Source organism: Corynebacterium sp. LK2590 (genome assembly GCF_040946105.1).
In the GTDB taxonomy this organism is placed as follows: Bacteria; Actinomycetota; Actinomycetes; order Mycobacteriales; family Mycobacteriaceae; genus Corynebacterium.
Genome location: NZ_JAYWMH010000001.1, coordinates 1 through 115343, shown reverse-complemented (window position 1 = coordinate 115343; position 115343 = coordinate 1). Strand labels below are relative to the sequence as shown.

The window sequence follows — 115343 nt, the reverse complement described above, 5'->3', positions numbered from 1 at the left end:
AACTCGTCCGCGCGTGGTGCATTCGATTCCGCGTTCTGCTGGCGGTCCTCGCCCTGGCGCTGGGAATCAGCCTGCGGCGAACGATGCCCGTCCGGCGTCGCGTTGAGACTATCGGACATGCCTTCCGTGTCGTCCGGGTTGCTGGAGGCGCGGCCCGGGCGGATTGCCGTGCCGTTGACGTCAATGATGGCTTCCTGCTCATCCGTCGCCGCGCGCTTTTCTTCCACCTTGCCGTCCTCGGCGACCTCGACGACGCCCGGGTTGGTGGGCACGCCCATGTTCGCGTCCGCGGCACGGCGGGCCACGTCCGCGGTGGAGCGGACGTTTTCCAGGTCGCGGTTCAGCGTCTCAATCTGGTTGCTCAGCTGCGATTCCTGCGCGGAGAGCTGCTGGATCTTGAAGGTCTGGGAGGTCGACAGGCCGGACAGCCACATCGCCAGGCACACCCCGCCGATGAGCAGCACGATGGCCACCGCCGACAGGCGGGCGAACAGCGAGTTCTTCTTGATGGGCGTCAGGCGGCGGCCGCGCTGGGAGACCACCTGCTGCGAGCCTAGGCGCTGGTAGCGCGGCCCGTGCGGGCTGGTGGTGCCGTGGGTGCTGCGCCGCGGGCGCACCTCCCGGCGTTCCGGGGTGCGCGTGCGGGCGGTGCGCTGGGTGCCGCGGCGGTTATCCCGCTCGAGCAGCGCGGTGGCCGCTCCGGTGTCTTCTCCGGTGGTGAAATCTCGGCTAGCTCCCATGGAGCGGTGTCCCTTCGTCGAGTATGGGCGGGTGGTGCGTCGCGTGGTCTGGGTCATGGTGTGCCTCCAGGGGAAAGCAGCTGCGGGGTGCCGGCTATTCGCTCCAACGCCCGCACCCGCACCGAGGCGGCCCGCGGGTTCTCCGCGATCTCCGCCTGCGAGGCTTTCTCTGCCCCGCGGGTGATCACCCGGTAGTCCGGTTCGGTCCCCGGCAGGTCCATCGGCAGCCCCTCCGGGGTCGACGACGTCGACTGCTCCTTGAAGTACTGCTTGACCAGGCGGTCCTCCAGGGACTGGTAGCTCATAAAGACCGCGCGGCCGCCGACGCGCAGCGCCGCGGTGATGACCGGCAGGACCTGCTCAATGGCCTCGAGCTCTCGGTTGACTTCCACGCGCAGTGCCTGGAAGGTGCGCTTGGCCGGGTGGCCGCCCGTGCGCCGGGTCGCCGCCGGGATGGTGGCGTAGAGCAGGTCGACGAGCCGCGCCGAGTCACGGAAGGGTTCTTTTTCCCGCTCGCGCACGACGGCGCTGGCAATCTTGCCGGCGAAGCGCTCGTCACCGTAGGTCTTGAGGATGCGCGCCAGGTTGCCGTGGTCGTAGGTATTGAGCACGTCCGCGGCGGTTATCCCCTGGCTAGGATCCATCCGCATGTCCAGCGGCGCGTTCTGGCTGTAGGCGAAGCCGCGCTCGGCCTGGTCCAGCTGCATGGAAGAAACTCCCAGGTCGAACAACGCGCCCGCGATGCCGCCCTCCCGCGCCTTGTCCAAAACCGCGTGCTCGGTGGCCGGTCGGGCGATCGCGCTGCCGACCTCGTCGAAGCGCGCCTGCACGCCCACGAAACGGTCGCCGAACCGGGCCAGGCGCTCGCGGGCCGCAGCCAACGATGCCCCATCCCGGTCCACGCCGATTACCGACACCTCCGGGAAAGTCTCCAGGAAGTATTCCGTGTGGCCACCCGCCCCCAGCGTGCCGTCCACCAGGACGGCCCCGGCCGGGGCCTTCGCTTCGGCCTTTTCCACCGCGGGCGCCAAAAGCTCAGCCATGCGTTCACGCATCACGGGCACGTGGCCGTGATTGTTCTGTTCAGTCGAGCCCATGGTGCCCCCTTTCCGTAAACGAAGTTGCTTGGAGTTGGCCGCGGTGGTTGTCGGGAAAAATTAAGTGCGTATAGGGCCCTGCCCGAAATGGGTTCTGATGTCGGGGAAGTACACCAGCTACTCCACTTCGGACAGAGTCCGTACACGCACTCTGTTGAGTTGTGAACTGCCTTCTACAGCAAGCCGGACAGGACATCGTCCGCGTCCGCCGCCGAGTAGGCGTCTTCAGTTTGCTCTTGGTACTCAGCCCACGCGGCTGCGTCCCAAATCTCGAGAAAATCCACCGACCCGACAACCACGCACTCTTTGGAAAGGTTGGCGTATTCGCGGTGTCCAGCGGACAACGTAATACGGCCATGCCCATCCGGGCGTTGCTCATCGGCGCTCGCTGCCAAGTTACGGATGAACGCGCGGGCGGTTGGGTTCGTCCGGGACACGGCCGCTGCTTTTCGAGCTCGTTCCGCAAACTCCTCGCGCGGGTAAACCGCTAGTGAGTGGTCCTGTCCCTTGGTCACCATCAGTCCGCCAGCTAGCTCATCCCGAAACTTAGCCGGAAGCGTTAGGCGTCCTTTGTCATCAAGCTTCGGAGTGTAGGTTCCGAGAAACATCCCGGCGTCCACCTTCCTTGGCTCGATAACTCCGACATTTCTCCACGGTCTCAAAGTTCCACTTCTCCACCGCTGCGCCCCACTTTACCCCACTTTCCCCCACTTTCAACACCCACCGCGCCCCACCCTTCGCCCACTTTCCACATATATGCTGGTCATAGGCCATAAAAATAGTGGGGAGAAATCCCCAGCCGCGGCGTTTTTTAGGCCTCATACGCCACTTGAGTACCTCCTTTAGCACAGGATTCTTTAGTACCACTAGAAACGCGGCTCCACGTTGGGGCCCGTTAGCTGGCCCAATGACACGCCTTCCACCCCGTCCACCTAGCCGCCGCTAGGCTCCCCTCCCCTCGCCGGGCACCGTGGGGACAAACGTGGGGGAAAGTGGGGAATTGTGTGGAGGCACAGGAAAAGCCCCCGGGATCTCTCCCAGGGGCTGAAAAGCTAGGCCGCTTCGACCAGCTCTCTAGTTACCGTTAGTTGCCCTCGAAACGACGGCGGAAGTTCTCTTCCAGCTTGTTACCCATCGAGCTGCCACCGGAGTGCGACGCCCCCGCGCGGCCCCGGCCGGAGCCCGACTTCTTCTTGCCCGACTTCGAGCCGGTGGACCCGCCACCGCGGAGCATCCAGATGCCCGCGCTGAACATGACGAGGAAGCCCAGGATCGACAGAACCACGAACCACAGGCTGTTCTGCGCCAGGGCCACGCCGCCCACCAGCATGACCAGCCCGACGACCACGAGCGCCACGCCGCGCAGGGTCACGGCCCCGCTCGGGGAACCGGCTGAGGCCTGGGCTACAGAGGCACCAAACTTGGGGTCCTCAGCCAACAGCTGCTGCTCGAGCTCCCGTAGCGCGCGCTGTTCCTGCTCCGAAAGAGACACTGTACCTCCAATAAACCTCAGGGATCGCTGCCTTAAAACGGCCCTTCACGACGGCCTTTCACTGTGTTCAACGCGAGCGCCAAACAATTAGTTCCCGCCGGCTCAATTCCTCCCCCATTCTAACGTAAAGACAACGCCCAACTTAAGCCCCTAGAGCCCTAAGGGGTAGCCCTAGGCGGCGAAATCGGATTCCACCGCGGCCGCGTGGGTGGCCGCCATGAAGCGCGCGGCCAAGCCCATCAGCTCGAACACGGTCTCCGCGTCCACCGTGTCCTCCAGCCCCAGGGACACCCGAGAGCGCAGCTTCGAATACCGGCCAAACTCCTGCGCCCACTCCTTGCCCTCTACACTCACGAGCGCCAGCTGCTCCCAGGCGCTCGACGGCTTGCGCTTGCGGCGCGCCACCACCGAGACCGCGATCCGCGCGCCGGCCGTACGCAAACCCGCCTGGTAAGCGACCTCGAGGGCCTCCTCCAGACGCCCGTCGGCCGCGTATTCCCGCGCCTGCTCGATTAGCATCCGCGCCTGGCGCAGGAAATGCTGCTGCTTTGCCACGCCGCTGGTCCGGGACGCGCGCTTAGTTGCCTGTGTAGTTGCCGAGATTACGTGTGCCATTTCCGTTCACCTTCCCTCCGCAGCCGCCGCTTACGGGAGCCCTGTCGTTGTTGTCTTTTACTCTAGGAACGCCTCCGACTTACACGTTTAAAAATAGCTCGTTTGTTCGATTAACGCAAGCCCCTAGCCAGCACTGAAACCTTCTTTTCGAACACTCGTCAACTATCTCGAACACCTTTAATTAGGCTAATTGACCCGCCGCGGGGCCAAACATGTTTCGATAGATTCGTGAACATCGCCATCCGTCGCCTTAGCCCGCAAGAGTTCTCCCTCCTCGCGCCCCAACTCGTCGAGATCTATATCGAGGCGATGGACTACAACGACTCCCTACGCGTAAGCCGCACCCAGGCCTGGCGCCGGGAGATTTCCCACCCGGGCTTCAGCGCGGTGATAGCAACTGCCGACAGCGGCATCGTCGGCCTGGCCTACGGCTTCCTCGGCTCGCCGGATACCTGGTGGGACCGGCAGCTGCGCCGCGGTTTCTACGAAAAGGGCGGGCCTACCGAGCAGCAGTGGGCGCTCCTGCGCAGCTATTTCGAGCTGGCCGAGGTGCACGTGCGCCCCGGCATGCAAAACCACGGCATCGGGCGCCGGCTGATTACGGAACTGCTCTGGAACGTGCCCGCCGACTACGTCGCGCTATCGACGCCGGAGGTGCCCCAGGAGGGAAATTCCGCCTTCGGCCTCTACCGCTCGCTGGGCTTTCGGGACGCGTTGCGCCATCACCGCTACCCCGGCGACTCCCGGCCGTTTGCGCTCCTCTACGCCCCACTACCGCTGCCGGCGGTTGCGCAACCCGGGACCAGCACCCGGGACCGGTAAGATACCTAGGCGTGACCGCAGACAATATTCCCCAGATAGAACAGATCCCCGACGCCGCCCGCGCTGCCCTCGCGGAATTCTTGGCCGAGCGCCGGCCGGCAGTCAGCTCCATCGGCGAGCCGGTGACCCGCTCCATCGCCTACCTCGAGGATTTCGTCCTTGGCGGCGGCAAGCGCATCCGCCCGCTCTACGCCTGGGCCGGTTTCATCGGCGCCGGCGGGCTGGACGGCGACGAGGATCCGCAGGCCGTCCTCCGCGCCGCCTCTTCCCTGGAGTTCATCCAGGCCTGCGCGCTCATCCACGATGACATCATCGACGCCTCCAGCACCCGTCGCGGCAAGCCGACGGTGCACCGCGCGGTGGCGGGGCGGCATCGCCAAGCGCAGTGGCACGGCGATGCCGGCTTCTTCGGCGAGTCCGTCGCCATCCTCGTCGGCGACATGGCCCTGGCCTGGGCCGAGGACATGCTGCAGGACTCCGGCTTAAGCGCCGTCGCCCTGGCCCGTACCCGCGAGCCGTGGCGCGCCATGCGCACTGAGGTCATCGGCGGCCAGCTGCTCGACATCACCCTGGAGGCCACCGGTTCCGAGTCGGTCGAACTCGCCGATGCCGTCAACCGCTACAAGACCGCCGCCTACACCATCGAGCGTCCCCTCCACCTGGGCGCTGCCATTGCCGGCGCTTCGCCCACGCTTATCGATGCCTTCCGCGGTTACGGCCGCGACATCGGCATCGCATTCCAGCTGCGCGACGACCAGCTGGGCGTTTTCGGCGACCCTTCAGTCACCGGCAAGCCGGCCGGCGACGACCTACGCGAGGGCAAGCGCACCGTCCTGCTGGCCACGGCCCTAGAGCGCGCCGATCAGGCCGATCCCGCCGCGGCCGCCACTCTGCGCCGCCTAGTCGGCACCACCGAAGACCCCGCCGATATCGCGACGATGTCGCAGATCATCCAGGACTCCGGCGCGGTCGAGGCCATCGAAGAGCGCATCGACGCCCTGACCGAATCCGGCCTGGGGCACCTGCACGCCGCCGGCGTGGACGAGAAGGTCACCTCCGCCCTGCACGACCTGGCCATCCGCGCCACCGCCCGGCAGAAGTAGCGCCCCGCCATGGCCACGACCCCACTGACTATCCGCCTACCCCGACCGCTGAGCCTCGGGCTCGCCGGGACCATCCTGCTCGCCCTCGCGTCCTTTTCCGGCGGCGCCACCCGCAACCGCGGCGGGCTGCTGGAGGCGCTCAACCTGAGCTTCCTCGCCTACGGCCACGGCCGAAACCTCGGCATGGCGGTGTTCTGGATCGGCATCTTCTGCCTCGTCGGCGCGTGGATTCTCCTCGGCCGCGAAACCGTAGCGCCCGCCCGCAAGGGGGCGCTGGGCACCGTACGCCGGACGCTGACCTGGTGGATCGTGCCGCTGATCGTCGCCGCGCCGCTGGCCTCGCGCGACGTCTATTCCTACCTCATGCAAGGCGCCATGGTCCGCGACGGCTTCGATCCCTATTCCGAAGGCCCGGTGGTCAACCCCGGCCCCTTCCTGCTCGAGGTCTCCCAGGACTGGCGCAACACCACCACCCCGTACGGCCCGCTGCACCTGTGGATTGGCGACGGGGTGACTTCCCTGGTCGGCGACAACGTCGCCGTGGGCATCTTCGTCTACAAGCTCATCTCGCTGGCGGGCTTCGCCGCGATTGCCTGGTCGGTCCCGCGGATCGCGCGCGAGCTCGGCGGCTCGCCCACGATGGCGCTCTGGCTCGGCGTGGCCAACCCCGTCATGCTGCTCCACCTCGTCGCCGGCATGCACAACGAATCCGTCATGGTCGGCCTGGTCTCCGTGGGCCTGCTGCTGGCCCTGCGCCGCAAATTCCTGGCCGGGCTGGCCCTTATCGCCGCCGCCGTGGCTCTGAAGGCGACCGCGTTCATCGCGATGCCCTTCGTCGTCTGGATCATGGTCCACCACTTCGCCCCGCGCGAGTCCTCCAGTCTGGCCAAGCGCTTCGGTGTCTTCGTCGCGGCCGGCGCCGTGATGGTCGTCGAGACCGTCGCCGTCGTGGCCGTCATTACCTGGGCCTCTGGTTCCTCGTGGGGCTGGCTGTCGGAGATTACCGGAAACGCCAAGGTCATCAACCCGCTGGCGGGCCCGACGCTGGTCACCGACGTCATCGCCCCGCTGGTGCAGATCTTCAACCCGGACATCTCCTACAACAGCGTGCTGAGCATCATGCGTACGCTGTCGATGGTCCTCATGCTGCTCGGCCTCGTCCTCGTGTGGTGGCTGTCCCGCCGCAACATTCGCGATGCCATCCTGGGCACCGCCGGCGCCTACCAAGTCGCCTTCATCCTCAATTCCGTGACGCTGCCGTGGTACTACGCCTCCGTCATCTCGCTGGTGGGCGTGGCGCGGCCGCCGATGTGGGTCATCAAGCTCGCCACCGGCGCCTCCGTCTTCGTGGCTGTGTCGTTTTCCAGCGACGGCAACCACCAGCTCTACAACTGGTGGTGGGTCATCGGCTCCATCGTCGTGTCCTGGCTGCTCGCCGAATGGGTCTTCCCGGCCCGCCCGCGGCGGGAGTTATCCACAGGCACCCGCGCTGAAGTGTGACGGGTTCAACTCCCGCGGCGCCAAAGTCGGGGTTATCCACAGGCACCCGCGTTGACGCGTCATCAAAAATGGCGTTTTTGGGCGAGTTATCCACAGGTTCAGGTTTTTCTGCTTGTCGGGGTTGACGGGCGGGCTTAGCGTGTGGGTCATGACAGCAACGACAGCCATGGACACTTTGAAAGCAGCGCACTCAATCTTCGCGGACGGGATCTCCTACTTGGGCCTGTGCCGCGAGCTGAGCCTGCCCGCTTTGAAGGCTGTCATGTCGGACGTTGCCGCGGCCGCCCACTACCGTGCCTGCCAGACGTTCTTCGGGCACACCACGTATACGCGCAAGCAAGCCGATGCGAGGAAAGGCGCCGCGGAATCCGGACACCACTTAGATACTTTGCTGGTGTTGGACAATGCCTTCCGGCGGGTCCGACACAAAGGCCACGCCTGGGCCATGCTCATCGAACTGTGCAACACACCCGGCACCACCAAACAACTACGCAGACTGGCTAACAAAAAGGTCCTGGAGCTTAACCGCCCGGCCCCACCAGCCGAAGGCGTGCGGGTGACCCGCCGCAAAGACGGACCGAGTACTTTTTCTGTTACCGGTGACCCGGAGTTGGTGGAAAACCTCTGGGCCAGTATTAAAACCATCCCCGACGTCGAGGCCTTGTTCAGCGGCGGACTGAACAAGCAGCCCAAGGCCACGCACGTGGTCATCTCCCTGCCCGACTGGGTCCAAATCCTTGCCGGTGATGGGGATGAGATCACCCTGCAACTGACCAACGGGACCACCATGACGGGCGCCGAATACGTCCGCCAATGTTTGTTGGATGCGGGTCTGGCCACGCTGGTGGACCCGAGGCGGGGTCCGGTCAACCAGTACCGCTACCAGCGCCATGCTTCACCGAAGCAGAAGGACATGGCCAAGGCCGAGACCACGACGTGTGCCTGGCCGAACTGTGGGAAGCCAGCCGATGAGTGCCAGGTCCACCACATCCACCCCTGGGTAGACGGCGGAGAAACCAACCAAGAGAATCTGACCTTGTTGTGCGAGTTCCACAATTCCTGGAACGACGACGACCCGGCCTACCCCAGACACGGCAGGATAAACCGCCGCGATGGCAGGGTGACGTGGGATCCGCCCTGGAGCGGCGGGACCTAACGGCTGACACGGGGTCAGCCGAGGTACAAGGAACGAGAGCAGAACCGCAAGACCAGGCTGCGAGGAGACACCCCAAGGGGCAAACCCAGCGAAATACGCGAAAAGGCGCCACGGACCACGTCCGTAGCGCCTACTCGGCGTGCCTTAGAAGGCCGAAGCCTGCGCGCGGCGGATTACCTCGCGCGCGAGGTGCCCGTGCAGGCCATCGATGGGGCGCCCCGGCAGAGACTCGTCCTCGGTGAAGAGGTGGCGAAGGATCTCGTCCTCGCTGTAACCGCCATCGGACAGCACGGTGATAGCGCCCGAAACGAACTTGCTAATGGCGTCCTTGTCGTTGAAGAAGGCCGCGGGGACCAGCTTCTTATCGCCGCTACGCCAGGCGATGATCTTCTTCGCATTCAGCAGGTCGTGCACGCGCGTCACCGCGATGCCGAGCTTGTCGGCAACCTGCGGCAGGGTCAGCATCGGTTCGTCGCGGAGCAGGGTTTCCAGAGATTCATCCATACTAGTCACGGCACTCTACTGTAGCCGGTGTGCACTTTCTCTGGGATTTCGGCCATACTGGAATCCATGAGTCGGTTAGAAATTGGTGACGTGCTGGAGAACCGGTACCGGGTGGACCGCCCCATCGCCCGCGGGGGAATGTCCACGGTCTACCGCTGCGTAGATCTGCGCCTGGGCCGTGCCGTAGCCGCCAAGGTCATGCACGCGGAGTTCGTGGACGACCCCGTCTTTACCCGCCGCTTCGAGCGCGAGGCCAAGGCGATGGCCCAGCTCGCCCACCCGAACCTGGTCGGCGTGTACGACTTCTCCGCCGACGGCGACCCCATGTTCCTCATCATGGAGCTCATCACCGGCGGCACGCTGCGCGAGTTGCTCGCCGAGCGCGGCCCCCTGCCGCCCTATGCGGCGGCCAGCGTCATGCGCGCCGTGCTGGCGGGCCTGAACGCCGTCCACAACAAGGGCCTGATTCACCGCGACATCAAGCCTGACAACGTACTCATCAACTCGGATCACCGCGTGATGCTCGGCGATTTCGGCCTGGTCCGCTCCACCAGCGCGCAGCAGGCGACCTCCGACAAAATCGTCGGCACGGTCTCTTACCTGGCCCCCGAGCAGGTCGACGGATCCCGCATCACGCCCGCCACGGACGTCTACTCGGCGGGCATCGTTCTTTTTGAGCTGCTGACCGGCACCGTCCCCTTCCAGGGCGAGACCGCTCTGGCGCACGCCCTGGCCCGCCTCCAAGAGGACGTGGTGGCGCCGAGCGAGCGCATCGCTGGCATTCCCCCGCTTTTCGATGCCCTCGTCGCCTCCGCCACCGCCCGGGATCCGCAGGGCCGCTTCGCCGACGCCGGCGAATTCCTCGCCGCGCTTGACGATGTCTCCCACGAACTGGGCCTACAAACCTACACCGTGCCCGTCCCGCAGGATTCCGCCGCCGCCCGCACCGCGGCCCAGCCGACGGACATGTCCGGCACGGCGGTCTTCGCCGCCACCGGGGTCTTCGAAAAATCCGAGCCGCCCGAGGACCTCGATGTCTCGGACGCGGAGGCGGAAACGCGCATCGTGAGCGACCCCGCGGCAGAGGCAGAGACCGAGCAGTACCGCCGCGCGCCGCTCAGCTTCGAGACCCGCGTCGACCACGCCCCGCAGCCGATGCCCGCGCCCCAGCCGGCGCAGCCCATGCAGCCGGCGCAACCGGCGCCGGTGCCGCAGCAGCGCCCCCAGGCTGCCCCGATGGCCCGCACGGCAGAAGAAGAACCCACCGAGCGGCTGCTGACCAACCGTTCGTGGGTTCCGTTGACGCTATTTCTTATCGTCGCTGCTGTGCTCGCTGGCGGCGTCGGGCTGGCGGCCTGGTGGTTCGGGTCCGGCTACTACGCCGGCACCCCGATTTTCTGGCGCACCTACTAGCGATGCCGATCCTGGTTACGCAGCATCTCCGCGACCAAGAAGGATAGCTCCAGCGACTGCTGCGTGTTCAGGCGCGGGTCCACGGCGGACTCGTAGCGGCCCGGCAGGTCGACGTCGGTGATGTCCTCGGCGCCACCCAGGCACTCGGTAACATCCTCGCCGGTGAACTCCAGGTGGATGCCGCCCGGGTGAGTGCCGAGCTCGCGGTGCACCTCGAAAAAGCCCTGCACCTCGTCCAGAATCTTGTCGAAGTGGCGGGTCTTGTAGCCGTTGGACGCGGTGAAGGTGTTGCCGTGCATCGGGTCGGACTGCCAGACGACCTTGTGCCCGGACTCCTCGACGGCCTTGATGACCGGCGGCAGCACGCTGCGCACCTTGTCGTGGCCCATGCGGGCGATCATGGTCAGGTGGCCCGGCTCGCGCAGCGGGTCGAGCTTCTCCGCGTATTCCACGGCCTCCTCCGGCGTGATCCCCGGGCCCAGCTTAATGCCGACCGGGTTGCCGATAAGCGCCGCGAAGTTGACGTGGAAGTCCTCCCGCCCGCGGGTGCGCTCGCCGACCCACAGCTGGTGGGCCGACAGGTCGTAGAGCTTGGTGTGGCCGCGATCGTCCTGTCCCAGGCGCAGCATGCCGCGCTCGTAGTCCTTGAGCAGGGCCTCGTGGGAGCAGTAGATGTCGGCCGAGCGCAGGGTGTCATCGTTGACGCCGCAGGCGCTCATGAAGTTCAGGCCGGCCTCGATCTCGTTGGCCAGGGCCTCGTAGCGGGCGCCGGCGCGGGAGTTGGAGACGAACTCGCGGTTCCACTCGTGCAGCGAGTACAGGTCCGCCGTGCCCGAGGAGGTCAACGCGCGCACCAGGTTCATCGCGGCCGAAGAGTTGGCGTAGGCACGCACCATGCGGGCCGGATCGTGACGACGGGCCTCCTCGGTCGGCTCCACGCCATTGACGATGTCGCCGCGGTAATTCAGCAACCCGTTACCGTCGCGGTCCGCGGACCGCGGCTTGGCGTACTGGCCCGCAATACGCGCGAGCTTCACCACCGGCGTCGACGCACCGTAGGTCAGCACCACGGCCATCTGCAGGAGGGTCTTGATGTTGCCGCGGATATGCGGCTCGGTGTTGGACTCGAAGGTCTCGGCGCAGTCGCCGCCCTGGAGCAAAAAGGCCTTGCCGGTGGCCACCGCCGCGAGCTTGCGCTTGAGAGATTCAATCTCCGGCGGCACGACGATCGGCGGGACCGACTCCAAGATCTTGCGCACGTTGTCCGCCTGGTTCTGGTCCCAGGACGGCTGCTGCTTGGCAGGGCGGTCTACGACGTCCCGAAACTTCTCCTCGATGCCATCCGGCAACGGAGGAAGATCGGGCAGGGCTTCATTAGGGATATCAATTGTCCAACTCACACCCTGATTTAACCACGTTCATCGGTCGGATGATAGTTACGGGTTACTTAGTAATCCGATTGCCCTTGCTCAGCGGCAGTGCCTTTTGGCAGATGTTGAACTTGGCTAGGTTGTGGCGCGCGTCCACCAAGGCGTCGTGGTTGCCGGCCGGCACGGCCGGCAGCTTCGGGCGACCGGCAAACTCCCAGTACTGCTTGAGTTCGCGGGTATAACGCGGCAGCCGCTTCGGCAGCCCGGCCATGTCGCCCCACAGCTGCGCCAGCACCACGTGATCGTAGGCGCCCACCCAGGCCCACAATTCGGGCGGCGTTTTGGCGCTGCATAAAAATCCGTAGACTTCCTCCCGGATGGTGTGGATGGGCTTCCACACGGCATCGTGGGGCGAGGGCAATTTGTCGAGGACGTTCTCGCGCACCCAGGCGTTGGCCAGCTGGGGGTCGAACTCCGTCGACACGGCGTAGTACTCGCGCCCGTCTTCCGCGACAATCCCGATGGAGACCAGTTCTATCGTCCGGCCGTCCTCAATGAATTCGGTGTCGTAGAAGTATCGCACGGTCATTGATTCTAGCCGGTGGCTGGGCGGGCCCTCGCGCGGGGTAGACTACTTCCGTGCTCGCTTCAGTCGTACGGCGCGTTCCCGCCTGGATCCCGCTCCTTGTGTCGTTTGCTGTAAGCATCGTCTGGCTTATCGATGCCCCCTTATTCCTCACCGAAGGCATCCTGCGGCCGTATTACCACATCGATCTCGACGTCTACCGCGCCGGCGGCCAGGCTTGGCTGGCCGGCGAGCACCTCTACGCGCAGGACTATCAGGTCACCAGCGGGATGATCCTGCCCTTTACGTACCCGCCACTGGCGGCGGTGCTCTTTTCGTCTCTCAGCGTGGCCAGCCTGCCGGTGGTCTCGGTGACCTGGACGGTGGCATCGTGGGCCGGGCTGTGGGCGTGCCTGTGGCTGGTGCTGCGGCCGCTCAAAAAAGACGCGGCGGCGACGTGGGCCGCCTGGTGCATGGTGCCCGCGGCGCTGGCCGAGCCCATCACCGAGACCTTCAGCTTCGGCCAAATCAACATCCTGCTCGCCCTCATCGTCCTGGTGGACTTTCTGGTCCTGCCCCGCCGCCTGCGCGGCGTGCTTCTAGGCCTGGCGATTAGCATCAAGCTGACCCCCGCGGTCTTCGTGCTGGTCTACTTCGCCCGGCGGGAGTGGCGCGCGCTAGCGACCACCGCGGGGGCCTCCATCGCCTGGGTCGGGGTGGGCTTTGTCGCCGCCCCGGCGAGCTCGCGGGACTACTGGCTGTCGACGCTGCAGGACTCGGAGCGCATCGGCGGCCTGGCGTATTCGTCGAACCAGTCGCTGCGCGGCTTCCTCGAACGCGTTGGGGCCGGCGACTGGTGGCTGGCGGGCGTCGTCGTCATCATCCTGGCCTGTGGGGCGGCGGTCTACCGCGTCCGCGCCGGCGGCGTGGTGCCGATGATCCTGATTGCGGCCCAGCTGTCCCTGCTGGCCTCGCCGGTGTCCTGGTCCCACCACTACGTGTGGCTGGTGCTGCTGGCGGCCTACGTCACCGCGCTCCTACCGCGGAGCGTCTGGCTGGCCGGGCTGCTGTGGCTGGTGCTGTTCGCCCGCGGGCACTGGCTGGTTCCCTACACCCAGAACCAGGAGCTGGAATGGAGCCTGTGGCAGGCCATCCCCGGCAACGACTATTTCTGGCTGTCCTGGGTGGTCGTGCTGTGCGCGCTGGTGGCGCCGCGGTATATCTGCGGCGGTTTCATCGACCAGCCCAGCACGGGCACCTTGCTCAAGGCCCACAGCGCCAGCGCCCCGACGGCGGAGATGCCCAAGCAGTAAAGAATCCAGAACCAGGTGTTCTCCCACGGCCACGCGCCGTCGATCATGATCTCGACCGGGTGGTAAGCGGTCAGCAGCCCGAAGCCCAGGGTCAGTGCGATGGGGTGGCCCAGGTAGACCGGCAGCGTGTGCCGCCCGGTAAAGCGCAAGAGGTGGGATACACCCGGAATGTAGGACAACAGGACCGCGCCCGCGATGGCGGCCGGGAACATCAGCAGGTGCTGGCCTAGACGCACCAGCGACCACAGCTCCGCCCCGCCGAGCCACTCGGCCCCGGGTAGGTACCAATCCACCACGATGTCCGAGTCCTTGATGCCATTCCACCAGCGGACCAGGCTGTAGCCAGCCACGAAGCCGCCGGCGCTGCCGAGCAACGGCGCGATGGCCTTGAGAACCGCGTACTTGGGTGGGCGCACGCGGGCGGTGAAGGCGTGGCTTAAGGGGGCATCGATGAGCTCGGCGAAGGCGGTGATCCACTGGCGGCAGAACGCGCCGATGACGAAGATGGGCAGGTACATCAGCGCCTTGCCTACGAAGTAGACCTCCTCGTGCCAGCCCAAAAAGAGGATGGGAATAAGCGAGCCAGCAATGGCGGCCCAGCGCGGCAGGCGGCGAACCGCCCACAGGTAGAGGTTAAACAGCACCAGCGCGTGTAGGAACCAACCCATGTTGTGGCCTAGCACCAGGGAGCTGGCGTAGTCGGCGAAGGTGCGCGGCTCGTCGCCGAAGACTATTGCGTAGTGGACGCTGTTGGTCCACAGCTCGACGGGTACCCAGATGCAATAGGGCACGATGAAAAACCAGAGGCGACGGCTGAACAGCTCCCACAGGCTGTAGTGGAAGATCTTTTTCGAAAAGTAGCCGCTGACCAAGAAAAACAGCGGCATACGCAGCGGGTCCAGCCAGGTGTTTGCGGTAAAGAGCCAGGTCAGGTGGGCATCCGGGACGCTGATGGAGATATGCAGTACCACCACGCCGATGATCGAGAGCCCCTTCGCGACATCGGGCCAGGCCAGCCTTTGGGAGGCGGCGGAAGAAGGCAAAACTTCTAAGCCACCCCCGACTGCGGCGACGAAGGCTCCGCGCCCTCCGGGTAGCCGTTTCCGGCGGCCAGGGATTCCTTGACCTCGGAGGCGTAGACGTCGACGTAGGGCTGGTCCACCATCTCCGCCAGGCGGTGCATGATGAAGTCGGTGAAGGCGCGGGCGGCCTCGTGGGACTCGGGGTCCAGGTCGTTATCCCGGGCCCAGGCGATGGGGTCGATGGGCTCGCCCACCACCATGCCGACGCGCTTGGGCCGCGGGATCCATGTGCCGATGGGGTTGGCGTCGCGGCTGCCGATCATGCCGATCGGGATAACCGGCTCGCCGGTGGCCATGGCCACCCGGGCCATGCCGGTGCGCCCCTTGTACACGCGGCCGTCCGGCGAGCGCGTGCCCTCCGGGTAGATGCCAAACAGGTCGCCGTTGCCGAGGATCCGCTTGGCAGAAATTAGCATGCCCGCGCTAGCGGACTCGGCGTTGCGCTCGATGGGCACCTGCCCCACCGAGCTGAAGAACCACTTCTGCACGCGGCCGACCAGCCCGGGCGTGGTGAAGTATTCCGATTTGGCGAGAAAGATAATCTGCCGCGGGCACAGCAGCGGAAAGTAGAAGGAATCCATCACGGCTTGGTGGGTGGACGCCAAGATGGCGGACCCGGTGGCCGGGATGTTGTCCATGCCGCGCGACCAGGGTCGGTTCCATAGCCGCAGCGCCGGGCCGAAGAAAATATTCTTAAAGGCCCAATACCATTTATTGTGCATCGTCTAACTTTCCTCGTGAACCATGTCTGCCTGGCGCAGGGCCAAATCTCCCACCCCGATCATACCTGCTGCCGATCCCAGGCTGGCGGTAACGACCTCCGCCACGGGGCGGTGCCCCGCGCCGACGATGTCGCGGGCCATGAACTCGCGCGCCGTGTCGAGGTAGAGATCAGCGTCCTTGCTGACTCCCCCGCCCAGCACGATGAGCTCCGGGTCGAGGACGTCGGTCACGATCGACAGGCCCTGGCCGAGCCAGCTGCCCAGGTCCTCCATGACGGCGATCCCCAGGGCGTCGCCCGCGCGGGCGGCGTCGGCGATCTCCTCGCCGGAGGGGTTGGCCGGCAGCGTGGTGGAATAGTTCGGGCGCAGCTCGTTGGCGGTGTCGGTCAGCGCGGTACCCGAGGCGTAGCGCTCCAGGCAGCCGCGCTTACCGCACGAGCACTGGCGCCCGCCCGGCACGACCACGAGGTGGCCGAATTCCGGGGCGGTGCCAAAAGCGCCGCGGTAGATGGTCTCTTGCGTCATCAGCGTCGCGCCGATCCCGGTGCCCACGGAGAAAAACACCCAGTCGCGGGCGTGCTGCCCGGCCCCGAAGCGCCACTCGCCCCAGGCCGCGGAGTTCGCGTCGTGCTCAAGCCGCACCGGCAGGCCCAGGCGCTCCTCCACCCGCCGGCGGACGGGGGCGTTGCGCCACGGCAAGTGCGGCGCGAAGCGCACCACCTCACAGTCCGGGTCGATAAACCCGGCCACGGCCAGCCCCACGGCCTGGATGCGGTAGGTGCCCTGGAGGCGGCGGACGGCATCGACAAGCGCGTCCTCGAGTGCCTCTGCGGTACTGGGGGTGGGGACGCTGACGCTATCGATGAGCTGCCCGTCGGTGGTAATCACGCCGGCGCGCAGGTTGGTGCCCCCAATATCCATGCCGATAGTCAACGGCTGCGAGGACTCCATCTCTGCAGACGAGGGGGTGGGGAAGGCTTTCGACATGCAGTCTAGGATATACCCCCTCCCCCTTAGCGGTCACATCGAAGGAGGCCGCGCAGACGGGCGCCCATGACCGCCCAGGTCCATTCCTGCTGCACGTATGCGCGCCCGGCCCGGCCCATCTCCTGCCGGCACTGGGGATCTGACAACAAAGCATCCAGGGCGCGGGTCAGCTCATCCACGCTCGACCCGCGCACGACGATGCCCGTGTCTTGCGTGACGGTCTCCGGCGCGCCGCCGGAGTCGCCGGCGATGACGGGCAGGCCAGCTGCCTGAGCCTCGAGGTAGACGATGCCCAGCCCCTCCACGTCGAGCCCGCCACCGCGGGTGCGGGCCGGCATGGCGAAGATATCGGCGGCGGCCAAGGCGGCGTTCAGGTCGGCGGTATCGGCAGCCTCGGCGAAGTGGGTGTCCAGGAAGTAGATGCCGGCCAGCGTCTCGAGGCTGGCGCGGTAGCGGCCGCGGCCAACGATGAGCAGCTGGGCGTCCGGGTGGTTGTGCTGGAGCCGGCCGAAGGCGCGGATGAGCTGGTCCTGGCCCTTGCGCGGGACCAGGCGGGAAATACAGACGACGACGGGGCCATCCTCCCGCAGCCCGTAGCGGCGGCGGGCGGCGGTGGCCGCCGCGGCGTCCACGGGGTGGAAATCGTCCGTGTTGACGGCCGAGGGCAGGTGTACCCAGTCCAGCTGGGAGCCGAAGGCCGGGCGCAGGCGGCGCAGGGTGTAGCCAGAGATATAGGTCGCGGCCGTGGCCGAGGCGCCGATGAGGCGGAGGGCCTGGCGGGCGCCGGGGAGCATCGACCAGCCGACCTCGTGGCCGTGGGTGGTGACGATGACGCGGGTGGCGCCGGCAGCCCGGGCGGCCTTGCCGAGGAGCCCGAGCGGGGCGGCGGCGCCGAACCAGACCGTGTCGATGCCCTCGCGGCGGATGATCTCCTGCATGGCGCGCGCCGTCGCCGGCGTGGGCAGCATGACCCGGCGGGGCCAGCGCACTACCCGGTAGGGCAGGTCGCGGTCGTAGGAGGCGGCATCGTCGGCGTTTTGGGTCGAGGCGAAGACCATGACCTGGTCCGGGGGCAGGGTGCCGAGGAAATCCCGCAGGTAGGACTGGATCCCGCCGATGGTGGGCGGGAAATCATTGGTAACAAGCAAAACGCGGACCATAGGCACCAACTGTACCTATAGCCCGCGCGCGTTTAGTAACGGGAAGCGCCCTGGATGGGCATGGAGTCGACCGGCACGACCTGGACCGGCACGCCGTAGGTCGAGGCGTGGACCACCTGGCCGTCGCCGATGTACATGCCGACGTGGGTAACGCCCGGGTAGTAGCCGACGATATCGCCCGGCTGCAGGTCGTTGATGCTCACGCTGGTGCCACCGGCGATCTGCGCCTGGGAGGTACGCGGGATGCTCACGCCCTTTTGCTGGTAGGCCCAGAACATCAGGCCGGAGCAGTCGAACTCGGTGGGGCCGGCGGCGCCCCAGCCGTAGGGGCTGCCGATCTTCGACAGGGCCGCGGCCACGGCGTCGCCGCCCTTGCCGGACAGGCCGGCGATGTCCTCCGGCGACAACGAAGAGCCGCCAAACTGGGCCTCCCAGCGGGCGCGGTCCTCGCCGGACAGCGCGTCGACGCGCTCCTCGATGGAGGCCTTCTGCTTCTCCAGCTCCTCCTGCTCGCGGACGAGGCGGTCCTTCTGCTCCTGCAGCTCGCGGGTCTTGCGCTCTGCCTCCTTGACGGCGGCGTCGGCGGCGTCCCGCTTGGACTTGGCGGCGTCCGCGTTGGTCGACATGGTCTCGAGGTTGCGCTGGGCGTCGCGGGAAATAGCGCCCAGGTAGCCGAGGCGCTCCACGGCGGCCTGGGGGTCGCCGCTGGCCAAGGTGGCGGTGAAGCGGTCCATGTTCACGCCGCGGTAGCGCGACTTGGCGATGTCGTTGACGTTGCCGCGCTGGTCGTTAACGGCGGCATCGGCAGCGTCTGCCTCTTCCTGAGCGTGGCGGGCGTGCTCCGCCGAGCGCTGCGTGTCCTTCTCCGCCTCGGCGAGCTTGTCCTCGGCCTCCTTGACCTTTTCGCTCTTCGCGGAGACCTTCTGCGCGACCTCGCCCATCTCGTGCAGCAGAGAATCAACGTCGTCGCCAGCCGGAGCGACGGCGGGCTGCTCCGCGCCGTCGGTCTCCTGCGCGCCCGCTACGGGGTTCAGTGCCGCTGCGCCCAGAACAACGGCCGTGGTGGCAGCCAACCAGCCGCCGGAGATGCGGCGCATGGAACGGGTGCGCCGCGCAGAATATTCAAGCACGAGGACTCTTTCTTCAGTGTTAAAAAACGAGTGAACTAACTTAATGAACTATAGAGCATCCCGCGGGTGTTTACCAGTCGGACGCGAAGTTGTTTTCCCACCTCAGGCGGGAAACTGGCGAACTTGAAACGGGTGTGATTAAAGAGAAAACCCCGACCCGCTAGCGCGGATCGGGGCGAGCCCTTGAGGGGCTGCGGAAAGTCCTAGAAACGGACGGCCGAGTGGATCGGCATGTAGTCCAGCGGACGCTCCTGAACCGGGGTGCCGGAGTTCAGGGCATCGATGATGGTGCCGTTGCCGGTGTAGATACCGACGTGGGAAGCGCCACCGTAGTAGGCAACGATGTCGCCCGGCTGCAGCTGGTCCAGGGCGACCGGGGTGCCCTGGGCGGCCTGCGCCTGGGAGGTACGCGGGATGGACTTGCCAACCTGTCCGTAGGCCCAGGAGGTCAGGCCGGAGCAGTCGAAGGAGTTCGGGCCGGCAGCGCCCCAGCCGTACGGTGCGCCGATGACGGAGCGAGCCGCGTCGACGACCTTCTGGCCCTCGGACTTAGCCGGTGCCGGAGCAACCTGTGCAGCGGCGTTGTAGTTGACGTTCTGAGCCTCGCCCAGGGACGGGACGTAGGTCTGGATGTTCGGAACCTTCTCAATGTTCGGGATCTGGTCCAGGCCCTGGACATCGAAAGAGTAGTTGGTGTTCGGGATAACTACCTCGGTAGCGTTCGCAACGCCCGGGACGGCGACGGTAGCGGATGCAGCCACTACGGCGGTGGTCGCGATACGACGGGTCATGGTTGCGGTCTGACGACGGTGCTTAGCCACGAAAATAAACTCCAAATCTTGTTTAGCGCCTACCCTGCCGAGTTTCCTTCTACATCGGCAAGGCTCTGGCCCTGGGGACGGGCCTAACGTTCGTCGGCCGGCAGTGGTGACACCGCCGGCCTCCGTTCGGCCACAACCCTCTTCGTGGGAGCGGCCAGATACGGCGCTTGAAAAATTCTTTAGTTCGGGACTGGCTGCTCGGTGAGCAACGCTGTGTCTCGAATAGGTTACGAAACAATCACGAAAGATGTCTAATTGACCAAAGCGTGTCGCGTTGTAACCGTTTCGTTATACCCCGTTTATCGGACTGAGACGCTCTCAGGTTTTCTCACTCCGGCGCGCACCCCTCAACGCCAAGCGACCCGAACGAGAATACCATGACCAGCGGCAACACCAAAATCACGCAACACCCCCAATTCTCAGCAAGTTCTTCCCGACCACATGAAGGCGATCAAGACACTTTTTAATTGTTAGCTTAATCACACACCCAAATTTCGGCGAATTTTTCCGAATTTTAGGCCCCTTAGAGGGCCTCCCCAGGCCCAAAACCGGCCCACCGAAGGTGCAATACCGCGCCTCACCGTTCACTCCGGCACCACGGCTCCCCAAAGTCTCCAATATAAAAGGAGACAGCCCAGTAGCTACTGCGCTCCCCTGCGCCGCCTCTACCCCGCCGCCTACCACTCCACCACCGCGCGACCATTCTTCTATATACGGATCTATATAGGAAGGCGTATACGAGCCCTACCGAGCCCACGCGCTCCTGGCGCAAGAGAGACGGCGGTGGGGCTGCCACAGTGCGTGATACGCCGCAGCAGCGGGCCCCGCGGCCGCTGGCCGCTCCCCCGGCGCCCAAGACGGGCACAGTGGCGCCCGTGGGCACCGTGCGCATCGGGAGGACTGTTGACTCCGTGGGGGCTGCGGGCGCGGGGGCATCGTTAGCCGGTGGCATAACAAAAGCCCGCCGGACTCCCAGTGGGAGCGGCGGGCTTCGTGAGCGCTAGTTAAAGGATGGCCAGCTGTTAGTAGCGGCCGTTCTCCTCGTCGTCGCGACGGTTGGCCTCGTTGAGGCGGCGGAACATCTCCGCTTCCTCGGCGGCGTTGTCAGCGTGGTGCTGGTGCACACGCTTGACCACACCCTCTTCGTCGGAGGAGAAGATGCCCTGGGTCTCGGCGTCGGCCAGGCCCAGCTCGTTGAGCTGCTTCGGGACCTTGGCGCCGGCGTACTTGAGCGGGACGGCGTGGCCGTGCTCGTCGACCGGGCCCAGCGGCTGGTGAACCTCGATGAAGGCACCGTTCGGCAGCTGCTTGATGACACCGGTCTCGATGCCGTGCTCCAAGACCTCGCGGTCGGAGCGCTGCAGGCTCACGCAAATCTTGTAGGTGATGACGTAAGCCAGCGGCGGCAGGACCAGCAGGCCGATACGGCCCAGCCAGGTCATCGCGTTCAGCGAGATCTGGAAGAAGTGAGCGACGTGGTCGTTACCACCGGACATGGTCACCAGCAGGAAGAAGGTGATGGCCATGGCACCGATGCCGGAGCGGACCGGAACGTCGCGCGGACGCTGCAGCAGGTTGTGGTGGGCGTCGTCGCCGGTCATCTTCTTCTCGATGAACGGGTAGGCGAACAGCAGGACGACCATCAGGCCACAGAGCAGGGCTACCCAGAAGGCGCTCGGGATGGTGTAGCTGCCCAGGTAGAGCTCCCAGGCCGGCATAATACGAGCGACACCGTCAGTCCACAGCATGTAGATATCCGGCTGGGAACCAGCGGAGACCTGCGACGGGTTGTACGGCCCCAGGTTCCAGATGGCGTTAATGGTCAGCAGACCAGACATCAGAGCCAGGACGCCGGCAACCATCAGGCCCATGCCAATCGCCTTGGTGGCGAAGACCGGCATGATGCGGACGCCAACGACGTTGTTCTCGGCGCGGCCCGGCCCCGGGAACTGGGTGTGCTTCTGGTACCAGACCAGGATGAGGTGGGCGGCAATCAGGCCCAGGATGATGCCCGGGATGACCAGGACGTGCAGGATGTAGAAACGATCCAGCATCAGGTCGGACGGGAAGTCGCCGTCGAAGATGGCCCAGTGCAACCAGGTACCGATGATCGGCAGGCCCAGGATGATGGCGGACATAATGCGCAGACCAACGCCGGAGAGCAGGTCGTCCGGCAGGGAGTAGCCGAGGAAGCCCTCGACCATGCCCAGCAGAATCAGCGCGCAGCCGATGATCCAGTTTGCCTCACGCGGGCGGCGGAACGCACCGGTGAAGAAGATGCGCAGCATGTGCGCGACCATGGACATCATGAACATCAGGGCTGCCCAGTGGTGCATCTGGCGGACGAAGAGGCCGCCGCGTACCTCGAAGGACAGGTCCAGGGCCGTCGCGTAAGCACGCGACATCTCCACGCCGTTGAGCGGGGTGTAGGCGCCGTCGTAGATGACCTTGCTGATCGACGGGTCGAAGAACAGCGCCAGGTAAATACCGGTCAGCAGCAGGATGATGAAGCTGTACAGCGCCATTTCGCCCAGCATGAAGGACCAGTGGGTCGGGAAGACCTTGTTGATCTGAGTGCGGATCATGCCGGAGGCAGTGTACCGCGAATCAATGTTGTTACCGATTTCAGCGAGTTTATTGCTCATTATGACTTACGCTCCCAGAATGCCGGGCCGACAGGCTCAATGAAGTTACCCTGCGCGACGAGGTAGCCGTCTTCGTCCACGGTGATCGGCAGCTGCGGCAGAGCACGGGCGGCCGGGCCGAAGACCGGCTTGCCGTACTCCAGGGCGTCGAACTGCGACTGGTGGCACGGGCACAGGATTCGGTTGGTCTGAGCCTCGTACAGCGAGGTCGGGCAACCGATGTGAGTACAAATCTTGGAGAAGGCGTAGTAGTCACCGTGGTGGAAGTCTTCCTGACCCTTGCGCTCGATGGCGCGCTGTGCGTCTGCGTGGCGCAGGCGAATCAGCATGACCGCGTTGCGGTTGCCGTGGATCGAGTGCATGTGGTTTTCGTAGACATCCTTCTGCGGATCGTACAGGTCGCCGTCGTTGACGTCGGACTCAGCCAACGGGAACACGGTCTCCATACCGCCGGCAGCCAGGTCCTCCGGACGGACGCGGACCAGGCGCGCCAGGCCCTTCGTGGTGTAGTGGCTGCCGGACTCACCCTCGTGCATCTCAGCGATGGTGCTGGTGTCACGAGCGAGGTAGAGCTTGACGCCCTTCTCGTGCAGGGTCCAACCCGAGGTCCACAGGGTGCCGTCACCCATGTAGTTCATCTCGTGACGAACCTTCCACGGGTTCTTGATGGCGCCGCCCAGCGGGGCGATGACCGACAGGCCGAAGAGGACGCCGGCGCCGCCGAGCAGGCCCATCAGGGTCTTGCGGCGACCCAGGGTGGAGGTCTTCCACGAGTCGTTCAGCAGGGCGGTCAGGGTGCGGCGGTCAACCTCGTCGGAAGGACCGTCGTGGCGACGCTGGACCGAAATCTCTTCCGGAATGATCTTCTTGACGTACTGAATAATAGCGACGCCCAGGCAGATGATTGCCAGACCGGAGAACAGACCCAGCAGCGGGGTGTAGAGAGTGTGCCAGATGAGGCCGTCTTCACCCAGGGTCTTGAACTGCCACGGCCAGAACAGGTACACGCCCAAAAAGGCGATGGCCGAGATGATGGAAATCGTCAGCCAGATACCAATGCCGGTGGCCGCGCGCTTCTCAGCCGGGTCACCCTCAACCGGGAAGCGTTCCTTACGGAAAGCGACGGTGACGTCGTCCAGCTCAGTACCGAGGGCAGCGAGCTCGTCGTTGCTCATGCCCTTCAGCTGAGCGTCGGTGTAGTTGTGATTTACGTTGCTCATGAGCGCGATCCCATCCACATAGCGGCCGCGCACAGCGCGGTGATGCCGATAATCCACATTGCCAGGCCTTCAGAGACCGGGCCGAGACCGCCCAGGTCCCAGCCTGCCGGAGACGGGGTCTCGTTAGCAGACTTGATGTAGGCGATGATGTCCTTCTTCTCGTCAGCGGTCAGCTGGCGATCGGAGAACTTCGGCATGTTCTGCGGGCCGGTCAGCATGGCCTGGTAGATCTCCTGCTCGTTGGCGGGATCCAGGGCCGGTGCGTACTTACCGGAGGACAGTGCGCCACCCTGGCCGGTGAAGTTGTGGCAGGAAGCGCAGTTCATGCGGAACAGCTCAGAACCCTTGGCGACGTCCTCGGCCTGAATCTGGCCGTTGTAGTTGGCGCCGCGCAGGGACTCCATAGCAATCGTGCCGTCTTCTTTGTAGACGATGTCCGGTCCCCCACCGTTGGCCGCAACGTAGGCAGCCAGGGCCAGGGTCTGCTGCTCGGTGTAGCGCGGGGTCTTGCGCTCCGCCTGGGCATCGTTAGACATCATCGGCATACGGCCGGAGTGAACCTGGAAGTAGACCGAGCCGGCACCGACGCCGATGAGCGACGGGCCGCGCTTCTCGACGCCCTGCAGGTTGGCACCGTGGCAGGTGATACAAGCGACATCGTAGATGTCCTTGCCTTCCTGGATCAGGGCTTGGTCATCCTTCTGGGCGGTGGCGACCTGAGCGTCCGGCGTCAGGGCGGTGGCCAGAACGCCAGCACCCGTCAGACCGACGGTCAGCGCGAAAGCGCCCGCGAGGGTGCGCTTCATCTTGCGCCGGCGGCGAGTCTTCTTCGCCGCAGCCGCCGGGGTGGTCTCCCCCACCGGTGAAGCGTTGTTGTTGGGATTGGTATCCATCATTTTCCTTTTGTGTTACTGGTGTCCGGAAATGAATGGCTGTAGACCGAGATGACTCGGCTATCTACGGCCTACTGGACGAGGTAGATAACGACGAAAACGCCGATCCACACGACGTCCACAAAGTGCCAGTAGTAAGACACCGCCATTGCAGCGGTTGCCTGGGCCGGCGTGAACTTGGACTTAGCAATGCGAAGCAAAATCACCACGAAGCTCAACAGGCCACCGGTCACGTGGGCCGCGTGGAAGCCGGTCAGAATGTAGAAGACCGAACCGAACACGCTCGCCTGGACGGTAACACCGTGGTGAATCAGCTCGTACCACTCGAAGGCCATAATGCCCAGGAACAAAACGCCCAGGAGGATGGTCACCGAGTACCAGAGCCGAAGCTTGAATACGTCACCCCTTTCTGCGGCGAAGACACCGAACTGCGAGGTCACGGAGGAAAGCACCAGGACGCCCGTAATGAGGAAGCCCATAGGCACGTTGATGTGGGCGGTGTGCTCCGCCCAATCGCCTTCCTGACCGTTAGCTCGGGATGTGAACCACATCGCGAACAGTCCGGCGAAGAACATTAACTCCTGCGACAGGAACACGATGGTGCCCACGCTGACCATATTGGGTCGGTTCAGCGCGGCAACACGTGGTGCTGCCATACCTTGATTAGAAACTGCGCTCGTCACGCCTATTAGTATGGCCGTTTCTCGACCCGAATTCATCTAGTTCCCCCCGCTTTCGCTATGAATTTTTCCGGGCTTCGTCAGCAAAAACACAGAATCCGGCCGCAATCCTGCCTAACCGCCCCATGTTCGCCGGCCACTACTTTCCAAAAACTCGCCATCCCCGCAGGTCACCACCCTTATTCCCCGCCGCCCCCACAGGCTTAGAGGCGACCAATATTTCGCGAGATGGATACCCGCGCGGCTTGCAACCATTTTCGCCGAAATGCGGATGAGAGATAATTCACGTTTCCCGGGCGGCAAAACCGCAGGCTTGCAACTTTCGTATTACCCCCAGCTGAAAATCGCTATAACAAGGGGTTTTAACGCCGTCAACCGGTTGATAGGCCCCACCCGCCCCGCGGTATCGACGGCAAATCCCAGGCTTTTCGCCGGCTCGGGAAAGTTTTTCGGATACTGCGGGAACTTTTTGGAACTGGATACGACGAAGGCCCCGAACCTCCCTTTTCAGGAAGGCCCGGGGCCTTGTCGTCTAAGAAGCTGCGGGGCGATTACGGCGCGCAGTTGAAAGCTAGTGCTTTTCCTTCGGCAGGCCGTACTGCAGCGAGAGCTTGGTGGTAGCCCACACCAGCATGATGGCGCCCAGAACGATCATCCAGTAGTACATGAAGATGATGCCCAGACCCAGGACTGCGATGGCCATGGTCATCATGAACGGCCAGATGGAGCTCGGGGAGAAGAAGCCCAGGATGCCGGCGGAATCCTCGGTCTCCGCCTCTTCCCAGTCCTCCGGGAGGACGTCGGAGCGGGCATCGGTGAACTGGATGTAGACCGCGAGCATCAGGGCCAGCAGGGCCGCGAGGGCCATGGCGACCATGCCTGCCCACTCGGGGCCGTGGCGGTAGCCGTCGTCCTTAACGAAGTTGACGGCGAAGATGTAGACGATTTCGGAGATCAACAGGTATGTGAAGATCCCGTAAAAGACTTTTGCACCTACACGCATGGTTCAATATCTCCTTATGCCTGTGCCTTGTCGTTGGCGTCAACGTAGTTGTCGCCATCCTGGGTGTCGCGCTGCGAGTTGAACGGCTGGGTCGAGGTGGCATACGGAGCTTCACCGATGTGCGCCAGGGCCTCAGAGTTCGGAGCGTCCGGGTTGTCCATGCGGTACTGCATGTACTCCTCGAACTTCTCCGGGGAAACGGCACGCAGCTCGAAGTTCATCATCGCGTGGTAGGTACCGCACATCTCAGCACAACGGCCAACGAAGGCGCCTTCCTTATCGATGCTCTCCACCTGGAAAGCGCGCTCCTGCTGGTTGTTCTCCGGGTGTGCGTACACGTCGCGCTTGAACAGGAATTCCGGAATCCAGAAACCATGCGACACGTCGCCGGAGGCCAGGCGGAACTCAATCGCGGTGTTGGTCGGCAGGACCAGAACCGGAACCTCTTCGGTGGTACCGACGGTCTCAATCTCGTTGAAGTTCAGGTAGGAGATGTCGCCCTTGGACTTGCCGTGAATCGGGTTAGCGTTCTCGGTGCCCTCCGGGTCGATAGCGGACTCTTCCGCCAGACGGTTGCTTTCCTCGTCGGTGCCGTCGTAGTCCTGGCCGCCAGCCAGCTCGCCGTCAACGGCGGCGTAGCCGAACTTCCAGTTCCACTGGTAAGCGGTCACGTCCACGGTCACCTTCGGGTCCTTATCCAGGGCGGTGACCTTCTGCTGGGTCTGAACCGTGAAGAAGAACAGGGCCGTAATGATGATGATCGGGACAACCGTCAGCACCAACTCCAGCGGGACGTTGTACTGCAGCTGCTTCGGGAACTCGCCCTTACCCTGCTTCTTGGCCCGCTTGGCGCTCCACCGGAAGATGGCCACCAGGAACAGGCCCCACATGATGATACCGATAGTCCACGCAGCAACCCAGACCCAGATCCAGAAGTTGTACATTGCTTCTGCCTCCGGGGTAATGCCCCGCGGCCAGCCGAATCCCAGGACCTTGTTTACAGCCTCGGGAGCCTGCACATCACAGGCTGCGAGAGCACTGCCACCCAGTGCCAGTGCGCCCGCCAGACCAGCCTTTCGGGCTAGGTTGCGCTTATTACGCTGTCCCACGTGTGTTCTGCCTTTCTGTCCACACAAACTTCTTAAACGCTCTCAGAGCATTCCTATCTGTTTAGGATAGTGGATCCAGCTCGCATTTCTTAGCCGAATCCCAAGAACAGTCGCACGGACCCCTTGGCCCGCGACCGTAACGGCCGATTATGTTACATGGTCATCGGCCTCTGCCGTGGATTATGCCCTTTAACTGCGATTTCTCGCCTGTTACCCAATTCACAGACGCGCGGGCGGGCTATCATCCGAAAGTTCGCCCCTAAAGGTGGAAGCTTTCCCTCTACCCCGCCGGGCGGCGCGGCCAGCCACCGTCCACAGGCCGCCCACAGCCAGCCGGCAGCCGCTACCTCGGAGCGCCAATAGCTATCTGCGGGCCGCGACCCGTAAAATGCCAAGTTGTTCAGAAACTTTCTTTGCAAGGAGCGAGACCCGTATGTGCGGACTTTTGAGTTTGCTAGCCGCGAATCACAACGCCACGGACTACGTCCAAGCCGTTGAGGACGGACTGCCCTGTATGCGCCACCGCGGTCCAGACGCGGCCGGAACCTGGCACGACGACGACGCCGTCTTCGGGTTCAACCGCCTGTCCATCATCGACCTGGAGCACTCCCACCAGCCGCTGCGCTGGGGCCCGGCCGATGCCCCGGACCGCTACGCCCTGACCTTCAACGGCGAGATCTACAACTACCTGGAGCTGCGCGAGGAGCTACAGGCCGCCGGCTACACGTTTAATACGGAAGGCGACGGCGAGCCCATCGTCGTCGGCTACCACCACTGGGGCGCGGACGTGGTCAACCACCTGCGCGGCATGTTCGGCATCGTCATCTGGGACACCCAGACCAAGACCATGTTCGCCGCCCGGGACCAGTTCGGCATCAAGCCGCTGTACTACGCCACCACCGAGGCGGGCACCGTCTTCGCTTCCGAAATGAAGTCCATCCTGGCGATGGCCGAGACCATCGGTCTAGACCTGAGCCTTGATAAGCGCGCCATCGAGCACTACGTCGACCTGCAGTACGTGCCGGAGCCGGAGTCCCTGCACGCCAATATCCGCCGCGTCGAATCCGGCTGCACCGTGACCCTGAAGCCGGGCGGCGAGGTCGTCTCTGACCGCTACTTCCGCCCCACCTTCCCGGTGCAAAAGGTCGCCAAGGGCGACGAGCAGCAGCTGTTCGACCGCATCGCCCGCGCCCTGGAGGATTCCGTCGAAAAGCACATGCGCGCGGACGTCACGGTCGGTTCCTTCCTCTCCGGCGGCATCGACTCCACGGCGATCGCCGCCCTGGCCAAGCGCCACAACGAGAACCTGCTCACCTTCACCACCGGCTTTGAGCGCGAGGGCTACTCCGAGGTCGACGTCGCAGCCGAGTCCGCCGAGGCCATCGGCGTCGAGCACATCGTCAAGATCGTCTCCCCGGAGGAGTACGCCGACGCCGTGCCGAAGATCATGTGGTACCTGGACAACCCGGTCGCAGACCCCTCGCTGGTCCCGCTGTACTTCGTGGCCCAGGAGGCCCGCAAGCACGTCAAGGTGGTGCTCTCCGGTGAGGGCGCCGACGAGCTCTTCGGCGGCTACACCATATATAAGGAACCGCTCTCCCTCGCACCGTTTGAGAAGATCCCCTCTCCCCTGCGCCGCGGGCTGGGCCAGCTCTCCCGCGTCCTGCCGGAGGGCATGAAGGGCAAGTCCCTGCTCAACCGCGGCTCGATGACCATGGAGGAGCGCTACTACGGCAACGCCCGCTCCTTTAACTTCGAGCAGCTCCAGCGCGTCCTGCCGTGGGCTCGCCGCGAGTGGGACCACCGGGAGGTCACCGCCCCGATCTACGCCCAGTCCCAGGACTTCGATCCGGTCGCCCGGATGCAGCACCTGGACCTGTTTACCTGGATGCGCGGCGACATCCTGGTCAAGGCGGACAAGATGAACATGGCCAACTCCCTGGAGCTGCGCGTGCCCTTCCTGGACAAGGAGGTCTTCAAGGTCGCCGAGACCATCCCGCACGATCTGAAGATCGCCCACGGGACCACCAAGTACGCACTGCGCAAGGCGCTGGAGCAGATCGTGCCGCCGCACGTGCTGCACCGCAAGAAGCTGGGCTTCCCGGTGCCTATGCGCCACTGGCTGGCCGGCGACGAGCTCTACGGTTGGGCCCAGGATCAGATCAACGCCTCGCAGACCGAGGACATCTTCAACAAGAAGGCCGTCCTAGAGATGCTCAAGGAGCACCGCGACGGGGTCAGCGACCACTCCCGCCGCCTGTGGACCGTGCTGTCGTTCATGATCTGGCACGGCATCTTCGTCGAAGACCGCATCGATCCGCAGATCGAACAGCGCGACTACCCGGTCAAGCTCTAACGCCGACTAAGGTCCGCCGCTAAAGAAACCTAAAGCTTTGGGCTCGGCCCCTCCTACGGAAGGAGGGCCGAGCCCAAAGCTTTTATGCGTTGCGGCGAACTGTTTGGCTCGCCACCAACGGCTATTTAGTTGAAGGAATCACCGCAGGCGCAGGAACCGCCGGCGTTCGGGTTGTCGATAGTGAAGCCCTGCTGCTCGATGGTGTCGGCGAAGTCGATCTTGGCGCCAGTCAGGTACGGCACGGACATCTTGTCCACGACGAGGTTAACGCCGCCGACCTGGTCGACCTTGTCGCCATCCAGGGTGCGGTCATCGAAGTACAGCTGGTAGCGCAGGCCGGCGCAGCCGCCCGGCTGCACAGCAATACGCAGGGACAAATCGTCGCGGCCTTCCTGATCGAGCAGAGCCTTCGCCTTAGCGGCGGCGGCCTCAGTCAGGATGACGCCAGTAGCAGATGCTGGGGCGGTCATAAATACTCCTTGTTCGACTTGATTGTTCGACGTTGCGTCGGATTTAGTGCTCCCCACCACCCTACTCGCCTCACTACCGTCAAGAAAGGCTGACGTGCCAGGCGGTGGGATTATGGCTTGTATTCATCTTCAACCGCACGGGCGCGGGCCTTATTCCACTTTGGACAAGCAACCTTGTAACCTTGGGTGTTGTGAAACTACCGTGGCAAAAAGACAATCAGGACGCCGCTGCAGCGGACACCGCCGACCAGTCGGCCGCGCACGCCGGCAAGGACTCGGCCGCCCAGGAGGCTAAGAGCTACCCGAAGGGCTACACCCCGCCGAAGGGCCGGCCGACGCCGAAGCGCGCGGAGCAGGAGATCGCCAAGGGCGTTATCCGCGATCCGCACCGCATGTCTACTGCGCAGGCGCACCAGAACCGCAAAGAGCTGAAGAAGTCCATGTCCAAGGAAGAATGGAAGGACTACAAGGCCAAGGAGCGCGAGGAGCAGCGCAAGCGCAACCGCGAGACCCAGGAGCGCATGGCCGCCGGCGACGAACGCTACCTGCCGGCCCGCGACCGCGGCAAGGAGCGGGCTTATGCCCGCGATGTCGTCGATGTCGCCAACAGCCCGCTGCGCTTCACGATGCCCGGTGCCCTCGCCCTGCTGTTGTTCATGTTCGTCGGCACGTTTGTCCCGAGCATCTCCCCGGCGGTATCCGCCGTGGGCATGGTCTTCATCCTGCTCTTCGCTGTCCTGGCTATCCTGCACGGCCGCCGCGTCAACAACGCGGTGCGGATGAAGTTCCCCGGCACCACCGCTACCGGCTTCAGCCTGGGCAGCTACGCGGTGGGGCGGGCTACCCAGCCGCGTAAGTGGCGCGTGCCGCGCCCGCGGGTCAAGCCGGGCGAGGCTCTGGCCTAGTCATGGTGGAGTTGCAGGCGGATAGCGCGGCCGGCATCGGCGCGGCTGAAAAGCGCGAGCTCGCGGCCAAGATTGCCCTGAATCCGCAGTCCGCCGCCCTGGGGCGGATGTCCCTGCCGGTGGTCTGGCTGGCCGGCTGCCTGCAGCGCGTCCTGCCCCAGCCGGTGGCCCGGCCGCGGGTCGTGGTCTTCGCCGGCGACAACGGCATCGCCAGCGCGGACGCGCCGGTCTCGCAGTGGCCAGCTGACCACACCCACGACGCGGTCGAGCAGCTGTCCGCGCACACCGGGCCGATTGAGCTTTTGGCCCAGCGCGCCGCTGCCCGCGTGCGGCTAATCCAAGCAGGCACCTCCGCCCCGATTGATAGCGCCGACGCGATGGACGCCGAGCTGACCGCCCAGGCCTTCGGCATCGGTATCAAGGCCGCCGACGCCAGCGCGGACGAGGGCGACGACTTGGTGATCCCGGCCGATATCGGCGTCGGCAACAGCACCGTAGCCGCGGCAATTGTGGGCCGCGTGACCGGCACCGAGCCGGTGGCGATCGTCCCGCGCGGCGCCCAGGTCCCGACGGAGCGGTGGAAACAACAGGTCACCGTCGTACGCGACGCGATGTTCCGCAGCCGCGGGCTCGCCGACGAGCCGGCCGAGCTTATCCGCGTGCTGGGTTCGCCGGCGTTTGCAGCGGAGGTCGCCTTCATCGCGCAGTCGGCCGCGCGCCGCACTCCGGTGCTCATCGACGGCTCCTTCGGCGCGGCCGCGGCCATGCTAGCCGAGCGCCTGCGCCCCGGCACCCAGGAGTGGGTCTTCGTCGCGACCTCCACCGCCACCCCGGCCTTTGACCGGGCCGTGGCCGATCTCGGGCACGAGCCCTGGCTGGATCTGGCGGTCGCGGCGGGCCAGGGCCTCGGGGCCCTGTCTGCCCTGCCGCTTATCAATTCAGCCGTGGAGCTTGTCTCCACGGCACTGGGCGACTAGACCAGCGTGTGCAGCCACCCGTGGGTGTCGGGCTGGCTGCCGCGCTGGATGTCGGTGAGCTGCTTGCGCAGCGCCATGGTGACCTCGCCCGGCTCGTTGCCGTTGATGGTGAAGTCCAGGTCCTTGCCCAGCACGCGGCCGACCGGGGTGATAACGGCGGCGGTACCACAAGCGAAGGACTCGGTCATCTCGCCACTGTCGACGTCCTGGTGCCACTCCTCGGCGGAGATGCGGCGCTCCTCGACCTCGTAGCCGGCGTCGCGGGCGACCTGCAGCAGGGAATCACGGGTGATGCCGGGCAGCAGGGAGCCCGACAGCGCCGGGGTGACGATCTTGGCGTCGTCGCCGCTGCCGTAGACGAACATCAGGTTCATCCCGCCCATCTCCTCGATGTACTTGCGCTCCAGCGCGTCCAGCCAGACGACTTGGTCGCAGCCCTTCTCATCGGCCTGGGCCTGGGCCAACAGCGAGCCCGCGTAGTTGCCGGCGAACTTCGCCGCACCGGTGCCGCCGGGGGCGGCGCGGACGTAGTCGGTAGACAGCCAGACCGAAACCGGCTTCACGCCGCCGGTGAAATAGGCCCCGGCCGGGGAGGCGATGACGATATAGCGGTAGGACTTGGCCGGGTGAACGCCCAGGGAGACCTCCGTGGAGATCATGAACGGGCGCAGGTAGAGCGAGTCTTCCCCGCCGGCGGCCGGAACCCAGTCCTTATCGACGGCGACCAACTGGGCCAGGGAGTTGGTGAATTCCTCGGCGGGCAGCGGCGGCATCGCCAAGCGCTCGGCGGAGTGGATCATGCGCTCGGCGTTCTGCTCCGGGCGGAAGGTGGCCACGGTGCCATCCGGCTGGCGGTAGGCCTTGATGCCCTCGAAGATGGCCTGGCCGTAGTGGAAGACGTTGGAGGCCGGCGACATCTCCAGGGGGCCGAAGGGGCGCACCTGGGCGTCGTGCCAGCCTTCTTCCTCGTTCCAGTCGATGGTGACCATGTGGTCGGTGAAGTAACGGCCGAACCCCGGGTTGTCGAGGATCTCGGCAATCTTTTCCGGACTGGTCGGCTGGTCGGTACGGGTTACGGTGTAATCAAGCAAAGTCATGTCCACACTCTACTCCGCCTTTCGGTCACCCAACCGGTTTTATTACCGAATTTTGCGGCCGCCCGCCATCCGTCGCGTGTGCTGCGTCCCTGCCCGCGGGTGAGGACCCCACTCCCCCACTTTCTGTCCCACCTGATAGGAAAACGATGGGGCAAACCTTCCCCGGCCTGGGTCGCCGGCCGCTACAGTGGGGCCATAACCTGAAATTAGGTACACCATTGACTGCTTACAACAGGAGGATGACAACCGTGGCTAAGAAGAAGTCCCCAATCGAGATCCCGGGCGCCGGCGTAGTCCCGGCCGTGAAGCTCGCCAAGAAGCTTCCGGAGAAGGCACAGGCCCTTATCATCGGCATTTTCGCCAGCGACGACGGCGTGGAGGTCCCGGCCTCCGCAGCGCTTGACGGCGACGCCCTGCGCACCGTCCTCGACCAGCTGCTGGCCGTCGGCGCCACCGGCAAGGCCGGTTCGGTCCACCGCATCCCGGCCCCGGAGGAAGTCGGCACCGACTCCATCGTGGCGGTCGGCCTCGGCGAGGCCGAACAGTTGGATGATGAGACCCTGCGCCGAGCCGCCGGCTGCGCCGCCCGCGCCGCCCAGGGCCTGAACAAGGTGGGCAATACCCTGCACGAGTTCGGCCTGGCCGCTGCCGTCGAGGGCACCATCCTGGGCGGCTACGTGCACCGGGGGCTGCGCTCCGACAAGCTGCCGGCCGATAAGAAGCCGGCGACCGTCTCCTTCCTCCTGCAGGATAAGAAGGACGCGGCTACCAAGAACGAGTTCAACGCAGCCCGCGCCATCGCCCAGGCCACCGTCTTCGCCCGCGACTTGGTCAACTGCCCGTCCAACGAGCTCTACCCGTCCGTCTACGCGGACATCCTGTCCTCCCACGCCACCGCCGCCGGCCTGGGCGTCGAGGTGCTCGACGAGAAGCAGCTGAAGAAGGAAGGCTTCGGCGGCATCCTGTCCGTGGGCCAGGGCTCGGCCCGCCCGCCGCGGCTGGTGCGCCTTTCCTGGAAGCCGTCCAAGGCCAAGCGCCACGTCGCGCTGGTCGGCAAGGGCATCACCTTCGACACCGGCGGCATTTCTCTCAAGCCGGGCGCTGGCATGTGGGACATGATCATGGACATGGGCGGTTCGGCCGCCGTGGCCGCCGCTACCCTGGCCGCGGCCTACCTCAAGCTGGACGTCGCGGTCACCGCGACCATCCCGCTGGCTGAGAACATGCCGTCTGGTTCCGCCACCCGCCCGGGCGATGTCATCACCCACTACGGCGGCACCACCTCCGAGGTCCTCAACACCGACGCGGAGGGCCGCCTGGTGCTGGCCGACGCCATCGCGCGCGCCAGCGAGGACAAGCCGGACTACCTCATCGACACCGCCACCCTGACCGGCGCCCAGATGGTCGCGCTGGGCAAGCGCACCGCCGGCGTCATGGGCACGGAGGAATTCCGCGACGAGGTCGCGAACATCGGCCGCCGCGTGGGCGAAAACGCCTGGGCCGTGCCGCTGCTGGAAGAGCACAACGAGTCGCTGAAGTCGGATAACGCCGACATCCGCAACATCAACGCCCAGCGCGAAGGCGGCATGCAGTTCGCCGGCACCTACCTGGAGCACTTCGTCGGCGAGGGCATCGACTGGGCCCACATCGACGTCGCCGGCCCGGCCTGGAACGGCGACGGCGCCCGCGGCTACACCCCCAAGCGCGCCACCGGCGTGCCGACCCGCACCATCATCGCCGTGCTGGAGCAGGTCGCCGGCGCGGGCAGCACCGATGCCCCGGAGCCCGCCGGGGCCAATGAAGAGACCAACGACACCGAGGATTAATCCTTAAGAATCCGGATTTTCGCCGCGCTCGAACCGGGCGCGGCGAATTTTTTGTTCTTCCCGCTTGCGCAGGATGCGGTCGCGCTCCATTTTGCGGCGCATCCGCTCGGGGTAACCGGTCTCCTCGACGTCGTAGACCGGGCAGTCCAGCAGCCGCGCCACGGCGTCGATTCCCTTCGGGCCCCCGATGCGCCGCCGGATGAAGTCGCCGCCCTCGTCGACGACGACCACCGACATTTCGTTGACGATGGTCTCCGGTTCCACGAAGGCCTCGACCCAGCCGCGGGGGCGCGCCCAGTCCTGCAGGTCGCGTGCGTCCTGCTCACGGATGGTTTCCCCGGGGGCGCGGGGCGGCTTCAGCGGGGACTTCGAGCGACGTCGGCGGAAAGGGTTGAACACGGCACACTATCCTAGTGGTGTAGACAGTTTCCTGGTAACTCACACCTTGTCTGGTCAGCCTGTGGGGCGAAACACCGGATTAGGGGTGAGATAATGCGCGACGAATTGACCGAACCGGTAGGCTGTTGACAAAAGGTTTGTTATTTCCAACTTTCGAGGAGTCTTAATTCTCATGGCGCACTCCGTTGAGATGCCCGAACTGGGCGAATCCGTAACTGAAGGCACTATTACTCAGTGGCTCAAGTCTGTGGGCGACACCGTCGAGGTCGACGAGCCGTTGCTCGAGGTCTCCACCGACAAGGTCGATACCGAAATCCCTTCCCCGGTTGCGGGTACCCTCCTGGAGATTAAGGCCGACGAGGACGACACCATCGAGGTCGGCGAGGTCATCGCCACCATCGGCGACGAGGGCGAGTCCGCGGACTCCGGCGAGTCCCAGGACGACTCCGCCGAGGCGGAGCAGGACGAGGCCGAGGCTGAGGCTGAGTCCAAGGAAGAAGAGTCCAAGTCCGAGGAGTCCTCCTCCGACAAGCAGTCCGGCGGCTCCGGGGATGCCACCGACGTTGAGATGCCGGAGCTGGGCGAGTCCGTCACCGAGGGCACCATCACCCAGTGGCTGAAGTCCGTCGGCGACACCGTCGAGGTCGACGAGCCGCTGCTCGAGGTCTCCACCGACAAGGTCGACACCGAAATCCCGTCCCCGGTCGCCGGCACCCTGCAGGAAATCCTGGCCGACGAAGACGACACCATCGAGGTCGGCGAAGTCATCGCCCGCATCGGCGACGGCTCCGCCTCGGCCAAGTCCGACGACTCCGACTCTGACTCCGACTCCAAGGCTGAGGCCAAGGAAGAGGAGAAGGAAGAAGAGCCGAAGAAGGAAGAAAAGGCCGAGGAGTCCTCCTCCAAGGATTCCGGCGCTTCCGGGGATGCCACCGACGTTGAGATGCCGGAGCTGGGCGAGTCCGTCACCGAGGGCACCATCACCCAGTGGCTGAAATCCGTCGGCGACACCGTCGAGGTCGACGAGCCGCTGCTCGAGGTCTCCACCGACAAGGTCGACACCGAAATCCCGTCCCCGGTCGCCGGCACCCTGCAGGAAATCCTGGCCGACGAAGACGACACCATCGAGGTCGGCGAAGTCATCGCCCGCATCGGCGACGGCTCCGCCCCGGCCAAGTCCGACGACTCCGACTCTGACTCCGACTCCAAGGCTGAGGCCAAGGAAGAGGAAAAGGAAGAAGAGCCGAAGAAGGAAGAAAAGGCCGAGGAGTCCTCCTCCAAGGAGGAGAAGAAGGACGAGGCCCCGAAGAAGGACGAGTCCTCCGCTAAGAACACCTCCGCGAAGGTCAACAACGGCGACAACGTCCCGTACGTGACCCCGCTGGTGCGCAAGCTGGCTGACAAGCACGGCGTTGACCTGAACTCCGTGGAAGGCACCGGCGTCGGCGGCCGCATCCGCAAGCAGGACGTGCTGGCCGCTGCCGGCGAGGGCGAGGCCCCGAAGTCCGGCTCCGACAAGGCTGCCTCCGGCAAGTCCGGCGGGCGCGCCAACTGGTCCACCAAGTCCGTGGATCCGGAGAAGCAAGAGCTCATCGGCACCACCCAGAAGGTCAACCGCATCCGCGAGATCACCGCCTCCAAGATGGTCGAGGCGCTGCAGATTTCCGCGCAGCTGACCCACGTCCAGGAAGTCGACGTCACCGCGGTAGCCGACATGCGCAAGAAGAACAAGCAGGCGTTCATCGACAAGTACGGCGCCAACCTGTCCTACCTGCCGTTCATCGTGAAGGCCACCGTCGAGGCGCTGGTTTCCCACCCGAACGTCAACGCCTCCTACAACCCGGAGACCAAGGAGATGACCTACCACGCGGACGTGAACGTGGCCATCGCCGTGGACACCCCGCGCGGCCTGCTCACCCCGGTCATCCACAAGGCGCAGGACAAGACCCTGCCGGAGATCGCCCAGGCCATCGCCGAGCTGGCTGACAAGGCCCGCAACAACAAGCTGAAGCCGAACGACCTGACCGGTGCTACCTTCACCGTGACCAACATCGGCTCCGAGGGCGCCCTGCTGGACACCCCGATCCTGGTTCCGCCGCAGGCTGGCATCCTGGGTACCGCGGCCATCACCAAGCGCCCGGTAGTGGTCAACGACGACGGCCAGGACGCCATCGCCATCCGCCAGATGTGCTACCTGCCGTTCACCTACGACCACCAGGTGGTTGACGGTGCTGACGCTGGTCGCTTCATCACCACCATCAAGGACCGCCTGGAGACCGCGGACTTCGAGTCCGACCTGGCTCTCTAAGACACGGCCTTGAGCTGCCGGCCTTCCCGGGCCGGCCCGAGCCCCCGTTGACTTTTCCTATGACTTTAAGGAAAAGGAGACGGGGGCTTCGTCTTTCCCCGACTACCCCCGTAACCCCCTCCCGGGCCGAATGTGGTCACAGTTTTTCGGCCCAGTTGGAGATGTCACTAACCCCGCACGCGGGGCCGACGCCCCCGCCCCGCAGCGGGGCGTAATTAATGCGCTCGGGTTGGGGGTAAAAACGACCCGGGCGTGTGGCGCAGAACAATATACTGGTGTTCCGTATGGCCGTTTTGCCTACCCAATCAAGGAGTAACGCTAATGGAATTCATCTCCCGTCACCTCGGGCCAGATGCCACCGAACAATCTAGGATGCTGGAGGCGGTGGGTTATTCCACCGTTGAAGACTTGGTCGACGCCGCTATTCCGACCAAGATTCGGGCCGACGAGCGGCCGGAGCTGCCGGGCCTGCCGGCCCCGCTCAGCGAGTACGACGCCCAGGAACGCCTGCGCGAGCTGGCTGGCAAGAACCACCTGCTGAAGTCCTTCTACGGTCAGGGCTACAGCGACACCATCACCCCGCCGGTCATCCGCCGCGGCCTCTTAGAGGACGCGGGGTGGTACACCGCTTATACCCCGTACCAGCCGGAGATTTCGCAGGGTCGCCTGGAAGCGCTCCTTAACTTCCAGACCATGATCCAGGACCTGACCGGCCTGCCGATTGCGAACGCCTCCCTGCTGGACGAGGCCTCCGCCGTGGCCGAGGCGGTCGGGCTGATGTCCCGCGCGGTCAAGAAGGGCCGCCGCGTGGTCCTAGACGAGCGCCTCCACCCGCAGGTGCTCAACGTCGCCGCTGAGCGCGCCCGCGCCATCGAGCTCGAGGTCCTCGTCGCGGACCTGACTGACGGCCTGGCCGGCGAGGACATCGTCGGCGTGGTCGTGGCCTACACCGGCACCGAGGGCGATATCTTCGACCCGCGCGCGGTCATCGAGGAGGCCCACTCCCGCGGTGCCCTGGCCGCCGTGGTCGCCGATCCGCTCTCCCTGACGCTGCTGGAGGCCCCGGGCGAGCTGGGCGCCGACATCGTCACTGGTAGCTCCCAGCGCTTCGGCGTGCCGCTGTTCTTCGGCGGCCCGCACGCGGCGTTCATCTCCGTCACCGACAAGCTCAAGCGCCAGATCCCCGGCCGCATCGTGGGCGTGTCCAAGGACGCCGAGGGCCGCCCGGCCTACCGCCTGGCCCTGCAGACCCGCGAGCAGCACATCCGCCGCGAGCGCGCTACCTCCAATATCTGCACCGCCCAGGCGCTGCTGGCCAACGTCGCGTCCATGTACGCGGTCTACCACGGCCCGCACGGCCTAAAGGCCATCGCCAAGCGCGTGCACGGCCTGGCCTCCACCTTCGCCGCCGCCGTCAAGGGCGAGGGCCTGGATCTGGCCGCCGAGGACTTCTTCGACACCGTCACCGTGACCGGCGTCGACGCGGCCGCCATCAAGTCCTCCCTGCAGGAGGCCGGCTACCTGGTCCGCGCCATCGGCAGCGACAAGGTCTCGGTCTCCTTCGGCGAATCCGCTACCGATGCCGACGTGGAAGGCCTCGTGCAGGCCTTCGGCGGCGAGGTCGCGGACACCGAGCCTTTTGCCCTGCCGGAAGCCCTCCAGCGCTCCACCCCTTTCCTGGAGCATGAGATCTTCAACTCCCTGCACTCCGAGACCCAGATGATGCGCTACCTGCGCGAGCTGGCGGACAAGGACCTGGCACTGGACCGCAGCATGATCCCGCTGGGCTCGTGCACCATGAAGTTGAACCCGACCGCTGCGATGGAGCCCATCTCCTGGCCTGAGTTCGCGGGTATCCACCCGTATGCCCCGGAGGAGACCACCGCCGGCTGGCGCGAGCTCATCGCCCAGACCGAGGACTGGCTGGCCGCGATCACCGGCTACGCCAAGGTCTCCATCCAGCCGAACGCGGGCTCGCAGGGCGAGCTGGCCGGCCTGCTGGCCATCCGGCGCTACCACGTGGCCAACGGCGACAACGGCCGCGACGTCGTGCTGATTCCGGCGTCTGCCCACGGCACCAACGCCGCCTCCGCGACCCTGGCCAACCTGCGCGTGAGCGTGGTCAAGACCGCCGACGACGGCTCGATTGACCTGGCCGATCTGGACAAGAAGATCGAGCAGCACGGCGAACACATCGCCGGCATCATGATCACCTACCCGTCCACCCACGGCGTCTTCGACCCGGAGGTCCGCGAGGTCTGCGACAAGATCCACGCCGCCGGCGGCCAGGTCTACATCGACGGCGCGAACATGAACGCGCTGACTGGCTGGGCCCAGCCGGGACAGTTCGGCGGCGACGTCAGCCACCTGAACCTGCACAAGACCTTCACCATCCCGCACGGCGGTGGCGGCCCGGGCATCGGCCCGGTCGCCGTGGCCGAGCACCTGATCCCGTTCCTGCCGTCCAACGCCGCCGACCCGGCCCACGACGCCTCCGAGGCCACCCCGGTCGGCGAGGGCGTGCCGATCACGGCCAGCCAGTACGGCTCTGCCGGCGTGCTGCCGATTTCCTGGGCCTACCTCGCCATGGCTGGTTCCCAGGGCCTGCAACAGGCCTCCGCGCACGCTATCTTGGGCGCGAACTACCTGGCCCACGAGCTGCACGATTCCTTCCCGATCCTCTACACCGGCAACGCCGGCCTGGTCGCGCACGAGTGCATCCTGGACCTGCGCGAGCTGACCGACCAGTCCGGCGTGACCGCCGCGGATGTGGCCAAGCGCCTCATCGACTTCGGCTTCCACGCCCCCACCCTGGCCTTCCCGGTCGCCGGCACCCTGATGGTCGAGCCGACCGAGTCCGAGGACAAGGGCGAGCTGGATCGCTTCATCGAGGCCATGCGCACCATCCGCGCCGAGATCCAGGAGATCATCGACGGCAAGGTCGCCTACGACGACTCCGTCATCGCCCACGCCCCATTCACCGCGCTATCCGTGTCCAGCAACGACTGGGACTACGCCTTCACCCGCGAGCAGGCCGCCTGGCCGGTGGACTCGCTGCGCCGCGGCAAGTACTTCGCCCCGGTCCGCCGCCTGGACGAAGCCTACGGCGACCGCAACCTCGTCTGCTCCTGCCCGCCGCCGGAGGCTTTCGAGATGACCAACGAAAAGGAGAGCTAAATGTCCGATCTACGCAATTCCCCGCTGCACGCTGAGCACGAAAAGCTCGGCGCCAGCTTCACCGCCTTCGGGCCGTGGAACATGCCTCTGAAGTACGCCAACGAGCTGGACGAGCACCGCGCCGTGCGCGAGGCCGCCGGCCTGTTCGACCTGTCGCACATGGGCGAAATCTGGGTCACCGGCCCGGATGCGGCCAAGTTCCTGACCTACGCGCTCATCTCCAACCTGGAGACCGTCAAGGTGGGCAAGGCCAAGTACTCCATGGTCGCCGCCGAAGACGGCGGGATCATCGATGACCTCATCTCCTACCGCTTCGAGGAGGAGAAGTTCCTGGTGGTGCCGAACGCCGGCAACACCCAGGTGGTCTGGGAGGCCTTCCAGGAGCGCTCGGAAGGCTTCGACGTGCAGCTCAAGAACGAGTCCCAGGACGTGGCGATGATCGCCGTCCAGGGCCCGAAGGCCGCCGAGATCCTCGTCCCGCTGGTCGAGGACAACAAGCAGGACGCCGTCTACGAGCTGGGCTACTACGCCGCCACCATGGGCAAGGTGGCCCGCAAGTTCGCCATCATCGCCCGCACCGGCTACACCGGCGAGGACGGCTTCGAGCTCATCGTCTACAACGCGGACGCCCCGGAGCTGTGGAACGAGCTGCTGTGCGCCGGCGAGGAATACGGCCTCAAGCCCTGCGGCCTGGCCGCGCGCGACTCCCTGCGCTTGGAGGCCGGCATGCCGCTCTACGGCAACGAGCTCTCCCGCGACATCACCCCGGTCGAGGCCGGCATGTCCCGTGCCTTCGCCAAGAAGGAAGCGGACTTCGTGGGCGCGGAGACCATGCGTGCGCGCGCCGCTGAGGGCCCGCAGCAGGTCATCACCGGCCTGGAGTCCTCCCAGCGCCGCGCGGCCCGCTCCGGCGCCGAGGTCTACGTGGGCGAGACCCACGTGGGCACCGTGACCTCCGGCCAGCCCTCCCCGACGCTGGGCCACCCGGTCGCCCTCGCGCTGCTGGATACCTCCGCAGGTCTCGAGCCCGGCGCCGAGGTGGAGGTCGACATCCGCGGCAAGCGCTACCCGTTTACCGTAACGGCCTTGCCGTTTTACAAGCGGGACACGTAAAACCGTTCTAAAATAAAGCCCGATAACGCCCGATCCTTTCAGAAAGGACTTTTACCCATGGCCAACCTGCCTGATAACTACTCCTACTCCGAGGACCACGAGTGGCTGGCTGCCGCTCCGGACGACGTCGTGGGCAAGACCGTCCGCGTGGGCATCACCTCGGTCGCCACTGAGCGCCTGGGCGAGGTCGTCTTCGCCGAGCTGCCGGCCGTCGGCGACTCCATCACCGCAGGCGACTCCTGCGGTGAGGTCGAGTCCACCAAGTCCGTCTCCGACCTGTTTGCTCCGGTCACCGGCACCGTGACCGCCGTGAACGAGGGCGTGCACGATGACTACTCCGTCATCAACAACGATCCCTTCGGCGAAGGCTGGCTCTTCGAGGTCGAGGTCTCCGAGGCCGGCGAGCTGATGACCGCCGCCGACTACGCCGCCGCCAACGGCATCTAGAACCGACGCGCTGGCCCCGTACAGCGCCCGCCCCCCGGCAAGGCCGGTAACCCGCCTGTGGATTTACACGGTGGCGTTACCGCTTGCTGGGGGCGCTTTTGTATACCCAGTTGGGCAGCCGCCCGTGGACTGCCGGGCCAAGCGAATTACAATGGGTATCTATGACTGCACCGCGCGATCCTTTCTTCCCCGCCGACCGCTCCATTCGCGCCGACAACGCGCCTTTGGACATCCGCCACCTGGGCCGGATGGACTACCAGGAAGCCTGGGACCTGCAGGCCGACCTGGCCAAGCAACGCGCCCGCGGCGATATCGGGGACACGGTGCTGGTGGTCGAACACCCCAGCGTCTACACGGCCGGTAAGCGCACCATGGAATCCGACATGCCGGATAACGGCCAGCCCGTCATCACCGTCGACCGCGGCGGCCGGATTACCTGGCACGGGGAAGGCCAGCTCGTGGTCTACCCCATCATCCGCCTGGCCGAACCCGTCGACGTGGTCGACTACGTCCGCCGGCTGGAAGAAGCCACCATCCAGACCGTGCGCCAGATGGGGGTCACCACCGCCGGGCGCATCGACGGCCGCTCCGGGGTCTGGGTGCCGTCCACCACGCAGCCGAAGGACCCGCAGGCCCCGCACCGCGACCGCAAGATCGCCGCGCTGGGCATCCGGATTACCCGCGGGGTGACCATGCACGGCCTGGCGTTGAACTGCTGCAACACCCTCGAGTTCTACGAGCACATCGTGGCCTGCGGCATCGACGACGCCGACGTGACCACCCTGTCCCTCGAGCTCGGCCGCCACGTCGGCCTGGAGGAAGCCACGGAGCCGCTGCTGAGCGCGCTTGACGATGCCCTCTCGGGCCGCCTCGTCGTCGCCGACCACACCTTCGGTTCCGCGCCGGATCCGACCAAGCTGGCCAACGAGGCGCGCCGGCGCGCCCGGCAGCAGGCCGCCACCCCCGAACGAACGACCCCGGCCGCCGGCCAGGAATGATCACACCGCTTTAGTGGTTGTGACTGAGGCATCCCGGCGTGCCGGATGCCCCGGAAGACCGGACATTTTCCACTTCGCCAACTCAACAACGTAGGGTAGACAACGTGACTATTAAGCCTGAAGGACGGAAGCTGCTACGCATCGAGAAAAAGAATGCGGAATCTCCGATCGAGCAGAAACCCCGATGGATCCGTAACCAGGTGCGCACCGGCCCTGGCTACGAAGATATGCGCAACCGCGTCGCCGGCGCCTCCCTGCACACGGTCTGCCAGGAGGCCGGCTGCCCCAACATTCATGAGTGCTGGGAATCCCGCGAGGCCACCTTCCTCATCGGCGGCGACTCCTGCACTCGCCGCTGCGATTTCTGCGATATCAAGACCGGCAAGCCGGACGCCCTGGATACCGACGAGCCGCGCCGCGTGGCAGAGAACATCCGGGAGATGGACCTGAACTACACCACCATCACCGGCGTGACCCGCGACGACCTGCCGGACGAGGGCGCATGGCTCTACGCCGAGGTGGTGCGCAAGATCCACGAGCTGAACCCGCACACCGGCGTGGAAAACCTCACCCCGGACTTCTCCGGCAAGCCGGACCTGTTGCAGGAGGTCTTCGAGGCCGAGCCGGAGGTCTTCGCCCACAACCTGGAGACGGTCCCGCGCATCTTCCGCCGCATCCGCCCGGCCTTCCGCTACGAGCGCTCCTTGGATGTCATCCGCCAGGCGCACGACTACGGGCTGATCACTAAGTCCAACCTCATCCTCGGCATGGGCGAGACCGCCGAGGAGATCGAGGAGGCGCTGCGCGACCTGCGTTCGGCCGGCTGCGACATCATCACGATTACGCAGTACCTGCGCCCCGGCCCGCGCTTCCACCCCATCGAGCGCTGGGTCCGCCCGGAGGAGTTCGTCTCCCACTCGAAGCTGGCCAAGTCCCTGGGCTTCGGCGGCGTCATGTCCGGCCCGCTGGTCCGCTCCTCCTACCGCGCCGGCCGCCTGTACGTGCAGGCCATGGAGGCCCGCGGCCGCGAGCTGCCCGCCCACCTGTCCCACCTGGCCGAGACCTCGAAGGGCGCGACCGCCCAGGAGGCCTCCACGCTGCTGGACAAGTACGGCCCGTCCGAGGAGACCCCGGTGACCGCTCGCGTCAAGAGCTAAGCCACCGCCAGGTACTCACCTGTCTACCTTTTAGCTGACTTCTAACCGTTGCGGGGCCGCGCGAAAGCGCGGCCCCGTTTCCAGTTTGTGGGCACAACCCTTTAGAGTAGAGGGCATGGCACAGGGAAATACTAAGGCCGATCTCAAGGCCGCTAAGAAGGCAGAGAAGAAAGCCAAGCGCGAAAAGGGCAAGCAGACGCGCCGCCAGATGTGGCAGGCGTTCCAGATGCAGCGCAAGCAGGATAAGGCGCTTATCCCGCTGATGCTGCTGGCCTTCCTGGGCCTGGGCCTGCTCTTCTTCCTCATCGGCATGCTCTTCAACGGGCAGTGGTTCATGCTGCCCATCGGCTTGGCGCTGGGTGTGCTGCTGGCCATGTTCATCTTCACCCGCCGCCTCGAGCGCGACATGTACAAAAAGGTCGAAGACCAGAAGGGCGTGGCCGGCTACGCGCTGGAGAACCAGCTGCGCAACACCGTCGGCATCGTCTGGAAGGTCGAGCAGGGCATCGCGGTGACCCGCCACCAGGACCTGGTCCACCGCGTCATCGGTAACCCGGGCGTCGTGCTGGTCTGCGAGGGCGACAAGAAGCGCCTGGCCGCGACCGTGGGGCAGCTGAAAAAGCGCATCGATAAGCTCGCCGCCGGCGTGCCGGTCTACGAGGTCTACGTCGGTGAAGGCGAGGGCGAAGTGCCGCTGGCCAAGCTGCGCAGCCACATCATGCGCCTGCCGCGTAACTACAACAAGAACGAGGTCTACGCCAACGCCCGCCGCATCGAGGCCATGGATTCCCTGCCGGGCCAGATGCCGGGCGTGCCCAAGGGCCCGATGCCCCAGCAGGCCCGCAACATGTCCGGCATGAACCGCCGCATGCGCCGCGCCGCCGGCCGCAAGAAGAAATAAGGTCCCCGCGCCAGATAAAAACGGCGCCCGCCTCCGGCCCCGAACTATCTCGGGAAGGGAGGCGGGCGCCGTTTTGGTACGCCAGGCTAAAAAAATTAAGCCATGATGACCGTGGTGCCGGTACCGCGGTCGTGCATGCCGCGCCCGTCGGCGTCGACCATGGCGGCCGGGAAGAAGACGGCCGTGAGCAGCGTGCGCACGGCCGCGCGCCAGAAGCCCACGCGGGTGCCAGGAGCGTCGACGCGGGCCACGCCCATGCCCAGCGCCGCCATGCCGGGGGTACGGGCAAAAAGCCAGCCGCAGACGATGCCCAGGATGATCCAGATGCCATACCCCAGCGCGGCAGCCGCACCGAGGGCGTCGGTGAACTGGGTGATGATGATGGCCAGGACCATGCTAATGACCCAGTCGATCAGCACCCCGCCCGCGCGGCGCATGACCGAGGCCTGCGCGCCCGAGCCGCTTTTCGGCAGGCCCAGTAGCTCCCCGGGCCACCGGGAAACCGCCTCGGCGGAATCATACTCACCAGGGATGCTCGGGCCGTCCAGCCACGTTTTCTTGTCAGCCATAGCCACTAATCTAGCGGGGGCACACCGGGGAAGGAAAGCCACGCCCAGAAATACCGAAATCTATCGCGCAATAGGTGATTTGTTAAAGTGGTAAGGCAATTCCTCAAATGTCTTTGGGCAGCGCGTAAAATCTTTACCTAGAGCCCATTTTTATCTCAAAATTTTCAGGAGCATGACCATGGCTTTCGAGACCGTTCAGGACATCGTAAAGTTTATTCAGGACGAAGACGTCCGCTTTGTCGATATCCGCTTTACCGATGTCCCGGGCATCGAGCACCACTTCAGCATCCCCGCCTCCGAGTTCGACGAGGACACCGCCGCCGAGGGCCTAGCCTTCGACGGCTCTTCCATCCGCGGGTTCACCTCCATCGACGAATCCGACATGACCCTGCTGCCGGATCCGTCCTCGGCCATGATCGACCCGTTCCGCACCGAGAAGACCCTGAACATCAAGTGCTTCGTGCACGACCCGTTCACCCTCGAGCCCTTCACCCGCGACCCGCGTAACATCGCCCGCAAGGCCGAGGAGTACCTGAACTCCACTGGCATCGCTGACACCTGCTTCTTCGGCGCGGAGGCCGAGTTCTACATCTTCGACTCGGTGCGCTATTCCACCGACGTCCACGAGGGTTTCTTCAAGGTCGACTCCGACGAGGGCTGGTGGAACCGCAGCGCTGAGACCAACATCGACGGCACCCCGAACACCGGCTACAAGACCCGCGTGAAGGGCGGCTACTTCCCCACCGCGCCGTACGACAAGACCGGCGAAGTCCGCGACGCCATGGTCCGCAACCTGCAGGACGCCGGCTTCGACGTCGAGCGCTTCCACCACGAGGTCGGCACCGGCGGTCAGAACGAGATCAACTACCGCTTCAACTCCATGCTGCACGCGGCTGACGATGTCCAGTCCTTCAAGTACATCATCAAGAACACCGCCGCAGCCTACGGCAAGACCGCTACCTTCATGCCCAAGCCGCTGGCCGGCGACAACGGCTCCGGCATGCACGCCCACATGTCCCTGTGGAAGGACGGCACCCCGCTCTTCCACGACGAGTCCGGCTACGGCGGCCTGTCCGATACCGCCCGCTATTACATCGGCGGCATCCTGCACCACGCTGGCGCGGTCCTGGCCTTTACCAACCCGACGCTGAACTCCTACCACCGCCTGGTGCCGGGCTTCGAGGCCCCCATCAACCTGGTCTACTCGCAGCGTAACCGTTCTGCGGCCATCCGCATCCCGATTACCGGTTCCAACCCGAAGGCCAAGCGCATCGAGTTCCGCGCCCCGGACCCGTCCGGCAACCCGTACCTGGGCTTTGCTGCCATGATGTTGGCCGGCATCGACGGCGTGAAGAACCGCCTGGAGCCGCACGCCCCGGTCGACAAGGACCTCTACGAGCTCCCGCCGGAGGAGGCCGCCTCCATCCCGCAGGCCCCGACCTCCCTGGAGGCCTCCCTGGAGGCCCTGCGCAACGACATGGACTTCCTGACCGAGGGCGACGTCTTCACCGAGGACCTCATCGAGTCCTACATCAAGCTCAAGGAAGACGAGGAAATCACCCCGGCCCGCCTGCGCCCGACCCCGCTCGAGTACGAAATGTACTTCGACTGCTAGTCCCCTAGCCTTCCGCAGGCTTTCCTGCCCCCAGCCGGCGTCCCTCGTGGGCGCCGGCTTTGCTGTATCCAACGGCCGGCCGTGATTGACGCCAAAGCCACCACCTTAGTATTCCACGGTCGTGCTAGGTTCGTTTCCATGTCCAACCCCCTCACCTTCGTCGCCCTGGAGACCGCCGACGTGGCGGCGGTGCGGCAGGTGCTGGGGCCCTTGGAGCGCGGCGGGATTTACCTGACCCGCCCAGGGCTGGTGCTGGAGACGTCCTGGCTGGGGGACGGCGCCCGCGACGTCTACGCGACGGCCTGGGCGTGGGGCGCGGGCGATGCCGGCCTGTTCTACGCGCTGGCTGCCCGCGGCCGGCTGCTGGTCACCCCGGCGCGCGGGGCGGTCGACATCGTCGTCTGCGGGCGAATCCATGGCCGCGAAGAGGTCGACAACGGCATCGATAGCTTCGCCTTCGCCGACAGCCCCGAGCAACTGCGGGAGCTTATCGGGCCACCTAGTTGCGCTTAGCGTAGCCGATCCGGGGGCGGAAGCCGGCGGGGTGCTTCATTTGCGCGACCGCGTCCGCAATGACCATCCGGTGGCGGGCGGTGAGCGACTGCGGCAGCTGCGCCACGGAGAACCAGCCGACCTCGGTGTTTTCGTCGTCGGCGAGGTGCGGGACGGCATCGTCAGGCACGCTGAGCCGCAGGGTGGTGTCCATGAACAGGCACTTGTCGCCGTTGCCGTATTCCACGGGGCCGACCTGGCCGACGCCCAGGAGGGCCTCGACGCGGGCCTCCAGGCCGACTTCCTCGGCGACCTCCCGAATGGCGGTGGTGCTGATCTCCTCGCCCGGCTCGGCGATGCCGGCCACCGGGGCCCACTTATCGTTATCCGCCCGGCGCGCCAACAGCACGGTGGGTACCTCCCACAGAGGCGCGCCCTCCGGCACGCCGCGCACGATGATGGCGGTCACGGCGGGCAGGAAGAGCTGGTCGTGGCCGATCTTTTCACGCAGGGACACAATGAAATCCGGGGTTGCCATACCCCTAGCCTACGGCACGCAGCGACCTTAAGGGGTGCCGGCGTCGGCGCGGGCTACCTCGCCCCACAGCCCGTCGGCCAACCGCTGGACCTCCACCGCCGGGGTGAAGGAGAGCTCCATGTCCGGGTAGTCCTCGCACGTCGTGCCGCCGTCCATGCGCTCGGTGGTGCCGGAGACCAAGCCGATGATGACAGGCCGGCCGTCGCGCTCGGCGTAGACGGGCCCGCCCGAGTCGCCCGTGCGCGCACACATGCGGGCGCGCGCGGACTCGGATTCGAGCTGCTCGCCGTCGGCATTGAGCTTGCTCAGCTCCGGTAGGTGGGTCACCTCCCCGCAGGTCTTGTGGGTGGATCCGCCCAGCTTGCAGGCCTGGTCCGGCAGCTGCGCCAGCTGCGTGGCGATATTGGTCTCCAAGGACTCGGCGGTGTGGAAGGGAATCTGACCCGAGGTTCCCGCCTCGTTGAGTTCGATAAAGGCCACGTCCAGGTGGTGGGTGTCCGCGGCGTAAAAATCCGAGTAGACCACCTGGCCCACCGGCTCCGCGGGGTAGGAAAACTCGCCGTACTCATCCGCGGCCCACACCTGGTCGCCGACCTTGCCGCAGTGCGATGCCGTCACGGCAAAGGACCGGCCGTCCGGCAGGCTGAAGGAGTAGGCGACGCTACACAGCTGATAGCTGAAATACTCCCCCGGCTGCGGCGTCTGCACGGACAGGTGGATGGCCGCGCCCGGCGGCACGGGCGCGAACTGTGGGGTAAGGATCTCGTCTTCGCGCGGCGGGAGCTTGGTCTGCTCCGCCGCCGCGCCCAGATCCGTCGCGGGCGCGGTGCGCTGGCTGGTCTCCTCCAGCGGGTCTTCTACCGGCAGGCTGCACGCGCTGGACAGCGCCACCACCGCGGCGGCCGCGAGGACCCCGCGGCTAGCTCTGCGAAGCACCATCGTCCGGGGTGGTCTCGTCCTCTTCCTCGGCCGCTTGGGCCCGCAGGTCACGCAGGAACTTCTCCGGATCGAATTCCGTGTGGTACTCGGGCCCAGCGAACTGTTCCTGTGCCATTGTTAGACCTCCGTGGTGTCAATCGAGCGGGTGATGTAGTCCTTGACCGCGGCGGCATCGTTCGGCAAGTCCGCCACGGTACGTTCCGCCTCCAGGATACCGGCAAAACGCTCGGGCACCTCCGGCTCCCGGCCGGTGGCCTCCCGGATGGTGTCGGCGAACTTGACCGGCAGGGCCGTCTCCAGGCAGATGATCGGGGTATCCACGCCGGCCTCTTGGGCCGCGCGGGCGGCCTTGACGCCGTCGGCGGTGTGCGGATCGATGAGCACCCCGTAGCGCTCGTCGACGTCCGCGATGGTGGCCAGCCGGTCCGCGTGCGTGGAGCTGGCGGAGGTGAAGCCGAACCCCTCCCGGGCGTCTTCCAAAAGCTCCGGGGACACGGAGAAGCCGCCCTCCTTGACCTTCGTGCCGAACCAGTCGGCCACCTGGGCGGCGTCCCGGCCGGTCAGGTCGAAGACGAAGCGCTCGAAGTTAGAGGCGCGGGAAATATCCATCGACGGCGAGGAGGTCTTGAAGGTCTCCGCGGCCGGGCGCGGGCGGTAGTTGCCCGTGCGGAAGAACTCGTCCAGCACGTCGTTCTCGTTGGTCGCCACCACCAGGGTGTCGATGGGCAGGCCCATCTGGCGGGCGATGTGGCCGGCGCAGATGTCGCCGAAGTTGCCCGTGGGCACGGAGAAGGAGACCTTCTGCTGGTTGTTGTCGGTCACCCGCAGCCAGCAGGAGACGTAGTAGACCACCTGGGCCAGCAGCCGGGCCCAGTTGATGGAGTTGACCGCGCCGATCCGGTAGTCGCGCTTGAACTGGGCGTCCGCGGAGACGGCCTTGACCACGTCCTGGCAGTCGTCGAAGACGCCGTCCAGCGCGATGTTGAAGATATTCGGGTCATCCAGTCCGAACATCTGCGCCTGCTGGAACGGGGTCATGCGCCCGGCCGGGGTCAGCATGAATACCCGGATGCCGGGGCGGCCGCGCATGGCGTATTCCGCCGAGGAGCCGGTGTCCCCGGAGGTCGCGCCCAGAATATTCAGCGTTTCTTCCCGGCGCGCCAGCTCGAATTCGAAGAGCTCACCGAGCAGCTGCATGGCCATGTCCTTGAAGGCGGCCGTCGGGCCCTCCGACAGGTGGCCGATAAAAAGGCCGTCGCCCAGCTCGGTGACGGGCACGATCTCCTCGGAAGCAAACTTCGGGTAGGTATAAGCGCGCGCGGCGATCTGCTCCAGGTCTGCCGGGTCAATATCGTCGATATACAGCTTCAAGACCTCGGCGGCGACCGCGGCGTAGCCCTTCTTATCGGATAGGGTGCGCCAGCTGGTCAGCAGCTCATCATCCAGCTGCGGGTAATGCTCCGGGAGGTAGAGACCGCCATCCGGGGCGAGCCCGCCCAGCAGAATATCGGTAAATTTGGCCGGAACCTGGTCCACATCACGCGTCGAAATATAATCCACGCGGCTAAGTCTAGCGGTTCCGGGCGTGCTCGGGGCCCCTTTTATCCCTTCCCTTGCCGGGGCCCGCCGCGGCGCCGTGCCCGTCGGTCCCCAGTCGACAAAAATTCGCGCGGTAGTAAACTAAGCGGCCATGTCGACTCCTGAGAATCACCGCCCCAACCCGCGGGAAGTCATCACCACCAAGGCGCTGTATGTCTGGGTGGCCGCGGTGTTGGTCTACATCGTGGCGATTACCGGGCGCACCTCCTTCGGCGTGGCCGGCGTCGACGCCATCGAGCGCTTCGGGGTCGACGCCTCCCGGATCGCGGTGTTCACCTCCGTCCAGGTCGGCGTCTACGCCCTGGCCCAGATCCCCACTGGCATTGCCATCGACCGCTTCGGGCCGCGCAACATGCTGGTCGTCGGCGCGGTGGTGATGGGGATCGGCCAAGTCATCCTGGGCTTTACCACTAATTACTGGGTGGCCATCGGCGCCCGCGTGCTCATCGGCGGCGGGGACGCGACCGCGTTCCTGTCGGTCATGCGCATTTTGCCCTACTGGTTCCCGCTACACCGCACGCCGATGCTCACGCAGGTCACCGGTTCCCTGGGCCAGCTGGGCCAGTTCCTCTCCGCGGTACCTTTCCTCTGGTTGCTGGGGGCCACCGGCTGGACGGCGGCGTTTGTCAGCCTGGGCGCGGTGGGCATTATCATCGCGCTGGCCGCGGCCGTCGCGGTGGCCGACTCCCCGGAGAAGGCCGGCGTCTACGAGGAAAAGGTCGTCGAGGTCCAGCCCAACTCCCAGGCGCTGTCCATCCCCCAGCGCCTGAAATCCGTGGTGACCTCCCCGGTGGCCTGGCAGGCGTTTTTCATCCACTACTCCAACATGTTCTTCCAGATCGTCGTGGTGATGATGTGGGGCGTGCCCCTGATGACGCTCGGCATGGGCCTGTCGGAGGCCTCCGCCGGCCTGGTGCTGACCATCAACTCCGTCTTCCTCGTGCTCATCGGCCCGCTGCACGGCAAGATCTCCGCGCGCACGGGCAACGCCCGCGACCTGATCGCCGTCGGCTTTTCCACCCTCCACGTGCTGTTCTGGGCGTGGTTCTTTTCCACTTCGGAACCGCGCGGCTTGGCCGCGGCCCTAGGCTTCGCCTTCATCATCGCCCTCTGCTGCCCGTCCGCGAACTACGGCTTCGACCTAGTCCGCGAGCACCTGGGCCGCGACGTGGTGGCCACCGCCACCGGCCTGGGCAATATGGGCGGCTTCATCGCCGGCATGCTGGGCGCGCAGTCCTTCGCCTTCCTGCTGGACTCCCATTCCCAGGGCGCGGCCTACGAGTGGGGCGATTTCCGCTACGCCGCCTGGGCCATTCTGGCGGTGTGGTCCGTCGGCGTCACTGGCATCCTGTTTACCCGCTGGCTCCGCCGCGGCGAAGACGAGCCCGGCCCGCGCATCCGCATCACCCGCCTGCCGGAATAACCGCTTCCGGGTCTTTTCAGCTGTCCTCTTCGTCTAGCTCCGGGCGGGTCAAAAATTCCGCGACCGCTTCCGGTTCCGCGATGAATTCCTGGGTGGCCCGGTACGCGTCGGTCTCACGGTAGGCCACGTCCTGCAGGCCGAAGTCGTCGAACTGGAAGATCTGCGCCCCGGGCACGCCCAGCAGGATGGGTGAATGCGTGGCGATGAGGAACTGGGCGCCGCGCTGGACAGCCTGGTCGATCTCGGCGAGCAGCGCCATCTGGTGGATGACCGACAGGCCCGCCTCCGGCTCGTCCATGAGGTAGAGCCCGCGGCCGTCGACGTATTCGCCGAGGATATCGAAGACAGATTCGCCGTGGGATCGCTTCATCAGGTCCACGCCCCGGCTGAGGTTGTTGCGCCTGGCGGCCCGCTCGGACTCGTCGCGCAGCAGGTCAAAATGGGTCTCGTTGCGCAGGTAGTACCCGCGCAGCACCGCCTCATCGAAGCGCAGGGCCAGCCAGTGGGACAGCTCCGACTCCGTGTTGGTCCCCTTGACCCCCTCGGGCAGCAGCGGGCCGCCCCGCCCGCTGAAACCGGCGCTCAGGGCGATGGCCTCCAGCAGCGTGGACTTGCCGGCGCCGTTTTCGCCGGCGAAGAACGTCACCGGGCTGCGAAAGTCAATTTTGCCGAACTCCTGCAGGTAACGGGTTATCGGCAGCTCCCACACGTAGGCGCTACTCGCGCGGTGCCGGCGCTGCTCAAAGGGCCGGAACGCCACCGTTGTCAGCATGTCGGGCCACGACCTTCCCTAGTAGAGCTCGCGCAGCCGGGCAGGCAGCGCATCGGCTATCCGTTCAACCAGCCCAGTCTCGGCGCTGCCAGGGGGCAAGGCGCTGGCCGGGTGCAGCCCTACCCTACTGGTAAACGGCAGGTACGTCTCGGCTGCTCCGGCCCCGGCCACCACGAAATCGTTGACCGTGGCCGCCATGGCCACGCCGCCTAAAATCGGCACTCCCAGTGCGATTGCCAGCATCCCGAGGGTCTGCCAGCGCCGGCGGGCGGTGTAAGAACAGGACATAAACGTTACCTTTCCGTTATCTTCTAAGGGAAAGAATAAGCGTCGCGTCTGTGTGGGCGGTGGCCGGTTCCTGCCATCTCGCTGCCGGTTGCCCGGCCCCGCGCTACTGGTCGTCGTTGCTGGCCACCAGCGGGCCGGACTGCCCCTCGATGAGCCCCTCGTCGAAGGCCTTGAGCACTGCCTCAGCCTCGTCCTCGCTCAGGCGGCCCTCACTGACGGCGGTGTCCATGACCGCCTCGAGCTCCTCGCGGGATTGCTCCCGGCTATCGCCCGCCTCGAAGGCCTGCTTGGGCATGGCGGCCTCCGGGATACCCAGTGCCTCGGCCAGCTCGACCAGGCGGTAGCCCGGGCGCGGCTCTTCCTCTTCCTCGTCCGGGGCGGTGGTCTCCGGCCCGGTGGCCAGGGAGGCGGCGTCGCCGACCGTGCGGCCTTGGTGCGTGGTGTTCAGCGGCCACATAAACCAGACCGCCACCAGCGCGAAGATCAGGGCCAGGACGGCCACGGCCCCGGCGACGACCCACTGCTGACGATGCCCGTCCGCCGGCCCGCGCACCGCCTGCGCGGTCCCCGCCGGCTGCTCCGCCGGGGTGTGGTGCGAAGGCGAGGTGGGTTCTGTGCCTGCCATGCTGGCCCCTTGCCTGAACTAATAGAGAATCGAATGAACAAATACTAGTGCTGAACTCTCGGGAATTCTAGCGCCTAGAAGTGCCCGAAGCTATCACCGCGGCGCGGCGGCTCCTGCCGGCCGCTCAAGATATCGATCACGCTGCGGATGGCCTGCTCGCCCACCGGGCCGAAGTTGGGCTTGCGCTCGTCGACGCCGCGGCCGTCTTCGTCGACCACCTGGTGCGGCGCCTCGGGACGGTTGTGCCCGGCAGGTCCCTCGATGCTGATGATGAGCTTGTCGTCTTCTACCTTCAGCTCCGTATCCGCGCCCGCGCCAGCCGCGCGCGCCGAGTCCATAAATCCGCTTAAGTCGCGAAAGGTAGCCGCCGAAAGATCCAAAGAAATCCGCAGTGCCATTATTTTTCTCCTCTACTCTAGGTCCGCTGGTGGTGGGTTTAGTTCGCGTTGGTGCCGCGTCCGCGGTGGGGCCGTATATGGGGCCAGCCACCGTGGACGGCACCTCCCAGTCTAGGAAGACTAACTCGGCTTGCCTAGGCAAAAGCCGACTTTGCCAGCAAAATCAGGGCGAAATCCGGGCGACCCCCTAAGGGGAGGCCGCCGCCTGCTAATCGTGCTCGAAGGATTCGGCCTCGCCCCAGAAGACCTCGTCGACCACGCGGCGGGCGTGCCGGGTCAGCTTTAGGTAGGCCTCCAGGAATTCCTGGTTGTCCTCGGGCGCCCAGCCGGCCGCGCCGGCCACCTGGGCCAGCTGCGGGCCCGGCTGCGGGAGCTGGTCCACGCGCTTGCCGCGGACCAAGACCAGGGCGTTGCGGGCATCGGTAGCCATCAGCCACGCCTCCCTCAGGCTGGCCACCTGCTCGGCGTCAAGCACCTCGCACTCCTCCAGCGCGTCGAGTCCCCGCAGCGTCGACGGGTCGTGGAGCTGGGCGAACTCGTGCGCGTGCATCATGGTCAGCAGCTGGACCGTCCACTCGATATCGGTCAGCGCGCCGCGGCCCAGCTTGGTGTGGGTGTTGCGGTCCGCCCCGCGCGGCAGGCGCTCGTTGTCCACGCGGGCCTTCATCCGCCGGATAGCGCGGATGGTGGACTGGCTCACGCCCTCACTGGGGTACCGGAAGCGGTCGATGACCTCCAGGAATTTCTCCCCGACGTCCTTGTCGCCGGCCACGAAGGCCGCGCGCAGCAGCGCCTGCATCTCCCAGGGCTCGCCCCACTGGTCGTAATAGCGCTCGTAGGAGGCGATGGTGCGCACCACCGCCCCGGACCGGCCCTCCGGGCGCAGGCCCAGGTCGACCTCCAGGGGCGGATCGCCCGAGGGCTTGGACAGGCGGCGCCGCATCTTGTCCACGATCCCGATTGCCCACTTGATGGCGGCGGTCTCGTCCGCGCCCGGCGCGGGCTCGGCCACTATCATCACGTCCGCGTCCGAGCCGAAGCCCAGCTCCATGCCGCCCAGCCGGCCCATGCCGATAACGGCGATTCGCGCCGGCGGGCTCACCGGCTGCGCGGCCGGCGCAGCGTCGGCATCGTCAGCGTTTTCAGTGTTCTCAGTGCCGGCGGGTGCCTCGGCGGTTTCGGCTGCCGCTTCCTCCTGAGCGCGCAGCCAGGCGCGGATCTCGGCGCGCAGGGCGGCTTCCAGCACCGCGTCCCAGACCAGGGACAGGTCCCGGCAGACCTGCTCGACCGGCATAAATCCCAGCAGGTCCGCGGCGGCGATGCGGGCGAGCTCCACCCGCCGCAGCGAACGCGCCACGGCCACCGCCTTGTCCGGGTCGGCGTGCCGCTTGGTGGAGTTGACCAGCGCCTTGAAGGCCTGCTCCGGCTGGGCGTCCATGAGCTTCGGCCCGGCGGCGCCGTCGGAGAGCAACTTGACGGTATCCGGCGCGGCGATGATGAGATCCGCGGTGTACGGCGAGGTGCCCAGGATCTTCATCAGCCGCTGGCCGACGATGCCCTCGTCCCGCAGCATCCGCAAAAACCAGGTGCGGTCAAAGGCCGCCTCCGACAGCTTGCGGTAGTTGAGCAGGCCCATGTCCGGATCGGCGGTGCCAGACAGCCACTCCATCAGCGTCGGCAGCAAAATCGCCTGGATCTTGGCCTTGCGGGAGCTGCCCGCCGCCAGCGAGGTCAGGTGCTCGAAGGCGCGGTCCGGGTAGTTATAGCCCAGGGCGGCCAGCTGCAGCTTCGCGGCCTCCGGCGACAATTTAAGCTCCGCGGAGCTCATGGAGACCACCGAGTGCAGCAGCGGGCGGTAGAACAGGCGCGAATGCAGCTGCGAAATCCGGTGGCGGATGGTGCGCAGCGTCGCCGCCATCATCTGGGCGGCAGAACGCTGGCCCGTGGGCGTGAACCCGGAGATCTTGGCCAGCCACTTCCACGCGTCCGCGTCATCGTTGGGTGGCATGGTGTGGGTGCGGCGGAAACGCTCCAGCTGCAGGCGGTGCTCGAGCAGCCGCAGGAATTCATAGGCCTCGATGAGCTGGTTGCCGTCCTCGCGGCCGACGTAGCCGGCGCTGACCAGGGCGGCCAAGGCGTCGACGGTAGACAGCACGCGCAGGCTCTCGTCGGAGCGGCCGTGGACCAGCTGGAGCAGCTGGATGGCAAACTCCACGTCCCGCAGGCCGCCCGCACCCAGCTTAAGCTCCCGGGTGCGCAGGTCCTCGGGCACGTTGTCGAGCACCCGGCGACGCATGGCCTGCACGTCTTCCACGAAGGACTCGCGCTGGGAGGCCGACCAGACCATCGGCCCGATTTTGTCCAGGTAGTCCTGGCCCAACGGCAGGTAGCCGGTCTGGGGGCGGGCCTTGAGCAGCGCCTGGAACTCCCAGGTGTGCGCCCAGCGCTGGTAGTACTTCACGTGCGAGTCCAGCGTGCGCACCAGGGCCCCGGACTTGCCCTCCGGGCGGAGGTTGGCGTCCACCTCGAAGAAGCACTTGGTGCCAATCTGGATGAACTTCGAGGCCACCCGCGTCGCCTTGCCCAGCCGGGCGTCGTCTTCCTCGCTCAAGGGCTCGGCCACGAAGATGACGTCGACGTCGGAGATGTAGTTGAGCTCCCCGGCCCCGCACTTGCCCATCGCGATGACGGCCAGCTGGCTATCGAGCGGGTCCTCGCCATAGACCGTCGCCGTGGCCACCGCCAGCGCCGCGGTCAACCCCGCGTCCGCCAGCGCCGTGGTCAGCCGGGTAACCGTGGAGTATTCGATGCGCGGCTGCGGGCTCGACTGCCCCTTGCGCGAATAGAACGTGCCCGCCAGGTCGTGGCTGGCCACGCGCATCATCAGCGTCCGGTAGGTCGACTTCAGCGCCCGCGTGGCGTCCTGGCCCGTCGTGCCCGCAACGTAGCTGCCCGGGGTGGTCAGCTGCGCACTCGCCGTGTCCGGCCGGTCGAGTTCGGCGGCGAACTGCGCGGGGCGGGCATCGACCGCGCCCAGAAGCTGCGCGAGCATCTCGTCTGGCTCCGGCAAAGGCTCGGCCAGCTGGCGCCACAGCTCCGGCTCGGCGGCCAGGTGATCGCCCAGCGCCGTCGATGCCCCCAGAAGCGCCAGCAGCCGCACCCGCAGCGCCTCGTTGGTGCGCATCTGCTGATCCAGCTCGCGGCCGGAATCATCCAGGCCCTGGTAGAGGCGCATCACCGTGTTGAGCGCCAGATCCGGGTCCCCGGCCGCGGCCAGGCACCAGAGCAGCTCGGTGGATTCGGCGTTGTTCCAGCCCAGCCACTCCAGGTCGGCGGCCGCGCTCTCCCGGGTCAGCCCCAGGGTGGCCGGGGAAGGTACCGTCGCGCGCACAGTCAATTGCCCCTTTCGCTTGGGTCGGTAAAGGCTTAGTAGTTCAGGTTGTGGCGCAGCTCGAAGGAGGTGATCTGGCGCTGGTAGGCGTGCCACTCATCCCACTTCGAGCGCAGGAAGAACTCGAAGACGTGCTCGCCCATGACCTCGGCCATGAAGTCGGACTTTTCCAGGTGGCGCAGCGCCTGGTCCAGCGACATGGGCAGGTCCTTATATCCCATCGCCCGGCGCTCCCGGCGGGTGAGCTGGTGCACGTCGTCCTCGGCCGGATCTCCCATCTCGTAGCCCTCCCGGATGCCCTTGAGCCCGGCGGCCAGCAGCACGGCGTAGCCCAGGTAGGGGTTCATCGCGGAATCCACCGAGCGGATCTCCACCCGGCGCGACTCCTCCTTGGTCAGCCGGTAGGTCGGCACGCGGACCAGCGCGGAGCGGTTGGACACGCCCCAGGTCGCCGAGCCCGGGGCCTCCGAGCCGAACATCAGGCGCTTATAGGAGTTGACCCACTGGTTGGTCACCGCGGACATCTCGTTGGCGTGCTCCAGGATGCCGGCGATGAACTGCTTGGCCGTCGTCGACAGCGAAAACTCATCATCCGGGTCGTGGAAGGCGTTGGACTCGCCCTCAAACAGGGACAGGTGGGTGTGCATGCCGGAGCCGGAGTATTCCTCGAAGGGCTTAGGCATGAAGGTGCCGCGCACGCCCAGGTCGGCGGCGACCTTCTTGATGACGTAGCGGAAGGTCATGATGGAATCCGCCATGGTGATAACGTCCGCGTGCCGCAGGTCGATCTCCTGCTGGCCCGGCGCGGTCTCATGGTGGCTAAACTCCGTGGCGATGCCGAGTTCCTCCAGGTAGAGCATGGCCTGGCGGCGGAAGCGCGGGGCGGCGTCCTGGGTGGCCTGGTCGAAATAGCCGCCGTTGTCGGTGGGCAGCAGGTCTTCTGCCTCGGGGCGCTGCTGCAGCAGGTAAAACTCGATTTCCGGCGAGGCCATGCAGGTAAAGCCCTCGTTGGCCGCCGCGGTGACCTGCCGGCGCAGGATGTGGCGCGGGTCCACCATCGACGGCTGCCCATCGGGCTGGGCGATGTCGCAGAACATCCGCGCGGACTGCAGCTCCGGCTCGTCGCGGTCGAAGGGCATGATCTGGAACGTCGACGGGTCCGGCAGCGCGATCGTGTCCGATTCGGAGATGCGCGAAAAACCTTCCACGGAGGATCCGTCGAAGCCCACGCCCTCCTCGAAGGCGGATTCCAGCTCGGACGGGCTCATCACCACGGACTTGAGCGCGCCCAGGATATCGGTGAACCACAGGCGGATAAACCGGATGTCCCGCTCTTCGACGGTACGCAGCACGAATTCATGTTGGCTGTTCATGGATTCCACCTTAGTAGGCCGGCCCGGCCGTAGTGGGCTTTGTCGCGGACCAGTCCGGTGGGCCATTGCAGGGTGGTCACATTGCCCGCCTGCGGTCAGTAAGCGGGGGTAGCAAGCAGGGGAAGCTGCCGCCGATGCCCCACGCCCGGCGTGGTCGGATAAGGCCACCACAGCACCCAACGCACTCACTACCGTTTAGACGAAAGGAACCTTTAGCCCCATGCGTTTTAGCTACCACCGCCGCCTTGAGCAATTAGCCGATTTCCTCATCCTTGTCGCCCGCGCCGGCTGGCGGCCGGAGGACCTCATCCACATCTGTGGGCCCTATACCCACCAGATGGTCTTTTACGCCGCCGCCCGTATCCCGGCGCACGTAGCCAGCCCGGCGCTCCGGCACGCCTGGTTGACCATCGGGCCGCCGACCGATCCCACCGTCCCGGATGAGGCCATCGACCAACTCTTTGAGGATTTCAAGTCCCTGCCCAGCCTGCCCGACTGGGAGCTTCTGGATCCTTCTCAGGCCGCCGAGGCCGCCATGACGTCGGCGCAGCGCAAGGCCGCCGGCAAGGTGGAGGCCCTGCTGCGCAAGGCCGAGTCCACCGAGTTTTTGGACGAGGCCGAAACCCTCATCGCCAAGGCGCAGCAACTGCGCCAGGAATACCGCCTGGCGGAGGCCTCCGCCGGCGCCGACCAGGCCACCGCCTGTATTGCCCACCGCGTGCACCTGCACGCGCCCTGGGTGGCTTACCAGGCCGTGCTGCTCAGCGTTATCGCCGCGGCGAACTCGGTGACCGCCTTGCTGGTGGACAAGCGCGGCCTGGCCGTGCTGGTGGGCGCTCCCGACGACTGCGCACACACCGCGGACCTGTTTGCCAACCTCAACCGCCAGTGCGACTGGCACATGCGCAACGGCGCGGACGCCGAAATGGCCAAGTACTTCAGCCAGACCGCCTCCTACCGCCGCAGCTTCCGACTGTCCTATGCCGCGCGCATCTCCGAGCTCCTCGAGGAGGCCAACCGCGCCGGTGCGGCCAGCGCCGACGGGGACGCGGACGGCGACGGCCTCCTGCCCGTCCTGGCTGAGCGCATGGCCGCGGCTCAGGAGGCCCTCGAGCAGGTCTACCCGCACACCAACCAGTCGAGCCTGTCGATGAACAACCCGCTGGGAGCCGGCGCCGGGGCCAGCGCCGCGGAGCGCTCCCACCTGGGCGGCGACTCCTCCGGTCTGGCGCCCCACCAGCGTGCGCTGAGCGCCTAACCCCATCGTGGGGCCAGAGGCGGGCCCACCGGCTGCCGACGCTTTCCGGATTCCGCGCCGGCGGGTGATGGCCCCGGCACGCATAAATATTCAGCCGGGTATGATCGCAGCTAATAGGCACAGCAGTCTTTACAAGGAAAGGGCACCCATGGCAACCAGCAGTTTCCTCGAGATCGAGGCGAAGTTCGCAGTCGCGGAATCCACCCCCACCCCGGATCTGACGCGCTTGGCCCACGTCGCCGGGTATGGGGAATCCACCGAACAGTCCCTATCCGCCATCTACTACGACACCGAAGACCTGCGGCTGACCCGCAACAAGATCACCCTGCGGCGCCGCACCGGCGGCAAGGACGACGGCTGGCACATCAAGCTGCCCGGCTCGACCGGCCGCACCGAGGTCCGCGCCGAGCTCGGTGAGCCCGTCGACGGCGAATACCGCGTCCCGGCAGAACTGCTCAGCCATGTCCGCGCCATCGTGCGCAACCACCCGGTCTCCCCCATCGCCCAGGTTGATAACAACCGGACCGAGACCCTGCTGCTGGGCGACGACGGCCGCCCGGTCGCCGAGTTCTGCGACGACCACGTCACCGCCTGGAGTTTCCTGCCCAGCGGCCAGCAGTCCACCTGGCGCGAATGGGAGCTGGAGCTGGCCGCAGAAACCGCCGGCACCGACCGCGGCAGCGAGATCATCCGCTCTGCTACTTCCCTGCTCATCGGCGCCGGGGCCCGGGTGTCCGCCTCCCCGTCGAAGCTGTCGTCCGCCCTCGGCCGCTCCAAGGACCAGGCCCCGCTTCCCCCGGCCCTGCGCACCCCGGACGTGGAGGAAGATTCCCCGGCGGCGGCCGTCGTCGAGGCCCTGCAGGCCAACCGCGACAAGCTGGTCGAATACGACCCGAAGGTCCGCGCCGACGAGTGGGATTCCGTCCACCAGATGCGCGTGGCCACCCGCGAGCTGCGCAGCCACCTGCAGACCTTCCACGGGATCGTGGCCGGCCCGGAGATCGAAAAGATCGAGGCCAACCTCAAGGAACTGGCCGCCATGTTGGGCGTTGCCCGCGACGCCGAGGTCGTCGAGGAACGCTGGCAGTCCCTGCTGGAGGAGGAAGACTCCGACACCCTGGACGACAACACCCGCCGGCACATCGCCCACGACATGGGCACCGCCTACCGCCGCGCCCACCGGCGCGTCATCGGCGCGCTCAACTCCGACCGCTACCTCGAGCTGCTCGATGACCTAGACCAGCTGCTGGCCCACCCGCCCGTCGTGGAGGCCCAGCCGGCAGAGACCGAGCCGCAGGCCGAAACCGCGTCGGAGACAGCGCCCGCAGAAGCCGCTGAGTCTGTGCCCGCCGAGGCAGAGACCGAAAAGCCGCAGCGGCCAGAACCGGCTGAGCCCGAGGACATGGAAACCGTCATGGCGCGGCACCTGGCCAAGGCCTACCGCAAGCTGGTCAAGCGCCACGAAAAGGCGATCATCAACTGGGATAATGACGAGCTCAGCCTGCACGAGCGCGAAGACTACTTCCACGACATGCGCAAGGCCGCCAAGAAGCTGCGCTACGCCGCTGAGGCCGCCGGCTCGGCGACCAAGCTCAAGACCAAGCGCCTGTACAAGGCCTGCAAGCAGATGCAGTCTGTACTGGGCGACTTCCAGGACTCGGTGACCTCCCGCGACAAGCTGCTAGAGCTCGCGCAAGCAGCCCGCAGCCGGGGTGAAGACACCTTCGGCTACGGGCTGCTGTACCAGCGCGAGCGCCAGATTGGTCTGGAGGCGCTGGAGGACTACTCCGAGTCCTTCGATCAGACTAAGTCGGCATTCAAGCCGCTGAAGAAGAAGCTGAAGTAGGTTACTTGTCCCACTGGGCGGGCTTGCCCCAGTCGTCTTCTACTTCCTCGGCTTCATCGGCCGCGGCGTTGCGCTCCGCCGCGGTCTTCAGCGCGTTGCGGGCCTCTTCCTCAGACGAGTACGGCCCCATCCGGTTGTCCCAGGAATCCTGCGGGCCCTGGGTAACCTCACCGGTGGACGGGTTGAAATACCATTGCGAATCCTGCTCGGCCATGGTCTAAGCCTCCTTGTTTGACGGGGTTTATTAAGCGATTTAGCGCGGGTTATCGCCCGCGGTATCCCACAGTACCCATCGGTTCTTGTCCGCGCCGCTAGAATGTTTCTGTTAGGACTTCTCGTGCGCCGGCGCCCAATCCCCATCGATGCGACGGCGAGCGAGTGCGACCGTGAATGAAGGAGTATCCCCCGCAATGCCATTTTGGCCCGCCCCGACCGACCACGTTGTCGATAAAGCCCGCGCCGCCCACCACCAACGCGTGGGCGTAGAAGCCGCCCACGTGGCCAGCGCGCCGGCAACCTGGTTGCTCATCGGTGAGCACGTTGACCACTACGGGGGCATCGTTGCCGCGGGGCTTTCCGATCTGCGCGCCGCGGCGGCCGTCAGCCCGCGCGAGGATTCGACCATCACCGTGACCTACCGCGTCGACGGGCCCGGCGAGCCCCAGGTGCGCGAGGAATCGACGACGCTCGACACCCTGTCCCAACTGGCCGCGGCACAGCAGCCCAGCGTCGACGAGTCCGGGCAGCCGGTCCCGCCGCCGTTCCCGACGGGGGGGCTGGCCGAGCGCTTCGGCGGCGTGGTTAGCACGATGGTCTCCCGGCAGTTGCTCTCCCGCGAGACCACCGGCGTGGACATCACCGTGGTCACGGACATCCCGACCTATTCCGGCCTGGGTGGGCTGGCGGCCGCCGATGTCGCCGTGGCCCTAGCCATGCTGGGCGGCAACGAGGATCCCCACGATGCCCCGCTGCGCGCCCGCCTGGCCGAGGTCTGCTCCCAGGCCGTCGATTCCTTCGCGGCCCTGCCGGCACTGCGCGCCCGCCACACGGCAGCCCTGCGCGGCAACGGCCGGCAGGTCTCCATCATCGACTACGCCGACGGTTCGGTGACCCAGGCCCCGCACCCGCTGGGCGACAAGCTGCACGCCTTCGTCGTCGCGGTCCCGGACTCGAGCCCGGATCCGCAGATCGGGGTGGATCTGCGCATCCGCCAGCGCTTCGTTGACAACGCCTGCCACGCCTTCGGCACGGACAGCCTGCGCCTGCTGCCGGACGCGTCCTCGCGCGTGCTGGACTGGCTGGATGCGGTCCACGAGGTGCACCCGGAACAGGACCACCCCGAGCACGCCGATGCCGCCAGCTGGCTCGGTTTCTACGCCGCCGAGACCGACCGCGCCCTGGGCATCGCGCGCTCGCTGCGGTCTCGCCGCGGCGCCGACTTGCTGCCGCTAATCCACCAGTCGCAGTCGGCCCTGGGCAGTATCTACCACCTGCCGGTGGCCGCCGAAGTCGCCGAGCTGGTCACGGCCCGCGGCGCGGTGGCAGCGCGGGCGGCCGCGGCCGGGGTGGCCAACTCGGTGATCGCCTACGTTTCCGCCGAGCGCGCGCAGAACTTCTCTCAGGATCTGGCCGACGACGGCCTGCTCGTCGTTCCGGTCAACCCCGGCGAACCCGCCGCCTAATCGGCCGTTTTAGTCGGCCGTTTTAGTCGGCCGGCCAGGCGAATTTCACCGCGCGCTCTGCCGGCTCCGCGGTAACCAGGGAAACCGAGGTTTCGCTGCCCACGGCGGGCGCGCCCACGCACTACCCGATGACCGGCGGCTCGTTGACCAAGAGGCGGGCGGTCTCGCGCTCGGCGTTGCTGGAGAGCACCACCGCCGAAAAATTCGTGCCCACCCAGGGTTCCAGGACGGTGGCCTCGGTCAGCTGCAAGCAGGCCTTGTCCACCTGGGAGGCCAGCTGGGAACTGCGGCGCATCGATGCCACGGCCTCCTCCCCGTCCGCTTTCACCCACTCGGGGATCTCGGTGCCGGCGCAGATAGCCAGGCACACCTCCAGCCCGAAGCGATCGATGAGCCGGCGCAGGGGCGCGGTCACGTGCGCGTAATAGCCACCGATGCCCGCGTGGATCTGCCCCTCATCACGCCCCAGCAGGGCGTAGTCCGCCCCGCGCAGCAGCCGGAGACCCTCGCGCATGACCGCCATCCCGCGCGGCGAGCTGGCGTCCACCCCGCGCAGAAACTCGGAGATGCTCTGCTCCCCCAGTTCGAAGCTTAGGGCGCGGGCCTCGGCGCGGAACTCCTCCTCGGCCTCGGGGCTGGCACCTGGCAAGGTGCGCAGGAAGCCCACGCCGTGGCTGTGCATGAGTTGGCCCGCGCACATGCCCGCCATCAGGGAGATCTCGGAGTTGTAGTCCATGACCTCGTGGCGCGGCTCGATCTCCAGCTCGAAGCGCCCCTCCGCGTCTTCCACCACCCGCTGCGAAGGGATGCGCAGGGAAATCGCCTCGCGCCGCAGTGCGGAGGCCTGCCGCAGCTGGCCGACCTCCGGCAGCAGGCGAATGGCGGAGTTCATCCGCCCGTGCACCAAGTCCTCGTGGACGCCGTCGTAGTCCAGCCGCGCCCGAGAGCGAACGAGGGCGCGCTCGACGAAAAAGTCCGTGACCTCCCCGTCAGTATCCAAGTCGAAGCTAAAAAGCACCGCCGGCCGGTCCACGCCTTCCAGCAGCGAGGCGCGATCCTCGGAGAGCACGGCCGGGTGCAGGCGGGCCGGCGCATCCGGCAGGTAGATGGTCTGCCCGCGGGCCATCGACTCGGCGTGCACGGCCGCGGGTGCTTCCTCGCCGGCGGTCCCGCCCAGCCAGGCGCCGACGTCGGCGATGGCGTAGTAGACGCGGTAGCCTCCCGCGGTCCCGCTGGTGATGTAGACGGCCTGGTCCAGGTCCTTGGATCCCGGCGGGTCGATGGTGACGAGCGGCAGGTCGCGGGCGTCCCGGCGGCTGGCGGCGAACTGATCGACCGCCGCGCGGGCCTGGTCGTTGACGTGCTCGTCGAAGTCGCGCGAGACCTGGAATTCCGCGGCGACGTTACCAAAGTCCAGCGGCGCAGCATACAGCTTCATACCGCCTCATTGTTCCACAGGCGCCCCACTCTCGCGCGCTGGTGCGAGCAACGGGAGATTAAAAAGCATGGGGCGAATGAGCCGGCCTATGAGCCGGATTCTGTCCGCGCGGGGCGGTTGCCCGTCCCCGGCGTGGTAAACATCCATCTGGGTCGACCATTGCTGGCCGCCTCAAGCAGCTACCTTCAGGCTCGGGCGAGCAGCCCTCAAACATCTGATCGGGCCTGCCTAAAAAGGCAGGCCGTGATGCCTTGCTCCCGGTGGGGTTTACCCAGCCACCCCAGTCACCTGGGGTGCTGGTGCGCTCTTAACGCACCGTTTCACCCTTACCTGGATTGCTCCAGGCGGTCTACTTTCTGTTGCACTTGCCCGCGGGTTGCCCCGGGTTGCTGTTAGCAACCACCGTGCTCTGTGGAGTCCGGACTTTCCTCGGCGCCTGCCTGCCCCCACGCGTGGGGCGGTTCATTTGCCGCGTTTACCCGGCCGACTCATTCGCGCGCTTCAGTTTAGTCCGCGCGCGGGCGGGCGGGAAAATTAGCTGTGCTCCGCGCCCAGCCCGGCTAGGTGGCCGGCGTCGTTGACGCAGCGCACCAGCGCGCCGTCGTCCCAGAACTCCGCCTCGGACAGCGAGGCAAGGTCCAGGAAGAAACGCTCGAACAGGCTGGGCCCGCCGCCCAGGCCCTGCGCGACCAACGACTTGATCGGGTTGACGTGGCTGACCAGCACGATGGTCTTGCCCGCGTAACGCTTAACGAGTTTCTCCCGCGCCTGGCGCACCCGTCGGTGCAGCTGCTGGAGGGATTCCCCGCCCGGGGTGGCCACCGCGGTGTCTTTCAGCCACTTAGCGTGCAGCTGCGGGTCGCGCTCATGGGCCTCGCTGAAGGTCAGCTTCTCCCAGGCGCCGAAGTCGAGCTCGATGAGCCCGTCGTCGGTGTCCACGTCGAGGCCTAGGACCTCGCCGACGGCCCGCGCGGTTTCCTGGCACCGGCCCAGCGGGGAGGCCACCACGGCCGAGACCTGGCAGTCCTCGCCCGTACCGAAGCGGCTGGCCAGGGCCTGCGCGGCGGCCAGAGCCTGGCGGCGGCCCAGCTCGGTCAGCGGCGGGTTGGAGTGCCCGGAGTATTGCCGCAGCGCCGACATCTTGGTTTGCCCGTGGCGCAGCAGCACCAGGCGGGTGGTTTCCCCGCGCTCGCCCAGCCAGTCCCTGGGCGCCGGCCCGCCGTGCTCGGTCGTGCCCGCGGCGTCGTCATCCGTACTCGCATCGCCCTCGATGCCGCCCTTGATGCCGTCCTCGGCGCCGTCCCCGCTGCCGCCGACGATGCCGACCGCATGCCCCGCGGCCGCCGCGTCCATGGCGTCGTTGGACAGGGCGTCGGCGACCTTGTTCTTGGCGCGCGGGACCCAGGCCAGCTGGAAGTCCTCCAGGCCGGCCACCAGCTTGTGGGCCTGCATGGCCAGCTTCTGCATGTCGGGGTGCTTGATTTTCCAGCGCCCGTTCATTTGCTCGACGACGAGCTTGGAGTCCATGTAGAACTCGATCTCGCTGGCGCCCAGCTCCTGGGCGGCCTCGAGCCCGCGCAGCAGGCCGTTGTACTCGGCGACGTTATTCGTGGACTGCGTGCCAACCACGTAGGCGATGGTGCGCAGCACCTCGCGCCCGTCGGCGGCGTAGACCACCGTGCCGGAGCCGGCCACCCCGGGGTTGCCGCGGGATCCGCCGTCGGCGTAGATGATTACCTTCATGCGCGCTTCCGCCTAGGACTGCCGGATGAGGTAGGTGCCGCACTCGGGGCACTGCGGGACCTCGTCGGCCGGCGCGTTGCGCACCGCGGACTGGTCCGCCGGCGGGAGCACGATGAAGCAGCCGCCGCAGGACTTCTGCGCCTTGAACTCGGCGGCGCCGACGTTGTTTTCGGCGCGCTGGTCGTCGAAGATCCGCAGCGCCTCGCCCGGCAGCTGACCGCGCAGCTGCTCGATTTCGACGCGCGGGTCCGGCTGGTTGGCGGTCGCGGCCTGGGCGGCCTCGGCGGCGCGGCGGGCGACCTCGAGCTTGCGGGCGGCCTCGTCGCGCTGCGCTCCCTGCGAGTCGCGGTTGTTGCGCAGGGCGTGGATCTCGTTGTGGGCTTCCTGCAGCTCGCTCATCAAGTCGGCGATGCGCGACTTCGCCGCGTAGCGGTCATGCTCCAGGTCGCGGCGCTTGTCCGGCTCCAGCTCGGCGGACAGCTGCTTGCGGTCGTCGCGCTCGCGGGCGCGCAGCTTGCGCTCGTCGGCCTGGATGCGCAGGATCTCATTTTCCATATCGTCCACGGCCATCTGGGCGGACCCGGCGGAATCCACCAGGCGGGCGTACTCGCGCTCGGCGGTGGCCAGCTCCTCCTGCTCCGGGCTCTGGCGCTCCTCGGCGCCAAAATCGACGGCGCGCTGCAGGTTGGCCAGCTTCAGCAGCACGGCCTGGCTTTCTGGTTGCAGCTTCATGTCCTTTATTCTCCTTCCGAATGTAGCGACACGGTCCACGGGTCGGTGCGAATTTTTAGGACTTCGCAGTCTAGCCCGGTCTTCTCGGCGACCAAGTCGCGGGCCTGGTAAGTCCAAGGGAACTCGCTGGCCCAGTGCGCGGTGTCGATGACCGCGGGGCCGCCGGCGCGCAGGTGCTCGTCGACGGGGTGGTGCCGCAGATCCGAGGTCACGTAAACGTCGACGCCTAGTTTAGCCGCCTGGTCCAGGAAGCTATCGCCGGCACCGGAGCTCACGGCCACGGTCTGGACGAGCTGGTCCGGATCCCCGGCCGCGCGCACGCCCCAGACGGTCTCCGGCAGGGCGTTGGCCACCTGCTGGGTAAACTCCCGCAGCGTCATCGGCTCCGGCAGGCGGCCGACCCGCCCCAGGCCGCAGGCCTGTTCCAGGTCCGCCGGTTTGGCGGACTCGACGACGTCGAAGGCCGGGACCTCGTAGGGGTGGGCATCGATAAGCGCGGCCTGGATGGCGCGGCGCCGGGACGAAGGCGCGACGAACTCGACGCGGGTTTCGGCCCCGCGGTGGAGGGTGCCGACCTCGCCTTCGGTGGGGTTGGCCCCCGGCAGGGGCTCGAACTGGCCGGTGCCGGCGATGTCGAAGGAGCAGGCGCGGTAGTTGCCAATCTGGCCCGCCCCGGCGGCAAAGAGGGCCTCCTTGACGCGGTCGGCATCGCCGGCCGGCACGTGCACGCCCCACTTGTCCATGACGTCTGGGTCCTTGACCACGATGGGCCGGCCGGGTTCAATGCCGACCAGTTCGGCCAGCTTGTCGTTGACGCCGGGGCGGGCGGAGTCGGCGTTGGTGTGGGCGGCATACAGGGCCACGCCCCCGCTGAGCAGGGTGTGGACGACCTTGCCCTTCGGCGTGTTCGCGGCCACCGAGGTCACCCCGCGCAGCAGCAGCGGGTGGTGGACGACGAGCAGCTGCGCGCCGGCATCGACAGCCGCCTGGGCAACCTCGAGCGTGCAATCCAGCGCGAAGGCCACCTTGCTCACCGGCGCGTCCGGGTCGCCGCAGACTAGCCCGACGGCATCCCATTTTTCCGCCAGCGCCGGCGGGTAGGCCGAATCCAGGTGGTGGCAGACTTCTCCCACGGTGGCCGTAGTGGTCATACTTTTTATGCTCCTTTAGCGTTGGCAGGTCCTAACGGTATATCCTAACTGCGTTCTACGGTTGTGTAAGCAGCCCCCGCAAATCGAGCTAAAGGTGAGAATTCCCCGCTGATGGTTGTTTCTGAGACTGATCCCCGCCTCCACATCGTCTTCGTCTGCACGGGCAATATCTGCCGCTCCCCCATGGCCGAGGTCATCATCCACGACTCCGTGGAGTCCGCCGGGCTTGACGATGCCGCCCGCATCACCTCCTGCGGCCTCGGCGGCTGGCACGTCGGCCAGGGCGCCGACAAGCGCGCCATCGCCGAGCTGCGCCGCGGCGGCTACGACGGCAGCTCCCACCGCGCCAGCCAGCTCTCCGCCGAGGACCTGGACGCCGATCTCATCGTCGCCCTGGATACCGGGCACCGGGAGACCCTGCGCCAGCAGGCGCCGGACCCGGACAAGGTCGTGCTGCTGCGCGATTTCGACCCGGAGTCCGCCCCGGATTCCTCGGTGGCCGATCCCTTCTACGGCGACGAGGAGGATTTCGCCCGCACCCGCCAGGCCATCGAGGCCGCCGCCGACGGGCTCATGGCTTGGATTCGCGACCATGCCCGTGACTAGACTGGGTATCTGTGGGTACTCGGACTAAGCAGACTGCACCGGACAGCGAGCCGGTGCGCGCGCGGCAGCAGACGTCGTGGTGGAAGACTTTCCTCAAGCCCAGCTGGGTTTTCCTGCTGCTGTTCGTGATCGTGTTTTCCTACCTGGCCTTCACGGTGCTAGCACCCTGGCAGCTGGGCAAGGACGACGACATCGTCGAGCGCAACGAGCACATCACCGCCGCCTACGAGAAGGACCCCGTCCCCGCCGACGAGATCCTGGACGAAAACGGCGCCATCGCCGGCGGCGAGGAATGGTCGCGCGTTATCCTGCGCGGGCGCTACATACCCGACGACGAGGTGCTGGTGCGCCTGCGGCCGGTAGCCTCCGGGCCTTCCTACCAGTCCCTGGTCCCCTTCCGCACCGACGGCGGCCAGACCATCTTGGTCAACCGCGGCTGGGTCCCGGCCGGTGAGGCCAACGCCGTGCCCGAGATCGCCCCCGCCCCTAGCGGCCCGCAGGAGGTCGTGGGCATGGTCCGCCAGCACGAGGCCGAGCATTCCTCCGCCCCCGTCGAGCGCGACGGCTACCCCCAGGTCTATTCCATCAACCCGCCCCAGGTCGGCGAGCTTATCGATGCCGACCTCGGCGCCGACTACGTCCAACTGACCGAAGATCAGCCGGGCGTGCTCAACCCCATCCCGATCCCGCAGATGGACCGCGGCAACCACCTGTCCTACGGCTTCCAGTGGATTGCCTTCGGCATCATGGCCCCGCTGGGCCTGGGCTATTTCGTCTGGGCCGAAATCCGCGAGCGGCGCCGCGTCCGCGACGAGGAGGCCGAGATGGCCCAGCTCGACGCCGCCGAGGAACACGCTGCCCCCGCCGCCGGCTCGGCCACTGGGTCGGCCGCAGCTGCCGAGCCGGAGACCGCGGATTCGAAGGCCGAGGCCGCTGCCGAAGCCCACGAGCGCCGCATGCGCGCCCGCTACGGCGACTCCAAGCCGGACTTCTACTCGAAGTTCGCGAAGCGGAACAAGGAACGCTTCTAGCGCGGTTCCGGCACCGCCCCACAGACGCGAACAACGCCCTCCCGGGTTCGGGAGGGCGTTGTTTTCTGTGCGGCCTACAGGGCTCGAACCTGTGACCTATTGGGTGTAAACCAATTGCTCTTCCAGCTGAGCTAAAGCCGCAATGCGCGAAAAGCGCTTTACAAAGACTAGCCCGCCGCCGCGAGCTAGCGCAAATTGACCCCGCCAGCTGGCGGGGCGGCCTTATTTCTTGGTGTAGCCGCGGCCGACCAGGCAGCTGCCCTGCCAGTCACCCAGGCGCTCGGCCTTGGTCTGGACCAAGCCGGCCTGCTGGGCGGACTCGGAGATTTCGCCTGGGGCGACGGTGCCCGGCTTGCCGGCGCCCGGGGTCAGCAGCCAGATGACCCCACCCTCGCCCAGCGGGCGCAGCGAGTCCACCAGGCCGTCGACCAGGTCCCCGTCGCCGTCGCGCCACCACAGCACGACGGCGTCACACAGTTCGTCATTTTCTTCTTCGAGGAAGTCTTCCCCGATGACGTCTTCGACGGATTCCGAGATTGCCGGATCGCAATCCTCGTCCCATCCGAGCTCTAGGGCAACCATGCCTTTGTCGATGCCCAGCATCTTCGCGTAGTCAGCATGGTCGTTGGTTACGCCCGCAGCGTCCGCCACTGAAATTGTCCTCCTGTGTGTGTAGGGTCCTGGCGCTTCACCAGGCTGTGTCAGGTAGCACTCTACCGCTTAATACTGCAGTTTTCTCACTGTCGCCCTAATTGTGCCCTAGTTGCGGCTTCCCACTCTTCCCAGCGCGGAACTTAACAGGCTTCACAGTTTCGCCATTCCCACTGCACAGCGCGGCAAATATTTGGTGCGGCGGGATTTGCAACGGCCCGGCCCGCGCGCGCGGAGATAAAGCGCGTATTCTGGACGGCAAAGTGCTTAACTTACTTCAGGAGGCTTTTAATGGCTGAAAAGGACGCCCTGCAGGGGGACTCCAACTTCCCGCTGATTCGCGACGGCGTCGCGTCTTACCTGCACGATAAGGACCCGGAAGAAACCCGCGAGTGGATGCAGTCCCTCGACGGCCTGCTGGACTCTTCCGATCCGGAACGCGCCCGCTACCTCATGCTCCGCCTGTTGGAGCGCGCCACCGCTAAGCGCGTGCAGCTGCCCGCGCTGACCTCGACGGACTTCGTCAACACCATCCCGACCTCGCTGGAGCCGGAGTTCCCGGGCGACGAGGAGCTGGAGAAGCGCTACCGCCGCTGGATCCGCTGGAACGCCGCCATCATGGTGCACCGCGCGCAGCGCCCGGGCATCGGCGTGGGCGGCCACATCTCCACCTACGCTGGCGCGGCCCCGCTCTACGAGGTCGGCCTGAACCACTTCTTCAAGGGCAAGGATGATCCGTCCGGCGGCGACCAGATCTTCTTCCAAGGCCACGCATCGCCGGGCATGTACGCCCGCGCCTACCTGGAAGGCCGCCTGTCCGAGGAGGACCTGGACGGCTTCCGCCAGGAGGTCTCCCGCGGCAAGGGCGAGGGCCTGCCTTCCTACCCGCACCCGCGCCTGATGCCCTGGTTCTGGGAGTTCCCGACCGTGTCCATGGGTCTGGGCCCGGCCAACGCCATCTACCAGGCTCGCTTCAACAAGTACCTGGAGCAGCGCGGCATCAAGGACACCTCCAAGCAGCACGTCTGGGCCTTCCTGGGCGACGGCGAGATGGACGAGCCCGAGTCCCGCGGCCTGCTGCAGATGGCCTCGCTCTACGAGCTGGACAACCTGACCTTCGTGGTCAACTGCAACCTGCAGCGCCTGGACGGCCCGGTCCGCGGCAACACCCAGATCATCCAGGAGCTGGAGTCCTTCTTCCGCGGCGCCGGCTGGTCCGTCATCAAGGTCATCTGGGGCCGCGGCTGGGACAAGCTGCTCGAGGCCGACAAGGATGGCGCCCTGGTCAACGTCATGAACACCACCTCCGACGGCGACTACCAGACCTTCAAGGCTAACGATGGCGCCTACGTCCGCGAGCACTTCTTCGGCCGCGACGAGCGCACACTGAAGCTGGTCGAGGATCTCTCCGACGACGAGATCTGGTCCCTGCGCCGCGGCGGCCACGACTACCGCAAGATCTACGCCGCCTACGCGCAGGCGCTGGACAACCACGGCACCGGCAAGCCGACCGTCATCCTGGCCCACACCATTAAGGGCTACGGCCTGGGCCACAACTTCGAAGGCCGCAACGCCACCCACCAGATGAAGAAGCTGACGCTGGAGGATCTGAAGCTCTTCCGCGACAAGCAGGACATCCCGATCTCCGACGAGGAGCTGGAAAAGGATCCGTACCTGCCGCCGTACTTCCACCCGGGCAACGACGCCCCGGAGGTCAAATACATGCTGGAGCGCCGCAAGGAGCTCGGTGGCTTCCTGCCGGAGCGCCGCGTGGACTACACCCCGCTGAAGGTGCCGGAGCTGTCCAAGCTGCGGTCCGTGATGAAGGGCTCCGGCAAGCAGGAGGTGGCCACCACCATGGCGCTGGTGCGTACCTTCAAGGAGCTCATGCGCGACAAGGAGCTGGGCAAGCGCGTCGTGCCGATCATCCCGGACGAGGCCCGCACCTTCGGCATGGACTCCTGGTTCCCGACGCTGAAGATCTGGAACCCGCGCGGCCAGAACTACGTGCCGGTGGACCACGACCTGATGCTGTCCTACCGCGAGGCCACCGACGGCCAGATCCTGCACGAGGGCATCTCCGAGGCCGGCGCGTCCGCCAGCTTCACCGCGGCGGCGACCTCGTACGCCACCCAGGGTGAGCCGATGATCCCGCTGTACATCTTCTACTCGATGTTCGGCTTCCAGCGCACTGGCGACGCCTTCTGGGCCGTCGCCGACCAGATGGGCCGAGGCTTCCTCATCGGTGCGACCGCCGGCCGCACCACCCTGACTGGTGAGGGCCTGCAGCACATGGACGGCCACTCCCCGATCCTGGCCTCGACCAACCCGGCCATCATCTCCTACGATCCGGCGTTCAGCTTCGAGGTGGCCCACCTGGTCCACCGCGGCATCGAGCGCATGTACGGCGAGGGCGAGGGCGAAAACGTCATCTACTACCTCACCGTCTACAACGAGCCGGTCCACCAGCCGGCCGCTCCGGAGGACCTGGACGTCGAGGGCCTGCACGGCGGTATCTACCACTACAACACCGCCGAGGACGGCTCCCTGCCGGCCAACATCCTGGCTTCCGGCGTGGGCGTGCACGAGGCGCTGCGCGCCCAGGAGATCCTGGCCCGCGACTACGACGTCAAGGCCAAGCTGTTCTCCGTGACCTCCTGGTCCGAGCTGGCTCGCGATGGCGCCCGCCGCAACCAGGAGGCCCTGCGCACCGGCAGCGAGCCGACCGAGGCTTTCGCCACCAAGCAGCTCAAGGACCACGAGGGCCCGTTCGTCGGCGTGTCCGACTTCGCCACGGACCTGCAGGAGCAGATTCGCCCCTACGTGCCGGGCACCTACATCGTGCTGGGCGCGGACGGCTTCGGTTTCTCCGATACCCGCGAGGCCGCACGCCGCTACTTCAACACCGACGCCGAGTCCATCGTCGTCGCTGTCCTGGAGGGCCTGGCCCGCGACGGCAAGGTTGACCGCGACGTGGTGAAGAAGGCCGCCAGCGACCTCAAGCTGGACGACCCGACTAGCACCACCCCGAGCGAGTAAACCGCCAACAAAGCCCCACTTCCTAGCGCCTCAACGCGCTGCAGGAGGTGGGGCTTCGTGCTGCCTAAAGGTAAAAGGCTAGCAGTCGCTATGGGCGTCGAGGAGGCGGCCTAAGCACTCGGCGACCTTCTCCGGCTCTTCCAGGATGACCATGTGCCCGGACTCGTCCACGACCTCGAGGTCGGCCTGCGGCCAGTGGTTCAGGATGACCTCGGACTGGCTGCGCGGGGTCACGATGTCCAGCTCGCCGACGACGACGGTGCCCGGCAGGCCGGACAGCCGCTGCTGCGCGGCGAATTCGCGGTGCTCCAGCAGGTCGTCGAAGAAGCCGACGAAGGAATCCAGCGGGGTATCCAACAGCATCGCGGCGTGGAATTGGATGCGCTCCATCCGCGGGAATCCCGCCGCCAGCAGCGCCAGCACGGGCGCGGCGAACTGGGCGACCTCGTAGCGCATGATGTTCATCTTCTCCGGCAGGCGGTTGCAGGCCTTGTACAGCCCGTGCATCAGCGCCGAGTTCAGCACCAGGGCCACCCCGCGCGCGGAGAAGCGGCGCATGGAGGTCGAGACCAGCAATGCGCTATCGATGCGCCCGTAGGTCTTCTCGTCGCAGCGCCGGATCAGGTTGAGCGCGACCATCCCGCCCAGGGAGTGCCCGACGATGACCAGCCGGCCCTGCGGGGCGCGCTCGCGCACGACGGCGAGCACGTCGTCGGCCGCCGAGCTAATCGAGCAGTCCTCGCTGGGCACCGTGGCGGACTGGCCGTGCCCGCGCAGGTCGACCAGGAGGCTTTTGACCCGCGGGTAGTGCTCGCGCAGGTAGTCGACCTGCTCGTAGAAGCTCTCGGCGGCCAGGGTGTAGCCGTGGATGAAGACGACGGTGACGTCGGCATCGTCAGCGCCTGCCTCATACCAGGCGATATCGATGCCGTTGCCCGTGCTGGTCCCCTCCGCTAGCAGGTGGGTAAGCCCCGGCGCCGTGCGGTGATCGTGCAGTTGCTCGTAGGCTTTGCGCAGCTGCCGGCGGCCGGACGGCAGGAACCGCTTGCCCCAACTGCGAGCGATGATCTCGGCCTGGTATCTCCTTCTCATGTCGACTAAATATCCTATCCGAACCGCCGCGTTTAACCTACTAGACTAGGTCCCATGGCCAACGATCTCACCGCGCAACTTCAGGCGCACTTTTCCTCCGGCCCGGCCGAGGAGTCTTCTTCCCCGGCGGGCGACACCTACGGCGAGCTGTGCCAGCTCATCGAATCGGTCACGGGGGTGGATGCCGACGACATCGAGCGCGATAAGCCGCTGACGGACGTCGACCTGCGCTCGCTGACGATGATCGAGCTGACCGTCAAGGCCGAAGAAAAATTCAAGGTCCGACTCGACGAAGAGACCGTGCTGGGCTTTTCGACCGTCGGCGATTTCGTGAACTATGTGGAGCAACACCGATGATTTCTTACCTGTCTGACATGGACGGCGTGCTCATCCGCGAAGGCGAGATGGTCCCTGGCGCCGACCGCTTTCTGCAGGCCCTCTACGACAACGGCATCGAGTTCATGGTGCTGACGAACAACTCCATGTCCACGCCGCGGGACCTGTCCGCGCGGCTGGCGAATACGGGCCTGCGCATCCCGCCGGAGCGCATCTGGACCTCGGCGACCGCGACCGCGACCTTCCTGTCCACGCAGGTCAAGGACGGCACCGCTTATGTCATCGGCGAGTCCGGGCTGACCACCGCCCTGCACGAGGCCGGCTGGATCCTCACCGACGCGGACCCCGAGTTCGTCGTGCTGGGCGAGACCCGCACCTATTCTTTCGAGGCGATCACCACCGCCATCAACCTGATCCGGGGCGGCTCCCGGTTCATCGCCACCAACCCGGACGTGACCGGGCCCGCCCCGCAGGGCGTGCTGCCGGCCACGGGTTCGGTCGCCGCGCTGATCACGACGGCCACGGGCCGCGAGCCCTACTACGTCGGCAAGCCAAACCCGGTGATGATGCGCTCGGCGCTCAACCACATCGGCGCCCACTCGGAAGACACCGTCATGGTAGGCGATCGCATGGATACCGACGTCAAGGCCGGCATCGAGGCGGGCCTGCGCACCGTGTTGGTGCGTTCCGGCATTACTGACGATGCCGAAATCACCCGCTATCCCTTCCGCCCCACCGCGGTCAAGGACTCGGTCGCCGACCTAGCCGGAAACGTCCTCGAACCCTTCTAGCTGCGCGCTAAAGCCGTGAGCGCGCGCCAGCTGGCTCATCTCCGCGGCGAAGGCCACCAGCTCCGCGCGGGTGCCAGTCAGCACCTGCCGGCAGCCGACCCCGCAGGGCGTGCCAGTGGCTCGGCCGGCGGCCAGCGCGACGATATTGTCGCCGGGGTAGTCCTTGTGCCAGCGGGTGCACCACTGGGCGGTCAAGGGGTCGTCGCCGGGCACGACGAATTCGGACTCGGACTCGATGACGCGCGCCATCAGGTCCTCGACCACGGGCCGCAGGCGCACGGGCATGCCCGAAATCCGCAGGACCGTAGTCAACGTCGCGGCCGTTCGCGGCGCGACCCCGATGGGGCCGGCCGGCCAAGTAGTGGCATCCGCCGAAGATGCGGCGATGCCGGTGGGTGTTACGCATGTACTCAAAGCCGAATCTCCTCCGCGGAGTAGCCCCGCCACCGACGCCCTCCCCGGCACGGATAGGCCGTGCCGCGCCCGCACCGCTGCGCTATGCCGGGTGCAAAAAGCTGCGCGCTGGCAGGTGGAAATCCCTCGCGGAATCCCTGCGGAATCTCCTACCGGAAATCCCCGCGGAACCACCTAGCGGAATTTCTCAGCGGAACCTCCTGCCAGAAACGCGCAACCGGGGCGTCGTTTAGTGGCGCAAGACGAGCATCGTCTTCCCCAACGAACTCGAATGCGTTACCTGACTTAGTCTCCCCTCACACCCGTCACATCAGCAACTCTAAACCACTACTTCAATCCCCCGTTTACTCAACCTCAAGTACAACTTGAACCCCACAGGTTGCGGGGGCTCCGGCACGGGGTCCCCGCCGCGGGGCTCGAGCTTCTGGGCTCGCTTTCCGGCGCGGGGTTCAGGCTCCGGCCTCAGGGCACAGCTTCGCGGCCCCACGGTCCGCCCGGCGTCTAGTTCCGCTGTCCGGTCAGCTCGGCGTAGATCGCCGCGTTGGTCTCGGCCCACAGCGGCTTGGCCCAGTCGCCGAAGTCGCGGTCGGTCAGCGCCACCATAGCGTGTTCTCCCGCCACCCAGAGGTAGGTGCCCGACATCCCGAAGTGCCCGGCGGTCTCCTTCGGCATGTTCGCGCCGGTCCAGTGCGGGTCCTTGGTCCCCCGCAGCTCGAAGCCCAGACCCCACGGGCAGGGCTTGTGCATCCCGTAGCCGGGCACGATGCCGCGCAGCTCCGGAAACTGGACCGTCCGCATCTCCTCCACGGACGACGGGTCCAACAGCTGTGGGGTGAGCACCTCGCGCGCGAAGGCGGCCAGGTCATCGACGGTAGAAACCAGCCCGTGCCCGGCCGAGCCCTCCAGCGCGGTATCGTGCATGCCCAGCGGCTCGAGCACTCCCTCGCGCAGGTAGTCGGCGAAATCCATCTCCGCCGCCGCGCCTACGGTCTCGGCCGCCCACTCGTAGCCGGCTGAGGAATAGATGCGCCGCTCGCCCACCGGCTTCTGCGGCTCGCGGGAGTCAAAGCCCACCCCGGAGGCGTGCGCGAGCAGGTGGCGCAGCGTCGAGCCTTCCGGCCCGGCGGCCTGGTCGAGCTCGACTGCGCCCTCCTCGACGGCGAGCATCACCCCGTAGGCGACGACGAGCTTGGTCACCGACGCCACCGGATACCGCCGGGAAGTATCCCCTACCACATCAACGACCTCGCCGCCGCGCAGCACCTGCGCCGCAACGTTGTCGACGGGCCACTGGTCAAGATGTTCACGCAGACTCATGCCTTCCCAGCGTACCGTCGCCCGGCTGCGGAAGCTTATGCGCTGCAGGCAGCGGCATCGGGCTGCTCGCCGTCGGCGCGCTGCAGGCCCCACAGGATGAGCGCCCGGGCGGATTCGTCGCGCGGCAGCTGCGCGTGCTCCGGCGTCGTACCACAGGTTTCGCCCAGGTCGACGTTGACGACGTCCGCGCCCGCAACGGCCTCCAGCTGCGACGAGCTGTTCGGAGTCACCGTCTTGTCCGCCGGCGAGTAAATCGAGGTGTATTTCACGCCCGCGGTGGAATCCGGCAGGGCGTTGAGCTTTTCGATAAACGGCGAGCCAATCACCTGCTGAATCGCGGCCGTGGAGGCCAGAAAGCGCGCCAGGTTCGGCACCGCGGTGATAATCGGCCCGAGGAAGTCCAGCGCCCCGCCCAGCGTGGTGCCGTGGTAATTGCCGCCGATGGCCACCACCCGCGCCACCGATGCCTCGTCGCCGTAGATCTGCTCATAAGTCTTGGTGTGCATCCCGCCCTGGCTGTGCCCGACGAGGTTGACCTTCTCGGCGCCGGTGGCCTGGCGTACGTAGCGGATCTGCTCGGCGACCTCCCGGCCGGAGGCGTCTAGGTCCCCGATAGCCTTCAGGGACGGGATGGCGTTTTGCAGGGTGACGTCGTCGGCGCCGTAGTCGAAGGCCCACACGCACATGCCGGCGTCCTGCAGCTGCGGGATGAGGCTCTCCCAGTTGCTGGCGTTGTCCGAGGTGCCGTGGAGCAGCACGACGGGCTCGTCCACCTCGCCGGTCGGCTGGCAGGTCGGGTCGTTGATGCCGAAGCTATCGTCCACCGAGGTCTCATACGGCGCTGCCGATGCCCCAGCCGCCTGCCCGGCCCCCGCCGCCAGGGTGGCGGCCATGACGGCAGCCACCACTGCCCCACGCTGTGTGCGCATAATGCGTCCTTTCCCAGAAAATAAGCTGAATAAAAATGCAACTTATCCTATCTCCTGGGAAGCCCGCCGGCAGGCTGGGACAGCGGATCGTGACCGATGTCATGCGCCTGCCATGCGTCAGAGTCAGCCGCGGCGGATCACGCCGCACGCGCTAGTCTGCGAAGGGGTAATCCGTGTACCCGTGGGCGCCGTCGGCGTAGAAGGTGGCCTGCTCCGGGGTGTTGAGCGCCAATCCTTCCTTCCAGCGGCGCACGATGTCCGGGTTGCCGATGATTTCGCGCCCCACCGAGACGGCATCGACGTAGTCGAGCCGCTGCATGGCCTCGGCGTCGGGCAGCTCGGTCAGCTGGGCGAACCCGTTGTTCATCAGCACGCGCGTGCGCCCGTTGCGGCGGGTGCGCCCAGCCAAGTCGGCGACCAGCTCGTCGGCCGGGTCGCCGTGCAGGATGGACACGTAGGCCACCTCGAGCTCGGCCAGCTCGTCGACGAAGCGGCCGTAGACCTCCGCCACGTCCGCGCGATCGTCTTCAATAACGCCCTGCACGTTGTGCTCCGGGGAAATGCGCACGCCGACGCGGTCTGCGCCGATCTCCTCGACGACTGCCCGGGCGACGGCCAGCGGGAAGCGCAACCGGCCCTCCACGCTGCCGCCGAAATCATCCGTGCGCTGGTTGGACGACGGCGCCAGGAACTCGTGCAGCAGGTAGCCGTTGGCGTTGTGGATCTCGATTCCGTCGACGCCGGCATCGACAGCCCGGCGCGCCGCCGCCCGGAAATCGCCCACGATGCGCTCCAGCTCCGCGGCCTCCAGCTCCCGCGGGGTCAGCGCGTCCTGCTTGCCGTCGAAGGTGTGGATCTGGGTGCCGGAGCAAATCGCGGACGGGGCCACCGGATCCGCCCCCTCGGTCAGGTTCGGGTGGCAGACGCGGCCGCCGTGCATGACCTGCATAAACATCACGCCGTCGGCGGCGTGGACGGCCTCGGCGACGTGCTGCCAGCCGGCCTGCTGGGCATCGTTAGTGATGCCGGCCTGGCCGGGGAAGGCGCGCGAGTCCAGCGACGGGAAGACCCCCTCGGTCACGATGAGCCCCAGCGATGCCCGCTGCGCGTGGTACTGCGTGTGCAGCTCGGTCGGCACGCCGCTGCGCCCAGCGCGCTGGCGGGTCATGGCGGCCATCGTGATGCGGTTGGACAGGGTGTGGCGCCCGAGTTCCAGGGGCGCGAAAAGATTCGAAGACTCCATGTGGGAGCAAACTTCGCAACCTTAGAATTTATTCCTTTTCATTCACGTAGAAGGTTTGCTTGTTGACAAACTCGTCCATGGCCAGCGGCGAGAGCTCGCGCCCGTAGCCGGAATTCTTGATCCCGCCGAAGGGCAGCTCCGGGGCCGAGGCCTGCGGGATGTTGACGTGAATCATGCCGGTCTCGATCTGGGAGGCCACGTGCTTGGCGCGCTCCTCGTCCGCGGAGAAGACGGCCCCGCCCAGGCCGTAGCGGGAGTCGTTGGCCAGCGCGATGGCCTCCTCCTCGCTGCCGACGCGGTAGATTTCGGCCACCGGCCCGAAAAACTCGGTGTAGTAGGACTCCGAGCCGACCGGCACGTCCGTGAGCACCGCCGGGGAGTAGTAGGCGCCGACCTCGGCCAGCTCGCCGCCGACGTGCAGCGTGGCGCCGGCCTCCACGGCCTCCTTGACCTGCTGGTCCAGGGTCTCGGCCGCCGCGCGCGAGGACAGCGGGTAGTACTTGCCCTCGGCCCCGTCCAACGGGTCGCCAGGCTCGTACTGCTTCGCGATGCGCACCATCTCCGCCACGAAGTCATCGTAGATGTCGTCTAGGACGATGATGCGCTTGTTCGAGGTGCAGGCCTGGCCGGTGTTCGCCAGGCGCTTGTCCCAGGCCTGGCGGGCGGCGGCCGGGATGTCGGCGGCGTCCAGCACGATGTAGGCGTCGGTGCCGCCCAGCTCCAGCACGCACTTCTTCAGCGCCTTGCCGGCCTGCGCGGCCACGGCCGAGCCGGCGCGCTCCGAGCCGGTCAGGGAGACCCCGCGTACCCGCGGGTCGGCGATGATCGTCGAGACCTGGTCGTGGGTGGCGTAGAGGTTAATGAACGCGCCCTCGGGCAGCCCGGCCTCGGTGAGGATCTGGGCGAACGCCGCCGAGGAGCGCGGGCAGATTTCGGCGTGCTTGAGCAGGATCGTGTTGCCCACCATCAGGTTCGGCGCGGCGAACCGGGCGACCTGGTAGTACGGGAAGTTCCACGGCATGACGCCGAGCAGCGGGCCCACCGGCAGGCGGCGCATGATGGCGGTGCCGCCGCTGTGCGGGATCTTTTCGTCCTGGGCGAACGCGGCGCCGTTGTCGGCGTAGTAGTCCAGGATCTTGGCGGAGTACTTCACCTCGCCGATGCCGGAGCCCAGCTCCTTGCCCATCTCGGTCGCGGCGATTTCGGCGAGCTCCGGCGCGCGCTCGCGCAGCAGGTTCGCGGCGTTCTTGAGGACCTTCGCGCGCTCATCGAAGCTGGTCTGGCGCCAGTGCTGGAAGGCGTCGGTCGAGTCGGTGATCGCCTGCCCGATGGCGGCATCGGTGGCGAACTCGAAGGTCTGCTCGATTTCGTCGGTCTTGGGATTCTGAACGCGGTAGTTCTGTGACATACCCCGAGTCTAGGTATCACCTCGGCCCGTGTCACCCGTCTCGGTGGCCGCCGTGGGCTCTACCGTCTCGGTCTGGGTGGCCGTGGGCTCGGCGGTCTGGGTGGCCGGCGCCTGTCCGCCCTGCCCCGCCTGGCCGGCCGAACCCGCCGAATCCCCCGAGCCCGCCGAGCCCGCTGCGCCCGCCTGCCCTTCCGGCTCGGCCTGCGGCGCGGTGGTCTCGGTCGCAGCGTCGGGCTGGGGCTCGGCATTCTCGGCGGTCGGCTCCGTGGCCTCCGCGGTGCCCGTGCCCGCGTCCGCGTCCTCGGCGGGCGTGGTCTCCGGCGCCGATTCCGTCGTCGTCGGCATCCAGTTCGCCGGCGACAGCCAGCCGGCGCTGGCGTTTTCCGGGTTGCTCGAGGCCAACGCCAAGATGCCGATGACCGCCAGGGCCGCAAAGAGCCCCGTCGTCGAGGCCCTAATCCGCCCGCCCAGGGTCACCAGCTTGCCCCAGCGAGTAGTCGGTTGGTCGTCGCGCCAGATGCTGCCGGTCCCCGCCGGCGCCTCCTCGTCGTCGCCTTGCAGGGCCGCTTGGTCGGCGGCCACGTCCGCGGGGTCTTCCATCGGCGTGGCACCGTCGGGACCGGCCAGGACCACGGTCTCGGCGTCCGCTGCCTCCTGCGCCGGCGCATCGCCAGCCTCCTCGCGGCGGGTAGTCTCCACGGCCGGGCCGGGCAGCTCGCCGGGGGCATCGCCGGCCAGGTGGTAGTGGTCCCAGAAGGCGTTGAGCAGCGCGGAACGGATGCCGCGCTCGACGGCCCACTGCCGGGCCGGGTTGACCCGCACCATGACGCGGTAGTTGACCTGCCAGGGCTGGCCGGCGGCCGTGGGGGCCTCCAGGCCGGTGGCGGGCAGGACCTCGACTTCGTCGACGACATCGGGGGCGATCTGCGGATCCGCAATCGCTTCCCGGGAAATCCGCTCGACCTGCGCGGTGATATCGGCGGGGTTCTCCCCCGTCGAGACCGGCACCGCGAGGTTGACCACCGCACGCGACCAGTCCTGGGAGTAGTTGGTGACCACGCCGGCCGAGCCGTTGGGCACCGTGACGACCTCGCCGGTGGGCGTGCGCACCTTGGTGGTACGCAGCGTCAGGGCCACGACCGTGCCCTCGATGCCCGTCGCCCCGTCGAAGCTGACGTAGTCGCCCACGCCGAACTGCTTCTCGGACAGGATGAAGAAGCCGGACAGGAAATCACCGATGATGGACTGCGCGCCGAAGCCGACGGCGGCAGAGACCACGGTCGCGGGGATGGCCGCGCCCAGCGGCGGCACGCCGATATTCGACAGGGCCGCCACGACCAGCAAGAAGTAGGCCACGACCTCGCCGACGTAGACAAGCGCCCCGACCAGCGCCAGGCGCGCCTTGGTGGCTTCTTCCTCCTGGTCCAGCCGGCTTTCGATGATGCGCACCACGAGCCGGCCAATCCGCGGGATAAGCACCGCGGTTAGCACAATGCCCAACAGGGGCAGGCCGTGATCGACCAGGATTCCCCACAGTTGGAACAGGTAGTATTTCAGGTTCATATCAGCCAAATTAGACCGTCAACCTGAACGTTTAATGCCACCCAACTGCTGGCTGTTTTCAGGTTTTTACTCGCCGCGCTGCTCGTAGCGCTTGACCAGCCGTTCGATGAGCTCGTCGGTCAGGTCGTCGTCGGCCAAGATCCGGTCGAGCATATCGCGGTGGGCGGAGTCATCGCTGTCGTAGGAGTCCCCGGCCAGGTCGACTCCCATGCCGGACAGCAGGCCCTGGTCTTCGGGGCTGTCGTCGGCGGGGGCATCGTCGAGCGCGGTGGGGTCGACGGCGGCGAATTCGGAGGTGAATTCCTCCATGAACTCGTCGGCGGCGGTCTCCGCGTCCGTGCGGCGCGCACCCTTGCGCACCTCGGCCTCGATGCGCCGCTTAAGGGCCTTTTCCATCTGCCGATGCCGCCACCGCCGCAGTTTGCCCGGCTCCAGCTTCCGGCCCACGGCCCGGCCCTTGTGCTCGGCCTTCTTGGCCAACGATGCCATCTGCGCCGCCGTATCATTGACCGGCGCCCATTCCTGGTTCGTGGACACCCGCCAGTTGCCCCAGTAACCCCACAGGGTGAGCACGAAACTGATGATGGGGCCGACCACCATGCCCACGGCCATGAAGCCGAACTGGTGCGCTATGAGGACCGTGACGGCGCAGGCGACCGCCGGGATGACGGTGGGCCGGTTATCGCCGAAGACGGCCGGGGTGCGCCCGGTGACGGTGTCGCGGATCATGGACCCGCCCGTGGCGGTGAACACGCCCATCATGATGCAGGGCAGGACCGGCAGGCCATAGGTAATCGCCTTCACCGCGCCGGTGGCCGCCCACAGCGCGGAGACCAGGGCGTCGCCGTGGACTTCGAAAAACTCCCAGGTCTTGCCCTTGAAATAGACGAAGCGAGCGATGAGCGCGCCGGTAAACGCCAGGATGAGATACTCCGGCTCGCTCATGGCGGCGACGGTGCCGCGGTTAATCAGCACGTCGCGGATCATGCCGCCGCCCAGCGCCGAGAACAGCGCGATGAAGAAAAAGCCCACGATGTCGTAGCCCCGCTGGCGCGCAATCGTGCCGCCGATGATTCCCATCAGCAGCACGCCGCTGACATCGGACCAGCGGTACAGCGCGGTGATTAGGGGGTCTACCTCTTCGACCGTCATACTGCCGATTTTAGAACCACCCCGCACGTGCCGCTGGCACCACACCCCCAGTGTCTCACCCGCCACCGCCGCCCCGCTACACTAGCTTCCAGCGCTCTTCCAGCGCTGCGCGCGGTTTCCAGGGGCTATAGCTCAGTCGGTTAGAGCTACGGACTCATAATCCGTTGGTCGCGGGTTCGAGCCCCGCTGGCCCCACTGGTCAAAAGGCGTCTAGCCGCGCTTAGACACGCCGACGGGGCGTTCGTGGGGAATTTTCCCGCGAACGCCTCGTTTTTGTAGTCTTTGACGCCTTTCTCGTTTTTTGGGTTTGCGGTGTTTTAGACCCGCACTTTCCGCACTCGCCCTTGTCAGGCTCCTACTCTTTAACGCGCGCCGTTTAGGCCCGGACTGCAGCAGCCCCAGCGGCGGGCCGATCGGGCGGGCGCTCCGGCGGCACCCAGACGGTCTTGCCGCGCACTCGGGCTAGGCGCCCGCGCTTTTTCGGGTTGTCCACGCCGTCCTCGTTCGCGCCGTTGTGGTGCGGGCACAGGGTGGCCAGGTTGTCCTGGTTGGTCGGCCCGCCGGAAAACCAGGGCCGGATGTGGTGGACCTGGCATTCGTCGGCGCCGGCCAGGCACTGCGGCCAGGCGCAGACGGGGTGTTCCATCGTCGCCAGGCGCCGCTGCTTCCAGGAGGCCAGGCGGCTGTCCCGGTAGAGGTTGACCGGCCCGGCGACGGGGTCGAAGACGCCGACGTAGCCGGCATCGGCAAGCGCGCGGGTGACCAGTTCGGCGCCGCTAATGACAGCGCCGTTGGTCAGTTGGACGGCGATATCCTCGCCCTCCCCGCCGGAAACCAGATCGCCGAAGTCTTCCAGGTTTAGCACCACGTTGGTGGTGACGTGGGCGCGCTCGGCGCCGCCCTCCCCGGTGAACAGGGCGCGGGCGTCCTCGACGTCTTTGACGTGGGCTTTGATGTCGGCGACAAGCCCGGCATCGGCGACTAGGCGCATGGCCCACTGGCCCGCGGTGGAGCGGGTATAGACCACGCCCGGCACCGGCTCCGGCTTGGGCGCGGCGGCGCGGACCTTCCGGGCAGCTGCCCGGCGCATGCCGGCGGCGCCCAGCTCGAGGCCGGACAGCTCCTCCATGATGCGCCAGGCGTCGTTTTTGTTTTTCACCCGCCGCAGCACCCCGAAGACCACGTCCAGGACCTGCAGCCCGTGGCCTAGCCGCTCGGCGTTCGCGCGCACGCGGCGCTGGCGGCGGCGGTGCTGGACGGTGCCGAACAGCGTCTCGGCCAAGCCGATGACGCGCTCGACCTCGTCCTGATTCTGCGTCATGTCGGCGCGCAGGCTGGCCCAGTCGGCGTGCCAGGCGCCCTCAATGACAGCGATGCCCGGCTGCGCACTGGCAGCCAGGAAGCGCTGCAAACAATCCCCCGATGTCATGGGGCCGACTCTAAAGCAGCTGGCTAGTCCTCGCAACCGGAAAGGGCGCCGACGGCCTCGACAACCAGGTCCCAGAAGGCCGCGTGGTCGAGCGTCGTGGCGACCTGCGTGTGGCAGTCATCGCCGGCCGGGGCGCGGAAGTCGGTGACGGTCATGCCGGTGGTCAGCGCGCCGCTTAGCTCCACCTGGACCGGCGCCTTGACCGTGCGCACGATGGCCGGGTCGATGAGGTAGGCAATCGTGCACGGGTCGTGGACCGGCGGGTCGTCGAAGCCCTGGTTTTCGCGGTAGGCCTCGCGGAAAAAGCCGAAAAGTCCGACCACGAAGTCGCCCAGCTCGGTGCCCATCGCGCGGAAGCGCTCCTCGACCTCGGCGGTAGCCAGCGCCTGGTGGGTCAGCTCCAGGCCCACCATGGTCACGGGCCAGGCCTCGCCAAAGACGATGTGCGCGGCCTCCGGGTCGACCTTGATGTTGAACTCCGCCACCGCGGACCAGTTGCCCTGGTGGTAGCCGCCGCCCATGAGGACGACCTCGCGCACGCGCTCAACGATGCGCGGTTCCTTCCGCGCCGCCAGCGCAATATTGGTCAGCGGGCCCGTGGGCACCAGGGTGACCGTGCCGGGCTCGTTCGACATGACGGTATCGATGAGGAAATCCACCGCGTGGCCGTCTTCGACCGCCACGGAAGGCTCGGGCAGCTCGATGCCGCGCACGTCCATGCCGGTTGAGCCGTGGATGTCCTCGGCCACCTCGACGTCGCGCACCAGCGGGCGGCTACAGCCCGGGTAGACGGGGACCTCGGTGTGGCCGGCCAGCTCCAGGACGACCTGCGCGTTGCGGGTGACCTTGTCGAGGGTCTGGTTGCCGCCGACGGTGGTTACGCCCAGCAGGTCGATGCCGGGGTTGCCCAGGGCCAGTAGCAGGGCGACGGCATCGTCGTGCCCGGGATCGCAGTCCAGAATTATCTTGGTCATCTTCTCCTACCAATCTCCTAATCGTGGTTGGCGGCTGCGACCGTGTCGCCTATGGATTCCGGCTTCGGGATGAGCAAGCTCATGGCCAACGCCGCTGCCAAAATGATACAGCCGGTGACCAGTCCCGCGTGGTAGCCGGAATCGAAGGAGCCGGCCACGCCGAAGAGGATGGCAAAGCTCAGGCCCGCGCCCAGGTTGAAGGCGCCGGCGTTCATGCCGGGCAGGTAGCCCTGGTTGTCCGCCGGGGACAGCACGATGCCCAGCCCGTTCAGCATGATGTTGGCAATGCCCGCGTAGGTAATACCGATAAACAGCGAGACGAACAAAAGCGACAGCTTGCCGGGGTTGCCCACGATAAAGACCGTGACGATGAGGCCGACGACCGTGCCGACCAGGCCGGTCTGCAGCACGAATTTGTAGCCGACCTGCGCGGCCATCCAGCCGGCGATAGGCCCGAAGACCAGGCCGGCCAGCGCGTACGGGGTCAGCGTGTAGAAGGAGACGACGTCCGCGCTCATGCCGGCGCCGACCTCGGCGTCCTGGCCCAGGTTCGGGATGAGCCCGTTCATGACGGCGAAGACGCCGGTCATCGTCAGCAAAGTGGTCGACAGCAGCGCCCAGGTGCGGCGCTGCTTGAGGTAGTCGACGGTGACTAAGGGGTGGCGCACGCGCTTTTCGATGTTCCAGAAGACCACCAGGCAGACCACGCCGACCGCGAGGAGGATAACGACGAGGAGCCAGTTGGCATCGGCAAGCTTGCCGGCCTCGTTGAAGGCGGTGAGCACGCAGCCCAGCGCCACGGCCAGCGGCGCGATGCCCGCCCAGTCCATGGAGATGGTCGCGTCCGCCACGGATTCCTGCGTCCAGCCGCGCACGCCGATAACGGCCAGTGCGCAGACGACGGCCATCGTCCAGAAAACCGAGCGGAAGCCGAAGTGGTCCGCCAGGAAGCCGCCTGCCAGGGCGTCCACGCCCGCGATGCCGCCGTTAACCGAGGTCAACACGCCCAGCAGCAGGGCGTACTGTTTCTCGTTGGCGACCTGCTGGCGCAGCATGATCAGCGTCAGCGGCACCGTCGGGCCCGCCACGCCCTGGATAACACGGCCCAGCAGCAGGATGGTCACGTTCGGCGCCAGCGCGGCGACCAGGCAGCCCAGGCCGGTGACGGTCATCATGCCCACCAGGACCTTGCGACGGCCGATGAGGTCGCCCCACCGCGGCAGGAAGAGCGAGAACAGCGCCGCGGCGGTGAAAAACGCCGTCTGCGTCATGCCGATGTGGGAGGTCGTCGCCCCCAGCTCGGCTTCCATGGTGGCCAACGCGGGCGAGAGCATGGAGGCGTTGAGCTGGAAGGCGAAGACCGCCGCCAGCAACGCGACCATGAGCGGGACCACCTGTTTGAGGGCAAGCGGCCGGGGTTCGGCAGTAGCGTGCATGTCTACTCTTTCTACTGGATGTGACGGGTTTGTTAGCTAAAAAGGATATTAGGCATCGCACCGCCAAACCAGATCGCGGACCCAGCCCGCCGCGCGTAGGCCTGTATGCTGGGAATATGGTTTTATCTTTGTTTATTCGTGAAGGGTTGACCCCATGAACGGTCTCGGAGAATTCATCGGAGCCCGGTGGCAGGACATCGCTTTCCGTGCTTTCCAGCACACCAGCCTGGTCGTCCAGTCGGTGGCCGTGGCCTTGGTCATCGCGCTCGTTATCGCGGTGCTGGTGACGCGCTCGTCGAAGGCGACCGCCGCGGCCAACGCGCTGTCGTCCATCGGCTTGACGCTGCCCTCGCTGGCCCTGCTGGGCCTGGCGATTCCGCTCTTCGGCATCGGCACGGTCCCGTCGGTAGCGCTGGTGGTCTTCTACGCGGTGCTGCCCATCCTGCGCAACGCCATCGTTGGGCTGCAGGGCGTGGACCCGGCCGTCGTGGAATCCGCGCGCGGGCAGGGCATGTCGCCGGCCGCGGTCTTGTTCCGCGTGCGGCTGCCGCTGGCGTGGCCGGTCATCATGACCGGCATCCGCGTCTCGACGCAGCTGTCGATGGGCGTGGCCGCCATCGCCGCCTACGCGCTGGGCCCTGGCCTGGGTAGCTATATCTACTCCGGCCTCAGCCAGATCGGCGGTGCCAACGCGCTCAACTACGCGCTCGTCGGCACGCTCGGCGTGGTCATCGTCGCCTTGGTGGTCGACGCCTGCCTCGCCGGACTCCAGAAACTCACGACCTCGAAGGGGATTTCCGCATGACTGACCGTTCTACTGGCGCCGAGATCGTCTTCGACGCCATCACCAAGTCCTACCCCGGCCAGGGCTCACCGGCCGTCGACAACCTGTCGCTGACCATCCCGCGCGGCGAGCTCGTGGCCTTCGTCGGCCCTTCGGGTTGCGGCAAGACCACCTCGCTGAAGATGATTAACCGCCTGGTCGAGCCGACCAGTGGCCGGATCCTCATCAACGGCGAGGACGCCACGGCCAAGGATCCGACGCGCCTGCGCCGCGAAATCGGCTACGTCATCCAGGGCGGCGGCCTAATGCCGCACATGACGGTGGCGGATAATATCGCCATCGTCCCGCACCTGCTCAAGTGGCCGAAGTCGAAAATCGCCCAGCGCGTCGACGAGCTGCTCGACATGGTCGGCCTGGATCCTTCCGTCTACCGCGACCGCTTCCCCCGGGAGCTCTCAGGCGGCCAGCAGCAGCGCGTGGGCGTGGCCCGGGGGCTGGCGGCCGACCCGCCCGTGGTGCTGATGGACGAGCCTTTCGGCGCCGTGGATCCGATTACGCGGACCCGCCTGCAGGACGAGCTGGTCAACATCCAGTCGGACCTGGGCAAGACCATCGTGTGCGTCACCCACGACATCGATGAGGCGGTCAAGCTCGGCCACCGCATCCTGATTCTGCAGCCCGGCGCGCAGATCGCGCAGTACGATACCCCGGAAAACATCCTGGCCGCCCCGGCCAACGAGTTCGTCGAGGACTTCATCGGCTCCGGTTCGACGCTCAAGCAGCTGAGCCTGAAGCGCGTCGAGGAGATGGACTTGTGGGATGCGCCGGTCGCGCGCATCGGCGAGCCGGCCGACGAGGTCGTCGCCCGGGTCCGCGCCGCCGGCGAGGACACCGTGGTGGTCCTCGATGACAAGGATCGGCCCCGCGAGTGGGTCACCCTGCGCCAGGTGCAGCGCCACCGGGTCCTGCCCGAGCCCACCGTGGAGTTGTCCTCGGTGGTCGGTGCCCGCTCCACGCTGAGCGATGCCATGTCGGCCATGCTCGTATCCTCCCACGGCGGCGCGATGGTCACCCGGCGCGGAAAATTCATTGGCGTGCTGCTCTACGACACCGTCAATGACTACGTACGCACCCTGAAGGCAGAGGCGGGTGACAGCGAGCAATGAAAGAAAAGCTAACCCACACCTCGGCGGAAAACCGCCTGCTATTGATAGGCATCCCGGTGCTCGTGGCGGCCGCGCTAATCGGCTGGTTTATCTGGCACTCGGCGGCGGACCTCGACGACATCGAGGCGCGGACCCTGGACCTGTCTAACGTCGGCTATCTGGCGCTCGAGCACCTCCAGATCGTGGCGGTGACCGCCCTGTTGGTGGTGGTCACGGCGGTGCCGCTGGGCATCGTGCTCACGCGCCCGGCCACGAAGTTCCTCGCGCCGCTGGCTACCGGCCTGGCCAATATCGGGCAGGCCGCCCCGGTCATCGGCGTCATCGTTTTGCTGGCCATTTGGCTGGGCTTCGGCCCGCCGGTGGCGATTGCGGGCCTGTGGGTCTATGCCTTCCTGCCCGTGCTCGCCAACGTGGTGGCCGGCCTGCGCGGGGTCGATCCCGCGCTGGTGGAGGCCGCCCGCGGGCTGTCGATGTCGCCGGCCCAGGTCCTGCTCAAGGTCGAGCTGCCCATGGCGCTGCCGGTCATCATGACCGGCGTGCGCACCTCCCTGGTGCTGTTGGTCGGCGCCGGCGCCTTCGCCACCTTCATCGACGCGGGCGGGCTCGGCGGGCTGATCACTACCGGCATTAACCTGTACCGCAATTCCATCCTGGTTTCCGGCGCGGTGCTCATCGCGGCCTTGGCTCTGGCCGTCGAATGGGTGGGCCGCCTGCTGGAAGTGGCCCTGACTCCGAAGGGGATGAACGCATGAAAATTCGCACGCTAATCGCCGCTGCCTGTCTCGTGCCCACGCTGGCCTTGGGTGGCTGTGGGCTGGGCACCGCGGGCGGTTTCGTACCCACGGCCGAGCTCGACGGGGAGCTTTCGGCTATCGATTTGTCAGGTACCCACGTCTCCATCGGTTCGAAGAACTTCACCGAGCAGATCATCCTGGGCAAGATCGGCGCCATCCTGCTGCAGTCGGCCGGCGCCGACGTCGAGGATCTCACCAACGTGCCGGGTTCCACCTCGGCGCGCCAGGCGCTGGTGGCCGGGGATATGGACATGATGTTCGAGTACACCGGCACCGCCTGGATTACCTACCTGGGTAAGACGGATCCGATCCCGGACACCCAGAAACAATACGAAGCTGTCAAGGACGCCGATGCCGCCAATGGGCTGACCTGGCTGCCGCCGGCGCCAATGAACAACACCTACGCGCTCGCCGTCAGCGAGGACACGGCGCAGGAATACGGCATGGAGTCGCTGGACGACATCACCAAGCTGCCGGTCGAGGAACAGACCATCTGCTCGGACGCGGAGTTCATCGCCCGCAACGACGGCCTGATGCCCATGCTGGATGCCTACGGCGTGGAACAGCCCAGCCGGGAGCGCCTGTTGGAGATGGATTCCGGCGCGGTGTACGCGGCCCTCGACCGCGGCGAGTGCCGCCTGGGCTCGGTCTTTGCAACCGACGGGCGCATCGACGCGCTCGATCTCCACGTGTTGAGCGATCCGAAGGGCTTCTTCCCCAAGTACAACATGGCCCCGGTCGTGCGCACCGAGGTTATCGAGGAAAACCCCGAAATCGCCGAGCTGCTGGCTCCCCTCTCTGATATCTTGACCGACGAGCGGATGCAGCAGCTCAACGCGCGCGTGGACGTCGACGGCGAGGATTACGCCACCGTCGCCTACGACTTCCTGCGCGAAGAGGGCCTCATTAGTTAATCAGTTTGAGTAGCACCGGCCCGCGGCGCGCCCCGCCCGCGGCGCTGGGGCAGGTGCCCGCGGCCGCGCACCCGCCGCAGCCGCTGGACGGGCAGCCAGAGACCGGTTCGGGCACGAGCCCGCCGGTGGCCAGCAGGTGATCGAGGATGGCGTCGACGACGCCGGCATCCAGCCCGCTGCGCGCGGCGACCTCGGCGCGGGAGGTGACCCCGCGGGCGATGAGCTCGCGCACGGTTTCCAACGGAGAAGTCTGGGCGGTAGTCATTAGAACCACAACCGCAGGATCTGGAAAGCCGCCACAGATAGCGTCCAGGCTAGGGCCAGCTGCACGCCGAAGCCGAAGATGGTCCAGCGCCAGCCGATTTCTCTACGCTGGGCCGCCAGCGTGGCCACGCAGGGGGTATAGGCCAGCAAGAACAGCATGTAGGCCCAGACCGCGGCGCGGGCGTGGCCGCCGGAGGCGGCGTCGAAGTCGGCGCGCACGTGTTCGCTCAGGCTGCTGTGGGCCTGCTCGTCGGGCGCGGCGTCGGTGACGTCGTCAACGGAGTAGGTCTGCGCCCAGGTCGAAATCAGCGCTTCCTTGGCCACGAAGCCGGTGACCAGCGGCCCGGTCAGGGACCAGGAATCGAAGCCGGCGGGGGCGAAGATGGGCGCGGCGGCATCGGCAAGCGCGCCGTAGGCGGAGTCTTCGACGGCGAGCTCACCGGCGCTGGCCTCATCCAGCTGGGCGGCGGAGACCGGCAGGGCCATGAGCATCCAGACCACCACGACGGTGGCGACGATGATGCCGCCGGCGGTGCGCAAGAAGCCCTTGAGCCGGGTCCACATGACCGATAGCGCCAGGCGCGGGGTCGGGATCTGGTAGGTCGGCAGGTCGATGACCAGGGGCTCGTACGGCATCGCGCGCCAGAGCGTGTGGCGCAGCAGCAGGCCGGTGAGTACGACCAGCGCAATCGAGATGACGTACATGGCAAAGACCACGGACCCGGCGTGCGCGGGGAAGAAAGTGCTGGCCAGCATCACGAAGACGACCAGGCGCGCCGAGCACGAAGTGAACGGGATGAGCAGGCAGGTCAGGATGCGGTGGCGCGGGGTGCCCAGCACGCGGGTGGCGGAAATCGCCGGCACGTTGCAGCCAAAGCCCACGACGATGGGGATAAACGCCTTGCCCGGCAGGCCGATGGCCCGCATGACGCGGTCGGTGACCACCGCCGCCCGGGCCATGTAGCCGGAGTCTTCCAGCACCGCGAGGCAGATAAACATCAGCGCCATCAGCGGCGCAAAGGTCAGCACCATGCCGACGCCGCCGACGAGGCCGTCGACGATAAGGCCCGTGACCAGCGGGTGGTCCCAGCCGAGCGCGCCGAGGGCCGCGGTGACCGCGCCGGAGACCGGCCCGGAGACAAGCGCCTCGAGCCCGTCCTGGAGGGGCCCGGCCACGGTGGTGGTGATTTGGAAGACCAGCCACATCACGGCCATAAACAGCAGCGGGCCGGCCACGGGGTGCAGGGCCACCTTGTCGAGGCGCTGCGTAAACGTGGTGACCTCGTGGTCCTGGCTGACCGCGGCGCGGGCGGCGGCGTCCAGGTCGATAAAGCGCTGGTCGGGGGTGTCGTCCGGGCGCAGCACCTCCGGGCTGCTTGCCAGGGCCGCGTTCGCGGCCGTGCGTACGCGGGACATCCCGTCGCGGCGGCGCGGGTCGACTGCCACCACCGGCAGTCCGGTGGCGGCCGCCAGCGCGTCGGCGTCCACGCGCATCCCCCGCGCCTGGGCCACGTCCAGCTTGGTCAGCGCGACGATAATCCGGTAGGGCTCGCCGGCGAGCTGGAAGGCGATGTTCAGGCCGCGGGCGACGGCGGTGGCATCGACGGCCACGATGACGAGATCGGGGCGGTGGCAGGGCGGGGCGTCGAGCAACATGTCGCGGGTCAGCGCCTCGTCGGGGCTGAGCGGATCGAGGGAGTACGCGCCCGGGAAGTCGATGACGTCGGCCTGGGCGTCCTTACCCAGGCGCCAGGCGCCGCGGCTGATTTCCACGGTCGTGCCCGGCCAGTTGCCGGTCTGGGCGCGGGCGCCGGTCAGGGCGTTAAAGAGGGTGGATTTGCCGGAGTTGGGCGCGCCGACCAGCGCGACGATGGGCGAGCCTTCCGGGGCCAGCGCCCCGCCCGGGTTGCCGTGGCAGGTTGCGGTGGTCATGCCAGCACCTCCAGCAGGCGCAGGGTGTGGGCATCGACGGCGTAGCGGCAGGTGCCGACGCTCACGATGCGCGATCCGCCCGCCACGGCCGGGCCAATCTCGGCCTGCGCCCCGGCGCGCAGGCCCAGTTCGGCCATGCGATTGGCCAGCGGGGCGTTTGCCTGGCGCAGGTGCTCCACGTTCGCGGCGGTTAAAACGAGTGAGGTCCCCCGCCTCCCGCGGGGCGGGCGCTGGGCCCGGGAAGCAATGGCTGGCATGGCCATCGTCCTTTCGGTCGGTGGTGCGTGTCGTCGAAGCCGCGCACCAAAGGCTTATAACACCTTTTAAGCTACTCCGAGTTAGCCAACCCTACCCAAATTTTCGAGGCAAGTGTGACCAAGTAGACCTTAACCAAAGTCCGGGGCCACTCCCCTGCCTCGCGACCTGCCGCTTGCCCAGCGCATGCCCGATGTTTACAGGCGGATACCCAGCTGGCGGGCGTAGCCGCGCAGCTGATCCATAACCGCCGGGTTGCTCAGCGCGCCGCCGACCGCGGCGATGATGCCGACCAGGCCCACGATAGCGGCGACGGTGCCGCCCCGGCTGGAGCCGCTGCTCAGATCAGCGGACGAGCCGTCGGACGAGCCGGCGGAGGAACCGTCCGAGCTCTGGCCGTCCTGGCCGTCCTGGCCGTCCTGGTCGTCCTGGCCAGCCTCGCCGACGACGAACTCGTAGTCCTTGGTGTAGGTGTTGCCGTGGACGTCGGTCGCGGTGACCTGGGCGGTGTGGGTGCCTTCTTCCAGGTCTTCCGGCAGCGGCGCGCGCCAGATGTGGGCGGCACGGTCCGCGATGCTGCCGCCGTGGACGGCCTGGGCCTGCACGGCCAGCGGGTCGGAGTACTCGGCGCCGTAGCGCTGCTCCTCGCCCTGCATCGGCTGGGTGCGCTCGGCCTCGACGGCCTCGGCGCCGTCGAAGGAGACCTCGACGGTGGAGCCGGTAGCTCCCATAAAGAAGTTGGTGGTCAGGTAGGACTCGCCCAGCTCCTCGGCGCCCACCTGCTCCGGGTTATCGAAGGCCGGCAGGTCACCGCCCTTCTTGGCCTGGGAGCCGTCGTACTCGATGGTCTCGTCGTACCACTCGCGGTAGCGCGGGGTGTTCAGGGAGACGTTCATCTGGTCGTTCTGGTTGCCGCCGACCGGGGTGAAGAACTCGCTGACCTCGGAGCCGTTGATGTCCAGGGTGAGCACGCCCGGCTTGGAGCCGTCGCGGCCGTAAGACTTCGGCACGCCACCCTCGCCCATCTCGCCGGAGTACCAGTCGCCGGAGATGGCGCCGGCCACGATGTTGGTAAACGGCAGCTCGTCCACGCCCAGGGTGTCCTTCCACTCCTGGGTGCTGTCGCCGGCGCGCATATTGGCTACAGCATGGGTGTGGCCGCTAACGGCGATGGTCTCGCGGCCTTCGACCAGCTTGGCGATCTCCTTGACCTGGTCTACCTGGTGGCGGGCGGAGCCGGAGTCGGAGAAGGAAAACAGCGGGATGTGGGAGGCCAGGACGATGACCTTGTCCTCGGGCGTGCGCTCAAGGTCGGCGCGGAGCCAGGCCATCTGGTCGGCATCGAGTGCGCCGTTGTACTGCTCGCCGTCGACGGGGTACTCGACGGATTCCAGGGAGATGATGTGCGCGTTGCCGACGTCGTAGGAGTGGTAGGCCGGGCCGAATTCCTGGCGGAAGGTGTCGAATTTGTGCTCGGCATCGGCGTCGAAGTCCAGGTCGTGGTTGCCGGGCAGGAAGCGCGCCGGCGCGTTGAGCATGCCGGTCAGCTCGCGGGTGTCCGGGTAGAGGGAGAGGTCGTCGCCGACGACGTCGCCGATAAACAGCGCGCCGCAGTTGGTGAAGTCGTCGCGCTGGCTGAGATCGGTGAACGCGCCGGCGCGGGCGTAGCCGACCTCGTCCTTGTCGTAGGTCTGGATGTCGCCGCCGATGAGGCAGCGCTGGTTGTCCAGCGCAGAGTCCGGGTCGGTCACGAGCGGGAAGTTGACGGCCTCCGGCGTGCCACCGCTGGCCTCGATGCCGCCGTATTTCAGCTCCGGGGAGCCTTCCGGGACGTGGTTGTAGTAGAACTGCGCGGCGTTGGCCTCGTCGACGGGCACCTGGTAGCCGGCCGGCTGGGTGATGAAGACGGTGGTGTTCTCGTCGACCGGGATCTCGTAGCGGCCCTCGGCGTCGGTGGTCACGACCTCGCGGCCGTTGGAGACGGCCACGCCCTCGATGGGGGCCTCGTCGTCGTCCTGGGTGGAGTTGCGGTTGGTGTCGTCGAAGACGGTGCCGGTGAGGGTGTCGCGGACGGCATCGTCAGCGGCGGGGACGACCTCGACGTGGCCGCGGTAGAGGCCGTCGTCGGCCAGGGCGGTCGGTACGGCGAGGGTGGACAGGGACAGGGTGAGCGCGGAGATGGTGGCAACGGAGCGGTAGCGGCGGTGAGCCATAACAAGAATCCATTCGAGTGTGAGAGAGTCGGTACGCCCGCACACTCTAGGGGCCGCTCGTAACCGCGCCTTGAATTTTAGCTTTCGACTAAGTTAACAATCGCCTTTCCAGACGTTGGGCTTGTAGCCCGGCGTCGGCGTGGTTGGGGTCAGCGCCGACGATGCCTCCTCGTGGGTATAGCCACACACCCCCATCAGGTCGACGAGCAGGGAGCGCACCTGTGCCAGCATGACCGTGGTGGAAATGCCACGGGAGATGTCCTGGGCGTGCACCAGCTCCACCCCGGTCTGGGCGGCCAGGCGGCGCAGGCCGGTGGTCAGCTCGGAGATCTTGGTCGAATCGGCGAAGTCCGGGTCGGTCAGGATGGCGTCGGAGAGCTGGGTGGTCAGCTCGGCGACATCGCGCAGCAGCTCGATGAGCTCGTCGGTGATGGGCTCGCTATCCAGCACCGCGACGTGCGCCCGGCGGGAGAGCACGCGCGTGTTGCGCATGGCGTTGTCGACGTTGTTGAGCAGCCCCAGCAGCACGCGCATGTCCTCGCGCTGCTTGACCAGCAGCGGGGAGGCGAAGACCACCTCGCGGGAGTTGTTGGCCTCGGCGATCATCTTGTTGATGTTAGCCTGGCTGCCGCGGGCGCGCTCCAGGGCGCGGGCGATGCCGGCGGCGTCGCGGGCGTGGGTGGCCTGCGCGACCTCGTCCAGGATGGAGCCGGTCAGCCCCAGGATGCGCGCGACCTCGCGGCGCCCGTTGCGCAGCGGCGAGGCCGGCACCAGCGCCATGACCAGCAGTGCGACCATGCCGCCGACCAGGGAGTCCACCATGCGGTCGGTACCCCCGGAGGTCTCCGGCGGCAGGATGGTGGCGATGAGCACCGCGGCGAAGGCCGCGTGATTGGCCACCAAGGCGCCGCGGTCGACGAAGGTCGCCAGGGCCACGGCGACGGCCACCCCGACCGCGATCTGCCAGGCGCCGGTGCCCACGAAGTAGATGAGCCCGTCGCCCACGCCGACGCCGAGGGTCACGCCGACGACCAGCTCCATGGATTTGCGCACGCGGTCCCCGGCGGCCGAGTAGACGATGACGGCCGACATCGGGGCGAAAAACGGCAGCGCGTGCCCGATGACGTAGTGCGAGAAGCCGAAGGCCAGGCCCGCCGCCAGGCCAATCTGGATGATATACATCCAGTTGGAGCGCAACCGCCCCAATCCCTGCCGGACTTTACCGATTGTCAGCGCCTTCGCCACATGCTTTGCTCGTGCCACACCCTAGATAGTAGCCCGCGCCCAGCGAAAACAAGGCATCGCGAGCGCCTTAAAATGCGCTTAAAGCCCTCCCCGGCACAGCTAGCGGTTCAGCGGCGTGCCCTGCCACCTAAAGCCGCGGTCCATAAGCAGGCTGCCGGTATCCGACGGGCGCAGGGTGAGCTGGTGGGCGGCATCGTCAAGCTGCAGCTGCCCGTCCACGAGGCGGTAGCGCAGGTGGTACTCGTCCGCGAATTCTTCGCCGGCGCCGAAGTTCTGCTCGTCGTCGGCCATCGGGGCCAGCAGGTACAGATCCAGGCGCGGGCGGCCCGGCTCGCTGTCATCGACCCGGTAGAAGCCGGCTTGCAGGTCCCCGTTGGCGCGGCGGACGGTCGCCCCCGCGAACTCGCCCGGGTCGGCGTCCAGCTGCTCGAGCGCCGGCCCGCTGGCCACCTGCTGCTTGCCGAGGGCCACGGTGGACAGGCGGGCATCGTCAAGCAATTGGGGCGCGGGCTCCGAGCTGTCCTGGGCGACCTGCCACACGCCAGCCAGATCCTCGTGGACCGTGGCGAACTGCCTGGGCACGAGCACAGCCGGCGCCACCAGACCGGCGACCAACAGCACGGCCGCCGCCACGGGCGGAACCCAGCGCGTAAACCTGTGCACCCGCGGCCACGGGATAAGCCGCGGAACCTGCATCTTCGGCACGGAACGGCCCAGCGCGAAGGCCAGCACGCGCGGCACCCAGGGCGCTAGGACGATAAGGAAGAGCACCATCTGGACGAAGGATCCCTGCTTGACCGGCACGTCGAAGGTCAAGTTCAGCAGCCACACCACCCGAGGGAAACCGCCCCGATGAGGCCACCCAGCCACGCCGTGCGCCGCCACAGCACGAGCGCCGCGGCGAGCAGCTCCACAGCACCGGCCAGAAACTGCACCCACGGGCTAAAGGCCATGAACGTCCACAACAGCCCCATCGGGGACTTCTCCCCAACCGTAATCAGCAGCTGCGGGTAATCGACCACCCCCATCTGCAGCAGAATCACCTTCGCCGCGGCATACGGCAAGACGAAGACAAAAATAACCACGTGGACGACAGCATGCAGCGCCCACCCAAACGTGCGCCACGGAACGCGGCGGAAAAAGGAAGTCGAAGTCATAGCCACAATCCCGCCACGCACCGCGACCGCGCAGAAGAGGGCGAGCACGCAATTTCACGGTAGGGCCCGCCCTACCCCCCCCGACTGAGCGCGAAAACCGCACGGGATCTGTCCATAGTTTTGCCATACAACGGTTGTACTTAGCATTTGCAACACTCATAATGACAGTTGCCGCGGGAACCTTTCACCCGCGGATCTCTTGTTTCTCGCATGCCTAACGAACGGCACGCCTACCTGGAAAAGGAATCCATACATGCTTGCATCCCGCCGCCTCACGCGGCCTATCCTGGCTTTTCTGCTCACGTCATCTTTGGTGGCCACCAACGTCAGCGCTCACGCCGCTCCTACTGCCGAGCTACCCGAATCCGCTCTGGGCCATGACGCTCTTTCCGATCCCGTTGCTGACCAGTCCCCCGACACTTCTGAGCAGGTCCGCGAAGCCGCGGATGAAATGAACCACAACTCGCCTAGCTTACACTCCCGTGGGGCCGACAAAAGCACTGGAGATGCCTACTCATCCTTCTACCACGACCCAGTGGACCTGGATGGTTCTTCCCCAGGACAATTGTTCCGGAATTCCTCGGTGCGAAACCCCCTAAACACGCTGGGCATTACCAACATCGGCCCTTACAAGGCGGAACGCATCCTCTACTCTTCCACCAACCGCAAGGGAGAGCCCATTCCAGTCAGCGGGATCGTCATCGAGCCGAAGAAGGATTGGATGGGGGACGGGCCACGTCCCGTGGTCGCCTACGCCCCCGGCACCCAGGGCGTAGCCGACCACTGCTCGCCATCGCGCAAAATCGCCGAAGGCGTGGGCGACTACGAACAGCTCTTCTTTGAAAGCCTCCTCAAGGAGGGGTACGCAGTGGTCTTGACTGACTATGAAGGACTTGGCACTCCCGGCCTGCATACCTACATGGACCGCCTCAGCCAAGCCCACGCCGTGCTCGATAGCGTACGCGCTGCGCAGCAACTAGACGGCTGGGATTTGGGCCCGGAGAATCCCGTTTTCCTCAACGGCTACTCACAGGGCGGCGGCGCGACCGCCAGCGCCGCGGAGCAGTATGACTCCTACGCCCCAGAACTCAACGTCAAGCTCGCAACAGTCGGTGCCGCCCCAGCAGATCTGACTCTTTTGCCACCAGCCCTCGACGGGACTACGTATTTCCTTTTCGAACTCTTCGCTCTACTCGGCCTGTCCCAGAGCTACGGCATCGATTTCAATGACCAGCTCAGCCCCCGCGGACAGAAAGTCCTCCGCAACGCCACAAACACGTGCACCTTGGGCCTCGGGCTCTATTCCGGACAGACCATCTCCGGGCTCACCGCCGACGGCGCTGACGTTCACGAGCTCATCGACACTGCTCCTTATAATCAGATTCTTGCGGAGCAACATATCGGCCACCGAGCCCCCACAGTCCCGGTAATCATCACACACAGCCGTGGCGACGACGTTATTCCCTTTGATACAGCCGAACAATTGGCGGCAGAGTGGGCCGACCGCGGTGCACAAGTCACCTTCCTCCCGAATGATGCTGGTTCGCACGTAGCTGGCACCATCCCGCACATTGATGCCACCCTTGACGCCATCAAAGCAGTACTAAACAGCTAACCGTCTCCTCTCACCTACCGCTGCCTAAGACTCACGGTCTGCACAGACTTTACTTAGGACGACCTGTTACCTCGGGTTTGTTTGTCATAAGCGGTCCGGAAGCGGCGGGCGTTAGACCACCCAGTTCTGCGCTGCGGCTTCTTCCGGCGGTCGGTAGGGCGCATCATGAGAGTCAGCCCATCGAAATCGATGGGCTTCCACTGGTGACGGTGGGTCCGAAATTCCATCCCCTGTTCGTTATTGGTGGAATACACGAGCAGGGCCCGACCGTCCTTACACAGCTCAACCGTCCGTTCCCACAGCAGCTCCCTAATCCGCGCGGTCGGCCGGCCGACGAAAACTCCCGGCGAGACCTCCATCAGCCACTTGGTGAGGTCGCCGCGCAACCCTGCGGGACAAGCGGATAAAACCAGTACCATCATGACAACTGCTCTTCCTCAGCCCAGTTGATTCCAGACGCGATGACCTCGAGCTCGCTCCACAGCAGTAGCTCCGCGTCATTTAAGAGCTCGTCATCAGGGACGTCGAACAGTGTCTTAAGGTCGCCGACCATACGAGGCATCAGTCGTTGCTCGACCACAGCGTCGCGCACGCGGCGGCGGACTTCGACGCTAGGCTGTCCACCCGCAGCTGCCACGGCATCAAATGCGGCGGGGATGGAGATTTCAGCCTTGTAAAGGTCCGCAATATCGTAAACAAACGAACGGTCCGTGCCCGTGTGAATAATGCCTAGGGCGGGGATGAATCCTAGGGCAGCAACGACGGCATGGGTGACCCCGTAAAGGGCCGCGGAACCTGCTGTCAGGGCCTGGTTAATCGGATCCGAAGAACTGAAATCACTGGGATCGTAAGATCGACGGTTCCAGTACACGCCGGTGCGTTTGGCCTCGGCCGCGTAGATCTTCTTCATCCTGGCGCCTTCCCTGCCGCGCAGCTGCGCCATGGTCAACCTACTCACGTCTTCACCGGCGAAGCGCATGGAATACATCGCCCTAGCGCAGTTCAGCCGTCGGCGCTGGTTGGTCACTACGGAAGCATGTATTTCAGCCATACGCGAGGACTTAGCAGGTGGCCTACCGCTCGCGTAGTAGCGCACGCCGCGCTCCCCGACCCACACGGTTGAGACCCCGGCGTCGCCGAGCAACGCCATGGCCGCGTACGTCACCCTGGTCCCTGGTCCCAGCAACAGCGCGGCGAGGTGCGTAGCAGGCAAATGCGCGATCCCGCGCCGGTCCTGGATGGTCAGAGAATTTCCTTCTCTATTTACCACTGCCCTTTCCACGTAGAGAAAGCTCAGCCGGTCTTCCATCCTCGACAGCGCGGTGCGCGCAATAGGTACCTCCCTAGGCGTTGGCATTGGTTCGGGCCCTGGCCAGAGTCATCAGGCCGCACCCGTAACCGCGCGCTCGCCCAATTCCTTGTGTCAGCGCCGCGCGCAAGAGATCTGGATCCGTAACTTCCAGGACACCCGCGAAACGAGCAGTCACGATGTGCACTCGAGCGCTGCTTCGACCACGACGGAAATCGAGAGTCTTACGCTCGATGACGGTGGGTACTTCGGTCGGATCCCAACGCTGCCGTTCTTGGTCTGATACTTCGTCACTAGCCCGGGGGGCGAGGCTAAAGCCACACTTGCCTGCCTTGTCATACAGCCATCCGAGCTGGTGCGGGACCGATACGTGAGCCTTAATCTTGCTGCGCTTGCCCTCAACTGTCTGGGCGAAGGTAGGGTTCGCCACCAGCTCGAAGTGCCAGCGCTGCCCCTTCTTGAGCGCCGCAAGAAAGCGGTCGTATTCAGCAATCTGTGCTGGACGAGTATCCCACCCGGCCTGCTCAACAATGTGCTGACCGGAGGACTTTTCCGGACCGACGATGTAGAGCGCGTGCTCATGACCGTTAGTGTCCGCACGCCACAGCACTCGGCCGGAAGACTCGTCCAGATCCGGCGGAAACGCCGCTCGGACGGCCGCGTGCATGGACTGCGGGTCTGTCAAAAGCTTGCGCCCCTGCCTCCTGGCTGGGTTAATCAGCACTTTCGTCAACGTTGTCATGCGTTCAGCACCGCCTCAAGGAAGGGATCCGCCTGCAGCTCGTTGGGCTCCAGGGGGTTGGTCAAGGTGGCGTAGTCGGTCTGGACGACCTCTCGCCAGCCATATTTTCGGTGTTCAGGGTTGTAGGAGACCGGCACGTCCTGGCGCGCGACCCCTACCTCACCCGCTTGGGCATCCCGGTAGATGGGCAGGGTCACCTGCTCGCCGCAGGTTTTCATGTGATTCTTGGTCGCATGCCATTTCTGGTGGCCCTGCAGCGCCTCGACCGCCGATTTATCCACGACGCCCAGGACCAGGTTGGGAGGAACAGGACACGAACGCCGCCCCATAAATAACGGGTAGACGGGATCATTGAGCGCCTCAACAAAGCCCTCCAGCAGTGACCGGTCCTCTGCCTCCACCGCGACTACGAAGGCCGCGTCCGACAGAAAATACCGGGTAATCAGCTTAGCGGATGCTTTGGGATCACGTTGCCACGGTTGCGCGGTCTGATAATCGCGCAGCAAGCTGCCGGATTGGTCGACGCGCACGGCAAGCCGCAGATGTGCAAGATCCTCGATCGGGTCGGTCCGTCGTCGCCCTTGGGCCGCCGCGATCAGACCGACGATGCCGGATTTAGACGGCGTCGGCGCCGTCGTTCTGGTGGCATACCGGGACTCATCGCCCCACGACTGCATCGGCCCCTTTAGCAAAAGCAAAAGAGAAGAAGTCATTGGCAAAAACTCCTAACCCTTAGCTTTCCAGAGCAGCGGAAACACGCTCTTGCAGCTCGCTGAGGGTTACTGCTTCTGCGATATCGGCGAAAGCTTCCCGAGCCTCTTCGAAGCCCAGCACGAATCCAGCCTTCGGCTTGAGGTCATACATTTCTTCGAAGCCCTTTTCCTCGGCCGCAAGAGCCTTGGCGCCGGCCACACGGAGGCTCTCTGCCTCAGTCGGCTCCACCGGCGATTCAAAAGCGGTGACCAGGGAAACCGGGCGGGTCTCACGAACCGCCACATAGACCAACTCCGGGAGCGTCTGGTTGGCAAACGTGTTGATCTTGCCGGTCGGCATCGACTTGATGAAGGCGTCGATGAACTGCCCCGCAGCAGTACGGGCCTCCTCCTCGGAGCCCAGGTTTTCAGCCAGCCCACCCAGATTTACCGTGGCGTAGCGGTACAAGGTCGACGACATCATCTGAACCGTGCCGATCATTCCCGCACCGGTTTCCTCTCCGGCTTCCGCGAGGTCGTCCACTGCGGTGAAGTAATCAAATTCCGGCGCGCTAGCGTGGATGCCCAGTGCATGGGCCACCTGGACTGCGGCGTCCACGTTGTAGGCAGCATCGTCAGCGACCATGCGCCCGAACATCGCCATGTCTACGGAGTGCTCAGTATCAAGGATTTCCTTGGCCTCGCCCTTCTTGATCTTTTCGCCATCAGCCTCAACGAGGGCCTTTACTGCGCGATCAATCTGGTGTGGGCTCAGGAAGATCAAATAGCTGGTTTGCGGGTAGTACGCGTCGTCCAGCTTCTCCTGCTGTTCCTCGCCGGCTTCTACTTCCTTCTTCAGGGAGGTGATCTTCTTCTTGTCGACCTCCGCCTTGATTCCGGCAGCTTTGAGAAGCTGAGTGACAGCTTCGATAGAGCGTTCCTTGTCCCAGCCCTCATGTCCTTGGAGGCCTTGCGCAATCTCCTGCGGGAGGCGCTTGGAGCGCTTGCCGACACTGTCGGGAGAAACATTGGACTCGAAGTACTTGCGGATGGCGCGCTTCCACGACTGCGAGGACACGCGCTGACGCGGCACGCCACCGTAGACGGCGGACTTCGGTGCCCCAGTGTCATCGCGGTTGATCAGGGACGGTGGAACGGTTTGCAGGGCATGGATATCGACGATGTAAGACATGGTTTTCCTTTCGAGAGGGAGGTAGTTTAGTTAGGACTTTTTGGGACGAAAGCTCGCACCGGCGGCGAAATCGCGTCCCCAGCGCAGAAGCACCCCTTGGCGACGCGAGGCTTCACCCTGTGTCGTAGAGGTCTGGAGCAGGACGCGGAGATCACTAGCGAAATAACCGTAGTGGAATGCCAATTTCGATGAACGCAGAAGCGTAATGAGCGATCTCAGCTGAACCATCCGGGAGGCTTCATCCCGTGCCAGCAGCATCGCGTCGAAGCGAGGCTTGATAGACCCCGATTCCCGGATGGCGTACATTCGTCCGCACGCCCAGGCGAAGCTATGCGTGGACACGTGTGCTTCGCTGGTTGCGCTCTGCATGTGAATACCGAACGCGACTAGGGCGTGGAACGCTGCCTTCTCGCTCGGCGAGAGGCTCGTTCCTTTGCCCAGCTCCCGCTCTTCCAGCGGTGGCTCCAGCAACAGCAGTATTTCCTCGAGAGCCAAAGGCTGTTGTTCTGGGGTACGTGAGGAGTATTTTCGCAACTGGGCTAGCGCGCCTCGGGCCCGCGCAGCCGCGGCATGATTAGGGCTGCGCAAATAGGCGTACTGCAAGGCTTCTACCGTCTTGGTAACCGAGGCGTGCAGGCCGGCTCGTTCTACGACCGGCTGAGCCACGTCTTGCGTTTCAAGCATGGACTTCATCCTTTTCTTCCGTCGAGTTTTGATCTTCTGGCTCGGGCACCGTCAATGGCAGGTCCTTCTTCAAACGACGTCTGAGAGCTTGGTGCAACGTACCAGCCGATACAATCCGTCCGTGCCCCTTTTCGTCCGCGTCTGTGATACGGCCGACAATGGCCTTTTGCCCTGCGCCTCGTACCAGTTCAACCGCCTGATCCAGCGCTTCTTCCAGAACAGCGAACTGCCACTGTCGGGCACGCTTGTCCACGTTTTCGGTATCGACGGTGGCTAACCAGTCGATGAACTTCGGCTCAAGACGAGAGTAGAGCCGATCCGCTGCGGCAGCGCCAAATTCATAATCACCTCCGGCCGCTACCAAAAGCTGGCCCGCGAACCATCCGACGCTCACGGCGGCAGCTCTAGTCTTCTCCACCGCTGTGCGGACGGCCTCGCGCACTCGCTTACCTGTGTCGTCCGTACGCAAGACAGCCAGCGGCAAACCAATGGACGTGCTGAAAGTGGTGCCCACCGAGGACTCTTGTGGCCCGTAAACCATAGAGACCAAAGCGAGATCAAGGACCCGCGTCTCCAGGTATCCGTCGGCGGAAAGATTCGCCAAGTTGCTGAGGGTGGCAGGCCGGATTGGCGCCTTTTCTTTCTTTGTGAAGCCAGCGTCTCCGGTCACGGCGACCAGGGCATCTAGCGATTTCCACATCGTACGGGTTTCATCGTAGGGCCGCGGGTAGTAGGCGTCCTCCGTCTGCGTGGACTGGTTAGGGCTGTACCGATACGGTGTCATTGGGTCGCCGAAGACATTCTTACCTGCTGCGGGGATTCGGTCCCCGTTGGCCAAGACGACTCGGCGGACTCTCCCACCCTCCACGTGAAGCCGGATCCGGCGGGCCTGCCACGTCGCTAGATCGGCGGCCCCCTGAGGCGCAGCCCCTTCCTTCGGATCCGATCCTGGCCGCTGGGCTGCCGAGTCCTGCGGGCGTTCCCACACGGGTAAATCCCCCGAGAGATCACGTGCGGTTGCGCTTTGGTTTACTGCCTCTGGGGCCGTATTAAGGATCAAAGTGTCGAGCAAACCATACGGGCTGAGAATCAACGTTCCCCCAGTCTGCCCCGACCACCCAGTGCCAATCGGGTAACCTTTCCCTCCTGTGACGCGTTCGTCACCGACCGCACCAGACTTAATACCGGAATAATCGTATGCTTGCGCATGAACCAACCATCGCGCAGCCTCGGCGAAGGACAAGGACTCCCGTTCCTCCGCCGTACGCATCGTAAATAAAGCACTCGCGGCCTCGGGCACGATCATAGAAACCGACTTGGTCCCGCCAGACTTCGTGTGCAAATCCGCGACCTGCATGAACGGCTGCTTGTCATCGAGCAGATCAAACCGGTCTTCGTAGGTCTCTAGATAGTCTAGAACTACATCGTCGCGACCCGAGTCACGCAGGAATTCCCGCGTTTCTTCGAACCATTCTCCCCAATCGAAGGAGTCATCTCTCCGCGAAGTGGGTAATGCTTCTGAGATTTCCTGGGCGTGGGCACGCCAGAAAATAGCTAGTAGGACGCGGATAACCGCATAATCCTGGGTAGGTGACTCCCCAACGATCTTCGCGACGCGTACGCGCCCATCAAAGATTTCTCTGACACTGACTACACGAGGATTTCCCTCCATATCCATACAACGAATCCACGGCACATCCAACAGGTTGAACGTCGTCGGTTTGGTATCGCCATTATCAGTCACGGTTGCCACCCTCCTTTCTGTACTTAGTTGTTTTTGTATTTAGGTTTGGCCTTGTTTGAAGAGGCACTTTCTAATCTAGAGCTCTCACTGGACCCTCCCCTCCGAACCATCGCTCAAGATTTCGATTCCTAACTCCCTGGTGTATTGAACTTTAAATCGTCCCAGCTCACAGCATCCTTCTTCATCAAGTTCTAGGGCTAACTGCCCACGAAGGATTGGGCTTTGTTGCCAGGTTGCTGGTGTGGACTGTTCAAGTTCCGTCACGACCGCATCGAAGTCCTGCGGCCGGCGCGTCATACGGGTAGGAAGGCGGACCGTCCCAGTTGCTAACTTTCGTGCTTGCCTAAACGGCAGCTCTTCCCCCGTGAGGATCTCAGTATCCGTCCCAAAAGGAAGGTAGCCATACTCTGTCGCGATAACCGGGATTGCTTCCACCGTTGGTTCAGCATCACGGACCATGGCCGCGCCCCGTTCCCCATCAGCGCCAGCGCTACGTGAACCGGCGTTCTCACTGACTAGCTGCTGAAACAAGCTGGAGAACTTCTTCGTGTCCGGCGGCGGTATCCGGAAGCTGGCCGATCGACTTTCCGCCCGTTTTCTCTTGGCCAAATCCTCGTTGCGGGCCCGACGTACTGCTTCGGCCCAGGCCTCTGGCACCGGCCAATCCTCGGCATATGCCTGCCGGACCAAGTCAGGTACATCCGCAGGGCGCTGGAATGAATCGGGAAGCGTCGCCAGCGTTGCGAGCAACAGAGCGTCGCCATAAATGGCACTTGCCCCACCATCGAATTCGGGTGCAGGCTCCCGCTCGAGGATCCCACGGATGAACACCTGCGGAGTTCTTAAACCACTTGGCCGATCCCCTCGCGGCCTGCGGTGGCGGTGGATTCGGCCCGCACGCTGAATCACTAGGTCCATGGGGGCGATATCAGTGATCAACACATCAGCGTCGATGTCCAAACTTTGTTCTGCCACTTGGGTGGCAACAACAACCTTTCGCCAGGGCCTGCCACTCCCCCTTTGCGCATGCGGGCCTAGCTCGGCCCGCAACCGGTCTTCTTTCTCAGAGCGCTGCCAAGCAATGAATCCAGCGTGGTGGAGTTCCACCTCTCTGGGAAAGGACACGCAAAGTTGTTGGTAGGCGGCTTGCGCCCGGGCAATCGTATTGACGATAACCAAGAGACAACCACCTTGTCCGACAAGCTCAGTCACCGTCGCGGTGAGAGTATCCAAGTCATCCTCGATGAAGTTGACCGCCACTACTTCATTTTCGGTTTTCTCCTCAATTGGAATTTGGGTGACCTCATCAGGGGTCGCCACGGTGATCAGGGGATAACTTGGGTCCTCGGCTTCCGTGATTTTTCCATCGGAATACGCTTCGAGAAGTTCCTTACGCCTCGCTGGTGGCAACGTTGCTGACATGACAATAACGCTTGCGCCGTAGTACGACAGCCAGCTAAGGGTGGTTTTCAAATAATTGGTCGAATACAGGTCGAAAGAATGCACCTCATCGAAAATGACCACCTTCCCTGCCAGGGCAATGTGCCTGAGCATTGAATACCGCTGCTGCAGGGCCATCATCAGGACTTGGTCGATTGTCCCCACGACGATGTTCGACAACAGTCCACGGCGTCGTCCACTAAGCCATTGCAATGCAACTACCGCGCCACTACCGTCGGAAAGTTCTGGTTCAATATCCCGTAGCTTTAAATCTTGAAAAGGCTGCGACAAGGAATTTTTCGAGTGAGCCAAGTACATCGATCGCACCTGCTGGTCCGTCGTATTTTTCGCCCACCGCACTGTCCTGTCCAGCAGGCCGTTCGCGGTCGCCATAGTCGGCGCCGCAAAGTACAGCCCCTGGGCGCCAGCCTTCGCTGCCAGAACCCGCGCTGCTTGCAAGGCAGCTTCGGTCTTGCCTGCACCGGTTTCAGCTTCTAGCACCATCATCACCGGGCCAGTAGTCTTTTTCGCCGAATCTACCATGGCCTTCTGCACTGGTCGCGCCGAATACTCACTAGGCCAACCAAACGCTCGCCGAAAACTAACATCCACGTCCACTGACGCGTCACTTACCGGATGCCAAGGCGCTGTGAGCTGAACCGCGCGCGCGGCCTGATCGACACGTTCTGCCTGCGAATCTGAACCGCTCAGGCTAAAGGCATCTTCATTGGAAGCGACCCAATCCGACATCACCACCAAACCTGTCAGCAACTGCAGGTCACGGGCACGACGTATCCCTTTTTTCCGCAGTTTATTTAGCACCACATCCACGTCAGTAAGCTTCGCAGTCGCTTCCAACAGCTCGCCATGGACTTTCCGCCACGCTGGAGGGTACTGAGCGATAATGAGAGCTACTCGTTCTGAAATTTGCTCACTCGGAATACCGTGGTGAGCATCAGCGACAGCGGCTACCGAGTTTGCTGAACGCCGCGAAAAGCCGCGCGTTTCCTCCAGCCAGTCACGGATTATTACACCGGATGCCACACTATGCGGCAGCTTGTCCACATTGAGCTCATCAACGCCTTGATCGAGACTAAGCCCTGCATCCCGCACACGTGAAACCAAGTGCCGCACATCTTCCCTGAGCTCAATCTGACTCTGAAACTTTCGTACACCTTTTCCCACGTCGTGTGAGGCAGCAAGCCAGAGAATAAGTTTTTCTAGCTCCTTCACCGATAGGCCGAGGTTGCCCGCCAGAATCCCCTTTATAGAGTCAGACAACCACACATGAAAAACCATGGATGCCGCGCATGCCGAGTCCCGCAAATGTTCCGGCAAAGTCAGAAAGTTGACCCCATCACCAGACTTCGCCCATAAACTCCGCGCTTCAACACTTCGCTCCGCAACCCAGCCATCAGCCCGTTGAGCAAGGTTAATGACCGGCTGCGGCAAGCCCCAAGGACTACGTGTCGACGTCATGGAAAACTCCATTTTCTTTGTGGGCCGCCATTTGATTTAACGACCTATACACTTGAAGATACAAGAATGAAGTACAATTGGCAACCGCCAAATATAACAAGTTGCTGATTTGCTTGCTGTTCGGCCTTGTCCACTGGTGCTACCCTTATTCATCGGGCTCCAAGCAAGTAATTCCCCAGATTAGGGATGAGCCATTGTTCTGTTCTGCGGAGCCCACTTCCCCGCTCCGGCGGGGCACCCAGCGCTCAACCCCGTTTAAGAATGGCGATACATAGGAAAGACGAGCGGGACTAAAGACATCCTTACGCTTGAAAGCTCGGAACCGCGCTAGACCGCGATACCCCTTCCGCCCCGCCCCACATTGTCACGTCTGTTTGCACGGCACACCGCTTTACTGGCTTCTTCCTGCCTCACTGAAACGACTTATCCCTGCTTGCCCGAGAAACACATCACCGTCGACGAGGTCTCCCGCGATCTCAAAGGCTTATCCCTGCTTACGCGAGGAACGCGCGACAAACTCGGTCAGGTATTTGCGCTCTGACGGCTCATCCCCGCGTGCGCGGGGAACACACATCAAGTGCCTGAGCCAACACCGCGTGAGCCGGCTCATCCCTGCTCGCGAGGGAAACGCACGTGGGGGATGGCGGCCGCGCCACGCTCGACGGGCTCATCCCCGCTTGCGCGGGGAACACGATACGGTCGACTAGCGGCGGCGGCGCGTCGTGGGCTCATCCCCGCTTGCGCGGGGAACACTTTAAGGTCAAGCGTGGAGTTATGCACGCCGGCGGGCTCATCCCCGCTTGCGCGGGGAACACCAGGCCGAGCAGGACGGCTACACCCCCGTACTCGACTCATCCCCGCTTGCGCGGGGAACACTGGAAAATGTGATTGTGCCTGTGCTGAAGAAAGGGCTCATCCCCGCTTGCGCGGGGAACACTAAAGATTCGTGTCCAGCGCGCTACACCGGCAAGGCTCATCCCCGCTTGCGCGGGGAACACTGCCCATCTAACCCACTGTCCTGGACAGGGGAGGGCTCATCCCCGCTTGCGCGGGGAACACGGAGGTATGTTGTGCCTATTTTGCAGGGGATGCGGCTCATCCCCGCTTGCGCGGGGAACACGTTTGTGGGGTGAGCAGGGAGAATTTAATCGGAGGCTCATCCCCGCTTGCGCGGGGAACACCCATGCTCGGCTACTCCTACGACGATTACACAAGGCTCATCCCCGCTTGCGCGGGGAACACGCAAGGCCAAGTGGTTTGCGTGGTCGGCGTTTGAGGCTCATCCCCGCTTGCGCGGGGAACACACACCGTCCGGGTTGCCCTCACCGACCTGGTAGGGCTCATCCCCGCTTGCGCGGGGAACACTGAAAGTTTCGACTGACATAACCCCTCCTCAAAGGCTCATCCCCGCTTGCGCGGGGAACACGGCCTCAAGCCCCAGCAAGCACTCCAGCAAGTCGGCTCATCCCCGCTTGCGCGGGGAACACGGCGTGGCAGAGAGCGGCGACGAGGTGGGCGCCGGCTCATCCCCGCTTGCGCGGGGAACACCGGCTGCGGGTCACGCCCTCGTCCACCCGGTAGGGCTCATCCCCGCTTGCGCGGGGAACACTCGACCGAGATCTCTACGCCCGCGGCCAGCTGCGGCTCATCCCCGCTTGCGCGGGGAACACCCGTCGACGCGGTACTGCGATTCCTCGCCGGGGGGCTCATCCCCGCTTGCGCGGGGAACACCTTTGACATGCACGGTAATGGCTTCCCCAGTGGGGCTCATCCCCGCTTGCGCGGGGAACACTAGCGGATGAACTTTGCGCCAAGACTCGAGCGAGGCTCATCCCCGCTTGCGCGGGGAACACACACGAAAAACAGCCAAACAAGCCGGCGCACGCGGCTCATCCCCGCTTGCGCGGGGAACACTGCGACGCCGACGAGGCGGCACCACTAGCCGACGGCTCATCCCCGCTTGCGCGGGGAACACACAATGCCAATTGGGTTAGCGGACATGACCGCGGGCTCATCCCCGCTTGCGCGGGGAACACCGTAACGGGGCGGTAAGAAAGTCGACCGCGGCCGGCTCATCCCCGCTTGCGCGGGGAACACTGAAGCCAAAGCCGTCGCCAGCTTTTGATTTCAGGCTCATCCCCGCTTGCGCGGGGAACACTCTGGCGGGTCGGCCTGTTCGCCTCTTGGTAGCGGCTCATCCCCGCTTGCGCGGGGAACACGCCTTGGAACGTGCCAACTCCACTTGGTATTGGGGCTCATCCCCGCTTGCGCGGGGAACACTCATTAGCTGCGCCACCGCCGGAGGTGAACATGGGCTCATCCCCGCTTGCGCGGGGAACACCAATAACGAACGTTGACTCCGCACCTTCCGCGGGGCTCATCCCCGCTTGCGCGGGGAACACCAGCAGCGGCAGATTAATGACGCCCGGGATTCGGGCTCATCCCCGCTTGCGCGGGGAACACGTTTGCCCAATAGCCCGCGAAGTACGAATCAAGGGCTCATCCCCGCTTGCGCGGGGAACACCCCCACACCACATTGGTTGGTGGCGGGGGCTTTGGCTCATCCCCGCTTGCGCGGGGAACACTGCCATTTTTTGGTTATGAGCCAGCCCCGTGGCGGCTCATCCCCGCTTGCGCGGGGAACACCTAATTTTGGTGAATCGCCAGTGTGGCCACGTGGGCTCATCCCCGCTTGCGCGGGGAACACACGCCCCGGAGGCGCGCTTTACGGCTGGGTCCGGGCTCATCCCCGCTTGCGCGGGGAACACCGGAGAAGTGGTCACCGACGAAGGGTCTGCATGGGCTCATCCCCGCTTGCGCGGGGAACACCGAATACTGGTCTCCCGCACTCAATCGTTGGTAGGCTCATCCCCGCTTGCGCGGGGAACACGACCCATGGGCCGTTTTTTGTAGCTTCCCAGCCGGCTCATCCCCGCTTGCGCGGGGAACACGCCTCGCGTAGGTAGTGGTAGGTGTTGTCGTTGGGCTCATCCCCGCTTGCGCGGGGAACACTTGCTTTGTGGGTGCGGGTGTGTGGGGTGGTTCGGCTCATCCCCGCTTGCGCGGGGAACACGGCGAGGTTGCAGAGCATGAGTGCAATGAGCCGGGCTCATCCCCGCTTGCGCGGGGAACACAACTCGCCTAAGCGCTTTGCGTTATCGTCGAACGGCTCATCCCCGCTTGCGCGGGGAACACCGCCGGCGCTGCACCGTGACTACAGCCTGGATGGGCTCATCCCCGCTTGCGCGGGGAACACGTGGACGTCCATCCGCTGCGCGAGGCGGACGACGGCTCATCCCCGCTTGCGCGGGGAACACGCCTTCGGAGACTTCGCCCCACGTTAAATCACGGGCTCATCCCCGCTTGCGCGGGGAACACCCCTTCGCGAGCAGCGAAAACTCGAGCCAACTTTCTATATTACATACGACTTCACGCGCCTAAAACCTGAATACCCCGGCTCTGCTTTGGCATGCGCTACAGATCCCTACTTTGGCTACAAGCCGCACTTCCCTACTATGACTACACCGCGCACTCTTGCAATAGCTTTCCCATCACAAGTTATGGAACTAATTGAGGCAAATCTGAAAATTGTTCACATTGCCTTTTAGCCGGACGTTTTCCGGAACGAATGTTCCCCCAGAGAACGTAGTCGAGCATAGAAGTGTCCATCAACCGCATAAGAGAGATACTCATACCCGACCACCTATTTCCCGTAGACCCACCGACCTTCTCGCTCCGCTCACCCCCAAAAATGTCACCCCTACATAAGCTTTAAATAAGAATTTACAACTTACCAAGCATTATTACTGCCACACGTGTAACATCCTTGCCGAGTCCCACCCCAGGTTTTGCCGGGCACGCCAGGATGAAACAAGCTTGCGTGCCCTTTACTTCTATTGCAAAGGATTTCCATGTCGAAAGCTCACGTCGCATTTGTCGGGCTTGGCTATATTGGCCTACCGACCGCCGTTGTTCTAGCTAATTCCGGTGTAGAAGTCACTGGTGTCGATGTCAACACACCCAACGTTGACCGCATCAACCGCGGCGAGGTAACCATCGTTGAGCCGGGGCTGGAAGAAGAGCTGCGCTCGGCACTGGAATCCGGCCGTTTCAAGGCCACCACGGAGCAGGTGCACGCGGATGCCTACATCATCGCCGTGCCCACGCCTTTTACTGAGTCTTACGACGTCGACATGAAGTTCATCTACTCGGCAGCCGAGGCCATCGCGCCGCAGCTGGAGGGCGACGAGCTGGTCATCCTGGAATCCACTTCCCCGCCGCTGACCACCAAGAAGATGGCCGACAAGATCCTCGAGCTCCGCCCCGACCTTGTCGCCGATGGCGCTGAGAATCCTGAGAACAAGCCGGTGGTCTACTTCGCCCACTGCCCGGAGCGCATCCTCCCGGGCAAGGCTATAGAAGAGCTGCGCACCAACGACCGCATCATTGGCGGCCAGACCCCGGAGGCAACGAAGCGCGCCACCGCCATCTATTCCTCCTTCTGCAAGGGCGAGCTCCTGCCGACCAACGACGTCACCGCGGAGATGGCCAAGCTGACCGAGAACTCCTTCCGCGACGTCAATATCGCCTTCGCCAACGAGCTTTCCCTCATTGCTGACAAGCTCGGCATCGACGTCTGGGAGCTCATCGAACTGGCGAACCACCACCCGCGCGTCAACATCCTGCAGCCCGGCCCCGGCGTGGGCGGCCACTGCATCGCCGTGGATCCGTGGTTCATCGTGTCGGCGGATCCGGAAAACTCGAAGCTCATCCACACCGCGCGCAACGTCAACGACGGCAAGCCGGCCTGGGTCATTAGCAAGGTCAAGGAGGCCATCGACCGCACCGGCGCGTCCAAGGTCGCCGTCCTCGGCCTCGCCTTCAAGGCGGACATCGACGACCTGCGCGAGTCGCCGGCGCTCAACATCGCGGTCGACCTGGCCGAAGAGCTGGAAGACACCACCTTCCTAGTCGCTGAGCCGAACGTCGACGAGCTGCCCAAGCGCCTCAAGGGCTTCGACAACGCGCAGCTTAGCGAGTACACCCGGGCAATCGACGATGCCGATGTCATCCTGCTGCTGGTCGACCACAAGGAGTTCAAGAACCTAGACACACAGCTGTTGGGCAGCAAGGAAGTCGTCGATACTAAGGGGATCTGGAAATAGG

The 115343-nt window shown here is 65.6% G+C and carries 97 protein-coding genes, 2 tRNA genes, 1 other RNA gene, 3 pseudogenes and 1 CRISPR repeat array (1 of these 104 running past the window's edge); of the genes and pseudogenes, 35 read left to right on the top strand and 68 right to left on the bottom strand.

The annotated features are described in order from the left end of the window. The 5 genes from VVR85_RS00515 to VVR85_RS00495 form a co-directional block, all read right to left on the bottom strand. Positions 1-797, bottom strand: partial view of a hypothetical protein gene (locus VVR85_RS00515; RefSeq protein WP_368519026.1) — the 5' portion only. 46 nt of this gene lie to the left of the window's left edge; only the first 797 of its 843 coding nucleotides appear in the window; the start codon lies at positions 795-797; the stop codon falls past the left edge of the window. Then, on the bottom strand, positions 794-1837 hold the full coding sequence (rsmH, locus tag VVR85_RS00510; protein WP_368519025.1) for a 16S rRNA (cytosine(1402)-N(4))-methyltransferase RsmH: 1044 nt from the start codon (positions 1835-1837) through the stop codon (positions 794-796). The genes VVR85_RS00515 and rsmH overlap by 4 nt, the downstream gene beginning before the upstream one ends. Positions 1838-2010: 173 nt before the next feature. Next, on the bottom strand, positions 2011-2445 hold the full coding sequence (gene mraZ, locus VVR85_RS00505) for a division/cell wall cluster transcriptional repressor MraZ (protein ID WP_296205687.1): 435 nt from the start codon (positions 2443-2445) through the stop codon (positions 2011-2013). Between the two features lie 476 nt (positions 2446-2921). Continuing rightward, on the bottom strand, positions 2922-3329 hold the full coding sequence (locus VVR85_RS00500) for a DUF3040 domain-containing protein (RefSeq protein WP_368519024.1): 408 nt from the start codon (positions 3327-3329) through the stop codon (positions 2922-2924). 171 nt (positions 3330-3500) lie between these two features. After that, complete coding sequence (locus VVR85_RS00495) at positions 3501-3944, bottom strand: SAV_6107 family HEPN domain-containing protein (protein ID WP_368519023.1); 444 nt, start codon at positions 3942-3944, stop codon at positions 3501-3503. Positions 3945-4172: 228 nt separating this feature from the next. Here VVR85_RS00495 and VVR85_RS00490 point away from each other — a divergent pair, with 228 nt between their 5' ends. From VVR85_RS00490 to VVR85_RS00475, 4 genes are all read left to right on the top strand, one after another. Beyond that, positions 4173-4766, top strand: a complete 594-nt coding sequence (locus tag VVR85_RS00490) for an N-acetyltransferase family protein (protein ID WP_368519022.1) — start codon at positions 4173-4175, stop codon at positions 4764-4766. Positions 4767-4777: 11 nt separating this feature from the next. Continuing rightward, the gene (locus VVR85_RS00485; RefSeq protein WP_368519021.1) at positions 4778-5869 is read left to right on the top strand and encodes a polyprenyl synthetase family protein; all 1092 of its coding nucleotides are present in this window, start codon (positions 4778-4780) and stop codon (positions 5867-5869) included. Between the two features lie 9 nt (positions 5870-5878). Beyond that, positions 5879-7369 (top strand): alpha-(1->6)-mannopyranosyltransferase A, encoded by a 1491-nt coding sequence (locus VVR85_RS00480; RefSeq protein WP_368519020.1) that lies wholly within the window; start codon positions 5879-5881, stop codon positions 7367-7369. 148 nt (positions 7370-7517) lie between these two features. Beyond that, positions 7518-8525 carry an HNH endonuclease signature motif containing protein gene (locus VVR85_RS00475; RefSeq protein ID WP_368519019.1) on the top strand — a complete coding sequence of 336 codons (1008 nt, stop codon included), beginning with the start codon at positions 7518-7520 and terminating at the stop codon, positions 8523-8525. 144 nt (positions 8526-8669) lie between these two features. On the opposite strand, the gene VVR85_RS00470 is transcribed toward VVR85_RS00475, so the two are convergent. Further along, positions 8670-9029 (bottom strand): Rv2175c family DNA-binding protein, encoded by a 360-nt coding sequence (locus tag VVR85_RS00470; protein WP_290226356.1) that lies wholly within the window; start codon positions 9027-9029, stop codon positions 8670-8672. Between the two features lie 66 nt (positions 9030-9095). On the opposite strand from VVR85_RS00470, the gene VVR85_RS00465 reads away from it, so the two are divergent. Continuing rightward, positions 9096-10442, top strand: coding sequence for a protein kinase domain-containing protein (locus VVR85_RS00465; protein WP_368519018.1), 1347 nt, complete (start codon positions 9096-9098; stop codon positions 10440-10442). Here the strand turns inward: VVR85_RS00465 and VVR85_RS00460 are convergent. Together VVR85_RS00460 and VVR85_RS00455 are read right to left on the bottom strand one after the other, a co-directional pair. Then, the gene (locus VVR85_RS00460; protein WP_368519017.1) at positions 10439-11842 is read right to left on the bottom strand and encodes a class II 3-deoxy-7-phosphoheptulonate synthase; all 1404 of its coding nucleotides are present in this window, start codon (positions 11840-11842) and stop codon (positions 10439-10441) included. The two genes, VVR85_RS00465 and VVR85_RS00460, sit on opposite strands and share 4 nt — an antisense overlap. Positions 11843-11885: 43 nt before the next feature. After that, entirely contained in the window at positions 11886-12395 is a 510-nt protein-coding gene (locus tag VVR85_RS00455) for a polyadenylate-specific 3'-exoribonuclease AS (RefSeq protein ID WP_368519406.1), read from the bottom strand. A 104-nt stretch (positions 12396-12499) separates the two neighbouring features. Between VVR85_RS00455 and VVR85_RS00450 the strand changes: the two genes are divergently transcribed. Beyond that, on the top strand, positions 12500-13690 hold the full coding sequence (locus VVR85_RS00450) for a glycosyltransferase 87 family protein (protein ID WP_368519016.1): 1191 nt from the start codon (positions 12500-12502) through the stop codon (positions 13688-13690). Positions 13691-13716: 26 nt separating this feature from the next. On the opposite strand, the pseudogene VVR85_RS00445 reads toward VVR85_RS00450, so the two are convergent. From VVR85_RS00445 to VVR85_RS00390, 12 genes and pseudogenes are all read right to left on the bottom strand, one after another. After that, positions 13717-14661 (bottom strand): annotated as a pseudogene (locus tag VVR85_RS00445) (hypothetical protein); the annotation flags it as partial. Positions 14662-14738: 77 nt separating this feature from the next. Then, positions 14739-15494 carry a lysophospholipid acyltransferase family protein gene (locus VVR85_RS00440; RefSeq protein WP_368519015.1) on the bottom strand — a complete coding sequence of 252 codons (756 nt, stop codon included), beginning with the start codon at positions 15492-15494 and terminating at the stop codon, positions 14739-14741. Positions 15495-15497: 3 nt separating this feature from the next. Then, positions 15498-16481, bottom strand: a complete 984-nt coding sequence (locus VVR85_RS00435; protein WP_368519014.1) for an ROK family protein — start codon at positions 16479-16481, stop codon at positions 15498-15500. A gap of 26 nt (positions 16482-16507) precedes the next feature. Continuing rightward, the gene (locus VVR85_RS00430; protein WP_368519013.1) at positions 16508-17641 is read right to left on the bottom strand and encodes a glycosyltransferase family 4 protein; all 1134 of its coding nucleotides are present in this window, start codon (positions 17639-17641) and stop codon (positions 16508-16510) included. Positions 17642-17673: 32 nt separating this feature from the next. After that, on the bottom strand, positions 17674-18771 hold the full coding sequence (locus tag VVR85_RS00425; protein ID WP_368519012.1) for an NlpC/P60 family protein: 1098 nt from the start codon (positions 18769-18771) through the stop codon (positions 17674-17676). A gap of 203 nt (positions 18772-18974) precedes the next feature. Beyond that, the gene (locus VVR85_RS00420) at positions 18975-19592 is read right to left on the bottom strand and encodes a C40 family peptidase (protein WP_368519011.1); all 618 of its coding nucleotides are present in this window, start codon (positions 19590-19592) and stop codon (positions 18975-18977) included. 1022 nt (positions 19593-20614) lie between these two features. Beyond that, positions 20615-22237, bottom strand: a complete 1623-nt coding sequence (locus VVR85_RS00415; protein WP_368519010.1) for a cytochrome bc complex cytochrome b subunit — start codon at positions 22235-22237, stop codon at positions 20615-20617. Beyond that, on the bottom strand, positions 22237-23457 hold the full coding sequence (locus tag VVR85_RS00410; protein ID WP_368519009.1) for a ubiquinol-cytochrome c reductase iron-sulfur subunit: 1221 nt from the start codon (positions 23455-23457) through the stop codon (positions 22237-22239). Before VVR85_RS00410 ends, VVR85_RS00415 begins: the two co-directional genes overlap by 1 nt. Next, positions 23454-24353 (bottom strand): c-type cytochrome, encoded by a 900-nt coding sequence (locus VVR85_RS00405; protein WP_368519008.1) that lies wholly within the window; start codon positions 24351-24353, stop codon positions 23454-23456. The genes VVR85_RS00410 and VVR85_RS00405 overlap by 4 nt, the downstream gene beginning before the upstream one ends. A 68-nt stretch (positions 24354-24421) precedes the next feature. After that, the gene (locus tag VVR85_RS00400; RefSeq protein WP_210400109.1) at positions 24422-25006 is read right to left on the bottom strand and encodes a heme-copper oxidase subunit III; all 585 of its coding nucleotides are present in this window, start codon (positions 25004-25006) and stop codon (positions 24422-24424) included. 595 nt (positions 25007-25601) lie between these two features. Continuing rightward, positions 25602-26033 (bottom strand): cytochrome c oxidase subunit 4, encoded by a 432-nt coding sequence (locus tag VVR85_RS00395; RefSeq protein WP_368519007.1) that lies wholly within the window; start codon positions 26031-26033, stop codon positions 25602-25604. Positions 26034-26047: 14 nt separating this feature from the next. Continuing rightward, positions 26048-27142: a cytochrome c oxidase subunit II gene (locus VVR85_RS00390; protein WP_368519006.1), complete on the bottom strand. Its 1095-nt coding sequence runs from the start codon at positions 27140-27142 to the stop codon at positions 26048-26050. A 433-nt stretch (positions 27143-27575) separates the two neighbouring features. Here VVR85_RS00390 and asnB point away from each other — a divergent pair, with 433 nt between their 5' ends. Next, complete coding sequence (gene asnB / locus VVR85_RS00385; protein WP_368519005.1) at positions 27576-29498, top strand: asparagine synthase (glutamine-hydrolyzing); 1923 nt, start codon at positions 27576-27578, stop codon at positions 29496-29498. 125 nt (positions 29499-29623) lie between these two features. Here the strand turns inward: asnB and VVR85_RS00380 are convergent, their stop codons facing one another. Further along, positions 29624-29968 (bottom strand): iron-sulfur cluster assembly accessory protein, encoded by a 345-nt coding sequence (locus tag VVR85_RS00380; RefSeq protein ID WP_070769617.1) that lies wholly within the window; start codon positions 29966-29968, stop codon positions 29624-29626. 191 nt (positions 29969-30159) lie between these two features. Between VVR85_RS00380 and VVR85_RS00375 the strand changes: the two genes are divergently transcribed. Further along, the gene (locus tag VVR85_RS00375) at positions 30160-30873 is read left to right on the top strand and encodes a DUF3043 domain-containing protein (RefSeq protein ID WP_368519004.1); all 714 of its coding nucleotides are present in this window, start codon (positions 30160-30162) and stop codon (positions 30871-30873) included. A 2-nt stretch (positions 30874-30875) separates the two neighbouring features. After that, on the top strand, positions 30876-31850 hold the full coding sequence (locus tag VVR85_RS00370) for a nicotinate-nucleotide--dimethylbenzimidazole phosphoribosyltransferase (RefSeq protein ID WP_368519003.1): 975 nt from the start codon (positions 30876-30878) through the stop codon (positions 31848-31850). On the opposite strand, the gene VVR85_RS00365 is transcribed toward VVR85_RS00370, so the two are convergent. After that, complete coding sequence (locus VVR85_RS00365; protein ID WP_368519002.1) at positions 31847-32947, bottom strand: branched-chain amino acid aminotransferase; 1101 nt, start codon at positions 32945-32947, stop codon at positions 31847-31849. The two genes, VVR85_RS00370 and VVR85_RS00365, sit on opposite strands and share 4 nt — an antisense overlap. Before the next feature lie 239 nt (positions 32948-33186). On the opposite strand from VVR85_RS00365, the gene VVR85_RS00360 reads away from it, so the two are divergent. Next, entirely contained in the window at positions 33187-34773 is a 1587-nt protein-coding gene (locus VVR85_RS00360) for a leucyl aminopeptidase (protein ID WP_409338166.1), read from the top strand. A 3-nt stretch (positions 34774-34776) separates the two neighbouring features. On the opposite strand, the gene VVR85_RS00355 is transcribed toward VVR85_RS00360, so the two are convergent. Then, positions 34777-35172 carry an oxidoreductase gene (locus tag VVR85_RS00355; RefSeq protein WP_290222522.1) on the bottom strand — a complete coding sequence of 132 codons (396 nt, stop codon included), beginning with the start codon at positions 35170-35172 and terminating at the stop codon, positions 34777-34779. Between the two features lie 172 nt (positions 35173-35344). Here VVR85_RS00355 and sucB point away from each other — a divergent pair, with 172 nt between their 5' ends. The 7 genes from sucB (at position 35345) to VVR85_RS00320 (ending at position 45273) form a co-directional block, all read left to right on the top strand. Continuing rightward, a complete protein-coding gene (sucB, locus tag VVR85_RS00350; RefSeq protein ID WP_368519000.1) occupies positions 35345-37480 on the top strand; it encodes a 2-oxoglutarate dehydrogenase, E2 component, dihydrolipoamide succinyltransferase in 2136 nt (711 codons plus the stop codon). A 321-nt stretch (positions 37481-37801) separates the two neighbouring features. Then, positions 37802-40657, top strand: a complete 2856-nt coding sequence (gene gcvP, locus VVR85_RS00345; RefSeq protein WP_368518999.1) for an aminomethyl-transferring glycine dehydrogenase — start codon at positions 37802-37804, stop codon at positions 40655-40657. Continuing rightward, entirely contained in the window at positions 40658-41770 is a 1113-nt protein-coding gene (gene gcvT, locus VVR85_RS00340; RefSeq protein ID WP_368518998.1) for a glycine cleavage system aminomethyltransferase GcvT, read from the top strand. Between the two features lie 57 nt (positions 41771-41827). Continuing rightward, positions 41828-42217: a glycine cleavage system protein GcvH gene (gcvH, locus tag VVR85_RS00335; RefSeq protein WP_290222530.1), complete on the top strand. Its 390-nt coding sequence runs from the start codon at positions 41828-41830 to the stop codon at positions 42215-42217. Between the two features lie 161 nt (positions 42218-42378). Then, positions 42379-43215 (top strand): lipoyl(octanoyl) transferase LipB, encoded by an 837-nt coding sequence (gene lipB / locus VVR85_RS00330; protein WP_368518997.1) that lies wholly within the window; start codon positions 42379-42381, stop codon positions 43213-43215. A gap of 104 nt (positions 43216-43319) precedes the next feature. After that, a complete protein-coding gene (gene lipA, locus VVR85_RS00325; protein ID WP_290222535.1) occupies positions 43320-44372 on the top strand; it encodes a lipoyl synthase in 1053 nt (350 codons plus the stop codon). A 115-nt stretch (positions 44373-44487) separates the two neighbouring features. Beyond that, a complete protein-coding gene (locus VVR85_RS00320) occupies positions 44488-45273 on the top strand; it encodes a DUF4191 domain-containing protein (RefSeq protein ID WP_368518996.1) in 786 nt (261 codons plus the stop codon). 95 nt (positions 45274-45368) lie between these two features. Here VVR85_RS00320 and VVR85_RS00315 read toward each other — a convergent pair whose 3' ends face one another. Beyond that, positions 45369-45842, bottom strand: a complete 474-nt coding sequence (locus VVR85_RS00315) for an RDD family protein (RefSeq protein WP_368518995.1) — start codon at positions 45840-45842, stop codon at positions 45369-45371. Between the two features lie 178 nt (positions 45843-46020). Between VVR85_RS00315 and glnA the strand changes: the two genes are divergently transcribed. Next, complete coding sequence (gene glnA, locus VVR85_RS00310; RefSeq protein WP_368518994.1) at positions 46021-47457, top strand: type I glutamate--ammonia ligase; 1437 nt, start codon at positions 46021-46023, stop codon at positions 47455-47457. 138 nt (positions 47458-47595) lie between these two features. Continuing rightward, the gene (locus tag VVR85_RS00305) at positions 47596-47970 is read left to right on the top strand and encodes a hypothetical protein (protein ID WP_368518993.1); all 375 of its coding nucleotides are present in this window, start codon (positions 47596-47598) and stop codon (positions 47968-47970) included. On the opposite strand, the gene VVR85_RS00300 is transcribed toward VVR85_RS00305, so the two are convergent. The 4 genes from VVR85_RS00300 to thrC are packed head-to-tail and all read right to left on the bottom strand — an operon-like array spanning position 47957 to position 50986. Next, complete coding sequence (locus tag VVR85_RS00300) at positions 47957-48487, bottom strand: NUDIX domain-containing protein (protein ID WP_368518992.1); 531 nt, start codon at positions 48485-48487, stop codon at positions 47957-47959. The two genes, VVR85_RS00305 and VVR85_RS00300, sit on opposite strands and share 14 nt — an antisense overlap. A 27-nt stretch (positions 48488-48514) precedes the next feature. Further along, positions 48515-49426, bottom strand: a complete 912-nt coding sequence (locus tag VVR85_RS00295; protein ID WP_368518991.1) for a trypsin-like serine protease — start codon at positions 49424-49426, stop codon at positions 48515-48517. After that, positions 49407-49541 carry a hypothetical protein gene (locus VVR85_RS00290; RefSeq protein WP_290222556.1) on the bottom strand — a complete coding sequence of 45 codons (135 nt, stop codon included), beginning with the start codon at positions 49539-49541 and terminating at the stop codon, positions 49407-49409. The genes VVR85_RS00295 and VVR85_RS00290 overlap by 20 nt, the downstream gene beginning before the upstream one ends. A gap of 2 nt (positions 49542-49543) precedes the next feature. Then, positions 49544-50986: a threonine synthase gene (gene thrC, locus VVR85_RS00285; protein WP_368518990.1), complete on the bottom strand. Its 1443-nt coding sequence runs from the start codon at positions 50984-50986 to the stop codon at positions 49544-49546. 130 nt (positions 50987-51116) lie between these two features. Here thrC and VVR85_RS00280 point away from each other — a divergent pair, with 130 nt between their 5' ends. Beyond that, the gene (locus VVR85_RS00280; RefSeq protein ID WP_368518989.1) at positions 51117-52448 is read left to right on the top strand and encodes a nitrate/nitrite transporter; all 1332 of its coding nucleotides are present in this window, start codon (positions 51117-51119) and stop codon (positions 52446-52448) included. Between the two features lie 538 nt (positions 52449-52986). Here the strand turns inward: VVR85_RS00280 and VVR85_RS11180 are convergent. The 6 genes and pseudogenes from VVR85_RS11180 to VVR85_RS00250 all read right to left on the bottom strand — a co-directional run. Then, positions 52987-53220: pseudogene (locus VVR85_RS11180) on the bottom strand (AAA family ATPase); the annotation flags it as partial. Between the two features lie 18 nt (positions 53221-53238). Beyond that, positions 53239-53508, bottom strand: a complete 270-nt coding sequence (locus VVR85_RS00270; RefSeq protein ID WP_368518987.1) for a hypothetical protein — start codon at positions 53506-53508, stop codon at positions 53239-53241. Between the two features lie 103 nt (positions 53509-53611). Then, entirely contained in the window at positions 53612-54133 is a 522-nt protein-coding gene (locus tag VVR85_RS00265; RefSeq protein WP_368518986.1) for a hypothetical protein, read from the bottom strand. A 74-nt stretch (positions 54134-54207) separates the two neighbouring features. Beyond that, a complete protein-coding gene (locus VVR85_RS00260; protein ID WP_368518985.1) occupies positions 54208-54531 on the bottom strand; it encodes a hypothetical protein in 324 nt (107 codons plus the stop codon). A 208-nt stretch (positions 54532-54739) separates the two neighbouring features. Further along, complete coding sequence (locus VVR85_RS00255; RefSeq protein ID WP_368518984.1) at positions 54740-57922, bottom strand: bifunctional [glutamine synthetase] adenylyltransferase/[glutamine synthetase]-adenylyl-L-tyrosine phosphorylase; 3183 nt, start codon at positions 57920-57922, stop codon at positions 54740-54742. Positions 57923-57957: 35 nt separating this feature from the next. Continuing rightward, positions 57958-59295, bottom strand: coding sequence for a glutamine synthetase family protein (locus tag VVR85_RS00250; RefSeq protein ID WP_368518983.1), 1338 nt, complete (start codon positions 59293-59295; stop codon positions 57958-57960). A gap of 220 nt (positions 59296-59515) precedes the next feature. Between VVR85_RS00250 and VVR85_RS00245 the strand changes: the two genes are divergently transcribed. Together VVR85_RS00245 and VVR85_RS00240 are read left to right on the top strand one after the other, a co-directional pair. After that, positions 59516-60553 (top strand): DUF2786 domain-containing protein, encoded by a 1038-nt coding sequence (locus tag VVR85_RS00245; protein ID WP_368518982.1) that lies wholly within the window; start codon positions 59516-59518, stop codon positions 60551-60553. 148 nt (positions 60554-60701) lie between these two features. Then, a complete protein-coding gene (locus tag VVR85_RS00240) occupies positions 60702-62399 on the top strand; it encodes a CHAD domain-containing protein (RefSeq protein ID WP_368518981.1) in 1698 nt (565 codons plus the stop codon). Between the two features lies 1 nt (position 62400). Here the strand turns inward: VVR85_RS00240 and VVR85_RS00235 are convergent, their stop codons facing one another. Beyond that, entirely contained in the window at positions 62401-62613 is a 213-nt protein-coding gene (locus VVR85_RS00235) for a hypothetical protein (RefSeq protein WP_368518980.1), read from the bottom strand. A gap of 196 nt (positions 62614-62809) precedes the next feature. On the opposite strand from VVR85_RS00235, the gene VVR85_RS00230 reads away from it, so the two are divergent. Further along, positions 62810-64081 (top strand): galactokinase family protein, encoded by a 1272-nt coding sequence (locus VVR85_RS00230; protein ID WP_368518979.1) that lies wholly within the window; start codon positions 62810-62812, stop codon positions 64079-64081. Positions 64082-64103: 22 nt separating this feature from the next. On the opposite strand, the pseudogene VVR85_RS00225 reads toward VVR85_RS00230, so the two are convergent. From VVR85_RS00225 to VVR85_RS00205, 5 genes and pseudogenes are all read right to left on the bottom strand, one after another. Beyond that, positions 64104-65519: pseudogene (locus VVR85_RS00225) on the bottom strand (RNB domain-containing ribonuclease). 73 nt (positions 65520-65592) lie between these two features. After that, positions 65593-66010, bottom strand: an RNA gene (gene rnpB, locus VVR85_RS00220) — RNase P RNA component class A. A 43-nt stretch (positions 66011-66053) separates the two neighbouring features. Continuing rightward, positions 66054-67262, bottom strand: coding sequence for a bifunctional RNase H/acid phosphatase (locus VVR85_RS00215; protein WP_368518978.1), 1209 nt, complete (start codon positions 67260-67262; stop codon positions 66054-66056). Positions 67263-67274: 12 nt separating this feature from the next. Then, on the bottom strand, positions 67275-67994 hold the full coding sequence (locus VVR85_RS00210) for a zinc ribbon domain-containing protein (RefSeq protein WP_368518977.1): 720 nt from the start codon (positions 67992-67994) through the stop codon (positions 67275-67277). Between the two features lie 5 nt (positions 67995-67999). Continuing rightward, positions 68000-69145: a Nif3-like dinuclear metal center hexameric protein gene (locus VVR85_RS00205; RefSeq protein ID WP_368518976.1), complete on the bottom strand. Its 1146-nt coding sequence runs from the start codon at positions 69143-69145 to the stop codon at positions 68000-68002. Between the two features lie 111 nt (positions 69146-69256). On the opposite strand from VVR85_RS00205, the gene VVR85_RS00200 reads away from it, so the two are divergent. Both VVR85_RS00200 and VVR85_RS00195 read left to right on the top strand, forming a co-directional pair. Further along, positions 69257-69751 carry a low molecular weight protein-tyrosine-phosphatase gene (locus VVR85_RS00200; RefSeq protein WP_368518975.1) on the top strand — a complete coding sequence of 165 codons (495 nt, stop codon included), beginning with the start codon at positions 69257-69259 and terminating at the stop codon, positions 69749-69751. A 53-nt stretch (positions 69752-69804) separates the two neighbouring features. Next, a complete protein-coding gene (locus VVR85_RS00195) occupies positions 69805-70782 on the top strand; it encodes an SURF1 family protein (RefSeq protein WP_368519405.1) in 978 nt (325 codons plus the stop codon). 68 nt (positions 70783-70850) lie between these two features. Here the strand turns inward: VVR85_RS00195 and VVR85_RS00190 are convergent. Together VVR85_RS00190 and VVR85_RS00185 are read right to left on the bottom strand one after the other, a co-directional pair. After that, positions 70851-70923, bottom strand: a tRNA-Val gene (locus tag VVR85_RS00190). An 81-nt stretch (positions 70924-71004) separates the two neighbouring features. Further along, complete coding sequence (locus VVR85_RS00185; RefSeq protein WP_409338167.1) at positions 71005-71433, bottom strand: DUF3052 domain-containing protein; 429 nt, start codon at positions 71431-71433, stop codon at positions 71005-71007. A gap of 291 nt (positions 71434-71724) precedes the next feature. On the opposite strand from VVR85_RS00185, the gene aceE reads away from it, so the two are divergent. Further along, positions 71725-74472, top strand: a complete 2748-nt coding sequence (gene aceE, locus VVR85_RS00180) for a pyruvate dehydrogenase (acetyl-transferring), homodimeric type (RefSeq protein WP_368518974.1) — start codon at positions 71725-71727, stop codon at positions 74470-74472. 78 nt (positions 74473-74550) lie between these two features. On the opposite strand, the gene VVR85_RS00175 is transcribed toward aceE, so the two are convergent. Then, positions 74551-75564 carry an alpha/beta fold hydrolase gene (locus VVR85_RS00175; protein WP_368518973.1) on the bottom strand — a complete coding sequence of 338 codons (1014 nt, stop codon included), beginning with the start codon at positions 75562-75564 and terminating at the stop codon, positions 74551-74553. Positions 75565-75618: 54 nt separating this feature from the next. Here VVR85_RS00175 and VVR85_RS00170 point away from each other — a divergent pair, with 54 nt between their 5' ends. Both VVR85_RS00170 and VVR85_RS00165 read left to right on the top strand, forming a co-directional pair. Beyond that, complete coding sequence (locus VVR85_RS00170; RefSeq protein ID WP_368518972.1) at positions 75619-75921, top strand: acyl carrier protein; 303 nt, start codon at positions 75619-75621, stop codon at positions 75919-75921. Then, complete coding sequence (locus tag VVR85_RS00165; protein WP_368518971.1) at positions 75918-76691, top strand: HAD-IIA family hydrolase; 774 nt, start codon at positions 75918-75920, stop codon at positions 76689-76691. Before VVR85_RS00170 ends, VVR85_RS00165 begins: the two co-directional genes overlap by 4 nt. Here the strand turns inward: VVR85_RS00165 and VVR85_RS00160 are convergent. The 7 genes from VVR85_RS00160 to VVR85_RS00130 all read right to left on the bottom strand — a co-directional run bounded on the left by VVR85_RS00160 (position 76662) and on the right by VVR85_RS00130 (position 84717). Next, positions 76662-77105 carry a hypothetical protein gene (locus VVR85_RS00160; protein WP_368518970.1) on the bottom strand — a complete coding sequence of 148 codons (444 nt, stop codon included), beginning with the start codon at positions 77103-77105 and terminating at the stop codon, positions 76662-76664. The genes VVR85_RS00165 and VVR85_RS00160 overlap by 30 nt on opposite strands. Before the next feature lie 501 nt (positions 77106-77606). Beyond that, complete coding sequence (locus VVR85_RS00155; protein WP_368518969.1) at positions 77607-78422, bottom strand: serine hydrolase domain-containing protein; 816 nt, start codon at positions 78420-78422, stop codon at positions 77607-77609. 35 nt (positions 78423-78457) lie between these two features. After that, positions 78458-79351 carry a lipase family alpha/beta hydrolase gene (locus VVR85_RS00150; RefSeq protein WP_368518968.1) on the bottom strand — a complete coding sequence of 298 codons (894 nt, stop codon included), beginning with the start codon at positions 79349-79351 and terminating at the stop codon, positions 78458-78460. A gap of 151 nt (positions 79352-79502) precedes the next feature. Further along, positions 79503-80594: an alkene reductase gene (locus tag VVR85_RS00145; RefSeq protein WP_368518967.1), complete on the bottom strand. Its 1092-nt coding sequence runs from the start codon at positions 80592-80594 to the stop codon at positions 79503-79505. A 28-nt stretch (positions 80595-80622) separates the two neighbouring features. After that, entirely contained in the window at positions 80623-82002 is a 1380-nt protein-coding gene (locus VVR85_RS00140; RefSeq protein WP_368518966.1) for an NAD-dependent succinate-semialdehyde dehydrogenase, read from the bottom strand. A 9-nt stretch (positions 82003-82011) separates the two neighbouring features. After that, entirely contained in the window at positions 82012-83565 is a 1554-nt protein-coding gene (locus VVR85_RS00135; RefSeq protein WP_368518965.1) for a mechanosensitive ion channel domain-containing protein, read from the bottom strand. Between the two features lie 66 nt (positions 83566-83631). After that, the gene (locus VVR85_RS00130) at positions 83632-84717 is read right to left on the bottom strand and encodes a trimeric intracellular cation channel family protein (protein ID WP_368518964.1); all 1086 of its coding nucleotides are present in this window, start codon (positions 84715-84717) and stop codon (positions 83632-83634) included. A 121-nt stretch (positions 84718-84838) separates the two neighbouring features. Here VVR85_RS00130 and VVR85_RS00125 point away from each other — a divergent pair. Continuing rightward, a tRNA-Ile gene (locus VVR85_RS00125) sits at positions 84839-84912 on the top strand. Positions 84913-85093: 181 nt separating this feature from the next. Here VVR85_RS00125 and VVR85_RS00120 read toward each other — a convergent pair. The 3 genes from VVR85_RS00120 to VVR85_RS00110 are packed head-to-tail and all read right to left on the bottom strand — an operon-like array spanning position 85094 to position 88556. After that, positions 85094-86146 carry an HNH endonuclease signature motif containing protein gene (locus tag VVR85_RS00120; protein ID WP_368518963.1) on the bottom strand — a complete coding sequence of 351 codons (1053 nt, stop codon included), beginning with the start codon at positions 86144-86146 and terminating at the stop codon, positions 85094-85096. 23 nt (positions 86147-86169) lie between these two features. Then, complete coding sequence (locus VVR85_RS00115) at positions 86170-87120, bottom strand: nucleoside hydrolase (protein WP_368518962.1); 951 nt, start codon at positions 87118-87120, stop codon at positions 86170-86172. Between the two features lie 17 nt (positions 87121-87137). After that, positions 87138-88556 carry an MFS transporter gene (locus tag VVR85_RS00110; RefSeq protein WP_368518961.1) on the bottom strand — a complete coding sequence of 473 codons (1419 nt, stop codon included), beginning with the start codon at positions 88554-88556 and terminating at the stop codon, positions 87138-87140. Positions 88557-88710: 154 nt separating this feature from the next. Between VVR85_RS00110 and VVR85_RS00105 the strand changes: the two genes are divergently transcribed. The 4 genes from VVR85_RS00105 to VVR85_RS00090 are packed head-to-tail and all read left to right on the top strand — an operon-like array spanning position 88711 to position 92214. Beyond that, entirely contained in the window at positions 88711-89361 is a 651-nt protein-coding gene (locus tag VVR85_RS00105; protein ID WP_368518960.1) for an ABC transporter permease, read from the top strand. Then, a complete protein-coding gene (locus VVR85_RS00100; protein ID WP_368518959.1) occupies positions 89358-90506 on the top strand; it encodes an ABC transporter ATP-binding protein in 1149 nt (382 codons plus the stop codon). Before VVR85_RS00105 ends, VVR85_RS00100 begins: the two co-directional genes overlap by 4 nt. After that, positions 90503-91258, top strand: coding sequence for an ABC transporter permease (locus VVR85_RS00095; protein WP_368518958.1), 756 nt, complete (start codon positions 90503-90505; stop codon positions 91256-91258). Before VVR85_RS00100 ends, VVR85_RS00095 begins: the two co-directional genes overlap by 4 nt. Beyond that, positions 91255-92214 carry a glycine betaine ABC transporter substrate-binding protein gene (locus tag VVR85_RS00090; protein ID WP_368518957.1) on the top strand — a complete coding sequence of 320 codons (960 nt, stop codon included), beginning with the start codon at positions 91255-91257 and terminating at the stop codon, positions 92212-92214. The genes VVR85_RS00095 and VVR85_RS00090 overlap by 4 nt, the downstream gene beginning before the upstream one ends. Here the strand turns inward: VVR85_RS00090 and VVR85_RS00085 are convergent. The 7 genes from VVR85_RS00085 to VVR85_RS00055 all read right to left on the bottom strand — a co-directional run bounded on the left by VVR85_RS00085 (position 92207) and on the right by VVR85_RS00055 (position 99280). Next, positions 92207-92479 (bottom strand): FeoC-like transcriptional regulator, encoded by a 273-nt coding sequence (locus tag VVR85_RS00085; protein ID WP_368518956.1) that lies wholly within the window; start codon positions 92477-92479, stop codon positions 92207-92209. The two genes, VVR85_RS00090 and VVR85_RS00085, sit on opposite strands and share 8 nt — an antisense overlap. Continuing rightward, complete coding sequence (gene feoB / locus VVR85_RS00080; protein WP_368518955.1) at positions 92479-94410, bottom strand: ferrous iron transport protein B; 1932 nt, start codon at positions 94408-94410, stop codon at positions 92479-92481. Before feoB ends, VVR85_RS00085 begins: the two co-directional genes overlap by 1 nt. Beyond that, positions 94407-94667 (bottom strand): FeoA domain-containing protein, encoded by a 261-nt coding sequence (locus VVR85_RS00075; protein ID WP_368518954.1) that lies wholly within the window; start codon positions 94665-94667, stop codon positions 94407-94409. The genes feoB and VVR85_RS00075 overlap by 4 nt, the downstream gene beginning before the upstream one ends. 195 nt (positions 94668-94862) lie before the next feature. After that, a complete protein-coding gene (locus tag VVR85_RS00070; RefSeq protein WP_368518953.1) occupies positions 94863-96878 on the bottom strand; it encodes a calcineurin-like phosphoesterase C-terminal domain-containing protein in 2016 nt (671 codons plus the stop codon). A gap of 93 nt (positions 96879-96971) precedes the next feature. Beyond that, complete coding sequence (locus VVR85_RS00065; protein ID WP_368518952.1) at positions 96972-98141, bottom strand: aromatic acid exporter family protein; 1170 nt, start codon at positions 98139-98141, stop codon at positions 96972-96974. A gap of 81 nt (positions 98142-98222) precedes the next feature. Next, on the bottom strand, positions 98223-98954 hold the full coding sequence (locus tag VVR85_RS00060; protein ID WP_368518951.1) for a hypothetical protein: 732 nt from the start codon (positions 98952-98954) through the stop codon (positions 98223-98225). Further along, positions 98942-99280, bottom strand: a complete 339-nt coding sequence (locus tag VVR85_RS00055) for a hypothetical protein (protein ID WP_368518950.1) — start codon at positions 99278-99280, stop codon at positions 98942-98944. The genes VVR85_RS00060 and VVR85_RS00055 overlap by 13 nt, the downstream gene beginning before the upstream one ends. Positions 99281-99533: 253 nt before the next feature. Between VVR85_RS00055 and VVR85_RS00050 the strand changes: the two genes are divergently transcribed. Continuing rightward, positions 99534-100895, top strand: coding sequence for an alpha/beta fold hydrolase (locus VVR85_RS00050; protein ID WP_368518949.1), 1362 nt, complete (start codon positions 99534-99536; stop codon positions 100893-100895). A gap of 53 nt (positions 100896-100948) precedes the next feature. Here the strand turns inward: VVR85_RS00050 and cas2e are convergent, their stop codons facing one another. From cas2e to cas3, 8 genes are all read right to left on the bottom strand, one after another. Continuing rightward, positions 100949-101317, bottom strand: coding sequence for a type I-E CRISPR-associated endoribonuclease Cas2e (gene cas2e, locus VVR85_RS00045; RefSeq protein WP_368518948.1), 369 nt, complete (start codon positions 101315-101317; stop codon positions 100949-100951). Next, the gene (gene cas1e, locus VVR85_RS00040; RefSeq protein WP_368518947.1) at positions 101314-102204 is read right to left on the bottom strand and encodes a type I-E CRISPR-associated endonuclease Cas1e; all 891 of its coding nucleotides are present in this window, start codon (positions 102202-102204) and stop codon (positions 101314-101316) included. Before cas1e ends, cas2e begins: the two co-directional genes overlap by 4 nt. A 34-nt stretch (positions 102205-102238) precedes the next feature. After that, on the bottom strand, positions 102239-102946 hold the full coding sequence (gene cas6e, locus VVR85_RS00035; RefSeq protein WP_368518946.1) for a type I-E CRISPR-associated protein Cas6/Cse3/CasE: 708 nt from the start codon (positions 102944-102946) through the stop codon (positions 102239-102241). Beyond that, positions 102943-103659, bottom strand: a complete 717-nt coding sequence (cas5e, locus tag VVR85_RS00030) for a type I-E CRISPR-associated protein Cas5/CasD (RefSeq protein ID WP_368518945.1) — start codon at positions 103657-103659, stop codon at positions 102943-102945. The genes cas6e and cas5e overlap by 4 nt, the downstream gene beginning before the upstream one ends. Positions 103660-103678: 19 nt before the next feature. After that, entirely contained in the window at positions 103679-104830 is a 1152-nt protein-coding gene (cas7e, locus tag VVR85_RS00025; RefSeq protein ID WP_368518944.1) for a type I-E CRISPR-associated protein Cas7/Cse4/CasC, read from the bottom strand. A gap of 30 nt (positions 104831-104860) precedes the next feature. Continuing rightward, positions 104861-105514, bottom strand: a complete 654-nt coding sequence (gene casB, locus VVR85_RS00020; protein ID WP_368518943.1) for a type I-E CRISPR-associated protein Cse2/CasB — start codon at positions 105512-105514, stop codon at positions 104861-104863. Continuing rightward, positions 105507-107258, bottom strand: coding sequence for a type I-E CRISPR-associated protein Cse1/CasA (gene casA, locus VVR85_RS00015; protein ID WP_368518942.1), 1752 nt, complete (start codon positions 107256-107258; stop codon positions 105507-105509). Before casA ends, casB begins: the two co-directional genes overlap by 8 nt. 84 nt (positions 107259-107342) lie before the next feature. Then, positions 107343-110177, bottom strand: a complete 2835-nt coding sequence (gene cas3, locus VVR85_RS00010) for a CRISPR-associated helicase Cas3' (protein WP_368518941.1) — start codon at positions 110175-110177, stop codon at positions 107343-107345. A 481-nt stretch (positions 110178-110658) separates the two neighbouring features. Next, positions 110659-113555: a CRISPR direct-repeat array (repeat unit 28 nt; unit sequence GGCTCATCCCCGCTTGCGCGGGGAACAC). 533 nt (positions 113556-114088) lie between these two features. Here cas3 and wecC point away from each other — a divergent pair. Then, the gene (gene wecC, locus VVR85_RS00005) at positions 114089-115342 is read left to right on the top strand and encodes a UDP-N-acetyl-D-mannosamine dehydrogenase (protein ID WP_368518940.1); all 1254 of its coding nucleotides are present in this window, start codon (positions 114089-114091) and stop codon (positions 115340-115342) included. Position 115343: the final 1 nt, after the last annotated feature.

Bases quoted from the DNA above. Each gene is read 5' to 3' on its own strand.
- rsmH (WP_368519025.1), bottom strand. From the start codon at position 1,837: ATGGGCTCGACTGAACAGAACAATCACGGCCACGTGCCCGTGATGCGT.
- mraZ (WP_296205687.1), bottom strand. From the start codon at position 2,445: ATGTTTCTCGGAACCTACACTCCGAAGCTTGATGACAAAGGACGCCTA.
- VVR85_RS00495 (WP_368519023.1), bottom strand. From the start codon at position 3,944: ATGGCACACGTAATCTCGGCAACTACACAGGCAACTAAGCGCGCGTCC.
- VVR85_RS00480 (WP_368519020.1), top strand. From the start codon at position 5,879: ATGGCCACGACCCCACTGACTATCCGCCTACCCCGACCGCTGAGCCTC.
- VVR85_RS00475 (WP_368519019.1), top strand. From the start codon at position 7,518: ATGACAGCAACGACAGCCATGGACACTTTGAAAGCAGCGCACTCAATC.
- VVR85_RS00470 (WP_290226356.1), bottom strand. From the start codon at position 9,029: ATGGATGAATCTCTGGAAACCCTGCTCCGCGACGAACCGATGCTGACC.
- VVR85_RS00465 (WP_368519018.1), top strand. From the start codon at position 9,096: ATGAGTCGGTTAGAAATTGGTGACGTGCTGGAGAACCGGTACCGGGTG.
- VVR85_RS00440 (WP_368519015.1), bottom strand. From the start codon at position 15,494: ATGCACAATAAATGGTATTGGGCCTTTAAGAATATTTTCTTCGGCCCG.
- VVR85_RS00435 (WP_368519014.1), bottom strand. From the start codon at position 16,481: ATGTCGAAAGCCTTCCCCACCCCCTCGTCTGCAGAGATGGAGTCCTCG.
- VVR85_RS00430 (WP_368519013.1), bottom strand. From the start codon at position 17,641: ATGGTCCGCGTTTTGCTTGTTACCAATGATTTCCCGCCCACCATCGGC.
- VVR85_RS00415 (WP_368519010.1), bottom strand. From the start codon at position 22,237: ATGAGCAATAAACTCGCTGAAATCGGTAACAACATTGATTCGCGGTAC.
- VVR85_RS00410 (WP_368519009.1), bottom strand. From the start codon at position 23,457: ATGAGCAACGTAAATCACAACTACACCGACGCTCAGCTGAAGGGCATG.
- VVR85_RS00405 (WP_368519008.1), bottom strand. From the start codon at position 24,353: ATGATGGATACCAATCCCAACAACAACGCTTCACCGGTGGGGGAGACC.
- VVR85_RS00400 (WP_210400109.1), bottom strand. From the start codon at position 25,006: ATGGCAGCACCACGTGTTGCCGCGCTGAACCGACCCAATATGGTCAGC.
- VVR85_RS00395 (WP_368519007.1), bottom strand. From the start codon at position 26,033: ATGCGTGTAGGTGCAAAAGTCTTTTACGGGATCTTCACATACCTGTTG.
- asnB (WP_368519005.1), top strand. From the start codon at position 27,576: ATGTGCGGACTTTTGAGTTTGCTAGCCGCGAATCACAACGCCACGGAC.
- VVR85_RS00380 (WP_070769617.1), bottom strand. From the start codon at position 29,968: ATGACCGCCCCAGCATCTGCTACTGGCGTCATCCTGACTGAGGCCGCC.
- VVR85_RS00370 (WP_368519003.1), top strand. From the start codon at position 30,876: ATGGTGGAGTTGCAGGCGGATAGCGCGGCCGGCATCGGCGCGGCTGAA.
- VVR85_RS00365 (WP_368519002.1), bottom strand. From the start codon at position 32,947: ATGACTTTGCTTGATTACACCGTAACCCGTACCGACCAGCCGACCAGT.
- VVR85_RS00360 (WP_409338166.1), top strand. From the start codon at position 33,187: ATGACAACCGTGGCTAAGAAGAAGTCCCCAATCGAGATCCCGGGCGCC.
- sucB (WP_368519000.1), top strand. From the start codon at position 35,345: ATGGCGCACTCCGTTGAGATGCCCGAACTGGGCGAATCCGTAACTGAA.
- gcvP (WP_368518999.1), top strand. From the start codon at position 37,802: ATGGAATTCATCTCCCGTCACCTCGGGCCAGATGCCACCGAACAATCT.
- gcvT (WP_368518998.1), top strand. From the start codon at position 40,658: ATGTCCGATCTACGCAATTCCCCGCTGCACGCTGAGCACGAAAAGCTC.
- gcvH (WP_290222530.1), top strand. From the start codon at position 41,828: ATGGCCAACCTGCCTGATAACTACTCCTACTCCGAGGACCACGAGTGG.
- lipB (WP_368518997.1), top strand. From the start codon at position 42,379: ATGACTGCACCGCGCGATCCTTTCTTCCCCGCCGACCGCTCCATTCGC.
- VVR85_RS00320 (WP_368518996.1), top strand. From the start codon at position 44,488: ATGGCACAGGGAAATACTAAGGCCGATCTCAAGGCCGCTAAGAAGGCA.
- VVR85_RS00315 (WP_368518995.1), bottom strand. From the start codon at position 45,842: ATGGCTGACAAGAAAACGTGGCTGGACGGCCCGAGCATCCCTGGTGAG.
- glnA (WP_368518994.1), top strand. From the start codon at position 46,021: ATGGCTTTCGAGACCGTTCAGGACATCGTAAAGTTTATTCAGGACGAA.
- VVR85_RS00305 (WP_368518993.1), top strand. From the start codon at position 47,596: ATGTCCAACCCCCTCACCTTCGTCGCCCTGGAGACCGCCGACGTGGCG.
- VVR85_RS00300 (WP_368518992.1), bottom strand. From the start codon at position 48,487: ATGGCAACCCCGGATTTCATTGTGTCCCTGCGTGAAAAGATCGGCCAC.
- VVR85_RS00295 (WP_368518991.1), bottom strand. From the start codon at position 49,426: ATGGTGCTTCGCAGAGCTAGCCGCGGGGTCCTCGCGGCCGCCGCGGTG.
- VVR85_RS00290 (WP_290222556.1), bottom strand. From the start codon at position 49,541: ATGGCACAGGAACAGTTCGCTGGGCCCGAGTACCACACGGAATTCGAT.
- VVR85_RS00280 (WP_368518989.1), top strand. From the start codon at position 51,117: ATGTCGACTCCTGAGAATCACCGCCCCAACCCGCGGGAAGTCATCACC.
- VVR85_RS00270 (WP_368518987.1), bottom strand. From the start codon at position 53,508: ATGTCCTGTTCTTACACCGCCCGCCGGCGCTGGCAGACCCTCGGGATG.
- VVR85_RS00265 (WP_368518986.1), bottom strand. From the start codon at position 54,133: ATGGCAGGCACAGAACCCACCTCGCCTTCGCACCACACCCCGGCGGAG.
- VVR85_RS00260 (WP_368518985.1), bottom strand. From the start codon at position 54,531: ATGGCACTGCGGATTTCTTTGGATCTTTCGGCGGCTACCTTTCGCGAC.
- VVR85_RS00250 (WP_368518983.1), bottom strand. From the start codon at position 59,295: ATGAACAGCCAACATGAATTCGTGCTGCGTACCGTCGAAGAGCGGGAC.
- VVR85_RS00245 (WP_368518982.1), top strand. From the start codon at position 59,516: ATGCGTTTTAGCTACCACCGCCGCCTTGAGCAATTAGCCGATTTCCTC.
- VVR85_RS00240 (WP_368518981.1), top strand. From the start codon at position 60,702: ATGGCAACCAGCAGTTTCCTCGAGATCGAGGCGAAGTTCGCAGTCGCG.
- VVR85_RS00235 (WP_368518980.1), bottom strand. From the start codon at position 62,613: ATGGCCGAGCAGGATTCGCAATGGTATTTCAACCCGTCCACCGGTGAG.
- VVR85_RS00230 (WP_368518979.1), top strand. From the start codon at position 62,810: ATGCCATTTTGGCCCGCCCCGACCGACCACGTTGTCGATAAAGCCCGC.
- VVR85_RS00215 (WP_368518978.1), bottom strand. From the start codon at position 67,262: ATGAAGGTAATCATCTACGCCGACGGCGGATCCCGCGGCAACCCCGGG.
- VVR85_RS00210 (WP_368518977.1), bottom strand. From the start codon at position 67,994: ATGAAGCTGCAACCAGAAAGCCAGGCCGTGCTGCTGAAGCTGGCCAAC.
- VVR85_RS00205 (WP_368518976.1), bottom strand. From the start codon at position 69,145: ATGACCACTACGGCCACCGTGGGAGAAGTCTGCCACCACCTGGATTCG.
- VVR85_RS00200 (WP_368518975.1), top strand. From the start codon at position 69,257: ATGGTTGTTTCTGAGACTGATCCCCGCCTCCACATCGTCTTCGTCTGC.
- aceE (WP_368518974.1), top strand. From the start codon at position 71,725: ATGGCTGAAAAGGACGCCCTGCAGGGGGACTCCAACTTCCCGCTGATT.
- VVR85_RS00175 (WP_368518973.1), bottom strand. From the start codon at position 75,564: ATGAGAAGGAGATACCAGGCCGAGATCATCGCTCGCAGTTGGGGCAAG.
- VVR85_RS00170 (WP_368518972.1), top strand. From the start codon at position 75,619: ATGGCCAACGATCTCACCGCGCAACTTCAGGCGCACTTTTCCTCCGGC.
- VVR85_RS00165 (WP_368518971.1), top strand. From the start codon at position 75,918: ATGATTTCTTACCTGTCTGACATGGACGGCGTGCTCATCCGCGAAGGC.
- VVR85_RS00155 (WP_368518969.1), bottom strand. From the start codon at position 78,422: ATGAGTCTGCGTGAACATCTTGACCAGTGGCCCGTCGACAACGTTGCG.
- VVR85_RS00150 (WP_368518968.1), bottom strand. From the start codon at position 79,351: ATGCGCACACAGCGTGGGGCAGTGGTGGCTGCCGTCATGGCCGCCACC.
- VVR85_RS00145 (WP_368518967.1), bottom strand. From the start codon at position 80,594: ATGGAGTCTTCGAATCTTTTCGCGCCCCTGGAACTCGGGCGCCACACC.
- VVR85_RS00140 (WP_368518966.1), bottom strand. From the start codon at position 82,002: ATGTCACAGAACTACCGCGTTCAGAATCCCAAGACCGACGAAATCGAG.
- VVR85_RS00135 (WP_368518965.1), bottom strand. From the start codon at position 83,565: ATGAACCTGAAATACTACCTGTTCCAACTGTGGGGAATCCTGGTCGAT.
- VVR85_RS00130 (WP_368518964.1), bottom strand. From the start codon at position 84,717: ATGACGGTCGAAGAGGTAGACCCCCTAATCACCGCGCTGTACCGCTGG.
- VVR85_RS00120 (WP_368518963.1), bottom strand. From the start codon at position 86,146: ATGACATCGGGGGATTGTTTGCAGCGCTTCCTGGCTGCCAGTGCGCAG.
- VVR85_RS00115 (WP_368518962.1), bottom strand. From the start codon at position 87,120: ATGACCAAGATAATTCTGGACTGCGATCCCGGGCACGACGATGCCGTC.
- VVR85_RS00110 (WP_368518961.1), bottom strand. From the start codon at position 88,556: ATGCACGCTACTGCCGAACCCCGGCCGCTTGCCCTCAAACAGGTGGTC.
- VVR85_RS00105 (WP_368518960.1), top strand. From the start codon at position 88,711: ATGAACGGTCTCGGAGAATTCATCGGAGCCCGGTGGCAGGACATCGCT.
- VVR85_RS00100 (WP_368518959.1), top strand. From the start codon at position 89,358: ATGACTGACCGTTCTACTGGCGCCGAGATCGTCTTCGACGCCATCACC.
- VVR85_RS00095 (WP_368518958.1), top strand. From the start codon at position 90,503: ATGAAAGAAAAGCTAACCCACACCTCGGCGGAAAACCGCCTGCTATTG.
- VVR85_RS00090 (WP_368518957.1), top strand. From the start codon at position 91,255: ATGAAAATTCGCACGCTAATCGCCGCTGCCTGTCTCGTGCCCACGCTG.
- VVR85_RS00085 (WP_368518956.1), bottom strand. From the start codon at position 92,479: ATGACTACCGCCCAGACTTCTCCGTTGGAAACCGTGCGCGAGCTCATC.
- feoB (WP_368518955.1), bottom strand. From the start codon at position 94,410: ATGACCACCGCAACCTGCCACGGCAACCCGGGCGGGGCGCTGGCCCCG.
- VVR85_RS00075 (WP_368518954.1), bottom strand. From the start codon at position 94,667: ATGCCAGCCATTGCTTCCCGGGCCCAGCGCCCGCCCCGCGGGAGGCGG.
- VVR85_RS00070 (WP_368518953.1), bottom strand. From the start codon at position 96,878: ATGGCTCACCGCCGCTACCGCTCCGTTGCCACCATCTCCGCGCTCACC.
- VVR85_RS00055 (WP_368518950.1), bottom strand. From the start codon at position 99,280: ATGACTTCGACTTCCTTTTTCCGCCGCGTTCCGTGGCGCACGTTTGGG.
- VVR85_RS00050 (WP_368518949.1), top strand. From the start codon at position 99,534: ATGCTTGCATCCCGCCGCCTCACGCGGCCTATCCTGGCTTTTCTGCTC.
- cas2e (WP_368518948.1), bottom strand. From the start codon at position 101,317: ATGATGGTACTGGTTTTATCCGCTTGTCCCGCAGGGTTGCGCGGCGAC.
- cas1e (WP_368518947.1), bottom strand. From the start codon at position 102,204: ATGGAAGACCGGCTGAGCTTTCTCTACGTGGAAAGGGCAGTGGTAAAT.
- cas6e (WP_368518946.1), bottom strand. From the start codon at position 102,946: ATGACAACGTTGACGAAAGTGCTGATTAACCCAGCCAGGAGGCAGGGG.
- cas5e (WP_368518945.1), bottom strand. From the start codon at position 103,659: ATGACTTCTTCTCTTTTGCTTTTGCTAAAGGGGCCGATGCAGTCGTGG.
- cas7e (WP_368518944.1), bottom strand. From the start codon at position 104,830: ATGTCTTACATCGTCGATATCCATGCCCTGCAAACCGTTCCACCGTCC.
- casB (WP_368518943.1), bottom strand. From the start codon at position 105,514: ATGCTTGAAACGCAAGACGTGGCTCAGCCGGTCGTAGAACGAGCCGGC.
- cas3 (WP_368518941.1), bottom strand. From the start codon at position 110,177: ATGACGTCGACACGTAGTCCTTGGGGCTTGCCGCAGCCGGTCATTAAC.
- wecC (WP_368518940.1), top strand. From the start codon at position 114,089: ATGTCGAAAGCTCACGTCGCATTTGTCGGGCTTGGCTATATTGGCCTA.